The sequence below is a fragment of the Parabacteroides sp. AF21-43 genome, from assembly GCF_003635435.1.
GTDB lineage: Bacteria > Bacteroidota > Bacteroidia > Bacteroidales > Tannerellaceae > Parabacteroides > Parabacteroides distasonis.
On sequence record NZ_QTMG01000016.1, the window covers coordinates 30,164 to 114,352 of the forward strand.

Annotated in this window: 62 protein-coding genes; 25 read left to right on the forward strand and 37 right to left on the reverse strand. The window is 47.8% G+C overall.

All coding sequences use genetic code 11. The features are described 5' to 3' along the window. Positions 1 to 315 precede the first annotated feature (315 nt). Complete coding sequence (locus tag DWX84_RS12290) at positions 316 to 1,095, reverse strand: DUF4469 domain-containing protein (protein WP_005866221.1); 780 nt, start codon at positions 1,093 to 1,095, stop codon at positions 316 to 318. Positions 1,096 to 1,307: 212 nt separating this feature from the next. Here DWX84_RS12290 and DWX84_RS12295 point away from each other — a divergent pair, with 212 nt between their 5' ends. After that, entirely contained in the window at positions 1,308 to 3,593 is a 2,286-nt protein-coding gene (locus DWX84_RS12295) for an NADP-dependent malic enzyme (protein WP_048928377.1), read from the forward strand. A gap of 73 nt (positions 3,594 to 3,666) precedes the next feature. On the opposite strand, the gene DWX84_RS12300 is transcribed toward DWX84_RS12295, so the two are convergent. The 3 genes from DWX84_RS12300 to rhuM are packed head-to-tail and all read right to left on the reverse strand — an operon-like array spanning position 3,667 to position 6,068. Next, positions 3,667 to 4,560, reverse strand: a complete 894-nt coding sequence (locus DWX84_RS12300; protein ID WP_048928376.1) for a D-isomer specific 2-hydroxyacid dehydrogenase family protein — start codon at positions 4,558 to 4,560, stop codon at positions 3,667 to 3,669. Positions 4,561 to 4,584: 24 nt separating this feature from the next. Continuing rightward, positions 4,585 to 5,064 (reverse strand): DUF456 domain-containing protein, encoded by a 480-nt coding sequence (locus DWX84_RS12305; RefSeq protein ID WP_048928375.1) that lies wholly within the window; start codon positions 5,062 to 5,064, stop codon positions 4,585 to 4,587. Positions 5,065 to 5,093: 29 nt separating this feature from the next. Continuing rightward, entirely contained in the window at positions 5,094 to 6,068 is a 975-nt protein-coding gene (rhuM, locus tag DWX84_RS12310) for a virulence protein RhuM/Fic/DOC family protein (protein WP_048928374.1), read from the reverse strand. 95 nt (positions 6,069 to 6,163) lie between these two features. Between rhuM and DWX84_RS12315 the strand changes: the two genes are divergently transcribed. The 3 genes from DWX84_RS12315 to DWX84_RS12325 all read left to right on the forward strand — a co-directional run bounded on the left by DWX84_RS12315 (position 6,164) and on the right by DWX84_RS12325 (position 11,901). Then, the gene (locus tag DWX84_RS12315; RefSeq protein ID WP_005858204.1) at positions 6,164 to 7,570 is read left to right on the forward strand and encodes an efflux transporter outer membrane subunit; all 1,407 of its coding nucleotides are present in this window, start codon (positions 6,164 to 6,166) and stop codon (positions 7,568 to 7,570) included. A gap of 70 nt (positions 7,571 to 7,640) precedes the next feature. Continuing rightward, a complete protein-coding gene (locus tag DWX84_RS12320) occupies positions 7,641 to 8,756 on the forward strand; it encodes an efflux RND transporter periplasmic adaptor subunit (protein WP_122377522.1) in 1,116 nt (371 codons plus the stop codon). A gap of 7 nt (positions 8,757 to 8,763) precedes the next feature. Continuing rightward, on the forward strand, positions 8,764 to 11,901 hold the full coding sequence (locus tag DWX84_RS12325) for an efflux RND transporter permease subunit (RefSeq protein ID WP_048928372.1): 3,138 nt from the start codon (positions 8,764 to 8,766) through the stop codon (positions 11,899 to 11,901). A gap of 108 nt (positions 11,902 to 12,009) precedes the next feature. Here DWX84_RS12325 and DWX84_RS12330 read toward each other — a convergent pair whose 3' ends face one another. Further along, positions 12,010 to 12,411, reverse strand: a complete 402-nt coding sequence (locus DWX84_RS12330) for an FKBP-type peptidyl-prolyl cis-trans isomerase (RefSeq protein ID WP_005866204.1) — start codon at positions 12,409 to 12,411, stop codon at positions 12,010 to 12,012. Between the two features lie 987 nt (positions 12,412 to 13,398). Here DWX84_RS12330 and DWX84_RS12340 point away from each other — a divergent pair. After that, a complete protein-coding gene (locus tag DWX84_RS12340; protein ID WP_005858216.1) occupies positions 13,399 to 14,865 on the forward strand; it encodes a catalase in 1,467 nt (488 codons plus the stop codon). A 71-nt stretch (positions 14,866 to 14,936) separates the two neighbouring features. On the opposite strand, the gene DWX84_RS12345 is transcribed toward DWX84_RS12340, so the two are convergent. Genes DWX84_RS12345 through DWX84_RS12365 form a run of 5 tightly spaced genes read right to left on the reverse strand, consistent with a single transcriptional unit; the run spans position 14,937 to position 20,065 of the window. Further along, positions 14,937 to 15,311 carry a YbaN family protein gene (locus DWX84_RS12345; RefSeq protein ID WP_005866200.1) on the reverse strand — a complete coding sequence of 125 codons (375 nt, stop codon included), beginning with the start codon at positions 15,309 to 15,311 and terminating at the stop codon, positions 14,937 to 14,939. Continuing rightward, complete coding sequence (gene fmt / locus DWX84_RS12350) at positions 15,311 to 16,285, reverse strand: methionyl-tRNA formyltransferase (RefSeq protein ID WP_036610396.1); 975 nt, start codon at positions 16,283 to 16,285, stop codon at positions 15,311 to 15,313. The genes DWX84_RS12345 and fmt overlap by 1 nt, the downstream gene beginning before the upstream one ends. 30 nt (positions 16,286 to 16,315) lie before the next feature. Further along, entirely contained in the window at positions 16,316 to 18,100 is a 1,785-nt protein-coding gene (locus DWX84_RS12355; protein ID WP_005858223.1) for a chloride channel protein, read from the reverse strand. Between the two features lies 1 nt (position 18,101). Further along, positions 18,102 to 19,502 (reverse strand): sugar transferase, encoded by a 1,401-nt coding sequence (locus tag DWX84_RS12360; RefSeq protein WP_005866194.1) that lies wholly within the window; start codon positions 19,500 to 19,502, stop codon positions 18,102 to 18,104. A 2-nt stretch (positions 19,503 to 19,504) separates the two neighbouring features. Beyond that, entirely contained in the window at positions 19,505 to 20,065 is a 561-nt protein-coding gene (locus tag DWX84_RS12365) for an L-threonylcarbamoyladenylate synthase (RefSeq protein WP_008774182.1), read from the reverse strand. A 223-nt stretch (positions 20,066 to 20,288) separates the two neighbouring features. On the opposite strand from DWX84_RS12365, the gene recJ reads away from it, so the two are divergent. Then, the gene (recJ, locus tag DWX84_RS12370; protein WP_044544853.1) at positions 20,289 to 22,013 is read left to right on the forward strand and encodes a single-stranded-DNA-specific exonuclease RecJ; all 1,725 of its coding nucleotides are present in this window, start codon (positions 20,289 to 20,291) and stop codon (positions 22,011 to 22,013) included. Between the two features lie 9 nt (positions 22,014 to 22,022). Beyond that, positions 22,023 to 23,939 carry an ATP-dependent DNA helicase RecQ gene (locus DWX84_RS12375; protein ID WP_044544852.1) on the forward strand — a complete coding sequence of 639 codons (1,917 nt, stop codon included), beginning with the start codon at positions 22,023 to 22,025 and terminating at the stop codon, positions 23,937 to 23,939. A gap of 97 nt (positions 23,940 to 24,036) precedes the next feature. On the opposite strand, the gene DWX84_RS12380 is transcribed toward DWX84_RS12375, so the two are convergent. The 3 genes from DWX84_RS12380 to DWX84_RS12390 form a co-directional block, all read right to left on the reverse strand. After that, positions 24,037 to 24,948, reverse strand: coding sequence for a ThuA domain-containing protein (locus DWX84_RS12380; RefSeq protein WP_005858233.1), 912 nt, complete (start codon positions 24,946 to 24,948; stop codon positions 24,037 to 24,039). A 40-nt stretch (positions 24,949 to 24,988) separates the two neighbouring features. Continuing rightward, a complete protein-coding gene (locus DWX84_RS12385) occupies positions 24,989 to 25,846 on the reverse strand; it encodes an ROK family protein (protein WP_036629002.1) in 858 nt (285 codons plus the stop codon). A gap of 243 nt (positions 25,847 to 26,089) precedes the next feature. Beyond that, the gene (locus DWX84_RS12390; RefSeq protein WP_048928404.1) at positions 26,090 to 27,766 is read right to left on the reverse strand and encodes a putative transporter; all 1,677 of its coding nucleotides are present in this window, start codon (positions 27,764 to 27,766) and stop codon (positions 26,090 to 26,092) included. A gap of 108 nt (positions 27,767 to 27,874) precedes the next feature. Here DWX84_RS12390 and DWX84_RS12395 point away from each other — a divergent pair, with 108 nt between their 5' ends. Together DWX84_RS12395 and DWX84_RS12400 are read left to right on the forward strand one after the other, a co-directional pair. Further along, positions 27,875 to 28,684 carry a peptidylprolyl isomerase gene (locus tag DWX84_RS12395; protein WP_008779516.1) on the forward strand — a complete coding sequence of 270 codons (810 nt, stop codon included), beginning with the start codon at positions 27,875 to 27,877 and terminating at the stop codon, positions 28,682 to 28,684. A gap of 12 nt (positions 28,685 to 28,696) precedes the next feature. Next, on the forward strand, positions 28,697 to 29,086 hold the full coding sequence (locus tag DWX84_RS12400) for a hypothetical protein (protein ID WP_008774176.1): 390 nt from the start codon (positions 28,697 to 28,699) through the stop codon (positions 29,084 to 29,086). On the opposite strand, the gene DWX84_RS12405 is transcribed toward DWX84_RS12400, so the two are convergent. The 4 genes from DWX84_RS12405 to DWX84_RS12420 are packed head-to-tail and all read right to left on the reverse strand — an operon-like array spanning position 29,080 to position 34,239. Then, the gene (locus DWX84_RS12405) at positions 29,080 to 30,201 is read right to left on the reverse strand and encodes a glycoside hydrolase family 43 protein (RefSeq protein ID WP_229103512.1); all 1,122 of its coding nucleotides are present in this window, start codon (positions 30,199 to 30,201) and stop codon (positions 29,080 to 29,082) included. The genes DWX84_RS12400 and DWX84_RS12405 overlap by 7 nt on opposite strands. Positions 30,202 to 30,218: 17 nt before the next feature. Next, entirely contained in the window at positions 30,219 to 31,823 is a 1,605-nt protein-coding gene (locus DWX84_RS12410) for an NAD(P)/FAD-dependent oxidoreductase (RefSeq protein ID WP_008774174.1), read from the reverse strand. Positions 31,824 to 31,836: 13 nt separating this feature from the next. Next, complete coding sequence (radA, locus tag DWX84_RS12415) at positions 31,837 to 33,207, reverse strand: DNA repair protein RadA (RefSeq protein WP_036610374.1); 1,371 nt, start codon at positions 33,205 to 33,207, stop codon at positions 31,837 to 31,839. A 33-nt stretch (positions 33,208 to 33,240) separates the two neighbouring features. Next, positions 33,241 to 34,239 (reverse strand): isoaspartyl peptidase/L-asparaginase family protein, encoded by a 999-nt coding sequence (locus DWX84_RS12420; RefSeq protein WP_008778111.1) that lies wholly within the window; start codon positions 34,237 to 34,239, stop codon positions 33,241 to 33,243. Positions 34,240 to 34,372: 133 nt separating this feature from the next. Between DWX84_RS12420 and DWX84_RS22100 the strand changes: the two genes are divergently transcribed. Beyond that, a complete protein-coding gene (locus DWX84_RS22100; protein WP_005858250.1) occupies positions 34,373 to 34,507 on the forward strand; it encodes a hypothetical protein in 135 nt (44 codons plus the stop codon). A gap of 60 nt (positions 34,508 to 34,567) precedes the next feature. Here the strand turns inward: DWX84_RS22100 and DWX84_RS12425 are convergent, their stop codons facing one another. Further along, positions 34,568 to 36,874 (reverse strand): GH92 family glycosyl hydrolase, encoded by a 2,307-nt coding sequence (locus DWX84_RS12425; RefSeq protein ID WP_121961063.1) that lies wholly within the window; start codon positions 36,872 to 36,874, stop codon positions 34,568 to 34,570. A gap of 118 nt (positions 36,875 to 36,992) precedes the next feature. Here DWX84_RS12425 and DWX84_RS12430 point away from each other — a divergent pair, with 118 nt between their 5' ends. Continuing rightward, a complete protein-coding gene (locus DWX84_RS12430) occupies positions 36,993 to 37,868 on the forward strand; it encodes an arginase family protein (protein ID WP_121961064.1) in 876 nt (291 codons plus the stop codon). Here the strand turns inward: DWX84_RS12430 and DWX84_RS12435 are convergent. Continuing rightward, positions 37,865 to 38,680 carry an AraC family transcriptional regulator gene (locus DWX84_RS12435; RefSeq protein ID WP_005866166.1) on the reverse strand — a complete coding sequence of 272 codons (816 nt, stop codon included), beginning with the start codon at positions 38,678 to 38,680 and terminating at the stop codon, positions 37,865 to 37,867. The genes DWX84_RS12430 and DWX84_RS12435 overlap by 4 nt on opposite strands. 163 nt (positions 38,681 to 38,843) lie before the next feature. Here DWX84_RS12435 and DWX84_RS12440 point away from each other — a divergent pair, with 163 nt between their 5' ends. Next, complete coding sequence (locus tag DWX84_RS12440) at positions 38,844 to 39,695, forward strand: aldo/keto reductase (protein WP_048928369.1); 852 nt, start codon at positions 38,844 to 38,846, stop codon at positions 39,693 to 39,695. Positions 39,696 to 39,773: 78 nt separating this feature from the next. Here DWX84_RS12440 and tatC read toward each other — a convergent pair whose 3' ends face one another. Beyond that, positions 39,774 to 40,601, reverse strand: coding sequence for a twin-arginine translocase subunit TatC (tatC, locus tag DWX84_RS12445; protein WP_005866162.1), 828 nt, complete (start codon positions 40,599 to 40,601; stop codon positions 39,774 to 39,776). A gap of 6 nt (positions 40,602 to 40,607) precedes the next feature. Further along, positions 40,608 to 40,802, reverse strand: coding sequence for a twin-arginine translocase TatA/TatE family subunit (locus DWX84_RS12450; RefSeq protein WP_005858259.1), 195 nt, complete (start codon positions 40,800 to 40,802; stop codon positions 40,608 to 40,610). A 139-nt stretch (positions 40,803 to 40,941) separates the two neighbouring features. Here DWX84_RS12450 and fabD point away from each other — a divergent pair, with 139 nt between their 5' ends. Together fabD and DWX84_RS12460 are read left to right on the forward strand one after the other, a co-directional pair. Continuing rightward, positions 40,942 to 41,823, forward strand: a complete 882-nt coding sequence (gene fabD / locus DWX84_RS12455; protein ID WP_044545813.1) for an ACP S-malonyltransferase — start codon at positions 40,942 to 40,944, stop codon at positions 41,821 to 41,823. Positions 41,824 to 41,991: 168 nt separating this feature from the next. Beyond that, positions 41,992 to 42,798 carry an alpha/beta hydrolase gene (locus DWX84_RS12460; RefSeq protein WP_048928368.1) on the forward strand — a complete coding sequence of 269 codons (807 nt, stop codon included), beginning with the start codon at positions 41,992 to 41,994 and terminating at the stop codon, positions 42,796 to 42,798. 10 nt (positions 42,799 to 42,808) lie between these two features. On the opposite strand, the gene DWX84_RS12465 is transcribed toward DWX84_RS12460, so the two are convergent. From DWX84_RS12465 to DWX84_RS12500, 9 genes are all read right to left on the reverse strand, one after another. Then, a complete protein-coding gene (locus DWX84_RS12465) occupies positions 42,809 to 43,234 on the reverse strand; it encodes a hypothetical protein (RefSeq protein WP_229040482.1) in 426 nt (141 codons plus the stop codon). A gap of 55 nt (positions 43,235 to 43,289) precedes the next feature. Then, on the reverse strand, positions 43,290 to 45,209 hold the full coding sequence (locus DWX84_RS12470; RefSeq protein WP_044545814.1) for a SusD/RagB family nutrient-binding outer membrane lipoprotein: 1,920 nt from the start codon (positions 45,207 to 45,209) through the stop codon (positions 43,290 to 43,292). Positions 45,210 to 45,250: 41 nt separating this feature from the next. After that, entirely contained in the window at positions 45,251 to 48,418 is a 3,168-nt protein-coding gene (locus DWX84_RS12475; protein WP_005866149.1) for a SusC/RagA family TonB-linked outer membrane protein, read from the reverse strand. A 404-nt stretch (positions 48,419 to 48,822) separates the two neighbouring features. Then, complete coding sequence (locus DWX84_RS12480; RefSeq protein WP_008774163.1) at positions 48,823 to 50,754, reverse strand: SusD/RagB family nutrient-binding outer membrane lipoprotein; 1,932 nt, start codon at positions 50,752 to 50,754, stop codon at positions 48,823 to 48,825. A gap of 20 nt (positions 50,755 to 50,774) precedes the next feature. Then, positions 50,775 to 53,945, reverse strand: coding sequence for a SusC/RagA family TonB-linked outer membrane protein (locus tag DWX84_RS12485; RefSeq protein ID WP_005866145.1), 3,171 nt, complete (start codon positions 53,943 to 53,945; stop codon positions 50,775 to 50,777). 514 nt (positions 53,946 to 54,459) lie between these two features. Beyond that, positions 54,460 to 55,464, reverse strand: a complete 1,005-nt coding sequence (locus DWX84_RS12490) for a M28 family metallopeptidase (protein ID WP_048928367.1) — start codon at positions 55,462 to 55,464, stop codon at positions 54,460 to 54,462. Positions 55,465 to 55,698: 234 nt separating this feature from the next. Continuing rightward, on the reverse strand, positions 55,699 to 55,860 hold the full coding sequence (locus DWX84_RS21635) for a hypothetical protein (RefSeq protein WP_005858277.1): 162 nt from the start codon (positions 55,858 to 55,860) through the stop codon (positions 55,699 to 55,701). Between the two features lie 186 nt (positions 55,861 to 56,046). After that, positions 56,047 to 56,589, reverse strand: a complete 543-nt coding sequence (locus DWX84_RS12495) for a carbonic anhydrase (RefSeq protein ID WP_005866142.1) — start codon at positions 56,587 to 56,589, stop codon at positions 56,047 to 56,049. 34 nt (positions 56,590 to 56,623) lie between these two features. After that, positions 56,624 to 57,400 (reverse strand): Cof-type HAD-IIB family hydrolase, encoded by a 777-nt coding sequence (locus DWX84_RS12500; RefSeq protein ID WP_008778109.1) that lies wholly within the window; start codon positions 57,398 to 57,400, stop codon positions 56,624 to 56,626. Between the two features lie 157 nt (positions 57,401 to 57,557). Here DWX84_RS12500 and DWX84_RS21640 point away from each other — a divergent pair, with 157 nt between their 5' ends. The 3 genes from DWX84_RS21640 to DWX84_RS12510 all read left to right on the forward strand — a co-directional run bounded on the left by DWX84_RS21640 (position 57,558) and on the right by DWX84_RS12510 (position 59,550). Then, positions 57,558 to 57,731, forward strand: coding sequence for a hypothetical protein (locus DWX84_RS21640; RefSeq protein ID WP_008778108.1), 174 nt, complete (start codon positions 57,558 to 57,560; stop codon positions 57,729 to 57,731). A 68-nt stretch (positions 57,732 to 57,799) separates the two neighbouring features. After that, positions 57,800 to 58,240: a DUF5053 domain-containing protein gene (locus DWX84_RS12505; RefSeq protein ID WP_005866138.1), complete on the forward strand. Its 441-nt coding sequence runs from the start codon at positions 57,800 to 57,802 to the stop codon at positions 58,238 to 58,240. A gap of 140 nt (positions 58,241 to 58,380) precedes the next feature. Continuing rightward, positions 58,381 to 59,550: a porin gene (locus DWX84_RS12510; protein WP_048928366.1), complete on the forward strand. Its 1,170-nt coding sequence runs from the start codon at positions 58,381 to 58,383 to the stop codon at positions 59,548 to 59,550. A 93-nt stretch (positions 59,551 to 59,643) separates the two neighbouring features. On the opposite strand, the gene nifJ is transcribed toward DWX84_RS12510, so the two are convergent. From nifJ to DWX84_RS12525, 3 genes are all read right to left on the reverse strand, one after another. Next, positions 59,644 to 63,195, reverse strand: coding sequence for a pyruvate:ferredoxin (flavodoxin) oxidoreductase (gene nifJ / locus DWX84_RS12515; RefSeq protein WP_121961065.1), 3,552 nt, complete (start codon positions 63,193 to 63,195; stop codon positions 59,644 to 59,646). A 38-nt stretch (positions 63,196 to 63,233) separates the two neighbouring features. Next, complete coding sequence (locus DWX84_RS12520) at positions 63,234 to 64,412, reverse strand: ATP-binding protein (protein ID WP_048928364.1); 1,179 nt, start codon at positions 64,410 to 64,412, stop codon at positions 63,234 to 63,236. A 180-nt stretch (positions 64,413 to 64,592) separates the two neighbouring features. Then, positions 64,593 to 65,612, reverse strand: coding sequence for a branched-chain amino acid aminotransferase (locus DWX84_RS12525; RefSeq protein WP_005858291.1), 1,020 nt, complete (start codon positions 65,610 to 65,612; stop codon positions 64,593 to 64,595). 539 nt (positions 65,613 to 66,151) lie between these two features. Here DWX84_RS12525 and metF point away from each other — a divergent pair. Then, positions 66,152 to 67,105 carry a methylenetetrahydrofolate reductase [NAD(P)H] gene (metF, locus tag DWX84_RS12530; RefSeq protein ID WP_005866130.1) on the forward strand — a complete coding sequence of 318 codons (954 nt, stop codon included), beginning with the start codon at positions 66,152 to 66,154 and terminating at the stop codon, positions 67,103 to 67,105. A 254-nt stretch (positions 67,106 to 67,359) separates the two neighbouring features. Next, entirely contained in the window at positions 67,360 to 68,484 is a 1,125-nt protein-coding gene (locus tag DWX84_RS12535; RefSeq protein WP_048928363.1) for a DNA polymerase III subunit delta, read from the forward strand. Positions 68,485 to 68,488: 4 nt separating this feature from the next. On the opposite strand, the gene DWX84_RS12540 is transcribed toward DWX84_RS12535, so the two are convergent. Beyond that, positions 68,489 to 69,811: an MATE family efflux transporter gene (locus DWX84_RS12540; protein ID WP_048928362.1), complete on the reverse strand. Its 1,323-nt coding sequence runs from the start codon at positions 69,809 to 69,811 to the stop codon at positions 68,489 to 68,491. 108 nt (positions 69,812 to 69,919) lie between these two features. Between DWX84_RS12540 and DWX84_RS12545 the strand changes: the two genes are divergently transcribed. After that, positions 69,920 to 70,918: a hypothetical protein gene (locus DWX84_RS12545; RefSeq protein WP_008778107.1), complete on the forward strand. Its 999-nt coding sequence runs from the start codon at positions 69,920 to 69,922 to the stop codon at positions 70,916 to 70,918. 181 nt (positions 70,919 to 71,099) lie between these two features. After that, positions 71,100 to 72,671 (forward strand): ClC family H(+)/Cl(-) exchange transporter, encoded by a 1,572-nt coding sequence (locus DWX84_RS12550; RefSeq protein ID WP_005866120.1) that lies wholly within the window; start codon positions 71,100 to 71,102, stop codon positions 72,669 to 72,671. A gap of 81 nt (positions 72,672 to 72,752) precedes the next feature. Here the strand turns inward: DWX84_RS12550 and DWX84_RS12555 are convergent, their stop codons facing one another. Next, entirely contained in the window at positions 72,753 to 74,036 is a 1,284-nt protein-coding gene (locus DWX84_RS12555; RefSeq protein ID WP_005866118.1) for a DcaP family trimeric outer membrane transporter, read from the reverse strand. A gap of 143 nt (positions 74,037 to 74,179) precedes the next feature. Here DWX84_RS12555 and DWX84_RS12560 point away from each other — a divergent pair, with 143 nt between their 5' ends. The 4 genes from DWX84_RS12560 (at position 74,180) to DWX84_RS12575 (ending at position 81,666) form a co-directional block, all read left to right on the forward strand. Beyond that, positions 74,180 to 74,566, forward strand: coding sequence for a hypothetical protein (locus DWX84_RS12560; RefSeq protein ID WP_005858311.1), 387 nt, complete (start codon positions 74,180 to 74,182; stop codon positions 74,564 to 74,566). Positions 74,567 to 74,803: 237 nt separating this feature from the next. After that, a complete protein-coding gene (locus tag DWX84_RS12565) occupies positions 74,804 to 78,550 on the forward strand; it encodes an efflux RND transporter permease subunit (RefSeq protein WP_048928361.1) in 3,747 nt (1,248 codons plus the stop codon). A 19-nt stretch (positions 78,551 to 78,569) separates the two neighbouring features. After that, entirely contained in the window at positions 78,570 to 80,036 is a 1,467-nt protein-coding gene (locus DWX84_RS12570) for a TolC family protein (protein ID WP_227713799.1), read from the forward strand. Between the two features lie 4 nt (positions 80,037 to 80,040). After that, a complete protein-coding gene (locus DWX84_RS12575) occupies positions 80,041 to 81,666 on the forward strand; it encodes an efflux RND transporter periplasmic adaptor subunit (protein WP_048928359.1) in 1,626 nt (541 codons plus the stop codon). Between the two features lie 162 nt (positions 81,667 to 81,828). Here DWX84_RS12575 and DWX84_RS12580 read toward each other — a convergent pair whose 3' ends face one another. Together DWX84_RS12580 and DWX84_RS12585 are read right to left on the reverse strand one after the other, a co-directional pair. Further along, positions 81,829 to 83,274 (reverse strand): glycoside hydrolase family 30 beta sandwich domain-containing protein, encoded by a 1,446-nt coding sequence (locus DWX84_RS12580; protein WP_048928358.1) that lies wholly within the window; start codon positions 83,272 to 83,274, stop codon positions 81,829 to 81,831. A gap of 27 nt (positions 83,275 to 83,301) precedes the next feature. Then, the gene (locus DWX84_RS12585; RefSeq protein ID WP_121961066.1) at positions 83,302 to 84,120 is read right to left on the reverse strand and encodes an alpha/beta hydrolase; all 819 of its coding nucleotides are present in this window, start codon (positions 84,118 to 84,120) and stop codon (positions 83,302 to 83,304) included. Positions 84,121 to 84,189 lie beyond the last annotated feature (69 nt).

The window sequence follows — 84,189 nt, forward strand, 5'->3', positions numbered from 1 at the left end:
TCTCCCGCAATCATCCATCCATCCATCCATCCATCCCGGCTTATATCTCGTCCGGAGATTCCCGGTCGGAGCCGAAAAAGGCCCGGCCCGGATGCCAGTCGGCCGTATGGATAAGTTTCAATGCCATGATGGTAATCTTGTTTTATGGAGGCCAAAGGTAGGGAAAAATCTCAGGAAAGACCTTTAGAAAGGAGGAGAGGATGCGGGAAGGAAGCAAGTTGTCATTTCCGGGTGCCGGAAACGGACGTTTCCACGTATCGGAAACGAGAGCTTCCGGGTGTCGGAAACGAGAACTTCCGACACCCGGAATAAAAGTTAAACCTCATCGGGGCTTTCGCTATCTCCATCACCTCCGCCCACGGTTAATGGATAAGGGAAGCGATTCCGGCGTACTTCCTTCAAAAAGACTTTACTGTTGCCACTCGAGCGAGTAGCCACCTCCAAGTAATACGTGCCATCCTCCAAGGCGGGGATGATAAGCGAGAAGGCCGACGGATCGTTGCGCAACACGGAGGTCATCGGCACGGCTACCGACGTTTGGGAGCCGTCCTTCACGAAGAAGAAGCCCACGGCATCTCCCGTCTCGCCGGCGATCTTGATACGTTGCCCGCTGCCGGTCAATCCTCCGCCCGGGGTCAGTTTCGTATTCACGGCACCGGACGCTACGTCCGTCACGCTGATGATCGTAGGCAGCCCCTCCTCCACGTGGCTGACGATCACGCTGATGTCCGTCAGCTTCGAACGAATCTCCGCCGTGGGCGTGGAACGGAGCACGACCTTGTTGCGCGCCGGGTCGAACTGCGCCTTCGGGCCGATGAACGAGCCCTCCACGCCCAAGCTGTTCGTCGTGAAACCGAACTCCACGGTACTGCCCGAGTACAGCTCCTCCTCGGCCACACCCTTGATCTCACTGTAAATACCTTCAATCTCCGAGGCCGAATATTTCGTACCGAGCCGAGCGGCGGCCAGCTTGCATAAGTCGCCGATCGAACGACTTTGTACGTAAGTGACGTTGAACGTGAAATCGTCCGTGCGCGCCGTCAACTTGTTCTCCACCAGCTTACCGGTGATACTTCTTTTCTTAGGTTCTGCCATACTATCATTCAGATTATGGGCCTCTCTTGGATAGAGACCCTAGTTATTAAACACCCAAATGTAACAATAAACTTTCACTCCGACAAGCGGGAATCGGATTACTATTCACGCTTTCCCAAAAACTATTTGTAAGCAAAACCTAGCCAACTCATAATAATTTGTTACTTTTGCGGTGGTTTTAAATAGGAACAACATAATTAATAAACATACCTATGGCAAAGATTACAAAAGAGGAGGCCCTTCGGTACCATGCCGAGGGCAAACCGGGTAAGATCGAGGTTATCCCGACAAAGCCTCATAGCACGCAAACGGATTTATCCCTGGCTTATTCGCCGGGCGTAGCCGAGCCGTGTCTGGAGATCGAGAAGAATCCGCTGGACGCGTACGAATATACGGCGAAAGGTAATTTGGTAGCCGTAATCTCCAACGGTACCGCCGTACTCGGGCTGGGCGATATAGGCCCCTTGGCCGGTAAGCCGGTGATGGAAGGCAAGGGATTGCTATTCAAGATATTCGCAGGCATCGACGTATTCGATATCGAAGTGAACGAGAAAGATCCGGAGAAGTTTATCCAGACCGTGAAGGCGATCTCGCCCACGTTCGGAGGAATCAACTTGGAGGATATCAAGGCACCGGAGTGTTTCGAGATCGAGACTCGCTTGAAGAACGAGCTGGATATCCCCGTCATGCACGACGACCAGCATGGTACGGCAATCATCTCCGGCGCCGGGCTGATCAACGCCTTGGAGATCGCCGGCAAGAAGATCGAGGACGTGAAGATCGTGGTGAACGGCGCCGGAGCCGCCTCTATCTCATGTACGAAACTGTACGTGATGCTGGGAGCGCGCAAGGAGAATATCGTCATGTGCGACAGCAAGGGCGTCATCTCTACCAGCCGCCCGGACTTGAACGCCGCCAAGCGGGAGTTCGCTACCGACCGTCCGATCAAGACCTTGCAGGAGGCCGTGGTGGGAGCCGACGTATTCTTGGGCCTCTCCGTGGCGAACGTATTGACCAAGGAGATGGTACGTAGCATGAACGCCGACCCGATCGTATTCGCCTTGGCGAACCCGAACCCGGAGATCTCCTACGCCGACGCTATGGCCTCGCGGGACGATATCATCTTCGCTACCGGACGTTCCGACTATCCGAACCAGATCAACAACGTGCTGGGATTCCCTTATATCTTCCGCGGCGCCTTGGATACGCACGCCAAGGCGATCAACGAGGAGATGAAGCGGGCCGCCGTCTACGCCATCGCCGACCTTGCCAAGGAGCCTGTCCCCGACGTGGTGAACGCCGCCTATAAGCTGAAACGAACCACTTTCGGACGCGACTATATCCTTCCGAAAGCGCTCGATCCCCGCTTGCTGACCCGTGTATCTTGCGCCGTGGCGAAAGCCGCTATCGACTCGGGCGTGTCTCGCAAGACGATCACCGACTGGGAGGGCTACGCCAACCACTTACGTGAGATGATGGGATACGATAACAAACTATTGCGCTCGTTCACCGATATGGCGAAAGCGAACCCAAAACGGGTGGTATTCGCCGAGGCGAACCACGTGAATATGCTGAAAGCCGCCGCCGAGGCGAAAGCGGAAGGTATCTGTTTCCCGATCTTGCTGGGTAACGAGGAGCGTCTGGCCAAGATCGCCGCCGAGGAGAATATCAGTCTGGACGGTATCGAGATCGTCAACCTCCGCCACGACCGTGAGACGGAACGCCGCCACCGCTACGCCCGCATCCTTTCCGATAAGAAGGCGCGCGAGGGCGTGACCTACTCGGAGGCTTGCGAGAAAATGGTAGACCGTAACGCCTTTGGTATGATGATGGTGGCTACCGGCGACGCCGACGCTTTCGTGACGGGTGTATACAGCCGCTACTCGGAGGTTACCAAGATGGCGGAGCAGATTATCGGCATCCGCCCGAGCTACAAACATTTCGGCGCCTTGAACATCCTGACGTGCAAGAAGGGTACGTTCTTTATGGCCGATACGTTGATCAACCGTCATCCGTCGGCCGAGGTATTGATCGATATCGCCCGCCTGACGCACGACGCCGTGAAGTTCTTCGCTCACGAGCCGGTGATGGCGATGTTGTCTTACTCGAACTTCGGTTCCGACAAGCAGGGTAGCCCGCTGAAGGTGCACGAGGCGATCGACTTCTTGCATAAGACATACCCAGACATGGTAGTAGACGGAGAGATGCAAGTAAACTTCGCCCTCGACAAGAAGCTGCGCGACGATATGTATCCCTTCAACAAGCTGAAAGGGCAAGACGTGAATACCTTGATCTTCCCGAACCTAAGCTCCGCCAACAGCGCATATAAGCTATTGGATACGCTGGGTATCACCGAGACGATCGGCCCGATCCAGATGGGATTGAACAAACCGATCCACTTCACCGACGTAGAAAGCTCTACCCGTGATATCGTGAACCTGACTACCGTAGCTGTCGTAGACGCTATCGTTCAGGAACAGATCGAGAAAGAAGGTTGATAGGACTTATCCCCTATCAATACTATCCCCAGTTGTAGAGACGGGGCGTGCCCCGTCTCTACAACTGGATATATCAATTCTGATAGCTTTCGATATTCGCTATTACCTTTTGCGACAATCGCTCCATACATTGCTCCGAGTGGCCGGAGACTTTCGGGGTATATATGACATTATCGAACTGCGTCAAGGTATCCGCATAATTCCCGATACCCACCTCATCGCATAAGAAGAAATTCCGTTTATGGGCGCTAAGCCAACGTTGTAAATCCGGGACACGGAAAGTCGGCCCTACCGACGTATTGATCAATATCTTCAGATTACCGAACAAACGAAACTCACCCGCCCCCAGAAGAATCGTATTACGAGGCAAGCAAGTACATAAAATATCCACCTCCGGCAGCAACTCCCGCAAAGGCAGGTAAGCGATACCGGCGGCCTCGGCATCCGGCTTACGGGTACGGCTGAAATAATAAACCTCAGCCCCCAAGAAACGAAGAGCGTCAGCGATCATTCTCCCGGTGCGACCCAATCCCACGATGCCTACTTTTTGCCCGCCCAGCTCATACGCCTTATGCTTCCACTGCTTCCCGCCGAAACCATGCAACAAACGGACCAACTCGCTAATGACATACTCCACGACTCCCTCATCTCCATAGTCGCAGATGCCCAAAACCGTTATCCCCCGCTCACGTGCGGCGGCTATATCCACATTCGCACTAGACTCACTATAAAGGGTACAGCACATCCCGATGTATTTGATATTCGGGCAAGCCTCGATCACGTTCCTCCGGATCTGTGTATTATAAGAGACGAGTACGCAATCTGCGTCCCCGATCCGGTTCACAATCTCCTCATCCGTTTCCGGAATGCCGGTATAAAAAACAACCTCTTTTCCAAGCTCCTTCAAACGCTCCACTCCCCATGTATTCAACCCGGTAGAATCTACCACTACAATTTTCTCAAACATATCTTACTTTATTAATTACCATCTTCAATTAATTATCCCTCTCACAAAACTATAAATAAAATAGCCGCAAAGGGTAACCTTCAGCACGACACTCAATAAAAAACCTGCGAACGCCCCGAAACCAGCCTTCAACGCATCTCCGGACGCCTTGCCTCCCAAAAGTTCCCCCACGAAAGCCCCCACGAAAGGACCCAGTAAGATCCCCCAAGGCGGAAACACGAACATACCGGCCACGGTTCCCACGGCACATCCCCAATTTCCCCACTTGGACCCTCCGCTATACTTAGTCCCCAGCATGGGCGTAACATAGTCCATCGCCTGTGCCAACACGACCAGCAATCCCCACACGACCAACTCCATAACCGTAAATTCCGCATAGCCCGTAAAATGCAGCAGCCACAAAGCCACATACGCCACCGGCGGCCCCGGCAAGACCGGCAAAAAACACCCCGCCAATCCCACCAACAAACAGATAACGCCTAGTATAACCAATAAGATATCCATACAATCACTATTTACAATAATCCTTTATTTCACCAATTCTCCTTATTAATCAAATTCACCACGACTTTCACCATCATATCTTTTTCCTCCGTCCGGCTTTCCGCTATCATCAAGGTTAAAGCGACCAATGTATTATCAGCGATACGTTTCGTCCCATCCGGATTATATAAGATTCCATTATTATCGAGAAACCACAAGAAAAGCGTTGCGGCTATACGCTTATTACCATCGCTGAACGAATGATTTTTTGTAACCAGATAAAGAAGCATAGCCGCTTTTTCCTCTACCGAGGGATAAAGATCCTCCCCACCAAAAGTTTGGTAAATCTGTCCGATAGAGCTTTTGAAAGAGCCGTCTTTCTCGTTTCCGAATAAATTACTTCCACCAAATTTACTTTTCAATCCTTGGATAGCCAACATCGCATTTTCATAGGTAGCCTTAAACCGTTGCTCATTTGTCGTCGAATGAATATCCAATTGCTGATAGTCATACTTATCCAGTGTATCTAAGGCATAGGTATAGTCTACAACTACATCTAGTAACGTACGGCTTTCATCCGAGGAAAGAACCTCCTGACCCTTAACTGTACGACCGAGGACTTGTACAAGCAGCTTCAGTTCGTCGTATTTTTGTTGGGTCAGTTGTTTATTGACAGCGTAGCCTTTGACAAGGTATTCTTTTAGGATTTTATTCGCCCAGATACGGAATTGCGTACCACGCTTAGACTTGACACGATAGCCGACTGAGATAATGACATCAAGACTATAAACCCCAGTAGGCTTGTATTTGGAAAAAGTATTATGCAAAATTTGCATATTACTCATTTCCTCAAGTTCTCCTTCTTTAAAAACATTTCTGATATGCCGAGCTATTACCGATTGATCCTTTTGAAAAAGCTCCGCCATCTGCGCTTGCGTAAGCCATACTGTATCATTCTCCAATTTCACGTCAATTGAAGTCTCACCATCGGCTGTCCGATAAATAACGATCTTGCCATTTTCCATACGTTTCAGTTTTTAGGATATATAAATAGACAAAGATACAAACATTTCCCACCCTTAACTGTTTTGCTAAAAGCTAAATCTAAACATATATATTTATGCACAAACATTTACGCCTGACATGTTATGCTTTGTTGTGCTTGCTGGTACCGATCGGGGTAATGGCGCAGACAGAGCATACGTATTTAGACCGTGCCCTACCCGGGTCATGGTCTGAGGAAGGGAGTGATTTCCAGCAGACACTTCCCGTAGAAGATAATTGGTGGAGAAATTTTAAGGACCCGTTGCTGGACTCGCTGATAGAAGTAGCCGTGAAACAAAACTATTCCGTGCAAATGGCGATGGACAGGATCGCCATGGCGAAAGCCAACCTGCGGTCGGCACAAGGAAGCTACTCGCCCACCCTAGGGCTTTCCGCCGGATGGACACGGCAACAAAGTAGCGGCAATATCAATCAGGTACCCAAGGCGATCACCCAATATTCCAGCGCTACCGTAGATATGAACTGGGAGGTGGACGTATTCGGGAGTATCCGGAACCGGGTGAAAGCGGAGAAAGAGAATTTCGCCGCCTCGAAAGAGGAATACAACGCCGCCATGGTCTCCCTTTGCGCTCAAGTAGCCTCCTCCTATATCAATATGAGGGAACTGCAACAAGAGGTAAAGGTAGCGCAACAGAACTGCCGCTCCCAACAGACCGTCGTACAGATCACCCAGAAACGGTATGAGACCGGGCTAGTCTCTAAACTGGACGTAGCGCAGGCGCAATCCGTATACTACAGCACGAAAGCCTCCCTACCGATGCTGGAGGCCGGTATCATCCAATACGCGAACTCCTTGGCGATCCTGTTAGGCCTGTACCCTTCCGATCTACAAAAGATCATGGAGACAGACGCTTCCTTGCCGGAATATATCGAGCCGGTCGGTGTAGGGCTGCCGGCAAACCTGTTGCTACGCCGTCCGGATGTACGTGCGGCAGAACGGCAGGTCAATGCGCTTGCCGCCTCGCTCGGGGCCTCTAAGTCCGATTGGTGGCCGAAAGTATTCGTGAAAGGTTCGATCGGTTTCGCCTCCCACGACTTCGACAAGCTGGCGAATCATAATAGCTTGACCTATGAGATCGCCCCTACCCTTACGTGGAACTTCTTCCAAGGCACCCAGAAGATACAGGCTACCCGGTTGGCGAAAGCCCAGTTGGACGAGTCGATCCGGCAATTCAACCAGACCGTGCTTACCTCCGTACAGGAAGTGGATAACGCCATGAGCTCGTACAAGAACTCGATCAAGCAGATCGTAGCCCTCCGGGAAGTGGTAAACCAAGGAAAACAGACCTTGGATCTTTCCCTAGACCTCTATAAGCAGGGCCTTACCCCTTTCCAAAACGTACTGGACGCGCAACGCTCCCTCCTCACCTACCAGAACCAATTGACACAGGCTCAAGGTAGCTCACTACTGAACTTGATACAGCTTTATCAGTCATTGGGCGGAGGATGGAATCCTATGTAGGCCGTTCGATCCGATCGAACAAAAGCCCACTCAAACAATATAATATAAATAATCATTAAAGACAAAAGATATGAAGACATTTGTTTACATAGGGATTATCGGAGCCTCCGCCTTATTACTGGCGTCTTGCAAGGGGAAAAGCAAGCCGATGGAAACGCCCGTGCCCTCCATAAGCGTATCCACGCCGATCGTGAGGGACATTACCTTGACGAAAGAATACCCCGGATACCTTAGTTCACAACTGAAAGTAGACTTGGTAGCCCGTGTCAACGGATACTTGCGTACCTCTTACCTCAAGGCCGGAAGCCGGGTGAAGAAGGGCGATCTTATCTTCGTGATCGAACCGGACACCTATCAAGATAACGTCACCCAAGCCGAGGCTTCCGTAAAGACCTCCAAAGCCCAGCTGGAATATGCACGCAGTAACTACGAGCGTATGAAGGAGGCGGCTAAGAGCGGCGCCGTAAGCCAGATACAAGTGATCCAAGCGGAGGCTACCGTATCGGAGTCTGAGGCTGCCGTGAAGAATGCCGAGGCGGAGTTGAATACCGCACGGACCAACTTGAGCTATTGCTATATCCGTGCGCCTTTCGACGGTGCGGTTACCCGGGCCAGCTACGATATAGGTAATTACATCAACGGAGCCGTCCAGCCGGTTACCTTGGCCACCTTATACAAGGACGACTTGATGTTCGCCAATTTCAATATCGAGGATAACCAGTTCATGAAGATGATGCTGGAAGCCGCCCGCAACGATAGCACCGTGAAACTTCCGACCGAGATCCTCGTCAGCATAGGCGAGAATGGCGGCAATGCGTATACGGGCCGGCTGGATTATCTATCCCCAAATATCGACCTATCGACCGGTACCCTGAACGTACGTGCCAATCTGGATAACCCGAAGCATGTATTGAAGAGCGGCTTATACGTCACCATCACCCTGCCGTATGCCGAGCAGCCGAATGCGGTCTTGGTTCGCGACGCCTCGATCGGTACCGACCAATTAGGGAAGTACCTTTATATCGTGAACGACTCCAATGTCGTACGATACCGTCCTATCGAGGTGGGCCAATTGGTAGACGATACGCTTCGCCAAGTGACCGCCGGTATCAGCCCCAAAGATTCCTATGTCACCTCCGCCCTGCTTAAGGTACGAGATGGCATGACTATCAAACCTATAAAATAAGCAAGCTATGGTAAAGTTCTTTATTAACAGACCGATATTCGCCACCGTACTTGCTCTGATCATCGTCGTAGCGGGTTTGGTCACCCTCAATATATTACCGATCGCCCAGTATCCGGAGATCACGCCGCCTACCGTACAGGTATCCGCCGTTTATCCCGGGGCGGACGCACAGACCGTAGCGCAGACCGTAGGTTTACCGATCGAGCAACAGGTAAACGGCGTGGACGGTATGCTTTACATGAGTTCAAACTCCTCCAGTTCGGGGGCTTACTCCCTAACGATCACCTTCGCTGTGGGAACGGATATCGACATGGCGACCGTCATGGTGCAAAACCGGGTGAGTATCGCCCAAAGTAGCTTGCCGGAACCCGTGATCGTACAGGGTATCACCACCCGCAAGCAATCCTCCAATATCGTGATGATGCTTACCCTAAGTTCCAAGGATTCCATTTACGACGGGTTGTATTTAAGTAATTACGCCACCTTAAATATGATAGACCAGCTAACCCGCCTGCCGGGTGTAGGCTCGGTACAGGTGATGGGAGCCGGAAACTATAGCATGCGTATCTGGCTAGACCCGGAGGCGATGCGTATCCGTAACTTGACGCCGGACATGGTCTATCAAGCCATATCCACGCAAAACGCCCAAGTATCCGCCGGTTACGTAGGCCAACCGATTCTACGGGCGGATAACCCCTATCAATATACCTTGACCGTGAAAGGACGGTTGACGACACCGGATGAGTTCGGCAATATTGTCCTTAAGACCGGGCAAGGTGGCAAGATCCTGCGATTGAAGGATATCGCCCGCATAGAGTTGGGTAGCTCCTCTTACAACGTGGTCTCTAAATTAAGCGGACAGCCGACTGCTGCGATAGCGATCTACCAGTTGCCGGGCTCCAACTCCTTGGATGTATCGAAGGTGGTAAAGGCCAAGATGAAAGAATTAGGCAGTTCCTTACCCGAAGGCGTGGAATACAAAGTGACCTTGGATACGACCGAGGTGATCGACGCCTCCATCCATGAGGTGCTTATCACGTTCTTGGAGACAACCTTGCTGGTGGTCTTGGTTATCTTCTTATTCTTACAGAATTTCCGGGCGGTAGTCATCCCGTTCATTACGATTCCGGTCTCATTGATCGGTACGCTGGCGGTCATGGCGGCTTTAGGCTTCTCCATTAATACGTTGACCTTATTCGGCTTGATTCTGGCGATAGCGGTGGTGGTAGACGACGCCATCGTGGTGGTAGAGAACTCCACCCGGCTCCTCGATACCGGGAAATATACGGCCCACGAGGCGGTATCGAAGGCCATGGATGAGATCGTAGGGCCTATCGTGGGCGTGGTATTGGTATTATTGGCGGTATTTATCCCGACAACGTTTATCAGCGGTATCTCCGGGCAGCTCTATAAGCAATTCGCCTTGACAATCGCCGCCGCTACCGTATTAAGCGGATTTAACTCGCTTACGCTTACGCCCTCGCTTTGCGCCCTTTTCTTAGAGAAGAATACGGAAGAACCGAAATTCTTCCTCTTCAAAGGATTCAATAAGGTATACGGAAAGACTCAGAAGATGTACGACTCGATCGTGGAGCGGATGCTGAAACGACCGGGAGCGGCGATGATCGTTTACGGTATCATCACGGCGGTAGCGGTTATCTTGTTTATGCGTTGGCCGACAACCTTTATACCCGAAGAGGATGACGGCTATTTCCTAATCGTATCCCAATTACCCCCGGCGGCGAGCTTGAACCGGACGGAGGCGGTCACCAAGCAGATCGACGAGATCCTAAAGACATACCCCGAGGTGAAATCATTCATCAGCGTTAGCGGATTCTCCGTGATGGGTGGAGGGGAGCAATCCAATACGGCCACCTTCTTCGTGATCCTAAAGAACTGGAACGAACGTAAAGGTAAGGAGCATACGGCAGAGGCCGTGACCAACCGTTTCAACCGGGAGGCATCGGCTATCCAAGAAGCGCAGGTATTCGGTATGGTACCGCCAGCTATCCCGGGGTTGGGCGCTTCGGGCGGCTTGCAACTGCAATTGGAGGATCGTAAGAACCTAGGTCCGACGGAGATGCAGCATGCCGTGGAGACATTGCTGGCCAGCTACCGCTCGAAACCGCAATTGCTGAACCTTTCTTGTATGTATCAGGCCAATACCCCGCAGTATCTACTGAAGATAGACCGGGATAAGGTGCAGATGCTCGGTCTTCAGTTGAATCAAGTATTCTCCACGCTCAGCTATTATATGGGAGCGGCGTACGTGAACGATTTCGTGGAGTTCGGACGTATTTACCAAGTTAAGATCGAGGCGAACGGAGAGGCGCAGAAAGTGATCGATGATGTACTCCGTTTGAGTCTGGCGAATAGTAAAGGAGAGATGGTACCCTTCTCCTCTTTTATCGAATTAGACGAGCAATTGGGATTAGACCAGATCAACCTATATAATATGTATTCATCGGCGGCTATTACTTGTATCGCCAACCCGAAATATAGTTCCGGAGAAGCGATCCTAGCGATGGAGGAGCTGATACAGGAACAATTAGGTGATAATTTTGGATATGAATGGACCTCGGTCGCTTATCAAGAGACGAAAGCAGGATCTACGACGGTGATTATTTTCGCCATGGCGTTGCTAGTCGCTTTCTTGGTTCTCTCGGCTCAATATGAGAGCTGGACAAGTCCGTTGGCGGCTATCATGGGTTTGCCGATCGCCTTGTTGGGAGCTATTATCGGCTGCTGGGTGATGGGGGTTCCGGTAAGCGTATATACCCAGATCGGTATTATCTTATTGATCGCCTTGTCCGCCAAGAATGGTATCTTGATCGTAGAGTTCGCCCGGGATTTCCGAAAGGAAGGTAATCCGATACGGGATTCCGCCTTGGAAGCCGGACACGTTCGTTTACGTCCGATCCTGATGACCTCGTTCGCCTTTGTATTGGGTGTCATGCCTTTGCTTTTCGCTACCGGAGCGGGAGCGGCCAGCCGTATATCCTTAGGTGCGGCGGTAGTATTCGGTATGGCTATCAATACGATATTCGCCACGATGTTCATCCCTAACTTCTATGAACTGATGCAGACCATCCAAGAGAAATGGCTGGATAAAGGAAAGAAGACGGATGTTACGCCTAAACAATAGAAAGTTTCCAATCCTCTAATGAGGCAAAAAGAGAATAGCCATGGGTTTAGCCATGGCTATTCTTTTTTACTCCCTTCAGATACATTATTATATATTCTATGATTGGAATTAGGCGATTCCCAACAACTCTACCTCAAATATTAATGTGGAGAAAGCAGGGATCGGACCCGAGGCACGATTACCATAACCAAAATTGTAAGGGATATAGATTATCCATCTATCCCCTACCCGCATTTCTTGAAGAGCCAATTGCCAGCCTTCAATCACTTGGTTCAAGCGAAAGGCTTCCGGGCAACCCCGTTTCCATGAGTTATCAAATTCCCTTCCGTTAATCAACGTTCCTTTATAATGTACGGAAACGACGCTTTCCCGATTAGGAGAGACTTTGCCTGTACCCGCTTGTATTACCTTATATAATATACCACACGGTAATGTCCGGATTCCCTCTTCCGAAGCGATCTCGTCCAAATACAATAGATTCTTCTCTTTGTACTCCTCTTTTCTACTCATATATATTACATTATCTTACATTTAGCTCCGCAAATGTAGCAAATAGAAATAGAAACGCAATGGCATGGTAACACAATAGACATGCCAAACGTTCAAATACTATCATTATATGAATCTGATTCCCGCTTTTTTTATCATAGATCAAGAAAACATAGGAATCCGCAAAAAACATGCTATAAAACATACCACGTATGGAATAACGCCGTATATTTGTGTCGTAAAACATAATTGTAAAGCAAATATGGTAAAGAGATTGTTTAAACGTTACATCGATTTGCTAGGGTTTCAACCTTGGACAATTTGGGTTTACCGCATGTGGTAAACCTCACGATGAAAAAGAGGAAGGTTTAGGTTAAGGTTATCAGAAGTCCGGGATTAGGTTAGTAATAGGTTAAAAGGTTAAAGGTTTAGGTTTTCAATTCATTCGTTACTCGGACTTCAAAAGTTATGTGAGATTTAGAACGTGTCGAAAGGCACAGATTTATTAATTAAAAAGAAAATGAGCTATGAAAAGTTTTATTAGACATTTTTTGGATAGCTGCTTGAGATCACTCGCTGCTATCGGTCAGTCGGAGTTAACGAAATGGGGTTACAATAAATAAGTAACACCCCATTTTACCGGGAAGGTGAACATTTGATTTTTTCAAACCATACCGCGGTTGCTTGGCATCTTGCCAGACAACCGCTTTTTTGTATCCATACCTTTTAAACAAGGTATCTTAGTTTCATAGAGAAAGTATCCTAAGTTCATTGGCGAAGTATCTTAGGTGTATGGGGCGATGAAACTAAGATACTTTTATAACTCATGCGCCTATCCCCACTGAGTTTCTACTACCCGTCTATATATTTATAGATATTAACTATTTGACAACTGTCTAACAACATCTTATTTTTGTCAGGAAGTTAAAAACAATTGTTGTTTCTAAACAGTTTTATTTAAAGATTACTTTATCTAAAATTCTTTATTGCGACATAAAAACTAAAGTTATGGAAGACAAAAAACTAACTGCCGCCAACGGGCGCCCTGTTGCGGACAATCAGAACGTACAAACAGTGGGGCCACGTGGCCCGATGGTATTACAAGACCCTTGGTTCATTGAGAAGCTAGCGCACTTCGACCGTGAAGTGATCCCAGAAAGACGCATGCACGCCAAAGGTTCCGGCGCATTCGGTACCTTTACCGTTACACATGATATCACAAAGTATACGAAAGCGGCTATTTTCAGCGAGGTAGGCAAGAAAACTGACTGCTTTGTCCGTTTCTCCACCGTAGCCGGAGAGCGTGGAGCAGCCGACGCAGAGCGTGATATCCGTGGATTCGCCATGAAATTCTACACAGAGGAGGGTAACTGGGACTTGGTAGGTAACAACACCCCCGTATTCTTCTTGCGTGATCCCCTAAAGTTCCCGGACTTGAATCATGCGGTCAAACGTGACCCGAAAACGAATCTACGAAGCGAGGATAACAACTGGGATTTCTGGACTTTGCTTCCCGAGGCCCTGCATCAAGTAACGATTACGATGAGTTCTCGCGGCATTCCTTACTCTTATCGACATATGCATGGTTTCGGTAGCCATACGTACAGTTTTATCAACAATAAGAACGAACGTATCTGGGTGAAGTTCCATCTCAGAACCCTGCAAGGTATCAAGAACTTGAGTGACGAGGAAGCGGCTGCGATCATCGCCAAGGATCGTGAATCCCATCAGCGTGATTTGTTCGAGAGTATCGAGCGTGGGGACTTCCCGAAATGGAAATTCCAGATCCAATTGATGACTGAGGAGCAGGCTGAGACCTATCCGATCAACCCGTTCGACCTCACGAAAGTATGGCCGCATAAGGACTTCCCGTTAATGGATGTCGGTATCCTCGAGTTGAACCGTAATCCGGAGAATTATTTCCAAGACGTGGAGCAAGCCGCATTCAACCCGATGAATACTGTCGAAGGTATCGGCTTCTCCCCAGACAAGATGTTACAAGGTCGTCTATTCTCTTATGGCGACGCCCAGCGTTACCGCCTTGGCGTGAACCTAGAGCAGATCCCGGTGAACAAGCCCCGCTGTCCGTTCCATGCCTATCACCGTGACGGAGCGATGCGTGTAGACGGAAACTATGGAGCCGCAAAGGGTTACGAACCTAACAGCTTCGGCGAATGGAAAGACTCTCCCGAGAAGAAGGAACCGCCTTTGAAAGTACACGGGGATGTTTATAATTACAACGAGCGTGAGTATGATGATGATTATTACAGCCAACCGGGTGCCTTATTCCGTTTGATGCCGCCGGAAGAGCAACAATTGTTATTCGGAAATACCGCCCGTGCGATGGGTAACGCCCAACTGTTCATCAAGCAACGCCACGTACGCAATTGCTACAAGGCAGACCCTGCTTACGGTAAGGGAGTAGCTGAAGCTCTAGGAATCAGCTTGGAAGAGGCCTTGAAAGAAGACCGATAAAGTAGTAAGGCTACGATAGAAAGCGATAAAAGAGGGATAACCCCAGTAATCCTATGGATGAACGGGTTATCTCATTCTTTTTTAGTAGGATAAGAGAGGATATGCCATGAGACCCCGATACTGATAAGCCCTAACAAAGCTTTCACCCACCAATAGCCGACTAGCAAAAGGGAAGTAATGATCGTAGATAGCCACATGATAGCGATCGTGATAATCTTGGAACGCAAAGGAATAGCCTTATCTTCCACAAAGCCCTTAATATGCGGCCCGAAATAACGATTGCTCATCACCCGGTTATAAAGTCTCTCCGAGCTACGGACATAAAACCAACAAGTCAGTAACCAAAAAGGAGTGGTCGGGAGCAAAGGGACAAAGATGCCGATCGCTCCCAATATGAGAAAAAACGTTCCTAACGTAATGTATATGATACGTCTCGTCCCGTTCATCAGCCAACCGTATATTCTGCGATTTGCTTGAAACCGTTCAAGAAGTCCGTTATATTCATCCGTTTCTTTCCGGCAAGTTGCAAGGAATGCAATCGAAGGAAACCATCCTTCACGGCCACATCGATATACGATTTATGATCTGTATGGATAGAACCTACCGGGAAGTTATGCGTTGCCGGACGCTTCTTCGTCTGGTAAACCTTCAAGACCATACGTTTGCCATCCGCTGAGATCAATTCCGTCCAAGCGGCAGGATAAGGAGAAAGCCCACGGACGAAATCATAGATCTTCTTCACCGGTTGGTTCCAGTCGATATGACAGGTATCTTTGAAGATCTTCGGGGCCGGACGCAACTCGGCGGCATCCTTATAGAACTCCTCTTGAGGGATAGCGTCTGTTTTTCCATCCAACAGTAAGTCCACGGTCTCGGTAACCAACCCCGCCCCCATCGCCATCAAGGCATCGTGAACGGTTTCTACATCGTCGGTATCAGCAATCGGCAGATGTTTCTGACGGATGATCTTACCCGTATCAATCTCATGCGTAAGAAAGAAAGTAGTCACGCCGGTCTCCGTATCACCATTGATAACCGCCCAGTTGATCGGAGCGGCGCCCCGGTATTGCGGAAGCAAGGAGGCATGCAGATTAAAAGTTCCCAGACGGGGCATATTCCAGACCACCTCCGGCAGCATACGAAACGCCACCACGATCTGCAAATCCGCCCGCAAGGCACGCAGTTCCTCTAAAAATGCCTCGTCCTTCAATTTCTCTGGCTGCAAGACCGGAAGACCCACCGATACGGCATATTGCTTCACAGCGCTCGGCTGAAGCACGCTACCATGACGCCCCATTGGCTTATCCGGCATCGTAATGACACCTACCACATTATATCCACCTTCTACCAAGGCACGCAGGCTCTCCACGGCGAAATCGGGAGTGCCCATATATACGATTCGTAAATCCTCTTTCTTCATATACAATAAATTGGATCTGTTTTTAACAAGTTAGTCCCCGGAAAAGTTATCGACCAATACCTCCCGATAGGAATTAAATATCTTCGATTTCGACATAAAGCCGATATAATGGCCATTCTCATCGACCACCGGAAGATTCCACGCTTTCGTATCATCAAACGTCTGCATGATCTGATCCATCGGTGTGTTGATTACGATCTTGGCCGGGGCGGAAACCATGAACTTCGATACATGGAAACGATTATACAACTCCGGACGGAACATGATATTCCGGATATTATCCAGCAAGACGATACCCAGCAACACGCCCCGCTCGTCCACGACAGGAAAGGTGTTACGTCCGCTTCGGGAAATGACCTTTACCATATCGCCCAACGTCATCTCCGGAGACACCATCTGGAAATCTTTCTCGATCACGCTATCCGCCCGTAGCAAGGTAAGCACCGCCCTATCCTTATGGTGCGTCAGCAACTCGCCTTTCTGCGCCAAACGCATGGAGTAGATGCTATGAGGCTCGAACATAAGGATCGTGATATAGGAACTGATCGAGACGATCATCAAGGGGAGGAACAAATCATACCCACCCGTCAGCTCGGCAATCAAGAAAACCCCGGTCAAAGGAGCGTGCATCACCCCGGACATAATGCCCGCCATACCCAGCAAAGCGAAATTCTTCTCTGAGATATACATCGTGAACGGGAAATAATTAGACGTATGCGCAAAGATAAAACCGGCGATACAGCCCAGATACAAACTAGGAGCGAAGATACCACCGCAACCCCCTCCGGCATTCGTGGCGCTGGAAGCGAATACCTTCGTAAGCAAGATCAAGGTCAAGAAGATCAAGACCCCGAAATACGTATCGTTCAGATCGTAAAACAAACTCTTGTCCATGATATGCGAGAACTGCCCGTTCAGCAACGAGCCGATCGTATCATAGCCCTCACCATATAGTGGGGGGAACAGGAATATCAAGATACTCAGCATCACGCCGCCCAACATGAACTTCTTCCAATACGTACCCAACTTCCGGTACATCCCTTCCACCTTGTTCATCACACGGGTAAAATAAAGGGATACCAATCCGCAAAAAACACCCAGCAAGAGCACGTAAGGAATACGCTCGATCTCGAATGCCTCGGTCTGAGAAAACTTAAACATGGCCTCGGTACCGGTAAAGATATAAGACATCGTAGCCGCCGTCACCGACGAGATCAGCAAAGGAAGCACGGAAGTCATCGTAAGGTCCAGCATCAATACCTCGATCACGAACACCAACCCGGCGATAGGCGCCTTGAAGATACCGGCGATCGCTCCGGCGGCACCACATCCCACGAGCAACATCAACGTCTTCTGCTCCATCCTGAACACCCGTCCCAGATTAGAACCGATAGCCGCCCCTGTCAATACGATAGGAGCCTCCGCCCCGACCGATCCACCAAAGCCGATCGTCACGGAACTGGCTACGATAGACGTCCATGTATTATGCGGCTTGATACGGCTCTTTCGTTGCGAGATGGCATACAAGATCTTCGTCACCCCATGGCCGATATCGTCACGCACGATATATTTCACGAACAAGCCGGCCAACAAGATACCGATCACCGGATAAAGCAAATAGAGATAGTTCACGCCATCAGCACTGAAATTACCCGTCAATACATGTTGTATGAAATGGATCAATTGTTTCAATATGATAGCGGCCGCAGCTGTGCAAATTCCCACGATAAAGCTGATAATAAGGATAAAATGCTTCTCCTTGATGCGCTTTTCCCGCCATAACAACAATTTATAGAATAACCCTTCGTTAGCCATTTTAAATACCTTTACCTGTAAACACTGTTTTAACTGTATAAATGAGAATCGTTATGTCCAGAATCAAGGACATATTCTCATAGTATAATATATCATATTCCAAGCGCTCGATCATCTCATCCACACTGCCGGCATATCCATATTTCACCATACCCAACGAGGTGATTCCCGGACGTACGTTATGCAGCAGATAGTAGAAGGGGGCTTTCCTCACGATCCGCTCGATGAAATATTTACGTTCCGGACGGGGGCCAACTAGCGACATATCCCCTTTCAGCACGTTCCAGAACTGCGGTAACTCGTCCAAGCGGTATTTCCGCATCACCCGTCCGAAGGGAGTGATACGGGAATCGTCCTCGGAAGAGAGCAACGGACCTTCTTCCTCGGCGTTCGTATACATCGTACGAAACTTATAGATCATGAAAGGCTCGCCCATGTATCCGATCCGTTCCTGACTGAAAAACACCGGGCCGGGGGAATCCCGCTTCACCCGCCAAGCGATATACAGGAACAAGGGAGATAAGAGCACCAAGAAAATCAGAGATAACATCTTATCCATAAAGAGCTTTACATTCTGCTCGATGGGCAAGAAGTTGTTATCCGTCACGTCCACCAGCGGAACGCCCTTTATCGCCTTGATCTTTACTTGCGATAATGAACTGGATTTATCCGCCAATATCTTGATCGGCCGTTTATAGCAATATAACGAATACAGGATATCCATCAAACGGCTATTATCCACCGTCTCCAAGGCGACAACCAGCTCATCCACCTTTTTCTCCTCTACAATCACCGGCAAAGATTCCAGCCTACCGATCACACGATCTCCGGCGACCCCGCCTTTTTTCTCCGTACCATCGGAGACAAAACCGACGATATTATAACCCAACCCATACAGGTCGTCGGCAATACACGCCGCCTTCTTCCCCGCCCCAATCATCAATACGTTCAACGCCCATTCCCTGCACTTTATCTTCCGTAACCCGGCCTGCGTAATCAATAACCGGGGAATATACGTCAAGACAAACTGTAATCCCCATAAAGAGAAAAACATATCATAATACACATGATAGGAACGGGGCAAGTCATTCAGCACTAAGGCAAAAAACAAGATCACGACACCGATCGACACGCTCCCAAGGGTAGAGAACAACTCAGTAAGCCTCGACTTACCGAACGGTTTATTATAATAACCGGAAAACCAATATAATACGAACCAGAAAAACGGGATCAATAGCTGCCCCTTCAACGAGGGGATATGCAGCAAAAAGGCCCCGACGGTATCAAACCCTTCATACACCGCCACCTCCTCATAGCGTATCAGGTTAAATAATAACCAGACTACCGACGACGCTATAAAATCCGAGACAATATATTTTCCGGCTTGTACGCTTTTCTTCATCCTTATCTAATTACCTGCACAAGCCCACCGGCTCCTAGCTTGATAATGCCGGACGGAGCGGCCTTGCTCATATCGTCCTGACGATAACTCACGATATAATCCACACCCTCCTTGATCACCTCCGATACCTCGCTGAAATTAGCGGGAGAAGGCTCGCCGCTTACGTTGGCGGAAGTAGAGACCAAGGGTTTACGGAAGCGCTCGCACAATTTCTTGGAGAACTCCTCGTTCGTGATGCGGATACCCACGCTACCATCGGCTCCCAATAGATTTGTCGCCAAGTTCTTGGCACTTGAGTAAATGATGGTCAACGGCTTATCAGACACGCTAATCAAATCCCAAGCGATATCGGGAACATCCGACACGTACCTATCCAATTTAGCCTCGCTGTCCATCAAGACCAACATAGCCTTATTGTCTGCCCTTCGCTTTAGCTCGTACACTCTTTGTACGGCTTTTTCATTGGTAGCGTCGCAACCAATTCCCCAGATAGTGTCTGTAGGATAAAGTATTATGCCGCCTGCGGCCATTACTTCGCAAGCTTTTTTAATATCTTCCGTCATTGTATTTTATAATATTTAGGCAAATGTACGAATCATTCTCCTACTTCAAAAAAATAATAACAAAAAAACTATTTTCTTTAAGCCATACCGGATATACCATATTTAATTTCTAACTTTACAGGTTGAAATATATTGCGGAAATCTCGCCTTTGTCATACGGTAGATTAAGGATGACAAGGTATCCGTAGTATCAGGCAAGCAAAAAAGAAAAAAACAATATATAATGATTAACAAATGGAACTTTCAAACCCCATCAGAAGAAGAGTTACATAAGAGAGACCAATTGGTGGCTGAATTAGGATTCAGCCCGGTGATCTGTCTCTTGCTCGTTCAACGAGGTATCACTTCGATCGAAGAGGCGAAGAAATTCTTTAAACCCAGCTTGAACGATTTGCACGACCCGTTCCTTATGCCGGATATGGATAAGGCGGTGAGGCGCTTGAACAAAGCCTTGGGGAATAAAGAAAAGATTTTGATCTACGGCGATTACGACGTGGATGGAACGACAGCGGTATCGCTCGTCTTCAAGTATTTAAGACCTTACTCGTCTACCTTGGATTTCTATATCCCAGATCGATACGACGAGGGGTACGGTATCTCTTACAAGGGTATCGATTATGCCGCCGAGAACGGCGTGTCGCTGGTTATCTCGCTGGATTGCGGTATCAAAGCGATCGAGAAGATCGAGTACGCCAAGGAGAAAGGTATCGACTTTATTATTTGCGACCACCATATGCCGGACACCACTTTGCCGGACGCTGTCGCCGTATTGGATGCCAAGCGCTCGGATTCTATCTATCCGTATGAGCATTTATCGGGTTGCGGAGTGGGATTCAAGTTCATGCAGGCGTTCGCCAAGAGTAATAATTTCCCGTTCTCGGATCTGGAGAAGTTGTTGGAACTGACGGCGGTCAGTATCGCCTCGGATATCGTCCCGATTACGGGAGAGAACCGCATCCTCGCCTATTACGGGCTGAAGCAATTGAACAGCAACCCCAGCCTCGGGCTGAAAGGGATCATCGATATCTGCGGATTGACCGGAAAGGAGATCACGATCAGTGATATCGTATTCAAGATCGGTCCCCGTATCAACGCTTCCGGCCGTATGATGAACGGGAAGGAGGCGGTGGAACTGCTACTGTCCAAGGATAGCGCCAGTGCCCGGGAGAAGAGCGAGAGCATCAACCAATATAATGAGGAACGCCGGGAATTAGACAAGAAGATCACCGACGAGGCGAACGCTGTCATCGACGAAGTAGAGAACATGGATGACCGGAAGGCGATCGTGGTGTATAACCCGGGATGGCACAAAGGCGTGATCGGTATCGTAGCGTCCCGTTTGACCGAGAAGTATTACCGTCCGGCGGTCGTTCTTACCAAATCGTCCGAGTTGATCACCGGATCGGCACGTTCCGTAACGGGTTTCGATATTTACAAGGCGATAGAGAGTTGCCGGGATTTATTGGAGAATTTCGGGGGACATACCTACGCCGCCGGGCTTTCCCTTCGGGAGGAGAACCTAGAGGCATTCACCGAGCGTTTCTTGAAGATCGCATCCGAAGAGATCATACCGGAACAGATGATCCCACAGATCGATATCGACGCTATCTTGGATTTGAAAGAGATCAACCAGAAGTTCGTGAACGACCTAAAGAAGATGAGCCCGTTCGGGCCGGACAACCAGAAGCCTGTATTCTGCTCGCTTGGCGTAAAGGACTACGGTACCAGTAAGCTCGTGGGTAAGGAACTGGAGCATCTCAAGCTGGAATTGATCGACGGAAACTCAAGCACCCCCATGCACGCCATCGCTTTCGGCATGCACAGGCACAACGACCATATCAAGAGTATGAAGCCTTTCAACATCTGCTACACGGTGGAGGAGAATACCTACAACGGCAACACCTCTATCCAGCTGATGATCAAAGACATCAAACCCGACGATATATGAGGAGGACAGGTGGACGTCTACCATAAGATATTAGAGAAGTATTGGGGATACCCTGCTTTTCGCCCCTTGCAGGAGGATATTATCCATTCCGTCTGTGCCGGAAAAGATACGCTTGGGCTGATGCCTACAGGTGGTGGTAAATCCATCACCTTTCAGGTGCCGGCCTTGGCGATGGAAGGGATTTGCATCGTCGTCACTCCCTTGATCGCCTTGATGAAAGACCAAGTGGAGAACTTACGCCGGGTCGGCATCAAGGCTACGGCTATTTATTCGGGCATGAGCCGGCAAGAGATTATCACGCAACTGGAGAATTGTATCTTCGGAGGGTATAAGTTTTTGTATGTCTCCCCGGAGCGGCTTAGTACGGATATTTTCCGGATCAAGATGGAGGCCATGCAAGTTTGTCTGCTAGTGATCGACGAGAGTCACTGTATCTCGCAATGGGGATATGATTTCCGTCCTTCTTACCTCAATATCGCTGAGATCCGGGACTTATTGCCGGGTGTTCCGGTATTGGCCTTGACCGCCACGGCTACCCCGGAAGTGGTGAATGACATACAAGAGCGTCTGCGGTTCAAGGAGAAGAACGTATTTCAAAAGAGCTTCGCCCGCAAAAATCTGGCTTATATTGTCCGGAAGACGGAAGATAAGTTAAATACACTCGTTTATATATTGGGAAAAGTTCCGGGTACGGCCATCGTATATGTCCGCAACCGGAAACGCACCAAGGAGATCGCCGTCATGCTGCAACAGGCGGGTATCTCCGCCGATTTCTTCCATGCCGGATTAAACCGTGACGAGAAAGAACTACGTCAGGCCCGTTGGAAAAGCAACGAGTGCCGGGTAATCGTATCGACCAACGCTTTTGGTATGGGTATCGATAAGCCGGACGTGCGATTGGTCGTGCATATGGATATGCCGGGATCGTTGGAGGAATATTATCAAGAGGCCGGACGCGGGGGACGTGATGAGAAGAAAGCCTTCGCCGTGGCTCTTTGTTCCTCCACGGATAGCGCCAAGCTAAAGAAACGGCTGGCGGATGAGTTTCCGGACAAGGAGTTTATCTACCGGGTCTATGAGGCGTTGGGTAATTATTACCAGATCGCCGTAGGGTACGGGCTAGATACGGTACACGATTTCTCATTGACGGATTTCTGTTCCGCTTATAAGTTCTCTTTATTGCAAGCGCATCATGCCTTGAAGATCCTTGGGCTATCGGGCTATATCGAATATACGGAGGAGGTAGACAACGCTTCCCGCCTGATGTTCACAGCTACCCGTGACGAGCTTTACAGGTATTTAAGTGAGAACAAGCGAACGGATGAGGTGATTCAGACAATCTTGCGTTCTTACACCGGGTTATTCGCAGATTATGTTTATATAGATGAGAGCGTAATCGCCACCCGTGCGAGAGTGACACCTCACGAGGTGTATGAGACCTTGGTAGGTTTATCCAGATACCGGATCGTAAACTACATCCCGCATAAGAAAACCCCGTTGATTATCTATACCCAGACCCGGGAGGAACAGCGGTACCTTTCCATACCCCGCTCGGCGTATGAGGAACGCAAGGAGCGTTTCGGGAAACGGATCGAGAAGGTGCTGGAATATATCAACGAGGAGCGGGTATGCCGTAGCCGCATGCTCCTATCCTATTTCGGCGAGGAAGATTCCGCCCCTTGTGGCTGTTGCGACGTATGCCTATCGAAGCATGAATCACAGCTTATGAATTGGGAATTCAACGCTATCCGGGAAAGTCTCATAAAGATATTGGCCGGGGAATCCCCTATCCCCGTGAAAGAACTTATTGAGAAATTACCTTTCCCTCAAGAGAAAATCCTCACGGCCATCCGCTTTCTGGCGGATCAAGATCCCCGATTCACATTAAGCGACGGCTATCTATCGCACGAGGATTCAGCAAAATAGCACGATGCCCATCGTAAGCTCCTTAGAATGCCCATTGTTAGCTTGCTAGAATGCCCATCATAAGGAGCTTACAATGGGCATTCTAATAAACCATGTATCACCGCTTATAATTACTCCGATTAGATACTTGTTTTTCCGTCGGGAAATCAGCGGGAACCTTTTGGGTTACCTTGCCGGTAGCGGCCCATTCCGCACCTCTTAACAAGGTAATCTGGAAGCCGGCGCATTGCATAGCCGGACAATTCTCTACCGTTTCCCCCGCGTGCCCTAACATCGTATGAAATATACGGGCATTCCCATAATCAACCGTAAAGATCAACGGCTCCTCACGGCCGGAACCTCCGGTCTCCTTATCCGAATAAGCCGTATACAAGCAATCCTTTATATTTCCCGGGCCACGCATACGATCATATAACTCATCCTGCGCATGTTTCCATTTATTCGGCAGCCCCTTCATGATCGGATGCTCATGGTTCCGGGCATTCAGCACATACTCATGCTGCTTGCCATGAGAGCCACCCACGCCCGCCGAGCTATCCTTTATCAACTTACCATCGCTCCAATATACATAGGGTCCCGCTTTCTCATCCCGGTTCTCCCAACCGCCCAAGGCACAAATCTTATTGTATTCCGGCCAGTTCACGAAGGCGTTATCAGCGGCATGATAGACCACGACACCTCCACCTCCTCGCACATATTCCAAGAAACGACGGTTTGTCTCCTCCGGCCAAGCATCCCCATTATAATCCAGCACCACCAGCTCGTAAGGACTGAAATCCAAGACAAAGCCGGACATATCCTTCCCTGCCTCCGGAGAGACCGCGAAATCCACGGAGAAGCGTCCCGAGTTCTCCAATATCTGTTTAAGCACCACATGGCTCACCTGCCAATTATGGTTATTCTGCCCCGTTATTAATAACGTCTTGATCGGCTTACGGGCCGACATGCCGCATACAACCAGTAAAGCGGCCAAAAGGAAAACGACCTTCCTACAAAATACATGTCTCATGGTATGAATCAGATTTAAGTAAACAATTGATTATCCGTCTTTATTTATCATAACAAAGGGAAGCGGCACCGAATAGCCCCGGATTCTCCAGCTTAGAGAAACGTATCTTCAAGTTCTTGATAGAGTTCGGATAAGCGAAATCCTTCAAGTCCTCATACATGCTCTCCTCAAACAACTCATGGGCGGCGGTCACCGAGCCTCCGAAGACGATCATCTCCGGATCTACCGTCAATACCACGATCTTGATAGCGGCGGCCACATGTACGCCCAACTGCCGGTAAGCCTCCAGCGCCTGCTCGTCCTTCCGCATCGCACGGGTGTACATCTCCTTCCCATCCACGCCCCATACGTTCATGAAATAGGAACCGCTACAGAAATATTCCAAGATCTGTCCTTGGTAGGGAATCATGCCAAATTCTCCCGAGCCACAATTAGCGTCGGCCAACAGCTTGCCATTCTGGATAATTCCACCCCCCAAGCCCGTACCCAAGGTGAGGCCCACGAAGTTATCAACCGTCTTTCCTTCGCCAAAGATACGCTCACCCAGAGCGAAGCAATTCGCGTCGTTATCCACATAAACCGGCACGGAGAAGCAAGCCTCCAAGATCTCCTTCAAATGTACCTCCTCCCAATGCGGGATATTCACCACGTTATATACGATCCCCTTCTCACGATCCACCACGCTCGGCACACCGATACCGATAGCTACCACACTCTCGTCCCACACGGAACGGATCACCTCTATCAAAGCCTCCAATGTCTCCTCGCAATCCGCGGCGTCCTTGGGAGTCGGGGCGCTCCCCTGAGCCACTAATCGATCCCCTACGATACGGCCGGCACGCATATTCGTCCCCCCTAAATCCACTCCGATATAAGCGTTTTTCTTCTCTACACTCATTCTTTCCACGATATTAATTAGATTATACTCCCACAAAGCTAACAAAAAAGGCAATGTTACGAATAACATCACCTTTTAAACTGATAAATTTAATACATCTATGCTTTTTATTTTCCCCGGCGTCAACTCCATCCAGCACGTATACCGACATCGCCTCACGCCTACGCTCGCATAGGCCAACGTCGATATACGTGTGAGGCAATGCCGATATACGTGTAAGACGGCACCATTATAACTACCGCATCAAGCGAAGAACAAGATCAATAATTGCGCCGTAAGTACCCTCAAGAACATGGTCAAGGGGTATACCGTAGCGTAACCTACGGAAGGAGCGTCGTTTCCAGCCGTAGCGTTCGAGTAAGCCAAAGCGGGCGGATCCGTCGTACTACCGGCGATCAAGCCCATTAAGGTGAAATAATTGATCTTATAGAAATAACGGCCTACACAACCGATGATCAGCAAAGGAATCGTTGTGATAATGAAACCGTAACCGATCCAAGCGAATCCACCATTGTTCACGATCGTATCCACAAAACCATCGCCGGCACTGATACCCACACAAGCGAGGAAGAGGGTGATACCGATCTCACGCAACATCAAGTTAGCGCTCTGGGTCGTATAGGTAACCAGCTTATAACGGTAACCAAAACGGCTAATCAAGATCGCCACGATCAACGGACCTCCCGCCAAACCTAACTTAACCGGTTGCGGAATGCCCGGGAACGTGATAGGAATACTCCCCAAGACAATACCGAGGGCAATGCCGATAAAGATCGTGATCAAGTTCGGCTCGTTCAAGCGTTTCAAGGAGTTACCCAATACCTTTTCTACATTCGAGACAGCCGTCTCGGTACCCACCACATTCACACGGTCGCCCACCTGCAACGTCAGAGCCGGCGTAGCTACCAAGTCCACGCCCGCACGGTTGATACGGGTGATATTGATACCATATAATTTACGCAGTTTCAACTGTCCCAGCTTCTTGCCGTTCAACTCCGGTTTCGTGATCAAGATACGGCGGTTGATAAACTGGCTCTCCATACGAATCCATTGCTTGCGCTCCATATCGATCTCCTCGCCAATGAATGTCTTTACGGACTCGGCATCTTGATCGGTCGTGATCACGAAAATCTTATCATCCTCATTCAAGATCGTACCGGCGGAAGCGATCTCGATCTGCTTGTTATCATTACGCCATACACGGGAAATCACGAAATCCAGATGATCCATCAAACCGGATAACTCCCCTACCGTCTTACCGAAAACCGCCGGGTTCTTTACGACCAGCGAGATCGGTTTCGCCTCATTCGTATGCGAGGCATCCTCCTTATTCAAATCGTCATTCTCCTTATCGAAATTCACACGGAATACGTAACGTACGAAAATGATCGAAAGAATAATACCGATCACGCCCAGCGGATAAGCCACGGCGTAACCCAAGGCGATCGTATTATCTGAAACCCCGTACATATCGGAATAAGCCTGCTGAGCCGCACCTAATCCGGGGGTATTCGTCACCGCCCCCGATAAAATACCCACCATCGTAGGCATCGGAATACCTGTCACGAAATGCAATACCAAAGCCGTAGCCACGCCAAGGAAGACAATTCCACAGGCAAGCATATTCAACGTGATTCCACCCTGCCTAAAAGACGAGAAGAAACCCGGCCCGACTTGCATACCTACCGAATAAACAAATAAGATCAATCCAAATTCCTTAAAGAAATGAATCACATTGTGGTTAACCGTAAACCCCAAATGCCCTAAAATAATACCTACAAACAACACCAAGGTAATCCCAAGCGAAATCCCAAACACCTTTATCTTTCCCAACTGAATGCCGGCGGCAATCACGAAAGATAGTAAAAGGATAGAATGCCCGATACCTTCTCCCCATAATAAGTCGTTTATCCAATCCATGCTAAAATCTTTAAAAATCTTATTACCTATTAATAAAGACGCGAAGTTAGGCATTTACTTTGTGTTTTACAACATAACACCTATATTTACCTTCCAAATTAAAATTACATGAAAAAGATATATTACATTTTATCAGCACTGTTCCTTTGCGTGGTAGCCACCTCGGCGCAAGAAGCTGGAAAAACGGTAGTTATTAAAACCAATGTAGGTACTATGAAGGCCATCCTGTACGATGATGTGCCTAATCACACCCGTACTTTTATCGAACGGGCGAAACGGGGAGATTTCAACGGGACCTTATTCACCCGTGTCCTGCCGGAGTTTATGATCCAAGGAGGAGCCCCGGATTCCAAGAATGCTCCCGCCGGTGCCAAATGCGGCTTTGGCGATCCCTCCGCCGAGATCCTGCCCGAGATCAACGAGAAATATTTCCATAAGAAAGGAGCCTTGGCCGCTCCCCGCCAACCGGACGATGTCAACCCGCAAAAGAAATCGGACATGTCGCAATTCTTTATCGTGCAGGGGAAGGTCTATAGGGAAACCGAACTGGATACGTTAGAGCGTACCGCCAACTATCCGGCCCGGCAAAAGGCCCTGAAGGAGTTTTACGCGCCGGTCCGTGCCGAGTTGAATATGATAAAGATGAGTAACAAACGGGAATACCAGAAGCGATTGAGAATGATCAACGCCCAGATAGACTCCGTTATTCAAGCAACTCCCGGGCATTTGCTATTTACGGATGAGCAACGGAAGGCTTATACCACCGTAGGCGGTTGCCATCATCTAGACGGCACCTATACGATCTTCGGGGAGCTGACGGAGGGGTTCGACGTTCTGGATCAGATCGCTACCCAGCCGAAAGACCAGAATGACCGTCCGAAGAAAGACATCCGCATCCAAAGTATAACGATCGAATAATTCACCACTCCTATGTTAAAGAGAGATTTCATCATGGTACAGATCGAGGAACTGGGCAAAGTGATCGCCCAGATCATCTTCAATCGTAATTCCAACGATGGGGCACGCAAGAACCCCGAGTTAATCCAATCCGTCTACACATCCTTAAAACTGGATAACGATTTCTTGCTGAACACGCCTATCGACGGCATCCGCACTTATCTGGACGGTGATGATTCGTGCGGCCTCCAACGCATGGAGCTGGCGGCCAAGACCTTGCTGGAAGAAAGTTTCCTTTTGCCGGAGGCGCAAGGTAAAAAACTCCGGGCAAGAGCGAAAGAGCTATTGGAATATATCCAACGCAACGACACTACGTTCTCATTGGAACGAGTGGCGTTGCTGGAAGAGATAAATAACTATTGAATTGATTGCGGATCGATGGTAGGGCCTTCCACGACTAGAAGGCCCTTCTCATCGATTCGCATTTTATCGATGAATACGACCCGCTCATCCCCTGTCTTCTGGGTACGCCCGTGATAAACGCAATACATTTGTTTTCCGTCCTTCGACCAAGTAACGCTATTATGTCCGGTACCCGTGACGATACCGCCTTTTTCCACGTTCTTCTCCAGCACCGGATTATTAGATGCCTTCTCAAACGGTCCTAACGGATGTTCGGACACGGCATATCCCACCGCATAATTTGCCCCGCCAAAATAATTAGCGGAATACATCATATAATACAAGCCGTTGTGACGTAGCATGAAAGAGCCTTCCGTCCAACGACGTCCGACCTCCCCTTTGGTAACCGAGCGACTTTCCCATTCACTTTGCGCATCATCCAATTTTACGGGTGGACGCAGCAGAAGTACGGGTTCCCCAATTACGTGCGTAAGATCCTGAGCGACCTCCACCCCGTAAATCCAGCTTTCCTCAACGGAGTCGAACATGCCTTTCTTCTTTGCCTCATCGGCGATCTCGCTTTCTACCGGATGCTTATAGCAACAACGGGAATAATAGAGATAGGTACGGCCATCCTCATCCTCGATCAAGTTTCCGTCGATTACAGGATATCCCGGATCAAACAAAGGAGCATCGGCCAATTCCTTAAATGGTCCGGTCGGCTTATCCGACACAGCTACGCCGATACGGAAATTTTCCTCCTCGTTGGTCGGATTCTTCCGCCAATCCGCGCTGAAGAACATATAGAACTTCCCGTCACGCTCGTACACTTCCGGCGCCCAGAAATTAGCGATTGCCCAAGAATCGGGCGTATTGCCCCGATAAACCTGCCCTTCCGACTTCCAATGGATCAAATCATCGGAAGAATAGGCGCAAAAACCGTCTACAGCCCCGGCACCGGTACCATACATATAATAACGTCCGTCCGAGGCCAACAATACGTATGGATCGCCAAACTGGACCGACAAAGGATTACTGTACGTTAACTCGGGCTCTTCCGCGGCAGACTTCTTTCCCGTACAACCCGCATTCAAACACATAAGAACTCCCAGACAAAGGGATATTCCTATTTTCATACCACTTTTCATTTTTCTTATTTATTGGATTCTAAATTATACACTCCTTCCGCACAACGTTCCCCGTCGATGGCGGCGGATACGATTCCTCCCGCATACCCCGCTCCCTCACCGCAAGGGAAAAGACCTTTTACCGTGACGTGTTGATAGGTATCCCGATCACGGAGGATACGAACCGGAGCGGATGTACGGGTCTCTACGCCGATCATGGTTGCCTCGTTGGTCAAGAAGCCTCTAGAGACCTTACCGAAATAACGGAAACCTTCCCGCAGGCGACTGGTCACAAATTCCGGCATCCAAAAATGCAACGGAGAGGCCAGCAGACCCGGCGTATACGACGAAACCGGTAAATCGAAAGAGTTCTTCTTCCGCATGAAATCATCCATGCGCTGGGCGGGTGCCGTTTGCTTCATGCCTCCGTTTAGCCAGCAGACCTCTTCCAGACGTTCTTGAAAGGCCATCAACGCTAATGGGGAATCCGCATCTACCTTCTCGCCATTCCGAAGATAAAGCTCCTCCTGCCCTACCAGTTCGGAATAATCTTCAGGACGGATCTCTACCACCATCCCTGAGTTAGACCAGCGGGAACCCCGGTTGGAAGGCGACATTCCATTTACCACGACCTGCTTAGGTCCGCTCGCCGCAGGAACCACGAAACCTCCCGGACACATACAGAAGGAATAGACGCCCCGGTTATTCGCTTGCGTCACAAAACTATACTCTGCCGCAGGAAGATATTTCCCACGACCTTCTTTCCGATGATACTGGATTTGGTCGATCAATTCCTGAGGATGTTCCAGACGAACACCGACCGCGATCCCTTTCGCCTCGATCTGGATCTGGCGTTCGTATAAATAGTTATAGACATCACGGGCGGAATGGCCGGTAGCTAAGATAACAGGCCCGTAAAAGCTCTTTCCCGTATTCGTCTCGATGCCGATCACCTCGTTCTCTTTCATGATAAAAGCATCCATACGGGTCTCGAAATGTACCTCACCTCCGCATCGCTTGATTTGCTCCCGGATATTCTCGATCACACGGGGGAGCTTATCCGTTCCGATATGCGGATGGGCATCCGCCAAGATAGAGGGACTGGCCCCAAACTGGCAAAAGATATTCAGTATCTTATCTACCGAGCCTCTTTTCTTGCTACGGGTATACAGCTTTCCATCAGAATAAGCGCCGGCACCGCCCTCACCGAAACTATAATTTGATTCTCCGTTCACCTTATGCTCACGACTGATCAAGGCGATATCTTTCTTGCGTTCCCGCACGTCCTTACCTCGCTCGACGATGATGGGGCGCAAACCTAACTCTATCAAGCGCAAGGCAGCGAACAGACCTCCCGGACCGGCTCCTACGACGATCACAGGTTTCCCTGCCGAGACATCTTTATACTCTATCGATTGATATTCCGGCTCGCTGGGCATCTCGTTCATGAAAACACGCAGTTTCACGTTGACAAATATCGTTCGCTGGCGTGCGTCTATCGAACGTTTCAATACACGTACGGCCCGGATATTTTTCGGAGCCTCACCCGTCTCACGGGCTACTACTTGCCTTAGCGATTGCTCATTAACAGCCTCTTCCGGCAATATCCTGAGTTGTAATTCTTTTATCATTGTTTATTATATATTAACCGAATAGTTGCCGAAAGGCTTCCTCCACTTTCTTTACCTGTACGATTTGGATCTTACTTTTCGCCGTATCGAAACCTTTTAGATTATTATGCGGAATGATAATCCGGGAGAAACCCAGCTTCTCCGCCTCCAAGATACGTTGCTCAATACGGTTGACCGGACGGATCTCTCCGGACAAGCCTACCTCTCCGGCCATACAAATACCCGGCTCGATGCTGATATCCAAGCTAGAGGAAAGGATGGAACTGATTACCGCCAAATCGATAGCCGGATCATTCACTTTCAAACCTCCGGCGATATTCAGGAAAACATCTTTCTGGATCAACTTAAAACCCGCCCTTTTCTCCAATACCGCCAATAACATATTCATTCGGCGTAAATCGAATCCGGTGGCGCTACGTTGCGGCGTACCGTAAACCGCCGAGCTGACCAAGGCTTGCGTCTCGATCAAGAAAGGACGTACCCCCTCGATAGCGGCGGCGATGGCGACACCGCTCAGTCCCTCATGATTCTGGGTTAATAATAACTCGGATGGATTGCTGACCTCACGAAGCCCGTTCTGGCGCATCTCGTAAATCCCTAGTTCCGCCGTACTGCCAAAACGGTTCTTGATGCTCCGCAGGATACGATACATATAATGCTGATCGCCCTCAAACTGCAACACCGTATCCACGATATGCTCCAATACCTTCGGACCGGCGATACTGCCTTCCTTATTGATATGGCCGATCAATAAGACCGGGACACCGCTTTCCTTGGCGTATTTCAAGATAGCGGCGCTACACTCGCGTACTTGGGAAACACTGCCGGGGGAAGATTCCACGACTTCCGTAAAGATGGTTTGTATGGAATCTATGATCATCAAGTCCGGCTGGATATTGGCCGCTTGCGTAAAAATCTGTTCCAGATGTGTCTCGCATAAGATGAAACAGTTCGGATTATCATGCGATAATCGGTCCGCCCGGAGTTTCAACTGGCGACTGCTCTCCTCGCCCGAGACATATAGGGTTTTCAAGCCTGTCAAGCCCAACACGGTTTGCAAGACCAAGGTGGATTTTCCGATTCCCGGCTCTCCCCCGATCAAGACCAAAGAGCCTTTTACCAAGCCTCCGCCGAGGACCCTGTTTAATTCATCATCTTTTAAATCGATACGGGCCTCCTCTTCCGTCGTTATATCACGCAATAACACCGGACGGATCTTATTGCCCTCCATAATACCGGGAACTGGCCGCTTCACGGCAGGCTCCTTCGTTACGATCTCCTCCACATAGGTGTTCCACTCCCCACAATTCGGGCATTTACCCAGCCATTTCGGGGAATCAGCGCCACAGTTAGAGCAGACATATACGGTTTTTGTTTTCGCCATTCTATCTTGAATTTGGCGTAAAGATACAAAAAACTACTTTTCCCCTACTACAACGATCTTCTTTCCGATACCGCAGCCCTTCTTAATTTCCGGGCTACCTTTCTCCTTATACAAGAATCCGCGGAACATACCGCCACTGTTATAAGGCATGGCGATATTTCCTAGTTTATCCACGGCGATCAAGCCGCCGTTGCCGGCGTTCGTATTCAATTCCGTATGGATGATATAATCTGCCGCTTTCTCTACGCTTTCCTTAAGGTATTTATAGCGGGCACACACATCGAACGCTACCGCATGACGGATAAAATACTCGCCATGCCCCGTACAGGAGACGGCGCAACTGTTATTATCCGCATACGTTCCCGCCCCGATCACGGGCGAATCACCGATACGCCCCCAACGTTTCTTGAACATACCGCCGGTACTGGTCCCGGCCGTTAAGTTTCCTTGCTTATCCAGAACGACACAGCCTACCGTACCGTTCTTCTTACTTTCTTGCTTTAACTTCTCGATCCACTCCATCGTCTTGGGCGTAGCGAAATACATATTGTCTTCTACCATTTCCAAGCCTTGTTCCTTGGCGAACTCCTCAGCACCGGCTCCGCTCAGCATGACATGCGGAGATTTTGTCTTTACGGCATAGGCGGCATTGATCGGATGCTTCACGTGTTTTAAGCCAGCTACAGCGCCTGCGCTTAAATCCTTGCCTTCCATGATGGAAGCGTCCAACTCAAAAGTTCCCTCCGCCGTACAGGTAGCACCAATTCCGGCGTTAAACAACGGATTTCCCTCGAAGTAATTGATTACGGCCATCACCGCTTCCGGCCCCTCGCCTCCCGCAGAAAGGACCTTATCTCCAATCATTAAAGCGGAGTCCAATGCGGCGTAATATTGAGCCGACTTAACCGGATCTTCCTCCAATCCGGCCATCGCCCCCGCACCACCATGTACCACGATTACATACTCCCGGTCTTGCGCAAAAGCAATGGATGACACCATCAAAGCCGTCAAGGCTATCATTTGTTTTAACATGCTATTATATTTAATCATTTATACAATGTTCAAAAATAGAACAAATATCTGAATTATCTTAGAGACATAGACTTATTTCCCGATTTTTATCCGTACATTTACCTCGAACGGTAATCTCTTAAATAATAACATTATGGAAGAATACATCGATTCTATCATAAGAGTGGGAAAGATATTGATCGGAAGCATAATGGTCGTGTTCGTACTCTGGTACATCGTAAAGGATATTGTCAAGGCTTATGGGAAAGATTCGCATGAACCGGATTAAAAAAAGTGCCGTGGCGATATGACCACGGCACTTCTCTTCATTATATCATAGAGAGCTATTTCATTCGTTCGTATACCATATCGGTCCCGGCTGGCTGCCCATGACGAACTCCAATGTCGCCCCGCTCATGATTTGCTCGTGGGTGATATAACTCTTATCATAAGGTTGTCCGTTCAGCTTCACGGATTGGATATAAATATTCTCCGCAGAGACCTCGGGAGCCAAAACCATAAAGGTCTTGCCATTACCTACATGCATCTTCACTTCCGGGAACAACGGGGAGCCGATCTCATATTGGCCACTGATCGGATCAACCGGGTAGAATCCCATGGCGCTAAACACAAACCAAGCGGACATCTGCCCACAGTCCTCATTACCGCAAATACCGTCCGGGGCATTCAGATACAAATCATGTAATACCTGAGCCACGTATTTCTGGGTCTTCCAAGGCTGGCCGACCTTATTATATAAGTAGATCACATGATGGCTCGGCTCATTTCCATGCGCATATTGACCAATCATGCCTGTACTAAAGATAGGCAATTCCTCATCCGATTTGGGGACATAGGTAAACATACTATCCAATTTCTCGGCGAAACGTTCCTTACTTCCTACCAATCCGATCAAACCGTCCAAATCTTGCGGCACGGACCAGAAATATTGCCAACCATTGCTCTCGCAAATATCTTCCGTATAATCATCGGGGCTGAAATTAGCGGCAAAGTTTCCTTTCTCATCACGAGGCTGCATAAAGGAAGTTGCCGGATTGTACACATTATGATAATTCTGTGAACGTTTAAAGAATTCGTCGGCGATCTCTTTCTTACCCATCTTCTCGGCCATCTTAGCGATGCAATAATCATCGTAGGCATACTCCAAGGTCTTCGATAAAGACCAGTTCTCCCATTTTTTCGGATCGCTATAAGCCGGTACGTAGCCCAACTTCTTATAATCGCCGATACCCCGATAGTCATCCCGGTTGGCTGTCGCTATACAAGCCTCCAGCGCTTTCTCGGCATTGAAATCACCGATACCTTTCAGATAAGCGTCTACGATAACGGGCACCGCATGATAACCGATCATCATATTCGTTTCCCAGCCATAAAGGTTCCATAAAGGCAAAGCCCCGTTCTGCTCATAGAACTTCAAGAAACCCTTGATCATATCATTCGCCCGTTCCGGCTCCGTATACGTAAACAACGGATGGGAGGCACGGTAGGTATCCCATAAAGAGAAAGTAGAGTAATTCGTCCATCCGTCCGCTTTATGGATTTGCTGATCCGGACCGTAATAAGAACCATCCACGTCGCTATAGATCGTCGGGGCGATCATGGAATGATACAAGGCCGTATAGAATTTCACCATATCGTCCGTATTCCGGCTCTTCACCTCAATCTTGGAAAGCTGTCGGTTCCAATTCGCGCTAGCCTGCGCTTGATAGTAATCGAAATCATCCTTCGGGGCTTCCGCACGCAAATTCTTTCCCGCTCCCTCCATGCTGACACCAGAGATTCCGGTCGTGACAAGGATTTCCTCATCCTTCTTCGTATTGAAATCGAAACGGGCCACATAGGCCGTACCGATCCAACCTTTTTCCTTGGTCACGATAGAAGTCGTATCCATATGACAAGCCACGAAAGGCTTAGAGAAACGGGTCTCGAAATAAACATGCTGCAAGGGAGACCAGCCTTGGGATAGGCGGTATCCACGAATCGTCGTAGAGTCTACCACCTCGATCTTGGAATCCAAGGTAAAGTCCCAATTCATCGCCTTCTTCAAGTTCAAGAATACCGAAGCCTCGGCCTCCGGGAAGGTATACCGCTGGATACCGCAACGCTCGGTAGCCGTAAGCTCCACGTTAATGTTATAATCCTTCAGCAATACCCGGTAATATCCTGCGGAAGCCGCCTCGTCATTATGCGAGAACGTGGAGTAAATGCCTAACGGCGCAGGGGCCTCTTTATAAGGACGGGTCACGGGCATAAAAGAGATATCGTATAAATCGCCTGCCCCCGTACCGGAAAGGTGCGTATGGCTAAAGCCGGCGATCGTCGTATCCGGATAGAAATACCCCGAGATGCGATCCCAACCCGGCAAACCGTTATCCGGGCTCAATTGTACCATACCAAAAGGAAGTTGGGCTCCCGGGTAGGTATTGCCGGTAAAATCCGTACCGATCATGGGGTTCACATACTGCGAGTAATCCGCCTCCTGTTTCTTTTCAGGCGTGCAGGCCACGAGTGCCAGCAAAGAGACCGCCAATATAGACATGTGCTTCATGTTATGCAATTCGTTTTGAGTTTGAGCAAACATACATAAATTATTTCGAAAGAGAAACAGTTTACGGGGAAAACTTTCTATTTTCATCGGGGTGAAAATCTTTTTTCATTATGATGAGAATCTTTTTTCATCAAGGAGAAAATCTTTTTTCATCAAGACGAGAATTCGGTGGAATCCTTTAACTTTGTACAAAAACTACGATAACATGGAAGATAAAACATCAACACTTCGTTTGATCTATCCCCAATGGCAAGGTGGGATCGTGAATCATTGGATACCCGACCTTCCTGCGGACGACGCTTCCAGAGGGTATTACCTTGGTGCTCAATTACTCAATATCCTCGCTCCCCCAAGTCCCCAGAAAACCGTGGAAGTACCCATCTCACTAGATATAAACGATAGGGAAACGGATCTAGGGGTCAGCGCCCGTAAGATTATTCTGAAACAAACAAAAGCGGCCCTTGAATTATTACATGAAAACACTCCGGAAAAGATCGTCACTTTAGGGGGCGAATGTTCGGTGAGTGTCGTGCCCTTCACCTATCTGGCCGCTAAATACCCGGATGATATCGCAATTGTCTGGATAGACGCGCATCCGGATATAAACTTGCCGTATGACGAGTATAAGGGATATCATGCGATGGCCCTTACGGCCTGTCTAGGGATGGGTGATGAGGAGATTCTTCAATTATTACCGGGAAAGTTCAAGATCTCGAATAGTTTAATCGTAGGTTTACGCTCGTGGGACGAGGGTATGAAGGAACGGCAGAAAGAATTAGGTATAAAAGGTTTATCTCCGGAAGAAGTGGCGGCTGATAGCTCGCTTATCCTCGAATGGTTGAAAGGGACAGGTGCTTCCAAGGTTGTCATCCATCTCGATATAGATGTCATTGATCCAGCGGATATGATAGCCGGGGTCGGCATAGAACCGAACGGGATGAAAATAAACGAGGTAGTACGTGCCATCAATGACATTGCGTCCGAATACGATCTAGTAGGACTTACCGTCGCCGAACCTATGCCACGGATAGCGATTAAGCTTAGGAATATGTTGAGTCAATTACCACTGTTAAAAGCTTAAGCAATCAGATTGCCGTTCCGGTATTCTGATGGTGAGACTTTCAGCAATCGTTGCACGTAACGGCTGAAAAAAGACAAAGAAGAGAAATTCATATTGTCTGAGATTTCTTTCAATGTCAGGTTCTTGTCTGAAAGCAAGTGGGTAATCCGGGAGATGGTGAAACGGTCTATCCAGTAATTTGCTGTAAATCCGCTTGCTTTCTTACAAACTTCCGTAAGGTATTTAGGCGTAATGCAGAGCCGTGAAGCGTAATAGGATACTTCCCTGTGGTTTCGATAATCCCCCGCTTTTAGCAGATTTATAAATCGCTCCATCAACACGGCATTTTGTTCCGATACAGAGGGAGATTCATAAATTCGTGCATGGAAATCGTAAAGGTCGAGCACGAAAGTTTTAGCCAAACAACCGATTAGTTCGTCATGAAAACGATGCGTATGGTCCGTCAACCGCCTGCGGATAAGTTCAATATCTTCCATAAATATCCGCTGTTCTCGCTCTGTAAGCGACATGATCGGGTTACGGAGTAGTGTCAACTTTCCTATCACGTCATAATCATTTCGAGGGATATTCTTGAATGAAAAACTGTTCGAGATATAAAGTACCGTTACCTGAAAATCGTCGCTTATCTCTATCTTAGATATAAGTTCATTATGAGTAAATATAACGCAATCCCCTTTCCTCATCCGAAACCATTCGCCCGTCATCAGGAATGAAGCTTCACCCTCACGACAAAGCGCATGTGTACAATACCGGTCAAAACTCCCGGAAATCATATCATCGAGGTTGTCAGCAAATAGGATATCCGTATTCATAATCAGCTCTCTTGTTTACAGAGTAAAGATACAGAAAAACACGATATAAAAATAAAATCGAGACTCAACAACCGAAAAAAATGAAAATAGCACCGACTTTTATTTATCGTCATATCCGCTTATCAGACATAACTTTGCGACCACAATTTAAAATAACATTACGATGAACAAAACAGTAAAATTGAACAACGGCGTAGAAATGCCGATCTTGGGTTATGGTGTATATCAAATAGCCCCCGAGGAATGTGAACGTTGCGTATTGGATGCTATCAGCGTAGGCTATCGCTCCATCGACACGGCACAAGCGTACTATAACGAGGAAGGTGTAGGCAAAGCCATAAGTAAATGTGGCGTACCTCGCGATGAATTGTTCATCACCACAAAAATATGGGTGACCAACGCCGGAGAGGAGAAGGCGAAAGCCTCCATCGATGAGTCTCTGCGCAAATTACAGACCGAATATGTTGATCTTCTGCTCATTCACCAGCCTTTTGGCGACTATTATGGAACATATCGTGCCATGGAAGAGGCTTACCGTGCAGGAAAAGCCCGGGCCATCGGCGTAAGTAACTTTTACCCGGACCGTTTTATCGACCTAGCGGAACATGTAAAAATAAAACCCGCAGTGAATCAAGTGGAAACACACGTCTTCAATCAGCAAGTGAAAGCAGAGGAAATCATGCGGGAATATGGTACACAAATCATGTCATGGGCCTCTTTCGCAGAAGGGCGCAATAACTTTTTCACGAACGGGATATTGACGGGAATCGGACAGAAATATAATAAATCCGTGGCGCAAGTCGCCTTGCGCTTCCTCATCCAACGCAACATAGTCGTTATCCCCAAATCCACGCATAAAGAACGGATGGCAGAGAACTTCGACGTATTCAGTTTTGAACTTTCGGAACAGGACATGAATGAAATCGCGAAGTTAGACAAAGCCCAAAGCCTGTTTTTCTCACATTATGATCCGGAATTGGTACGGTTCATATTGAGCCTAGAGAAAAACAGATAAACAAGGCCTACACAAAAAGAGGCGTAATCCGTTATGGATCACGCCTCTTTTATATTACATTATTATAACTTTCGGGGTTTATTCCTCATTATTATCTTCCTCATTCTCCTCGTCTTCTTCCTTTGGGGCTTTCTTCACGAAGAACGCACTCAACTCATACAAACCGTAGAGCGGTAAGAATACGATACTTAACGTAAACGGATCACTACTTGGAGTGATGAACGCCGCACCAACTAACAAGCCGACAACAGCATGCCGTCTGTATTTATGAAAGAACGAGCGGTTTAGCAACCCTATCTGAGATAATAGCCAAGATACCAATGGCATCTCAAATACAATTCCCATCACGAATATCAACATCAAGAAGTTATCCATGTAAGAATCAAGGGATACCTGTTCCGTAATGGCGGCACTCAACTCGTAAGTCGCCAAGAAACGTAGTGTCATCGGGAACACCAAGAAATAACCCACTGAGCATCCGATAAAGAACATTATAGTTCCGAACAAGAATACCCAACGTACATTTTTCTTCTCATTCTCGTAGAGAGCCGGACTTACGAACTTCCAGATCTCCCACATCAAATAGGGGAAAGTCAATAATAACGCCAGCCAGAAAGAACTTGTCATATGCGTGAAGAACTGGGAAGCCAGTTTGATATTGACAATGTTCACATGGAACGTATCATTACAAAAGTCCGGGAGAAAAGAAAAATGAGAACTAATCTTACACATTTCCCGATAGACGATGAAATCGGAGCTACACGGGGCCATCACGACATTATCGAACAGCCACGGCATTACCGAGAACCCGGCTATAGCAAAAACAAAGAGCGCTAAAACAGAACGAAATAAAGTCCAACGAAGTTCTTCTAGGTGATCCCAGAATGACATTTCTTCTTGTTGCATCTTCCTTTACTTCTTTTCCGTATCGTCTAATTTGATATCGTCTTCCAAACCTTTTACACCGTCCTTGAAATTCTTCACACCCTTACCGATACCTTTCATCAGCTCAGGAATTTTCTTACCACCGAAAAGTAACAACACAACAATGGCGATGATCACGATCTCGCCAGTACCTAAGTTTCCTAAAAATAGTAATTCATTCATGATATTATAATATTAGTCATTAATATTCTCGTTTCTATGGGGGCAAAGATACAATTTGTAATGAATAGTAGCCTCATTATTCCAAATTTATTACCTTTGCACCGTCTTAAAAAACTGAAATTAGAAAAAAATTAGAAAGATGAAAGCGTACGTATTTCCCGGTCAGGGGGCACAGTTCGTAGGTATGGGCAAAGACCTCTACGATAATAATCCTCTTGCTAAAGAGATGTTTGAGATGGCTAACGAGATCCTTGGTTTCCGTATCACGGATTTAATGTTTGCCGGAACAGACGAGGATCTGAGACAAACCAAGGTTACTCAACCAGCGATCTTCTTACACTCTGTCATTCTCGCGAAAACATTAGGTGATCAATTCCAGCCGGATATGACCGCAGGTCACTCATTAGGAGAATTCTCTGCCTTGGTAGCTGCCGGAGCATTGTCTTTCGAGGACGGCTTGGTATTAGTTTCCAAACGTGCCATGGCTATGCAAAAGGCTTGCGAGGCAACTCCCTCTACAATGGCCGCCGTATTAGCCTTGCCGGACGCGACGGTTGAGGAAATTTGCGCAAGCATCAAGGACGAGGTAGTGGTTTGCGCTAACTATAATTGCCCGGGCCAATTGGTAATCTCCGGTTCTATCCCCGGTATCGATCAGGCTTGCGAGAAGTTATTGGCCGCAGGCGCTAAGCGTGCCTTGAAGTTGAAAGTAGGTGGAGCGTTCCATTCTCCATTGATGGAACCGGCTCGTACGGAGTTGGCTGCCGCTATCGAGGCTACGACGATCAATAAACCTTCTTGCCCGGTTTACCAGAACGTAAGCACGAAAGCCGAGACTTGCCCGGAAACAATTAAGGCTAACTTGATCGCACAGTTAACCGCCCCAGTACGTTGGACCCAAAGCGTACAAAACATGATCGCCGACGGTGCCACTCATTTCATCGAGTTAGGCCCGGGTGCCGTTCTTCAGGGATTGGTTAAAAAGATTAATAAGGAAATGACTACGGAAGGTATGCAATAATTTACCTTTCAATGTAATAGGATAAAAGTCCGAAAAGGATGGAGGGTGATTTCCCTCGTCTTTTCCGGACTTTTTTATATACGATGATGATTCGAAAAGATCTTGAATGCTAAACTAATCAAAGGCCAACGTTGTTTTATACTATAAACACAATTCAGAATATAGAAAATGGAAACAGTACAACAGAAAAATAGGATTATCCTACTTTGGCCGGATGGAGCGCCCACTAGTAATGGATTGGCCGGCGTAGAATTGGAAGATGCCCCGAATGCCATATCCAATATATCGAATCCTTCCCTATTGGTTTATCCGGCGACGAAGCCGAATGGCAAGGCGATCTTGATGTGTCCGGGTGGCGGACTTTCCAAGATTTCGATCGGACATGAGGGGCGTGATATGGCCGCATGGTTTAATGCGCAAGGTATTACTTATGCCGTATTGAAATACCGGATGCCGAACGGACATAGGGAAGTCCCTCTGGACGATGTTCGCCAAGGTCTCCGCATCCTCCGTAATTACTCGGAAGAGTGGAAGATTACGAAGGTCGGTGTCATGGGTGCCTCCATTGGCGGTTATATCGCCGGGCATGCCGCAATATTCGGGGTAGACGACGCACGTCCGGATTTCCAAATACTCCTTTATCCGGTTATCAGTATGCTACCTCATTTAACGCACCTTAAATCGAGGGAACGGCTATTAGGAGCGAATCCCACGCATGAGGAAGAGGAAGCTTTCTCTTTGGAATTGCACGTAAACTCACTGACGCCTCCCGCCTTTATAGCGTTGGCTTCGGATGACGAGGCGATTAGCCCGGAGAATAGCGTGCTTTATTATCTCGCTTTGCTAAAGAACAAGGTGTCCGCCTCCTTGCATATTTACCCAAAAGGCGGCCATAGTTTTGGGTTCAGGGACAGCTTTATCTTTAAGCATTTATGGACTGAGGAATTGGAGAAATGGTTAAGTATGATCGAATAAGAGACTCGGGTTAAAACCCGAAGTCTCCATGACCCTCGTCCGCTGTCTCCTCCTCCGTTCCTTTTATATAAATAAAGTCATCTCCCTTGCGAATGCAAGAAGAGGCCGATATTTTCTCACCCCAACGTTTCAAGGTTTTTTGATCTTTCACGTAAATTAAGGCTTGAAAATAATCGGTCTTCCTTTCTCCCACGAACCAGACTCCCGTGAACGGGCAATCTTCCAGCAATTCAGCCAAAGACGTACTGGCGTTTGAGACAGAGATTGGGCCTCGCAAATATTTCACCGCACCCGAATAAGGGGAACGAATCCCAAGTATCTCCGGGATTTGAGGAGCCTCCTTACCATCCATCGGTAAATAAAGACGGATCAATTCGTCTACCGCATCCTTAGCGGCCGAGGAACCGGAAGGGATATCCATAAAAAACGGTGCCACACAAGTAAATGCGTGACACCGAAAAAGTATATATAAAACAGACCAAGCAGGTTCGCTATTTAGCGTTCCACCAAAGTGGAGTAGTCGTCAAGTCCGGGCCGCCCAAAAGCTGGAGAGCTTGCGCATAACCCACTTGATTATTCGTTTGGATATTCGCCGGATAACGATAACGTTTCGGGTAGAAATCCCAACGGCATTCCTTAGAGGTAGCGACCGTCAAAGGAACTTGATTCAATGGGTTGTAATCCTTCTCTACCGCTTGGTTCTCGAAGAAAGGAAGACCTAAACGACGATGATCGCTCCAAGCCTCTTCCGGCAACCAAGGAACTTGCGCTATATATTTCTGGGTGATAATCTTCGTCAGAGCGTCATTATTATAAGCGCCATTCCGGTAGATCGAGTTATGGGGATATTCATACGTACGGCTTTTTACCTCCTTCGTATATGGGTCCGTATAACGGATCGTATACGATTTCGCCTCTGTCGTATGGTCGAAAGCGACGGAAGTACCTACACGGTTGTATTTCTGAGACGATAGGTAATCACCGACTTGGCTCAATAAGCCATGATACTCAAAACTAGCCGTAACACCAGACTCATAATTGGATTTAGCCGTTCCCGGAACTTTCCAGCCTTTCACCGCAGCCTCCGCCAATAAGAAGTAACTTTCCCACGGGCCGAAGAAGACACGCTTATTGGTGCTCATTCGATATTGTTTCGATATAGAGGGATAATTATAATTCTTACCTGTCAGCTCACTTACCAGACCGGCTTTCACGTCCCATTCTCCGGCGACCCAAGTGCCCCACGTATATTTCGGATCGATCGTCAACATATTCTGGGTATTATCCGCCGGATTCTTCAAGTGAACCGGCTTCACCTCGCTGGCCGCACCGATATAATCGGAATAAACCACACCATCATCCCAGCCCACTACACTAAACAACTTCGGGGCACGGGGATCTACATATTGAGGTATACCGTCGAAATAGAAACCGGCGCACGGATCATTCGTCGTCAGCGGGAAGTGCTGGTTCAAATATAAACCTTGATAATCGTATGGATTCTTCAAATGGCTTTTTAAGGAGTCCGGCAACGGAAATTCCTGTCCACCCAAACCAACTACCAAGTTCTTAAACGTCACGGACATCGCCTGCCCATTCCAAGGACGAGACATCACGCTCGTCAGCTCATCCCAACCCTCTTTCTCCTGCACGGAAGCGATATCGGTTGGCTCGGAAATAAATGTCTTAGAGGCGGCATCCTCAAATTCCGCTTTCGCTAAGGCAGGATCGACAGCTGAGATACGCATCGCCAAACGCATACGCAAGGAGTTGGCGTACTTCTTCCATTTCGCAACATTTCCCGCATAGAAAGCATCCTCGTTAGCCATAGCGGACATATCCAAGGAGGGGTCTAACGCAGACTCAGCTTCCCGTAATTCTTTCAATATAAATTGATAGATAGCCTCTACACTATCGTACTCAGCCGGTACACCGGAGAAAGCGGCTAACGCAGGGATCGGCCCGAAACCGTCAGCTACTTCCGAGTTCAAGTAAGCACGCCAGATGCGGGACATCTGGATCACGTTCTTATAATAAGGATAAGTATCCGCCTCGCCATTGGCAACCATCTGCTCTCCTAACTGGATCGCTTTGGTCACTTGGTTCAGCCAACCCACGGCGTAATCGTTACTCAAGTAGGTAGTACTATAATCATTGTTATCCGTACCGATCGTAAAACCACTTCCCCTATTGAAACGGGAAGCACGGTCCCAGTACAAGATAAAGATACGCTCGGCTATCTCTGGGTTCATCTGGTCTCCCATGATAGAGGCATTCAGGAACCATTGGGGTTTCACCTTATCCTCTCCCACAAGATTCGGGTCCTCATTGATCTCCTGAAAGTCATTACAGGAAGAAAGAAGAGCAGCCACCGATACCAGTCCGGTAAAAAGTATATTTCTTGTTTTCATCTTCATCATTTTTATCGTAATTCAAATTATCATGTATTCCATTAGAATCCCACGGTTACATTAAACGTATAGGAACGGCTGGTCGGCGCGGCTCCATTCTCGAATCCGGTAGCGTTGGTATTCGTGGCGGCAACGGACTCGGGGTCGATACCCGGCAAGTTATAATGGATCATCCAAACATTGTTACAAGTAGCGGATAGACGTACACGCTGGAAAGGCGTTTTCTTCAACATCTGTCGATTGAACTCGTAGCCAAAGGTGATATTACGCAAACGGACATTGGTGGCGCTATAGGTATAAACCTCTGGTAAACCATAATTTCCGGTAGACCCAATACGCTCCCAATAGTTCTGGGGAGTGACGGCGACCGTATTCTCCGCATAACCACTGCCCTGTTGAACCACGGTATTCGGTACCACGAATTCGGCACGATCACCATTCACCACTGTTCCGGCGGCGTTACCCCGGGTATACAGGTTGGAGGCTGTCGCCGAATAGATGCTACCACCGATACGGAAGTCTATCAAGAAGCTCAGGTTAAAACCTTTATAAGAGAAATTATTGGTCCAACCCATCATCCAATCCGGACTCTGGTTTCCTACTTTCGACTTCTCGGTAGAGATCAAAGGTAAACCGTCATCACCTACGACGATCTTTCCATAGTGAGGACTATTCTCATCGGTCACACGCATAAAGGTCTGCCCGTAGATCTCACCATAATAACCACCTACCGGAGCTACGATCTGGATAGCGTCGAACGTCTTTATATCATATAGATTCACGCCCTCGTATAATTCTTTGATCTTATTCCGGTTCAAGGAGAACTGCGCCGTAGAGCTCCAGCTCAATCCGGCGGGATTGTCTAGAATCGTACCGTTCAAGGAGATCTCCAAACCCTCGTTCTGAATGTTACCCGCATTAATCTTACGGGAAGCATAGCCGGAGAACGGGTCCATCGGTAAATCCAGTAACTGGCGGGTAGCGTTGGACTTATACCAAGCGGCATCCAAGCCTAACCGGTTATTAAAGAAACGGATATCGAAACCGGCCTCCCATGATTTAATCAACTCACTACGTACGTCCGAGTCGTAAAGTACCTTACCCGGTTTCGCCGTCGTATTCCCGTTGGGGTCCTTGCCTACAGAGTAGAAGTTATATAATTGATACGGGTCCAAGTCGTTACCTACCTCAGCGAAGGAGGCACGTACCTTAGCGAAAGAGAACCAATCCGGCATGCTTCCGCCAATCTTCGGCAACATATCGGAGATCACCGCGGAGAAGCTGACAGACGGATAGAAATAAGAGCGGTTGGCTTTCGACATCGTAGACGACCAATCGTTACGTGCCGTAACATCCAAGAACAGATAACCATCCCAGTTCAACTGCAACGACCCGTACAAGGAATTCATACGACGGCGGATCAACTCGGAAGTGACTGTTGGCTTATTCACGCCATTATTCAGCGAGAACAAGTTCGGCACCAACAACTCTCCGGCAGAAGCGTTCATCTTATTACGCTGCTGGAGCATCAAGTTACCACCGAAAGTAACGAAGCCTCCCAGCCGATCGATCAAGTTATCCTTCCGGGCCGTAGCCAAGAAACTGAAGTTATTCTCATAGAAGGTCTCCGATCCCTCGGTATACAGACCTCTCGGACTGGTATTACCACCGGCATATACTTTCTCGCTCTTCGTCGTGGTATAATAATCCGTACCACCTCTCAACTCAATATCGAACCAATCGGTCGGGGCATATTTCAAGGAGATATTTCCTAACAAACGGTTACGGGTATCCTCGTTCTGGCGATAACGGGTCACCCAATAAGGGTTCTCCTGCGGATTCTTGGAGGCGTCATACCAAATCATATTGCCTTGCTCATCCACGTCATCCTCAAACTCACGGATATTCAAGGAACGAGGCAGGTTATAGATCGTATTGAAAGCGTTCGAGGGATTCACGCCCTGAATCGGGCGGTTATGTGCGTTTTGATTGATATAATTCACCTTGGCATCTACTTTCCACTTTTCCGCCTCATCTAGGAAAGTAGTGGCACGCAAGGTAATATTCGTCTTGTTTAGTTTTGAGCGTGGGGTGATGCTAGCATCGTCGGAACGGTTTACGGAGGCGAATACCGCCGTACCCTTTATGTTCTGCTGGAAGCTGACACCCTCGTTAAAGGAGGTTCCGGTACGGAAAAAAGCGTCGATATTATCATATGTATGCAGAGGGATTTGGTTGCCTCTCCAATCGGTTACCATTTGTCCCGTGGCTTTCGGTCCCCAGCTAAGGCGGGATTGGTTATCGTAAACGCCCACGGAGCCTTGTCCGAAGTCGTTCTGTAAATCAGGTTTCAGGAAAATCGTCTCGGCGGTGATACCGGCGTTGATCGTAATACCGAGTCCCTCGTTCTTACGTCCGGACTTGGTAGTGATCAAGATCACGCCGTTACCGGCACGTGAGCCATAAAGGGCGGCGGCGGAAGCACCCTTCAATACCGTCATGGACTCGATATCTTCCGGGTTGATATCCGAAAGACCGTTACCCATATCCGCACCGGAGTTACCCCATACATCATCCACGCCACCGGTGAAGTTATCCATCGGGGTACCGTCTACGACGATCAAGGGCTGGTTGCTACCCGTCAATGAGTTATTACCACGAAGTACGATCTTAGAGGACCCTCCTACGCCATTGCTTGAACGGACGATCTGCAAACCGGAAACCTTACCGGAAAGGGAGTTCGCCAAATTCGGCTCACGGGAGGCCAAGAGGTCGTCCCCTTTCAACTCCTGCATGGCATAGCCCAAGGCTTTCTTATCTCGTTTCATACCCAAGGCAGTCACCACCACCTCATCGAGTTTCTGGGTATCTTCCACGAGTTTAACCGTAATCTCGGACTGGCCGGTATATGGGATGTCTTGCGAGGTATAACCGATAAACGATATCTGTATGATATCCCCTTTCTTCACGTTATCCAAAGTAAAATGCCCGTCCAAGTCGGTCATAGTACCATTGGTAGTTCCTTTCACGATTACGGACGCCCCGGTAACGGGTCCTAAGGCATCCTCAACTATTCCCGACACCTTTGCGTTTTGCTGGGAAATGTCAACCTTCGGAATCCCGGGCATAGGCGTGGCGTATAAGTTTCCCGAGAACCCAAGCGCCCCTACCAACAGGATTAAGCTGACTGGTCTGAATCTTTTCAACATAACTACTGTTTTTTGTTTATTTTGATAGACAATGTTTTAGTTTTTGCGTCAACGAATGTCATTTATCCTGTATAAACATAAAAAGGGCAGATATGTTTTGAGTTTAACATATACAAGAGTAACCGGAGAGAGATGAGTATCACTCCGGTATCTCAGTAAACCAGGAAGGTCGTGAGTTTAGTGACAAGTGATTTTAGGAATGGACAATATATATACTGCGTTGCCCCAATAATATATACTGCGTTGGTCAAGTAAGATATACTACGTTTATTAGAATGCCCATCATAAGCACCTTTCGACCGCAGTCGGCAGGGGCTTACGATGGGCATTGTTAGATGCTTATAATAGCGGTCGGCACAAATACACAAAAACAGGGGCTTTTGACACACCCTCTTTCATATAAATCAATGTTTAGCCCACCATAGCGGAGTAGAAATTAAATCAGCTCCACCCAATAGCTCAACAGCTTTCATATAACTATCCTTACTATTGATTTCCATATTCGCTGGATAGCGCAGACGTTCTTGATAGAATTCCCACTTACATTCCTTACAGTTAGCACGAGTAAGAGGCAACTCGTTACTAGAAACGTTATAATCTATCTCAACAGCTTGATTCTCAAAGAAAGGCAAACCTAAACGACGATGATCAGACCATGCCTCTAAAGGTAACCAAGGAACCTGTGCCAAGTATTTTTGCGAGATTATCTTTGTCAGCTTATCATTATTGACCGTACCATTCTTATAAATAGAATTTTTCGGATAAGTATAAGTAGTAGTCTTTTTCTCACCAGTATAACCATCTACATATTCAGCCGTATAAGACTTTGCTTCCGCCGTATGATCAAAAGCGACAGAAGTACCTACACGGTTATATTCCGTAGAACTCAAATAATCATTTAAGAACTCAGATACACCGTGATATTCAAAGCTAGCTGCTATACCAGCCTCATAATGAGATTTCGCACTACCAGACACGTTCCAACCATACAACGCAGCTTCAGCCAATAAGAACTCCGTCTCCCACGGCCCAAACCATACACGCTTATTCGTACTTTCACGATATATCTTGGATAAAGAAGGATAAGTCTTACTTGCTCCTGTCAATTCGCTGGTTAGCGCTGAGTATTTATCCCATTTTCCAGCAACCCAAGTATTCCAAGTATATTTCACGTTCAACTCCAAATATGTCTTATTGTTATCCTCAACATTTCCAGTAGCAGGATCCGCTAAACGAGCCTTATCAGCCAAACCGATATTAGAGAAATAAACAGTACCATCATCATATCCCGGAATATGAAACAACTTAGTAGCACGAGGATCAATCTTTGAAGGAAGAGCATCAAAGAAATAGCCTGCAGCCGGATCATTCGTAGAAACCGGTAAGTGTTTTTCTAATCGAAGGCCTAGATAATTACGAGCATCTTTCAATACCACATCCTCTTTTATCGCCGCAGGAACTTGGAAATCGATTCCTCCTAGGCCAATCATCATATTATTAATGGTGACCGAAATGGGTTGGGCATTCCAAGGACGAGACATCACACCATCAAGATCAGTCCAACCGCCTTTTTCTTGCACCTGAGCAATTTCATCTTGCGTAGTAATAAAATTATTCGTCGAAGCGGCATCCTCAAAAGCAGCCTTTGCTTTAGCTTGATCTACAGCAGATAAACGCATAGCGTAGCGCAAGCGTAATGAGTTCGCATACTTTATCCATTTAGAGGCATCACCATCATAGAAAGCATCCGTTTTCTCTGATGTAATAGCGCTCATATCCGCATTTACATCTATCTTGCCAGCGGCATCTTTCAATTCAGAAATAATAAAATCATAAATATCTTCTATACTCTTATATTCTACGATACCATCAAAAGCGTTTGCCGGAGGCACAGGACCAAAGTTATCAGCCAATTCAGAGATGACATAAGCCCGCCAAATACGAGACATCTGTAGCAAATTGTTCTCATAAGGATACTCCGGATTGGCGGCACGTTCCGTACCAATTTTCACGGCCATATTAACATTGTTCAGCCATCCCACTCCATAATCAACGCCAAAGTAGTCCGTATTATAATCATTATAATTCGCACCTGTAGCTAAACCACTACGACGTTCAAAACGAGCCGCACTTTTCCATTGATACACGAACACACGCTCTGCGATATGCGGGTTCTGCTGTGCCCCCATGATTGATTTATTCAGTAGATAAGATACTTTGATCGCACTTTCATCTACGGCATTCGGGTCTTTATTTATTTCCTCAAAGTCGTTACATGCAGTAAATAAAACGGCTAATGAAGCTAACCCTATTATTGTTCTTTTTAATGTTTTCATACTTAAAATCATCTTTCTTATTAGAAACCAACTGTTACATTAAATGTGAAAGAGCGAGAAGTCGGAGCTGCCCCATTCTCAAAACCAGTAGCATTGGAATTTGTAGCCGAAATAGATTCCGGATCAATACCTTCCAAATGATTTACAATCATCCAAACGTTATTCGCCACGAATGATACACGTACTTTCTGTAATGGGGTTTTCTCTAACCATTTTTTCTCAAAATCATAACCAACGGTAATATTACGTAGACGAATATTAGTAGCATCATATAAAAATGCCTCACCCACACCGATATTACCTCCGGCAGCACGTCCCCAGTACAATTCAGGAGTAACAGCATTAGAATTTGCCGTATAACCACCATTTCCATCAGAAGTCACTGAATTCGGAACTACAAATTCCTCACGGGTTCCATTTATAACGGTACCTGCGGCATTACCTGCCTTGTACAAATTAGCAGTGGTCGCTGAGTAAATATTTCCACCAATACGAGCATCAATCAAAAAGCTCAAAGAAATATTTTTATAAGAGAACGAGTTAGTCCATCCCAACATACAATCAGGCTGTTGATTCCCCAGATAATAATCATCTGAAGTAACTAATGGTAAACCTTGAGCATCTACAATAATTTTACCAGCATGTTCCCCACTTTCAACACGTTGGAATTTTTTACCATAAATATCGCCATAATAACTACCCGTACGGGCTACAATCTTTAAATCATCAAAAGTCTTGATGCCATATTCATTTACTCCTTCATACAAATCTATGATTTTATTTTTATTGAAGGAAGCATTCAATGTTGTTTCCCAATTTAAGCCTCTAGGATTCTGCAAAATAGTACCATAAAGCATTAATTCCACACCTGAATTTTGAATATTACCTGCATTGATCTTACGTTTGGAATAACCAGAAAATGGATCCATTGCCAAATCTAGCAATTGGCGGGTAGCATTAGATTTGTACCAAGCCGCATCAATACCTAATCGATTATTGAAAAACTTCAAATCAATACCGGCTTCCCAAGATTTAATCAACTCTGAACGTACAGAAGAATCATATAAAGTAGTTCCTAGAGCTGCAGTTGGGTTACCATTTGGATCTTTATCAACCTTGAATACAGTATACAATTGATATGGATCAAGGTCATTACCTACTTCCGCATAAGAAGCACGAACCTTAGCGAAACTCATCCATTCCGGCATTGTACCGCCAACCTTTTCCACCATATCTGAAATAACACCAGATAAGCTAACCGAAGGATAAAAATAAGATTGGTTTTCTTTACTCATAGTGGAAGACCAGTCATTACGAGCCGTAATATCCATAAACAGCCAGCCATCCCAGTTCATTTGCAAAGAACCGTAAATAGAATTCATCTTGCGCTGTACATCTTCAGATGTATGCGTCATATTATTCTTGTCAGCGGCATTAGACATCGCAAATAGATTCGGGATCAATAAATCACCCGTACCAGCCTCTAATTTCTTACGGCGTTGCATCATCAAGTTTCCACCCACGGTCACAAAACCACCAAACTTGCTAAAAAGGTTATCTTTCTTAAAGGTAGTCAAGAAACTATAGTTGTTCTCATAAAAAGTCTCCGACTTCTCAGAGTAACGCCCTTTCGGATTCACATTACCACCAGAATATACCTTATTTGTAGTCGTAGTCGTATAATAGTCCGTACCGCCTTTTAGCTCGAGGTTCCACCAGTCCGTTATCTTATAAGAAAGAGAAATTGTACCTAACAAACGATTACGAGAGTCTTGATTTGTTCTATAATCTTTAATCCAATACGGATTTTCTTGGGGAGTACTCTCGGTATCCCACCAAATCATATTTCCATTTTCGTCCAAACAGTTCTCCAGATCCCTAATATCCAGCGATCGTGGTAAATTATAGATCGTACTAAAGGCATTCGATTGGTTAATACCTTGGATTGGACGATTCTTTGCGTTATTATTTAAATAGTTGGCTTTTGCATCTAATTTCCATCTTTTATCCGGACCGAACTCGCTTGTTCCACGCAAAGTAAGAGACGTTTTATTTAATGATGCACCCGGAACGATGCCCTTATCATCAGAGCGATTAATTGAGGCGAATACCGCCGTCCCATCATAGCTCTGCTGAAAAGATACACCTTCATTGAATGAAGTTCCTTTCTGGAAATAAGCATCTATATTATCATAAGTATACATCTGGACTTTCTGCCCATCCCAGCGATCAATTGTTACGGAACCATCGGCAACAGGCCCCCAGCTTGAACGGTCTTTCACATTATATATGCCATTTGTACCCTGACCATACGTATTCTGTAATTCTGGTTTCAAAAACATGCTTTCCACTGTAACTCCGGCATTTACAGTAATACCTAATCCACTTTGCTTTTTACCCGATTTCGTCGTAATCAAAATTACGCCATTACCTGCACGAGAACCATATAACGCGGCGGCTGAAGCTCCTTTCAACACGTTCATGGATTCGATATCTTCCGGGTTGATATCTGACAAACCATTACCCATATCCACGCCGCTATTACCCCAAGCATCATCAACTCCTCCAGTAAAGTTATCCATTGGAATACCATCGACAACAATCAACGGCTGATTAGATCCAGTTAATGAATTATTACCACGCAATACAATTTTTGAAGAACCGCCAGGGCCACTACTAGAACGAACTACCTGCAAACCCGATACTTTACCAGATAACGCATTCGCAATATTACTTTCCCGTGCATTTACAAGTTCGTCTCCTTTCAATTCTTGCGTAGCATATCCCAACGCTTTCTTCTCACGCTTGATACCCAAGGCCGTAACCACGACCTCATCCAATTTCTGGGTGTCTTCCGCTAATTTGATAACGCCTACCGGCTTACCGGTATACGTAAGCTCCATGGTGGAGTAACCAATGAATGAGATTTGGATTACATCACCATTCTTGACGCCATCCAAAGTGAAATTACCGTCCATATCGGTAATCGTTCCATTAGACGTTCCTTTCACGACAACTGACGCTCCGGTCACTGGGCCGAAATCATCTTCCACTGTACCTGTTACTTTCCCGTTTTGCTGGGAGATAGAGGTACCTTGCTCAACAGGTGCGATGTTGGCATACATACTTCCCGAGAAGCATAACGCACCCGCACATAGAATTAAGCTGACAGGTTTAAAGTTTTTCAACATAATTGATGGTTTTATTGATAAATAATTAGACAATGTCTTGGCGAAACATTTGTCCTTTTCTTAAATTCATCTACAGACAGATACTCACTCTTGAGTTCCGGCGCAATTAAGTTTCAATAAAAATGGGCTAATATTTTGAGTCCTATATGAACTTATTCCAAGTAGAAGTTGTTATATTTAGTTAGCGTCAAAATTCATAGCACATTTCATATCGGAGGCAAAGATATGAAATATTCATTACGTAGTGTTATTTTAATTAAAAAAATCACCCCTCATTTTTATGTTCTACAATATAAAATTAGAAATATAAACGGTTTTAAGTTAAAATTCAACCTAAGTTCATATAGAACTAAAGTATCTGCGCCAAGATGTAGAGGTTCCGTAATTCAAAGAAAGCGAAACAAAAAAAGTAAGTTAACTTCGTGGACAAAGTAAGTTAAGTTACTTTGCCCACGAAGTTAACTTACTTTGCCGATGAAGCTAGCTTACTTTTATCAGATATTTCTTATAATCCCTAAAATTCCTTCTCGTTCGCCATATACCACATATTAAGGAAGGAGGCCTTCGTGATGTCTACCACCTTGTCCCAGTTAATCCGGTCGGCATGATCGCTCGGTTGGTGGTAATCCGGATGCCCGTCGGTGTGATACCAGATGATGGGGATGCCTACCTTGGCGAAAGAACCGTTGTCGCTACCGCCTACCGGGTTATCCCATGGGCGATAATCCGGAGCGAGGTTCAAGCCGTATTTCTTGATATCGTTCTTCAGCCAGTCGCCAAACACAGGGTGGGACTCGGTGTAGAAATAAACCACGTGGGTAGGCTTCGCCTCGTTATTATTACGGCCTATCATGTCGAAGTTCAAGTAACCTTTCACGTTCTTGATCTCCGGAAAAGACTGCACGAAGGCTTTCGAACCGAGAAGACCTTTCTCCTCCCCATCCCAAAAGGCGAAAATGATCGTGCGCTCCGGCTGCTGGCCGGTAGCCAAGAATGCTCTCGCTATCTGGAGGACGGCAGATACGCCGGAGGCGTTATCGTCGGCGCCATTGTAGATCTGGTCGCCGTCCAACATCGGATCGATACCCAGATGATCGTAATGCGCTCCCACGATCACGATCTCGTTCGGATTCTTGCCCTCTATCTTACCCAAGATATTATTCAAGGAAAGTTTCTGGAAAACACCGGTTTGCTTGATAGCCGCTATGGAATCCGGCTGCACCTGCCAGCGGGCCCCTCTCTTCTGGCGTTCCATATGGTAAGCCTCAAACGGATGGTAATAAGAGTCTCCTACAGGGTCGATACCCAATGATTTCAGGTTCGCCACGATATAATCGCCCGCTATACGGCCTCCACGGAAACCAGCCTCACGGCCCTCCAGATCATCATCGGCCAAGAAACCGATATGCGCCTCGGCGGTCGATCTATTTATCACCTCCAAACCTTTCTTCTCCGGACTTTCCGCCCAAAGAGCCGTACTTAATGCCAGCGACATTAAGAGTAATCCTGCTTTTTTCATCGTTTTTGTGTTCAAATGATTATTGTTTTAGCTTTTTCATCCACAAATATAAGTAATTTCCCTGATATGCGAAGGAGAAGGAAAGGAAAGGGCACAAAAAAAAGGCTCACCCGGCCGTATCGCCAAAGGTAATCCTCATTTCCTATCTCTCACCATTCCGTTTTGAACGGAGGTAAGAGATGACATCTAATTTATTTCTTACTTTAATTCTTTACTTAAAAAAGACGCGGTCTTTTAGTTCTTATCCGCATCTACACTCATTTCGCTCATAAGGCGACGGATCTCAGCGTTTAATCGCTGACTCATGGCACCATTGCCAGCTGACTGGTAACGATCTGCTTGATAACGCAACATCGCTAAAGCACGAAGGCTTTTCTCATTTTCTCTCATCATCATAATCTTTTTGTTTTACGCTTCCCACGCTTGGAAAGCCAGTTAATAAATAATCCTAAAACGATCTTTCTTTCTTAATTCGTTACAAAGATAACCATTTTATCCGAAACAATGTTGTAGAACATAATAAAATATTTCATTTTTTCGATTATTTATAACTTGTGCAAATAAGTCTAAATACGCCGGGGATTACTCCACCGGCGTTAATTCACCTGTAACAGAGTCTATTACAAACCCTCTTACCGTTATATCCGACGGAACCAGCGGATGATTCCGAATTTGCTCCACGGTCTCGTGCACGGAAGCCTCGGAGGTCTCGAATCCCCGCAACCACGACTCGAAGTTTATACCGCAATATCGGATCATATCTATTCGTTCCTGCGGAATTCCCCGCTCTTTCATCTTTTCGATCATCTCGGAGCTATTCATGTGCTTGGCTCCGCAATCGGTATGCCCGATTATCATTACCTCTACAACCCCAAGCTCGTAAATCGCCACCATCAAGCTCCGGATAACGCTTCCGAAGGGGTGGGATATGATCGCCCCCGCGTTCTTTATAATTTTCACGTCTCCATTCTTGATGCCCAAGGAGGCGGGTAGCAACTCGGTCAGCCGGGTATCCATGCAAGACACGATGGCGATCTTCTTATCGGGATATTTATTCGTGATATACTTCTCATACCCCTTGTTCTTTACGAACTCACGATTATAGCTTACCAATTCATCAATCATAGCGTTTGTGATTTAGCGTTATTAAACTGTTTATTTATATAACATCGAAATGTCTTAAAGCGTTCATGACACCATCGTCATCTACGGAGTCGGTCACGTAATCCGCCGCCTCTTTCACCTCGTCGCCGGCGTTACCCATGGCTACCCCGATCCCGGCGTGGCGAAGCATGGCCATATCGTTGCCTCCATCGCCAAAAGCCATCGTCTCGTGGAGCGAGATCCCGTAATACTCGATGATCTTATCGATCCCTACCGCCTTACTGCTCCCCCGCGGCACGACATCCGCAAATAGCGGGTTCCAACGAGTAGCCTCGCAATGCGGCAAGACGGACATGATACGTTCTTCATGGCCGGGAGAGAAAAAGGCTATCAGCTGGTATACTTCCTTACCCCCGTTGCCACGCAAAGGACGCAAGGGAGGATGAGGGAAGTCTAGCATGTCGTAAAGCTGTCGCACAGAATCATCCACGTAGTTCTGGTAAATCCCATCTTCCTCCACCAAGGCGCACGGGAACGCCTCCTCATTCTCTTGATAGCGGATCAACGCCTCTATATCCTCCGACGGGATATTATGTTTATAGATAACCTTATCTTTTCCAGCCAAGCAATATCCTCCGTTCAAGGTAACATAGCCATCAAACTCTTGCGTCCCGAGGTTATTGATAGATTGCAACTGGCGGCCGGTAGCGATGAAAACCTTGATTCCCTTTTCTCGCAACAGGTCCAAGGCCCGGACCGTGGAGTCCGGTAGCTTATGCGTCTTGAAACTTACCAACGTACCGTCAATGTCAAAAAATACTGCCTTAATCATACTTATACTACTCTTCTTTTCGTACAAAAGTAGGTAAAAAAAGCGGAACCTAGGCATAAAGTATTTATGATCATACTATCGGGAGCATAAAATAAATCGACAACCTCTTGTTGATAAACATTTGTTTACCTACCTTTGTAAGGTCAAGATCTTTTAGATGGATGATAACCAAAAAGAGCTAAAGGCTCTGATAGAACATGAAAAGAAAAATCTTCTGTTCTATTCTCTCTACTGGGATATTTTAGCGCAAAAAACCTCAGAAGGGGAACTTGAAAAGCAAATAGACCTGCATTTAGACAGGTTATTGTTGTTACTCAAGTTGAAAGGTTAACAGAAAGTACTCCTAAAGGAGTACTTTCTAAAAGATCTTTTCACTGGAACTTTTTAACAGAACAACATATGGCAAATTACGATCAACTCAATCAAGAACTGGAAACATTAAAAAGTAAATTCATGCTTCTGGATACAGATGAAGAGCGCAAGGCTTTCCGCTCTGAAGTAACAGCGTTTATCGACTCTAAAAGTGACGAAGAAAAACAGTTGGTCAACGAAGCGTTTATCGCAGGGGCAAATGATGCCTGCGCCAGAGCCGATAAGTTAATCGACAACGTTCTCAGAAACAAACTTGACGGTATATATGAATCGATCTCTTGGTCTTATATCGCACGTACTTATTTCAACAAAAGCAGGGCATGGTTGAGCCAACGTATAAACGGCTTAATGATCCATGGCAAAGAGGTACAATTCACGTATGAAGAAAAGCAGACGTTATTACAAGCGCTCCGCGATATTGGCAAAAAAATAGAACGTACGGCTCAAGTTATCGAGCAAACACTCTGAAGATCTTGACAAATTTACAGAGAGCAGAGACCCGGCCGACATCATGGTTCGCCGGGTTTTCTCATTAATCCAACCGCACTCAAATCGATATCCAAAAACAATTTGTACTTTTGTAGTCTGTTACCAACTAAATCTATCGTATGAGGAAACATTTTCTACTTTTCTTGCTTTGTCTAGCCACGAACGCCAGCCTGACGGCCCAAGAGACCCTTCGGGAGAATAACGGGGAACCTACACTCGTGGAACGATTATCGAACGGAGAGATCAAGATCAATAGCGCCGAGATGAACTTCCAGCTTTTCACCTCGGCCAACGCTGAGTTTGTCGGGAACGAGCTAGACGGTATGAACTTCAAGCTGAACCGTGTCCGGCTGGAGATCAAGGGGGATGTAGGCAAGTGGCTGGGGTATCATTACCGGCAGTCGTTCAACAAATACTCCGATCCCTATTCGCTCGACAACCTCTCCTCCTCGCTCGAGCTGGCTTACGTGAACCTAAAGGCACGGCATAATCTCAATTTCACGATCGGCAAGCAGTTCGTTAATTTCGGGGGATACGAGTATTACGTCAATTCCATCCGGGTACGAGAGTTTAGCGAGTTCAATAATTTACTGACCGCCTACCAAGCCGGAATCTCGGGCAACTGGCAAGTCAGCCCGGACCACGAGCTTTGTTTCCAGATCGTGAATAACCGCAACGGTAACGACGAGGACATCTACCCTACCGGACTTCCCGAGGGTACCGCCAAGGCCAAGATACCCTTTATGTACACGGTCAACTGGAATAGCTATTACCTGGACAAGACCTTGCAACTGCGTTATGCCACCGCCGTCGGACAGCAGACCCGCAAGCGCTACTCCTACTATTTCACCTGTGGCAATACCTATGAGAAAGGCCCGTTGCTAACATACCTCGACGTTATGTACACCCGCCAAGGGATCGACCAACATGGGGTCGTCAGCCGTCTGCCCGGCACGCCTCATACCGCCATGAACACCGAATACCTATCGATTATCGGCGACGTGGATTACCGTGTCCACCCCCAATGGAACGTTTACGTGAAAGGGGCGTACGAGACCGCCCGGGTGTATAAGAGCAACGGTGATTTCCGGAAAGGGATGTACCGCCGTTCGTGGAACGCGCAGAGTAGCGTGGAATTCTTCCCCTTCAAGCAACTCGACCTTTTCGTATTCGTCCTATACACCTACCGGGGCGTTATCCTAGAGAAAGCCGCCACGCGAATGGGAGCCATAGAGCCGGATACACACCGTATATCGCTGGGGCTGGTCTATTCGATCCCGGTCTTCTGACAAACCGCGCATACCCCATCCACCCCATAAAAAAAGCGGTGCCTTCCGTTTCCGGAGACACCGCCCTCATTCTATAATAAAAGACCTGTTATATTAAGCCTCTACATCCCAATTCTCGGCAACCATACGTTTGTAGCTACGCAGACGCCATTTAGCGTTCTCCTCGGCGGCGGCAAACAACTCAGCGGCCTCAGCCGGATATTGTTTAGCTACGGAAGCGAAACGAACCTCACCCTTCAAGAAGTCTTGGAACTTGCTCCAATCCGGCTCCTTGCTATCCAAGGTGAACGGATTCTTGCCCTCTGCCTCCAAAGCCGGGTTGTAACGCCACAAGTGCCAGTAACCGCATGCTACGGCTTCTTTCTCCTCAGCTTGCGACTTACCCATACCCTTCTTCAAACCGTGGTTGATACAAGGAGCGTAAGCGATGATCAAGGAAGGACCGTCGTAAGCCTCGGCCTCGCGGATCGCCTTCAATGTCTGGGCTTGGTCGGCGCCCATAGCGATCTGAGCCACATATACGTAACCATAAGTAGTAGCCATCAAGCCAAGGTCTTTCTTACGTACCCTCTTACCGGAAGCGGCGAACTTAGCGATAGCGCCCACCGGAGTAGCCTTCGAGGACTGACCACCCGTGTTAGAGTAAACCTCGGTATCCAATACCATGATATTTACGTTCTTGCCGGAAGCGATCACGTGATCCAAACCACCGTAACCGATATCGTAAGAAGCACCGTCACCACCGATAATCCATTGAGAACGTTTTACCAAGAAGTGAGACAATTCCTTGATCTGAGCGCAAACCGGACAACCCTCCTTGATGCCTTGCTCAACGAATGCCATGATTTGCGGAGCCAATTCCTTCGTCTTCTCGGCGTCGTTCTGGTTAGCGATCCAAGCGGCGGCTATTTCTTTCGCCTCAGCCGGAGCATGCTCGCCCACGGTGATCTGTTGCAACAAGCCTTCCAGACGTTTACGCATCTTCTCGTTCGCCAATTCCATACCCAAGCCGAACTCGCAGAAGTCCTCGAACAAAGAGTTTGCCCAAGCAGGACCTTGACCCTTCTCGTTCGTTGTATAAGGAGTGGAAGGAACAGAACCGGAGTAGATAGAAGAACATCCGGTAGCGTTAGCCACCATCTCGCGGTCGCCGAACAACTGGGTGATCAACTTCACGTACGGAGTCTCGCCACAACCGGAGCAAGCGCCTGAGAATTCAAACAACGGAGTAGCGAACTGTGAGTTCTTCACGTTAGACTTGATGTCTACCAAGTTTTGCTTAGAAGAAACGTTAGCCACGCAGTAGTTCCAGTTATCGGCCTCAGCCAACTGGCCTTCCAGCGGAACCATAGACAAAGCCTTGTTGCCCTTGAATCCCGGACAGATATCGGCGCAGTTACCGCAACCCAGACAGTCGAGAACGTCTACCTGCATACGGAACTTCATACCCTTCATAGCGGCTGGAGCCTTCACGTCCAACATAGCGAAGCTAGCGCCCTTCTGCTCCTCGTCGTTCAATACGAACGGACGGATAGAAGCGTGAGGACAAACGTAAGCGCATTGGTTACACTGGATACAGTTCGCCTCATTCCAAACCGGAACGAAAGCGGCCACGCCACGTTTCTCGTATTTAGCGGTTCCTTGCGCCCAAGTACCATCCTCGATGCCCTTGAATGCGGAAACCTTCAATAAGTCGCCATCCTGAGCGTTGATCGGACGAACTACCTCGTTGATGAAAGCGGGATCGTTGTTTACGACAGCCTCATCATCCGGAAGGTTAGCCCAAGCGGGATCAACCGTCAATTGGTTGTACTCGCCACCCCGGTCTACAGCCGCGTAGTTCTTGTTAACCACGTCCTCGCCCTTCTTACCGTAAGACTTAACGATGAATTTCTTCATCTGCTCGATAGCCAAGTCTACAGGGATAACACCCGTGATACGGAAGAAAGCGGACTGGAGGATCGTATTGGTACGGTTACCTAAACCGATCTCCAAGGCGATCTGTGTAGCGTTGATATAATATACAGTGATATTCTTCTGAGCGAAGTAACGTTTTACCTTATTAGGCAAGTGCTTAGCCAACTCCTCGGCGCCCCAAACGGTATTCAACAAGAAGGTACCGTTCTCACGCAAACCACGAGTCACGTCGTACATGCGCAAATAAGCCTGAACGTGGCAAGCCACGAAGTTCGGGGTATTCACCAAATAAGTAGAACGGATCGGATGATCACCGAAACGTAAGTGAGAACAAGTGAAACCACCGGATTTCTTAGAGTCGTAAGAGAAATAAGCCTGACAGTATTTATCCGTGTTATCACCGATAATCTTCACCGAGTTCTTGTTAGCGCCTACCGTACCGTCGGCACCCAAACCGTAGAACTTAGCCTCGAACATACCCTCACCGCCCAAGGCGATCTCTTCCTTCTGAGGCAGAGAAGTGAAAGTAACGTCATCCACGATACCGATCGTGAACTGGTTCTTCGGCATCGGCAACGCCAAGTTCTCGAATACGGACAGGATCTGAGCCGGAGTCGTATCCTTAGAACCCAGACCATAACGGCCACCTACGATAACCGGAGCATCCTCCTGACCATAGAAGCAGTCTTTTACGTCCAGATACAACGGCTCACCGTTAGCACCCGGCTCTTTCGTGCGATCCAATACGGCGATACGCTTAGCGGTCTTAGGCACGGCAGCCAAGAAATGCTTAGCGGAGAACGGACGATACAAGTGAACGGATACCAAACCTACCTTCTCGCCCTTAGCGATCAAGTGATCGATAGCCTCACGAGCGGCCTCCGTAACAGAACCCATGGCGATGATCACGCGCTCAGCGTCCTCAGCTCCGTAATAATCGAACAAACCGTATTTACGGCCCGTGATCTTGGAGATCTCGTTCATATATTCTTCTACGATAGCGGGAACCGCCTCGTAGTACGTGTTGGAAGATTCTCTGTGTTGGAAGAAATGATCCGGGTTCTCGGCCATACCGCGAGCGACCGGTCTCTCCGGGTTCAAGGCACGGGCACGGAACTCAGCCAAGGCCTTCTGGTCGATAAGCGGAGCCAAGTCCTCATTCTCCAAAGCCTCGATCTTCTGGATCTCGTGAGAGGTACGGAAACCGTCGAAGAAGTTCACGAACGGCACACGAGACTTGATCGTAGCCAAGTGAGCTACACCGGCCAAGTCCATAACCTCCTGTACGGAACCCTCGGCCAACATGGCGAAACCTGTCTGACGGGCAGACATCACGTCTTGATGGTCACCGAAGATACACAACGCATGAGAAGCCAATGTACGAGCGGATACGTGGAAAACGCAAGGAAGCAATTCACCGGCGATCTTGTACATATTAGGGATCATAAGCAACAAACCTTGAGAAGCAGTGTAGGTTGTTGTCAAGGCACCAGCTTGCAATGAACCGTGAACAGCACCTGCGGCACCACCCTCTGATTGCATTTCCTGTACCATTACAGTCTCGCCGAAAATATTCTTACGTCCGGCTGCAGCCCATTCATCTACATATTCAGCCATTGTAGACGACGGAGTGATGGGGTAAATCGCGGCTACCTCGCTGAACATATACGAGATATGAGCAGCGGCCTGATTACCATCACAGGTTAAAAATTTCTTCTGTTTTGTCATAGACCTATAAAACTATTAGTATTAAAAAATATCCTTACTTAATATAAAAAACCGAACAACCAAAGCGGGATCATGTTCCCCTCCCCGATCTCGGTCTTATCGACAGCATAGTACATATCCGGATTGTTCTTCACTTTCATGTTTTCCTCGATCCGGAAATTATACATCGTATTCACCAGAAAGTGGGCGTTCTTGATTCCTTCATTCAGCTTATTGTCTTTCAATAGTTGGTTATAAAAGAACGACTCACGCACCGCCCCGGCATTTACCTCCATCGGACGGATGGGGTACATCAGGTTCGAGTTATACATATATACCTTGGAGGGTTTCTTCGGAAAGGATTCGCCCACCGGATACAGCATATTCATCAAACGGGCATCTGTCAAATACTTGATATAGTTCATCACGGTGGCCCGGGATGTCTCGATATCCTTGCTCAACTGACTCACGTTTGGGGTACAAGGAGCGCTCGTAGCCAATAAGTAGAGTAGTTTGCGTAGCTTTGGCAGGTAGCTTTGTTCGATTTGTTTTATGTATAACACGTCCACCTCTAGCATCATGTTCATGGTCTTCAGCAGGTTCTCGGAGAAGTTGCGCTTTTCCAAGAAGAACGGATAAAAACCATGATGTAGATAATCTTGGAAATAAGCCATCGGCCTTACGACCGAGCAAATACGTTTGGCGATTTCCTGATGATTCTCTAATACCTCATCGAACGTGTACGCGGGAAACTGGTTCCCCGACATCAAATTCAAGAACTCACGGAACGAGAACCCCCTGAGGTTATACGATACCACCTTGCCGGACAGGTCCGGATTCTCCTCTTTCAGACGCATCACCGACGAACCGGAGAAAACGATCTTCAAGTCCTCGAAATTATCATAGCAATACCGCAACTCTCTCGACCAATCGGAATACTTAAACACTTGGTCTATCAACAACACCTTTCCGCCTTTAGCCCGAAACTCGGCGGCGAAATCAACGAGTGTGCGTTCCGTAAAATAGAAATGATTTAAATTAATGTATAAGCATTCCTTATTATCGGCACCAAAATATTCACGGGCATAGTCTAACAAGAAAGTGGTCTTTCCGACTCCTCGCGAACCTTTAATACCGATCAACCGATCCTCCCAATTGATCTCATCCATTAATCCCCTTCGTACCGGAGAATACAGATGCTCTACCAGATATTTATGTGTTTTAAAGAATGCTTCCACCTACATAATTGGTAATTGAAAATTTGGAATTACCGATGCAAAGATAAACATCTTTTCTCATTTGCAATGCGGAGATTGCAATTTTATTGCAAAAAGTAAAGTTCAAACTAACAATTGCCTATCAACGTATTCTGTCTCGTAAAGACGGAGCGCACTCCAGTCCTTACGAAACAAAAGATATTATTCAATGATCGAGATCCATCCGTAAGTATCCGGCTCGTCGCCATACTGGATGGCACGTAGCTTATGATATAGTTTCTCGCAAACAGGACCCGGTTTGCCATCTTTGGCGATAACAAAAGATTTGTTCTCATCCAAATCGTCGATTTGTGAGATCGGGGCGATAACCGCAGCGGTACCACACTCGGCAGCCTCGTCGAACGTAGCGATCTCCTCGAAAGGAACCGGACGACGCTCTACCGTCAAGCCCATATCCTCGGCCAATTGCTGCAAGCTCTTGTTCGTGATCGAGGGCAAGATCGAGTGGGATTGCGGAGTGATATAGCTATTGCCACGGATTCCGAAGAAGTTAGCCGGACCGCACTCATCCAGATATTTCTTCTCTTTCGGATCCAGATACAATACGGCGGCGTATCCCTTGGAATGAGCGATCTCGCCAGCTACCAAGCTAGCGGCATAGTTACCACCCACCTTGATCGTACCTGTCCCGTTAGGAGCCGCACGGTCGTACTCACGAAGCACGCACACCTTCGAGGGCTGGAATCCACCCTTGAAATACGGACCTACCGGAGTGACAAATATCATAAACATATATTCGGGAGCCGGCTTCACACCCACCTGAGCGCCCAAGCCGATCATCAACGGACGAATATATAAAGCGGCACCGCTCTCATAAGGAGGAACAAAACGCTCGTTCAATTTCACGACCTTACGTACAGCTTCCTCGAACATCTCTACAGGCAACTCAGCCATCTTGATACCCCGGCTGGAAGATTGCATACGTTTAGCGTTCTCATCCATACGGAATACACGGATCTTACCGTCTTTTCCACGGAAGGCCTTCAAACCCTCGAAAGACTCTTGTCCGTAATGCAAGCAAGTAGCGGCCATGTGAATATTGATAATCTCGGATGAAGAAACTTCCAACTCACCCCATTTGCCGTCACGATAGTAGCATCTTACATTGTAGTCTGTCTTGATATAACCAAATCCCAGCTCAGACCAATTTAAATTTTCCATATCTATACAATTTGCTGTAATTAGTTTAAAATTAACAAATTACACTGTTAATAATATCGCTCAAAAGCAAAAACGCCCATAGCCGTCGCTATGGGAGATTTTGTGTACCGCAAATATACGCTAATTTATATATAGTTCGGCCTATAAACTAAAAAAAGCAAACGGAAGGCCACGGCTTTTTCATTTAACATTTCGTTAAAGTGGGGTTTCTTGTAAATTTTAACATGCGCTTTTGTTTTCGGTGGAAGGATTCCGGAAAACACGTACGACCTTTCCGGAAAACACGTACGACTTTTTCCAAAAACATGTACGTGTTTTCGCAGAAAGATTATCCTGTTTTTAATTACTGATTATCAGATTCTTATACACAATTTTCTCTCGTAAACTTATTGTGCGGAATTTCACTTGAGATTCATGCATTCCGGCCTGCCGAAACGGATGGGTAAATGAAAGAGCCGTGGCATGGATATATACAAATAGCGGATTAAAATCTATGTTACCAAGATTTTTGCTACATTCGCGTCAAAAATAATTAAAATATGAAAGTCATTGATCTGATAAGGGATAGTAAGAGTACCGCTTTTTCTTTCGAGATATTACCGCCGCTGAAAGGTAACAGTATCCAGAAGGTGTATAATGTAATTGACAAGTTGAAGGAATTCGACCCTAAATACATAAATATCACCTCCCACCATAGCGAGTTCGTCTATAAAACCTTACCAGACGGAAGTTTCCAGAAAGTAAACATCCGTAAACGTCCGGGCTCCGTAGCGATCGCTTCGGCTATCCAGAATAAATACGGTATTCCTGCCGTACCCCATATTATATGTAAAGGCTTTACGAAAGACGAGACGGAATACGCTTTGATCGATTTGAACTTCCTTGGCGTAAACAACCTCTTAATATTAAGGGGAGATATAAAGACCTTAGAGGCCTCCCAGCAAAACCCGGAGTTATACCACGATCATGCGACTGATTTACAGCAGCAGGTAAATCATTTCAACGAAGGTATCGCGTTAGACGGTTCCAAGATAGACGGTATAGAGACTCCCTTCTCGTACGGCATGGCTTGCTATCCGGAGAAGCACGAGGAAGCGCCCAATATGGAATCTGATATCTATTATTTAAAGGAGAAAGTAAAAAATGGCGCTGAATATCTGGTAACCCAAATGTTCTTCGATAATAAAAAATATTATGCGTTCGTGGACCGTTGCCGTGCGGAAGGCATCACGGTTCCCATCATCCCCGGTATCAAACCGATCGTTTTCAAGAACCAATTAACGGTTCTTCCGAAGATATTCCGTGCGGATATCCCGGAGCCTTTCGCAACAGAATTACGTAAATGTAAAGATGATGCGGAAGCGAAAGAGGTGGGTGTGGAATGGTGTATACAGCAGTGCAAGGATCTGATCGTTCATGGTGTACCGAGCTTACATTTCTACACAATGATGGCCTCGGATAGCGTTTACAAAATAGCGAAAGAAATTTATTGAAATACAATAGGGGTTTTTGTACGCTGAGTTGTCTAATAGAAGTACACGATTGAACAATCATGTACTAAGTATGGTTATTTTTAAAATTCTAAGGTAATGAAATACATATTCTTTATTGGACTTGACTTGGTATTGTATCCGTTCTTAGTTTTACTCTACATATGTCAATTGATATTTACAAAACCTCGCGCTTTTTGATATCTGAATACTTTTCCGTAACTTCGTTCATTATTCTATAGAAAAGGAAATATCTCATGTATTTTAAAGATATCATCGGGCAAGAGGAAGTGAAGGAACGGTTGAGACAATCGGCTCGGACGGGGATCGTACCCCATGCACAGTTATTCACAGAGCAAGGGGGAGCCGGGGCGTTTCCGCTGGCTTTGGCTTACGCCCGTTATCTGAATTGTACGAACCGGACGGACACGGACGCTTGTGGACGTTGCCCGTCATGCCTCAAATATGACGAATTGGCACATCCCGATTTACATTTTGTATTCCCGATCGTAGCCAAGAAAGAGAAAAAGAAAGAGGTCTGCGATGATTATCTCAGTGAATGGCGTGGGTTCCTCAAAGAACATCCCTATTTCAATATGGATGAATGGCTGGATTATATCGAGGCCGGAAACTCACAAGCCATCATCTATTCCAAGGAAAGCGATGAGATTATCCATAAACTGAGCCTAAAGATTTATGAGGCGGAATATCGTATCTTGATAGTTTGGTTGCCGGAGAAACTGCATCCTACTTGTGCCAATAAGCTTCTGAAAATCATAGAGGAGCCTCCTATGAGAACGGTTATTCTTATGGTATCCGAGACTCCGGATCTTATCCTCGGGACCATCCAATCCCGTGCGCAACGCATCCACATCCGTCCCATTGAGACCGATGCGATCATGAATGCCATGATATCCCGTTTCGGGCTTTCGCCCGACGACGCTAAACACGTCGCTCACCTCTCCTCCGGAAGTTTTATCAAGGCGATGGAGGCGATTAGCTTGGGCGAGGAAAATAAATTCTTTCTGGAGCAATTCAAGGCCATGATGCGAAACTCATGGGCACGAAACGTAAAAGGCATGAAAGCGATGGCAGACGTCATGGCAGGGATCGGACGGGAGCGACAGAAGAACTTCCTCTCCTATTGCCAGCATTTGATCCGGGAGAACTTCATGTACCGGTTCCAATCACCCGAACTTAATTATATGAATCTAGACGAGGCAAGCTTCTCTGTTAAGTTCTCACCTTTCGTGAACGAACGAAACGTGATCGATTTGATGGAAGAATTGGCGAAAGCGGAACGCCATATCACACAGAACGTGAATGCCAAGATGGTCTTTTTTGATTTATCCTTACGAATTACCGTACTAATCAAAAGATAAGTCTTCAGATTTTCTTGTTACGCCAATTTCCTTTCCACAGATAGAAGAAAGAAGAAAGGATCATGATATTATATACATACTCCGTAGTCCAGCAAACCGCCACGTCCGCACGCAACCATACAGCGACATACAATATATATAATACGTACACGAATATGCTAGCCATATCGATTTCCAGCGCACGTCGGGTATTGCCTGTTCCCGATACGCTAAAGAAATAAATAAAACCGGGAACGGCAAAGAGATAAGAGGACAGCATCACCCACAGCGAGGGGATCGAGCTAGCGATCAAATCCGGGTTATCCGTATAAATACGCAATACGGTAGACGGGAACATAGCGATCAAGATACCGATCGGTAGCACGAACGCATAGCATAGCCCGATCATCCTCCAGCAAAGCGGAAGCACCCGGTCCGACTCCCCGGCGCCGATCAAGTTACTTACCAGCGAGCTGTTCGTGGAGGCGAAAGCATTCACGAACATAAACAGGAACGAGGAGATGCTACGTACCACATTCGTAATCGCCAACGGCCGCTCACCCAGATGCTCCATAGCGATAAAGAAGATAAACCATCCCCCAAAAGCGATCCCATGCTGGATCATCACCCAGATAGAGACACTCAGTATTTGTCCCAGCATCCTAAAATCCACTCTCGTAAAACGGAACAGACCATATTTTTTATAATCTATCTTCTTCCAAGTATAAATCACGAAGAACAATACGGAAACAGCTTCCGAGATCGAGGAAGCGATAGCGGCACCCGCTATCCCCAAAGCGGGGAACCCGAACTTACCGAATATCAAGATATAGTTCAAGACCACGTTGGTAAGCACCATCACCACCGAATTGGCCGTCAAGATCTTCGTATTCGTCGTACTCACGTAAAACGCACGGAACATCACCGCTATAAAAGAGAAGAAGAACCCGTACACCCGCCAGTCCAGATAGCTCATCGTCGCTCGATACACCTCTTCCGAACCGATCATCCGGTGGAGCAGATGGGGCGTAAGCAGATTAGAGGCCGTAAACAACACCGCCGCCAGCAAAAAAAGGAATAGCCCGCCTTGCGTGAAAACCTCGCCGATCCGTTTATACTCCCCCTCACCGTTACGACGTGCCATCAGCACCTGAGCGCCTACACTGAAACCAAAGCCCAGCATATAAATCACAAGATAATAGACTCCTGCCAAGGCGGAGGCACCTAGCTCGACCTCGCCGACACGTCCCAGATAAGCGGTATCCGTCAATCCGATCATATGCTCCATGAGCAAGCTGATTAATACCGGATACGTGATCTTTAGAATTTGTTTGTTCGTATATCGCATGATGAATCTTAAATAAAAGGGAGGCAAAGGTAGTAATAAGATGCCAGTCACACAATATTACCCCATGCGATCCGTTTCTTATCATATTACATTATTATACGAAGAGATATGGTTACAAAACTCATCATGGCCTGTATTTTGTCCGCTACGCTATTGAGCTGCAACGGGCAAAACACAAATACGATCAACTACGCTACCGTCGAACCCCTGCATATCAATCGTTTTGACAAGGATTTATTCCGGCTGATCGATACGGAAGATACCACCTTGCAACCCGAACTAATCAAACAATACCCGGAAATGCTGGATATCATCGGGAAAGGCATATTAAACCTGCAAACCATCGAGACTCCCGGCTTCTTCGAGAAAATGCGGAATTATTACTCGGAGCCTACCTTGAAAGGCTTGTATCGTGACGCTATCACCCAATATGATTCCGTGGAGGATATCGAGAAATCCTTGGGATACGGATTCGCCTATCTAAAGGAGAATTTCCCCTCGATGCAGATCCCTGCTATCTATATGCATGTATCCGGTTTCAACCAGAACGTATTGGTAGGCGATAGCCTGCTTTCCCTTTCCATCGATAAGTATATGGGAAAGGACTATCCCTTGTACCAAGATTTCTTCTATGACTCCCAGAAATTGAAAATGCAACGTGGACTCGTAGTCCCGGATTATCTGGCGGGGTGGCTCATGTCCGAATATCCTTTCGCGGGAAAAGAGAACGTATTGCTGGACCGGATGATTTACGAGGGAAAAATCAAATACCTGCTCTCGCAAGCCCTAGGCGTTCCCGATGCCGCCGAGCTAATGGGATACACCGAACAGGCCTACAACTGGTGCAAGGACAACGAAGGAACAATCTGGAAAGCAATCATCGAGCGCAAGCATCTTTATACCCCGGATCAACTGACAACTTCCCAGTATTTCGAGGATACCCCGGCCATTTTCCCCGAGAACGACGCTCCCGGGAATATCGGGACTTGGATAGGCTGGCAGATCATCAACCAGTACATGAAGGAGACGGGATCTACCCCGGAGGCGTTGATGCAAAACAACGACGCCCAAGAAATCCTAACCGCCTCAAAGTACAAACCCCTATAAACAGGAAAACCGCCCTATTCTCACGAACAAGACGGATAACCTAATCTAACTTAATTCTAATACCATGAAAAACACTATATCTTAATAACAAGGCTTTTTAAAAAAGGTTCAATGGAATGAGATTTTAAACCTCTTATTTACCTTGGTTGTTGTAACAGGAAACGAAAACAAGGTGAGTCCGATGGATAATGATCTCTTAGATATAACAAAATTGAGGCGCTGGCGGATCTGGAAATTGAAACTTATTGACGCCAGACTTTATTTTGTAAGCATTTTCGTGGGATTGCTGACCGGGTTGGTAGCGGTACCTTATCACTATCTGCTCCAGCAGTTATTCAATAGCCGGAAACTTTTTTTCGACGGTCATTACCCTTGGTATTTCCATGTCTTGTTCTTCTTCACGCTATGGGGTATATTGCTTTGCGTGAATTGGATGGTCAAGAAGATGCCGCTGATTACCGGTGGGGGCATTCCCCAGACACGGGCGGTTATCAATGGCAGGATCACTTATAAAAACCCATTGACACAATTAATCGCCAAGTTCACGGGAGGGATATTAGCGATCAGCGCCGGCCTGTCCCTTGGTCGTGAGGGGCCGTGCGTACAGATCGGATCTTACGTGGGGAATATCATTTCCAAATGGGGACACGTATTGGCTGGAGAGCGCAAGCAACTTTTGGCCGCCGGCGCAGGTGCCGGATTGGCCGCCGCTTTCGCCGCTCCCCTCGCTTCCTCACTTTTGGTGATCGAGTCCATCGAACGGTTCGACGCTCCCAAGACCGCCATTACCACCTTGCTGGCAGGGGTCGTGGCGGGAGGCGTAGCGAGCTTGATTTTCCCCTTCAACCCCTACTCGCAGATTAGCGCAATTGCCCCGCAGGCTACTTTTATAGATCAACTGAAGTTGTTCTTATTTCTGGCCGTGGTTATTTCCGTCTTCGGGAAAATTTACTCGATGTTTACCCTTTGGTGCAAGGATTTCTTTACCAGACTGAAGCATCCTCCTTATATGAAGATGTTGTACCTGCTTATCATAGCGTATACGATCTCATTGACGGAGATCGACTTGACAGGAGGAGGCGAGCAATTCCTTATCATGCAAGCGATGCATGGATATCACCCCGTTTTATGGATAGCGGCGATGATGCTCATCCACTTGATATTCACGTCTCTCTCTTTCTCCTCCGGACTGCCGGGAGGGAATTTCATCCCTACACTAGTTACCGGGGGATTGTTCGGGCAGATCATCGCCTTATTATTGGTGAAGTATGGTTTCATTGAAACGGAGAGCATCAGCTATATCATGTTAATCAGCATGGTAGGTTTCTTGGTGGCGGTAGTCCGGACACCACTGACGGGTATCGTCTTGATTACGGAGATAACCGGGCATCTGGATGTATTCTACCCCTCTATCATTGTCGGCGGGCTTACGTATTACTTCACGGAAATGCTACAGATAAAGCCCTTTAACGTGGTTCTCTACGACGAGATGATCTCGACTCCAGCCTTCCGTACCGAAGGGCGTTCCAGCCTGTTCGTAGAGATCATGACAGGTGCCTATTTCGACGGGAAGGAGGTAGATCACCTCACCCTCCCCCAACGTTGTATCATCAAGACTATTCACCGGGATCGCAAGGACTTGGCTCCCGCCGGACAGACCCTTATCCCCGGTGATCAAGTAGAGATCGAGATCGATTCGCAGGATATCGAGAAGCTGTATGAGCCGCTGATTAGCATGGCGAACATCTATTAATCGCAGACCTGCCAATCGCCTCGAAAAGAAATGCCACACCAAGAATCCCCCGGTGTGGCACATCAACAAAACGCTACATTATCAGAAGTTATATTGAGCGGAAACATTAAGTCGGTTGGCGTGGCGGGTCATATCGTTGAAATCGGTACGCCAGCCTCTCAAGTACTCGGCGCCGACTTGCAGATTAGCGTTCACGTTCCAGAAAATGTTGGCTACCAAGTATTGACCGTAGCGGTATTGATCCGACGGGGTAACCGGGTAATCATTCTCGCTGTATAAACGAGTCTGGCTATAGGTGCTGGAGACGAATACCTTCGGCGTGATATTATACTGCAAGCCAGCGTACCAACCCATCATCGGAAGCACTTGCATCTTACCTTTGGCCTCGGGGTCTGGAACCAGATCCACGTCCAGATTACTGATATCATTCAAGAACTGGCTGATACCCCGGCCGTAAGTAGCCTGACCGTAGAAGTTCAGCTTGCTCGTCACATTGAACGTAGAGGCGGCAAACACGCCCCATCCGGCCTTAGACTCGGCCCGTTGCGCCACCAAGTTCTCGTACGTCATATTACGTACGATACCAGCTACACGGATATGGCTGCTCTTATTCCAAGCGTATTGGATATAGGCAGGGAAGTTCGGCATACGTTGGTTACTGATATTCACGCTTTGGTTCGTGATGCCATCCACCACTGGCATCTCGATACCTACACCCGCTTTCCATCCCTTACCGAAAGCACGCTCATAGCGTAACAGGGTGGCACGGCTGAAAACCTGTCCGGCAGGCCCCGCATAATCGATCGAGGGCGGAAGGGCGGCCAGATCCATGAAGGTACTATAATCGTAACCCATCGTGAAACCAAGGAAAGACACATAGGCGTTCTGGAGCTCGAAGACCTTGCTGCCTCCCCGGAAGTTACCCGCCGTATACACGACGAAATCCCCGAGGTGTTTGGTACGACCCACTAATTTCAAAAATATCGTACTGGTAGTAGCGTCCATCTGGAACTGGTTACGGACGTAGTTCTGCCCACCATTCGGGATCATGGACGGATAGAAATCGACATCATCCGAAATCCCGCCGAAATCATACTCCGCCGTAGCCTTCACGTAACCGCCGATACCCAAGGCGAAACGTCCCTTACGATCGGTCAATACGAAGCGGGGGGCTTTCGGGTCGTGGAAACGAGGGCTCTGCGTCTCATTCATTATCCTCACGATTTCATCACCTGCCTTGTCTTGGCTGACAAGGACTATCGAATTTGGCACGTCATCCTCGATGACCACCTTTTGAGCCTTAGCGGGAGCCGATAAGAATCCCATACCTAGCAGTAATACTGCTCCTTGTACAAATAGTCTCATAAATGTGTTTTGTTTAGATTAATTACCTACCTTGAACAAGGCTATAAAGAAAAGGTTCTGATTTTAACAACCCTACGAGCACTTTTTCCACCCTATTGCCCGTTCAAAAAATATTCATATATTTGCGGAATATATTACTTGGGATGAGAAGATTTTTATTGTTCATACTCGCTGTTCTTTACCTCGGGGTTTCCTCCGGGTTTGCGCTGAATTACCATTATTGTATGGGTAAGTTGGCGGAAGTGAGTTTGCAGTATCTTGACACTTGCCCCAGTTGCGGTGAGGCGGGCACGTCCCATAAGTGCTGCTCTACCGAGACGGAATATGTTAAGTTATCCGTCGATCAGGATGTGGCGAATACGCTCGTGCAATTGTCCGCTCCTGTCGCTGTAGTTTTGTTGTTCGATCTACTCGACTCCTATAAGATCGCCGGGCGAGACGAGACAACACGTTCCAATCCCTTTATTAATCCACCCAAGGAGAATAGCGCTATCCCGTTATTCGTCCATCATTGTACTTTTTTGATTTAGCGTATAGGCTTCCTTTTTAAAAGGCGATTTACGTCTGTTTACGCACGAGTACCGGCGTAATCTATTGCGAGTACTGGAGTAATCCACCGCAAGTACTGGAGTAATCCATTGCAAATACTGGAGTAATCCATTGCGAGTACTGGCGTAAAGCATCACGAGTACTCATGTGATCGCTTGCCTTCAAAGACGAACAAATAAGCGTTCTCATATGTTTTCAAATCATAAAAGCTCATTCAAATGTTAAATAGAATCATTCGTTACTTCCTTGAGAACAGGGTGGTAACCTTACTTTTACTAGTGCTGATTATCGTATGGGGCATCTCCACGTCTCCCTTCAATTGGCACGGGGGGATCATTCCCCGGAATCCGATTCCGGTAGATGCCATCCCCGACATCGGCGATAACCAGCAGATCGTGGCCACAGAATGGATGGGCCGCTCGCCGAAGGATATACAGGACCAGATCACTTATCCGCTGACCACCTCTCTTTTAGGTATCCCGGGAGTGAAGACGATCCGTAGTTCCTCCATGTTCGGGATGTCCTTCATATACATCATCTTCGATGACGATATAGAGTTCTACTGGAGCCGTTCCCGTATATTGGAGAAGCTGAACTCCCTGCCTCCGGGAACTTTGCCGGAAGGCGTGCAGCCTACCTTGGGACCGGACGCTACCGCCCTCGGGCAGATCTATTGGTATACGCTGGAAGGACGGGACCCCAAGACCGGTAAACCTACCGGAGGCTGGAACGCCGAGGAGTTGCGTACGATACAGGATTTCTACGTCAAGTACACCTTATCCTCCGCCGAGGGGGTATCCGAGGTTGCCTCGGCGGGCGGTTTCGTGAAGGAGTACCAGATCGAGTTGAACCCGGATGCCATGTACGCCTTCAACGTCTCCGTGATGGATATCATGAGCGCCATCAAGAAGAGCAACCTCGATATCGGCGCCGAGACGATGGAGATCAACAAGGTGGAGTACCTGATCCGGGGCTTGGGGTATATCAAGAATGTAAAAGATATAGAGAATGCCGTCATCACCGTTCGGGAAGGCGTACCGGTTCGCATATCGGACGTGGCGTTCGTGAATATCGGTCCGGGAACCCGACGGGGAGGGCTGGACAAGGAGGGTGTGGAGGCCGTGGGCGGAGTGGTCGTAGCCCGCTATGGCTCCAACCCATTGGAGGTTATCAATAACGTAAAGGCGAAGATCAAGGAGATGGAACCGGGATTGCCCCAGAAGGTACTGGCGGACGGGACGGTCTCCAAGGTAACCGTCGTGCCGTTCTACGACCGTACGGGGCTTATCAAGGAGACGATCGGGACGTTGGAGACCGCCCTCTCCCACGAAATATTGATCTGCGTGATCGTTATCATCGTGCTGGTGCTCAATCTGAGGGCCTCTATCGTTATCGCCAGCATGCTACCGATAGCGGTGCTCGCCACGTTCATCATCATGCGTTATACGGGGATAGCGGCGAATATCGTGGCTTTATCGGGTATAGCGATCGCCATTGGCGTGATGGTGGATGTAGGGGTCGTCTTCGTGGAAAGTATCATCCGTTACCGGGAGATGCCCGAGAACAGACATATACAGGGGGGAAAGGCGTTTGTCAACCTTATTTATAAGGCGGTAAGCGAGGTGTCCGGGGCAATCAGCACAGCGATGATCACGACGATCGTCAGCTTCCTCCCCGTCTTCACCATGGAGGCGCAGGAAGGGAAGATGTTCTCGCCTTTGGCCTATACCAAGACATATGCTTTGGCTTCCGCCTTCGTGCTGGGATTGATCTTGCTTCCTTCCCTATCGTATTGGTTATTCTCGATAAAGATCCATTCAAGGCAGATACGGAAAATACTGAATTACCTGTTGATCGTGGCCGGAATCGCCTTACTTATTATTTATGGAAGTATTCCGGCTATCGGGCTAACGGCAGTCGGGGTGAATAATCTATTGTCCGGTTATTGGAAGAAGCCTCAAATGAGCACTTATATCAATATCGGTATCACCCTCTTTGTCACGATCTATTACCTATCCGAGGAATGGTTGCCGATGGGGCCGCAAAAAGGGATGCTCGCCAATATATTGTTCGTGGCGGGTTGCGTAGCCATCATCCTAAGCATCCTGTGGCTGCTCGTTATTTATTATGAGAGGATATTGCGCTGGTGCTTGGATAACCGCTGGAAATTCATGTTGATTCCGGGAGCTACTATCGTATTCGGTTTCTGGATATGGAGAGGCATCGGACAGGAGTTTATGCCTAGCCTGAACGAAGGTTCTTTCCTACTGATGCCGACTAGCATGCCGCATTCCGGTATCGAGCAAAACCTTGATTATATAGAGGCGCTCGACAAACGGCTGGCCTCTATCCCCGAGGTGGAGACCGCCATCGGTAAATGGGGCCGTGTAAACTCCGCCCTCGATCCAGCGCCGGTACAGATGTTCGAGAATACGATCAACTACCGTCCGGAATATATCCTGAATGAGGACGGGAAAAGGGAACGTTTCAAGGTAAACCGGCAAGGGGAGTATCTCCTAAAAGATGGAGGCGTATATAACCCCAAAGACGGTTTCCGGCTGATTCCCTCAGACAGCCTGATCCCAGACGCTAAAGGCGATTACTTCCGCCAATGGCGACCGGAGATCAAGAACACGAACGATATCTGGCAACAGATCGTGAACGTCACCCATCTTCCGGGATTGACTTCCGCCCCGAAGCTGCAGCCTATCGAGGCCCGTCTCGTCATGTTATCCACCGGTATGCGTGCCCCGATGGGTATCAAGGTGTATGGCCCGGATCTGGAGACGATCGAGAAAGCCGGAAAGGCGATCGAGAAGGCATTGAAAGAGGTACCCTCCGTTATCCCCTCTTCCGTATTTTACGACCGTGCGGTAGGCGCCCCTTATCTGGAGATCGAACTGAACCGTGAGAATATGGCCCGTTACGGCGTAAACGTGGAGGACTTGCAAGAGATATTAAGTGCCGCTGTCGGTGGCATGGTACTGACCCGCACCGTGGAAGGCAGGGAACGTTTCCCGGTGCGCCTACGCTACGCTCGTGAGCTTCGAGATAATCCGGAGGCGCTAGGTATGATCCTCGTACCGACCGCCACTGGGGCGCAAGTCCCGCTTAAAGAGCTAGCCGATATCAACTATACCCGTGGAGCGCAGATGATCCAAAGCGAGAACACTTTCTTGGTAGGCTACGTCATCTTCGACAAACTGGCGGGGAAGGCGGAAGTGGATGTCGTGAAAGAGGCTTCCCGCATCCTTGAGCAACAGATAAAGGAGGGCGAGTTGAACCTTGATCCCGGCGTATCCTATAAGTTCGCCGGCAATTACGAGCAGCAGGAGCGTGCCACCAGCCGGCTGATGATCGTCGTTCCCCTCGCCTTGTTGATCGTCCTGCTGGTTCTATACTTTCAATTCAAGACGGTCACTGCCTCACTGATCCATTTCTCCGGGGTGTTCGTGGCCTTCGCCGGAGGTTTTATCTTGCTATGGCTTTACGGACAGGATTGGTTCATGAACTTCTCCATCGCCGGAGAGAATATGCGGGATCTTTTCCAGATGCACACGATCAATCTGAGCGTGGCAGTCTGGGTCGGTTTCATCGCCTTGTTCGGTGTGGCTACGGATGATGGGGTATTGATGGGAACCTACATCCATCATGTATTCCTCGAGCGAGACCCCCGCACCAAGCACGATATCCGGGAAGCGGTAGTAGCCGCCGGACTGAAACGGGTACGCCCAGCGGCCATGACTACAGCCACTACCCTGATCGCTTTACTCCCCGTACTTACCTCTACCGGTAAGGGGGCGGATATCATGGTACCGATGGCTATCCCTACGTTCGGAGGCATGCTGATCCAGAGTATGACCATGTTTGTCGTTCCCGTCCTGCAATGCTGGTGGCGGGAGAACGCTATAAAGAAAGAACAAAAGAATAAAATTCAAGAGGAGGTAACGACTTATGAGATATAAAAGAATCAGATCAATCATCATGGCAGGTGTACTGGGGATGCTAAACGTCCTTTTCGCTTACTCCCAGCCGGCCGATAGTTTAGGCTATTATCTGGAACTGGCGGCACGTAACAATCCGCAGATCAACGCCGACTTCTCCCTGTATAAGGCATCTTTGGAGAAAGTCCCGCAAGCCGGAGCCTATCCGGACCCGGAACTGGAGATCGGTTTCTTCCTGAAACCGATGGAGATCTTGTCCGGAAAGCAAATAGCGGATTTCACCTTGATGCAAATGTTCCCTTGGTTCGGTACCCGGAAGGCGGCCCGCAACGAGGCGACCGAGATGGCCCGGATGGCTTACGAACAATTCCGTAACAGTCGCAACAACCTGTATTACGAGGTGAAGAGTCAATGGTACCAGCTTTGCAATATCAGCGAGCAATATAAAAATACGCAGGCGAACCTTCGTCTGCTAGACCAGTTGGAACAGTTGGCATTGAACCGCTTCTCCGCTCCGTCGGCGAAGGCGGGCGGTTCCTCCGTCCTACCCTCCCCCGTATCTTCTGCTCCATCGACTCCTCCCGCCGTATCCGGTGGAGGTATGTCGGGTATGGGAGGCAGTAGCATGGGAAGCCCTACGGTACAAAGCACGGGAGCATCCGGTAGTACGATGTCCGGAATGTCCGGCGGTAGCCCTATGGGTGGAGGCTCTATGGGAAGTGGCAACTCCATGGGCGGAATGTCGGACGTACTGCGAATCCAGATGGAGAAGGTAGAACTGGAGAATACGCTAGCCTCCTTGTTATCGCAACGGAAAACGGCCGAGGCTGCTTTTAATACGTTGCTCAATCAGTCGCTAGCTACCCCGATTTCCGTCCCCGACTCGTTGGAACGGCTTCCTCTCTCATGGAGTGAGTCGATGGCTCTTGACAGCGTCATCTCCAACAACCCCATGCTTACCATGCTGGAGGCGGAAGGAAACGCTTACCGGGCCAAGGCGGAGATGGACAAGAAAATGAGTTACCCCATGCTAGGTATCGGCCTCCAGTATTCCTTGATCGGGAAGAAACCGGAAGATATGTCTATGGGCTCTATGTCCGGTATGAACGGAAAGGATATGTTCATGCCCATGCTAAAGATCAGCCTTCCTATCTTCCGTAAGAAATATAACGCACAGCAACGGGAAAGCAAGCATTATTGGAAATCCAGCGAGTTGAAGTACGAGAACACGATGAACCAACTGCAAGCCGAGTATATCCGTATTACCCAGCAATTGGAAGATGCCGCACGGAAAATCGATTTGTACCAGAAACAATACGATCTATCGTTGGCCACCTACCAACTGATCGTCCGGGAATTCTCGACAGGAAGAACGACCTTGACCGACGTGATCCAAGTGGAGCGACAAATGTTGGACTATCACTTGAAGAAAAGCGAAGCGATAGCGGAATATAATACCCAAATCGCCGGAATCGAGAAATTAATATCCACCTCTGTAAACGAATAAGAAAATGAAAAATATAAATGAAACCGTAAAATCCAAGTACCTGATATATATCCTGTTCCTAGCGGGCGGCCTCTTGTTGGGCTGGCTCCTGTTCCATAACTCCGATACCGACAGCCATACGTCACAAGCGAGCGAGACCGGCACGGAAGTTCACGCCCCTACGCATGGCCACGACCTCCAACAGAACGAGGCCGGCGAGTGGACTTGTTCCATGCATCCCCAAATTCGCCAAGACAAGCCGGGTAAATGCCCTATCTGCGCCATGGATTTGATCCCTGTACGTAAGAGCTCCTTCTCCGACAAGGCCATCGATCCCAACGCCATTCAGCTTTCGGAAGAAGCAGCAGCCTTAGCGGACGTACAAACCTCCAAGGTATCCCGCCAGAATCCGGTCAAGCAAGTCCGTTTATACGGCAAGATCGTACCGGACGAGCGTAGCCTGCAATCTCAAACAGCCCATGTAAGCGGACGCATCGAGAGCTTGAACGTTGATTTCACGGGTGAGACGGTGCGTGCCGGACAGACCCTCGCTACCCTCTACTCCCCAGAGCTTTTCACCGCTCAGCAAGAATTGTTGGAAGCGATCCGCATGGGACAATCTCAATTGATACAGGCCGCCCGTGAAAAACTATATTTATGGAAGATGACAGATGCCCAGATCGCCGCTATCGAGAAGTCCGGCTCTATCTCCCCGGTTGTAGAGATCAAGTCGAACACGAGCGGTATCGTCCTGTCCAAGCGGGTAAGCCAAGGTGATTATGTATCCCAAGGAGCTATCCTTTTCGACGTGGCGAACCTCACGAAGGTATGGACCTTGTTCGACGCTTTCGAGGTGGATCTCCCTTTCCTTAGCAAAGGTGATCCGGTGGAATTTACCTTGCAAGCGCTACCCGGCAAGAAGTTCTCGGGTAAGATCTCTTTCATCGACCCGATCTTGAACACGACGACCCGTACCGCCAAGGTCCGTGTAGAGGTACCGAACGCCTCTTTGGAGCTCAAGCCCGAGATGTACGCCACGGCAAACGTAAGCGCCCCGCTCCGCAACTATAAGAACGAGATCGTCGTACCGCAAACCGCTGTGCTCTGGACGGGTAAACGTGCTATCGTGTACGTAAAGCAACCGGATACGAATACCCCCGCTTTCTTGATGCGTGAGGTGGAGCTAGGCCCTTCCCTTGGTAACTCTTATGTTATCTTGAATGGCTTGCGAGAAGGTGAGGAAATCGTAACCAACGGAGTCTTCGCCATAGACGCCAGCGCACAGCTGGAGGGAAAAACTTCCATGATGAATAACGGCGACGAGCCCGCCAAGCCTATGACTGGGCATGAGGGGCATATGATGCATGCGCAAAGCGTCACGGGGGTAGCCTCCGAGCATGCCATGTTCGGTGTCAAAGGCTCTTGCGATATGTGCAAGGAACGTATCGAGAAAGCGGCAAAAGGGGTAAATGGTGTGTTATCCGCTCATTGGGACAAAGATACCCAGATGATCCATCTCCAGTACGATCCCCAAAAGACCTCCCCGAAAGCGATCAGCAAGGCGATCGCTAAAGTAGGCCATGACACGGATATGGATAAGGCGGATAAAGCCGTATATGATAAGCTACCGGCTTGTTGCCACTATAGATAAAGTATTGGACATTCGGGGGTGTGTCAAAAGTGTGAACATGGCACGCAGATAACGCTGATTGAGCAGATGACCGCAGATTTATGATATGAAAATCAATATATTATCTGCGTAAATCTGCTAAATCTGCGTGCCATAATACCAACTTTTAACACACCCTCCTTATTAGTAAAGATTCCAACGAAAAGAAGCGACTGCTTTAGCGGGAACCTCGTAGGTAAACGAACGTTCGCCACTGTTTACCGTTATATTTTTAGTCCCGTCCGTATTATTTAGTAATACGAGCGCTTCCGTTCCATCTAAATTCTCGAAGGCGGAATACATAATCCCATCAGCCGTATACCCTTTAGAGCCGATCCGTACTGCCCCCGGTTTCACCACAGAGGATAAATGACCGATAATATAATAATGAGAATTCCGGGTAATCGTCTTATAATCCGAGCGATCGATATCCACGGCACCATAACAAGTCTGGCAACCACCCTCTCGGTTCGGTCCCCGCTCGTTGTCCAGCATCAAGTTCCATACGATAACTGCCTTACACCAGTTATTCACCGTACCCAAGGCCGTCTCCTCCATATCTTCCATCAAGCGTTTCTCTAAGTTACGTCCATCATTCCACATGCCGATAGAAGTTTCCGTAAATATTAATTCTTTATCGGGGAACTTGCCGTTTACGTTATTCAACTCCTCCCGGTCGCCCCCGTAATTATGGTAAGCGGCACCTGTCAGGAAAGAAGCGGCATTCTCATCCTCGTAGATTTTCATCGGATAGCCTTGCTGCTCCAACATATTATCGTAATTGTAATTATGGTCGAAAGCGTAGATCTTCGTCTTGAGGCCAGTCTCTTTCAGTTTAGGGCCTAGAGCGTCACGCACGAAAGAGAGTTGCTCCTCCCATCCCATAAATAAGGAAGCGGAATTTCCTTGGTTCAAAGGTTCGTTTTGGGGAGTTATCGCCTCGATAGGAATCCCCTCGGCCTCCATCGCCTGTATCCATTTCACGAAATAGGTAGCGTAATCTTGATAATAGGCGGGATTCAGCTGTCCGCTAGTCCACGACTCGAACGGGCGCAAATCCTTTAAGTTATCCACCTTCATCCATCTTGGACAAGTCCAAGGCGATCCCAAGATTTTTATAGAAGGGCTGATCGCCAAGATCTCCTTCAAGATCGGTATCACATACTCCTTCTCCTCGCTCTGCAAGGCGAAATTCTCGACACCCTTCGTGTCACAACAAGTATACTCACTTAAAGAAAAGTCCGAGCAGCCAATCGAGATACGGATATAGCTATACCCCATCCCCTCCGTATCAGAGAAAGTCTCTTTCAGGAAAGCTGTCCGATCCTCGGGAGCCATCCGCATCAAGTTATAGCAGGTAGAGCCTGTCACGGCGGCGCCAAAGCCATCCATCGTCTGATAGCGCACCGAAGGGTCTATCGTTATCACGGAAGGCGAGGCGGCTTGTTTGTCCCCCAAGGCGATCTCACTTCTCACGAAATCTTTCGCACGATCGTTTGTCGTGACATACACCGTTACATTGTCCGAGGTCTTCGCTCCAGAACATGCGTTCAAGCAAATCAAGACCATTAATAAAGAAAAGAGAACCATACGTATTAAATTAAATAGTTTATCGAATTACCGGGTTTCTGAACCTTTCAAGATCGCATTCACGTGATTCTTTAAGATGTGGAAGGCAGGAGCGGCCATCGATCCATGATCATATCCGTCCAACTCATAGATATAAGTATTCTTATGTCCGGCCACTTTCATCATACGCCAAAAATAGGCGTTCTCCTCATAGCGGCCCAGCATCTCCATCTCCCGGTCGCCCGAGACGATAATCAATGGAGGAGCGTCAGGACGTACGTAAAACAAAGGGGCGAACTCGTCGATACTCGGTTGGGTATCTTTTATCCCCTTCGCCTGCCGATAAGCGAAATGGCTGATCGCATGACCGCTGAAAGGGATTAATGCGGCGATGGAATCAGCATCTATCCGGTACTTAGTCAACCACTTCTTATCCAGTCCGACCATATTTGTTAAATAACCTCCAGCGGAATGACCTGAGACAAAGATTTTACGCCTATCCCCACCATACTTCTCAATTTCGCTGAATGTCCAAGCGACAGCGGCGGCGGCATCATCGATACAATCGCTCAACGTGGCTTTGGGTAGCAGACGGTAATTTACGGCGATAACGGCTAATCCGCAGTTCTTCAATTCCTTCGGGATGAATTTGCTACCTCCCGACAAGCCGCCTCCGTGAAACCAGACTACCGTAGGGAAGTCTTTTGCGTTCTCGGGATAATAAAGATCCAATTTACAACGTTCCACCGCATATGGATTTTTCGATTGGGTATAAGAGATATCTCTGACTATTTTATAGTCTTGATCTTGCGCCGCAAGGATATTACAGATAAACAGACTAAATAGAAATAAATAGATTTTCTTCATGATATTAGATAATAGATTTAATACATCAAATTTAATATAAAAAAAGGAGTCACCCCTTACGGACTGACT

Bases quoted from the DNA above. Each gene is read 5' to 3' on its own strand.
- DWX84_RS12585 (WP_121961066.1), bottom strand. From the start codon at position 84,120: ATGAAGAAAATCTATTTATTTCTATTTAGTCTGTTTATCTGTAATATC.
- nifJ (WP_121961065.1), bottom strand. From the start codon at position 63,195: ATGACAAAACAGAAGAAATTTTTAACCTGTGATGGTAATCAGGCCGCT.
- DWX84_RS12565 (WP_048928361.1), top strand. From the start codon at position 74,804: ATGTTAAATAGAATCATTCGTTACTTCCTTGAGAACAGGGTGGTAACC.
- DWX84_RS12535 (WP_048928363.1), top strand. From the start codon at position 67,360: ATGTATTTTAAAGATATCATCGGGCAAGAGGAAGTGAAGGAACGGTTG.
- DWX84_RS12495 (WP_005866142.1), bottom strand. From the start codon at position 56,589: ATGATTGATGAATTGGTAAGCTATAATCGTGAGTTCGTAAAGAACAAG.
- rhuM (WP_048928374.1), bottom strand. From the start codon at position 6,068: ATGGAAAATGGCAAGATCGTTATTTATCGGACAGCCGATGGTGAGACT.
- DWX84_RS12430 (WP_121961064.1), top strand. From the start codon at position 36,993: ATGGAAGATAAAACATCAACACTTCGTTTGATCTATCCCCAATGGCAA.
- DWX84_RS12460 (WP_048928368.1), top strand. From the start codon at position 41,992: ATGGAAACAGTACAACAGAAAAATAGGATTATCCTACTTTGGCCGGAT.
- DWX84_RS12410 (WP_008774174.1), bottom strand. From the start codon at position 31,823: ATGATAAAAGAATTACAACTCAGGATATTGCCGGAAGAGGCTGTTAAT.
- DWX84_RS12345 (WP_005866200.1), bottom strand. From the start codon at position 15,311: ATGAACGGGACGAGACGTATCATATACATTACGTTAGGAACGTTTTTT.
- DWX84_RS12380 (WP_005858233.1), bottom strand. From the start codon at position 24,948: ATGAGACATGTATTTTGTAGGAAGGTCGTTTTCCTTTTGGCCGCTTTA.
- DWX84_RS12555 (WP_005866118.1), bottom strand. From the start codon at position 74,036: ATGAGACTATTTGTACAAGGAGCAGTATTACTGCTAGGTATGGGATTC.
- DWX84_RS12365 (WP_008774182.1), bottom strand. From the start codon at position 20,065: ATGACGGAAGATATTAAAAAAGCTTGCGAAGTAATGGCCGCAGGCGGC.
- DWX84_RS12320 (WP_122377522.1), top strand. From the start codon at position 7,641: ATGAAGACATTTGTTTACATAGGGATTATCGGAGCCTCCGCCTTATTA.
- DWX84_RS12550 (WP_005866120.1), top strand. From the start codon at position 71,100: ATGGATAATGATCTCTTAGATATAACAAAATTGAGGCGCTGGCGGATC.
- DWX84_RS12395 (WP_008779516.1), top strand. From the start codon at position 27,875: ATGAAAAAGATATATTACATTTTATCAGCACTGTTCCTTTGCGTGGTA.
- fabD (WP_044545813.1), top strand. From the start codon at position 40,942: ATGAAAGCGTACGTATTTCCCGGTCAGGGGGCACAGTTCGTAGGTATG.
- DWX84_RS12360 (WP_005866194.1), bottom strand. From the start codon at position 19,502: ATGAAGAAAAGCGTACAAGCCGGAAAATATATTGTCTCGGATTTTATA.
- DWX84_RS12425 (WP_121961063.1), bottom strand. From the start codon at position 36,874: ATGAAAATAGAAAGTTTTCCCCGTAAACTGTTTCTCTTTCGAAATAAT.
- DWX84_RS21640 (WP_008778108.1), top strand. From the start codon at position 57,558: ATGGATGATAACCAAAAAGAGCTAAAGGCTCTGATAGAACATGAAAAG.
- DWX84_RS12505 (WP_005866138.1), top strand. From the start codon at position 57,800: ATGGCAAATTACGATCAACTCAATCAAGAACTGGAAACATTAAAAAGT.
- DWX84_RS12470 (WP_044545814.1), bottom strand. From the start codon at position 45,209: ATGAAAACAAGAAATATACTTTTTACCGGACTGGTATCGGTGGCTGCT.
- DWX84_RS12440 (WP_048928369.1), top strand. From the start codon at position 38,844: ATGAACAAAACAGTAAAATTGAACAACGGCGTAGAAATGCCGATCTTG.
- DWX84_RS12575 (WP_048928359.1), top strand. From the start codon at position 80,041: ATGAAAAATATAAATGAAACCGTAAAATCCAAGTACCTGATATATATC.
- DWX84_RS12330 (WP_005866204.1), bottom strand. From the start codon at position 12,411: ATGAGTAGAAAAGAGGAGTACAAAGAGAAGAATCTATTGTATTTGGAC.
- DWX84_RS12385 (WP_036629002.1), bottom strand. From the start codon at position 25,846: ATGAGTGTAGAGAAGAAAAACGCTTATATCGGAGTGGATTTAGGGGGG.
- DWX84_RS12435 (WP_005866166.1), bottom strand. From the start codon at position 38,680: ATGAATACGGATATCCTATTTGCTGACAACCTCGATGATATGATTTCC.
- DWX84_RS12540 (WP_048928362.1), bottom strand. From the start codon at position 69,811: ATGCGATATACGAACAAACAAATTCTAAAGATCACGTATCCGGTATTA.
- DWX84_RS12400 (WP_008774176.1), top strand. From the start codon at position 28,697: ATGTTAAAGAGAGATTTCATCATGGTACAGATCGAGGAACTGGGCAAA.
- DWX84_RS12500 (WP_008778109.1), bottom strand. From the start codon at position 57,400: ATGATTAAGGCAGTATTTTTTGACATTGACGGTACGTTGGTAAGTTTC.
- DWX84_RS12290 (WP_005866221.1), bottom strand. From the start codon at position 1,095: ATGGCAGAACCTAAGAAAAGAAGTATCACCGGTAAGCTGGTGGAGAAC.
- DWX84_RS12355 (WP_005858223.1), bottom strand. From the start codon at position 18,100: ATGGCTAACGAAGGGTTATTCTATAAATTGTTGTTATGGCGGGAAAAG.
- DWX84_RS12340 (WP_005858216.1), top strand. From the start codon at position 13,399: ATGGAAGACAAAAAACTAACTGCCGCCAACGGGCGCCCTGTTGCGGAC.
- DWX84_RS12405 (WP_229103512.1), bottom strand. From the start codon at position 30,201: ATGAAAATAGGAATATCCCTTTGTCTGGGAGTTCTTATGTGTTTGAAT.
- metF (WP_005866130.1), top strand. From the start codon at position 66,152: ATGAAAGTCATTGATCTGATAAGGGATAGTAAGAGTACCGCTTTTTCT.
- recJ (WP_044544853.1), top strand. From the start codon at position 20,289: ATGATTAACAAATGGAACTTTCAAACCCCATCAGAAGAAGAGTTACAT.
- tatC (WP_005866162.1), bottom strand. From the start codon at position 40,601: ATGCAACAAGAAGAAATGTCATTCTGGGATCACCTAGAAGAACTTCGT.
- radA (WP_036610374.1), bottom strand. From the start codon at position 33,207: ATGGCGAAAACAAAAACCGTATATGTCTGCTCTAACTGTGGCGCTGAT.
- DWX84_RS12480 (WP_008774163.1), bottom strand. From the start codon at position 50,754: ATGAAAACATTAAAAAGAACAATAATAGGGTTAGCTTCATTAGCCGTT.
- DWX84_RS12580 (WP_048928358.1), bottom strand. From the start codon at position 83,274: ATGGTTCTCTTTTCTTTATTAATGGTCTTGATTTGCTTGAACGCATGT.
- DWX84_RS12525 (WP_005858291.1), bottom strand. From the start codon at position 65,612: ATGGAAAATTTAAATTGGTCTGAGCTGGGATTTGGTTATATCAAGACA.
- DWX84_RS12510 (WP_048928366.1), top strand. From the start codon at position 58,381: ATGAGGAAACATTTTCTACTTTTCTTGCTTTGTCTAGCCACGAACGCC.
- DWX84_RS12420 (WP_008778111.1), bottom strand. From the start codon at position 34,239: ATGTTAAAACAAATGATAGCCTTGACGGCTTTGATGGTGTCATCCATT.
- DWX84_RS12295 (WP_048928377.1), top strand. From the start codon at position 1,308: ATGGCAAAGATTACAAAAGAGGAGGCCCTTCGGTACCATGCCGAGGGC.
- DWX84_RS12325 (WP_048928372.1), top strand. From the start codon at position 8,764: ATGGTAAAGTTCTTTATTAACAGACCGATATTCGCCACCGTACTTGCT.
- DWX84_RS12390 (WP_048928404.1), bottom strand. From the start codon at position 27,766: ATGGATTGGATAAACGACTTATTATGGGGAGAAGGTATCGGGCATTCT.
- DWX84_RS12475 (WP_005866149.1), bottom strand. From the start codon at position 48,418: ATGTTGAAAAGATTCAGACCAGTCAGCTTAATCCTGTTGGTAGGGGCG.
- DWX84_RS12490 (WP_048928367.1), bottom strand. From the start codon at position 55,464: ATGAAAAAAGCAGGATTACTCTTAATGTCGCTGGCATTAAGTACGGCT.
- DWX84_RS12560 (WP_005858311.1), top strand. From the start codon at position 74,180: ATGAGAAGATTTTTATTGTTCATACTCGCTGTTCTTTACCTCGGGGTT.
- DWX84_RS12305 (WP_048928375.1), bottom strand. From the start codon at position 5,064: ATGGATATCTTATTGGTTATACTAGGCGTTATCTGTTTGTTGGTGGGA.
- DWX84_RS12315 (WP_005858204.1), top strand. From the start codon at position 6,164: ATGCACAAACATTTACGCCTGACATGTTATGCTTTGTTGTGCTTGCTG.
- DWX84_RS21635 (WP_005858277.1), bottom strand. From the start codon at position 55,860: ATGATGATGAGAGAAAATGAGAAAAGCCTTCGTGCTTTAGCGATGTTG.
- DWX84_RS12485 (WP_005866145.1), bottom strand. From the start codon at position 53,945: ATGTTGAAAAACTTTAAACCTGTCAGCTTAATTCTATGTGCGGGTGCG.
- fmt (WP_036610396.1), bottom strand. From the start codon at position 16,285: ATGAAGAAAGAGGATTTACGAATCGTATATATGGGCACTCCCGATTTC.
- DWX84_RS12300 (WP_048928376.1), bottom strand. From the start codon at position 4,560: ATGTTTGAGAAAATTGTAGTGGTAGATTCTACCGGGTTGAATACATGG.
- DWX84_RS12545 (WP_008778107.1), top strand. From the start codon at position 69,920: ATGGTTACAAAACTCATCATGGCCTGTATTTTGTCCGCTACGCTATTG.
- DWX84_RS22100 (WP_005858250.1), top strand. From the start codon at position 34,373: ATGGAAGAATACATCGATTCTATCATAAGAGTGGGAAAGATATTGATC.
- DWX84_RS12570 (WP_227713799.1), top strand. From the start codon at position 78,570: ATGGCAGGTGTACTGGGGATGCTAAACGTCCTTTTCGCTTACTCCCAG.
- DWX84_RS12450 (WP_005858259.1), bottom strand. From the start codon at position 40,802: ATGAATGAATTACTATTTTTAGGAAACTTAGGTACTGGCGAGATCGTG.